Source organism: Pseudomonas sp. R11F (assembly GCF_050312575.1).
Taxonomy (GTDB): Bacteria; Pseudomonadota; Gammaproteobacteria; order Pseudomonadales; family Pseudomonadaceae; genus Aquipseudomonas; species Aquipseudomonas palleroniana.
Genome location: NZ_JBNPJU010000072.1, coordinates 1 through 82,075 on the forward strand (window position 1 = coordinate 1; position 82,075 = coordinate 82,075).

Below are 82,075 nucleotides of genomic sequence, written 5' to 3' on the forward strand. Positions count from 1 at the left end.
CGGTTTCTGAACCTGACACACCGCTATCGGGAGCAAGCCCCCTCCCACATTGACCGGTGCTTATCTTAAAAAGCCAGCTTGTAGCCGATGCTCATCAACATGATCGCCAGGCACGGGCGCAGCACGCCGTCCGGGACTTTGCCGGTCATGTGGCTGCCCAGGTAAATGCCCGGCAGCGAGCCCATCAGCAGGAAACCCAGCAGGTGCCAGTCCATGTTGCCCATGCTGGCGTGGCCCAGGCCCGCCACCAGGGTCAGCGGCACGGCGTGGGCGATCTCGGTGCCCACCAGGCGGCGCGTGGCCAGGAAGGGATAGAGGATAAACAGCGCAACGGTGCCCAGGGCGCCGGCGCCGATGGAGGTCAGGGCAACCATGGTGCCGAGGATGGCGCCGGTCACCACCGTGAGCCCGTTCAGGTTGCGCGGGCTCATGTGGTAATCATCGCCGGCATGACGTTGAGCGAAGGCCAACAGGCTTTTCTTGAACAGAATCGCCAGGGCCGTCAGCAGCAGCACCACGCCGAGAGCCTGTTTGATCACCGCGTTCATCGCACTGGGATCGGTGTGCAGGCTGGCAAGGAACCACAGGGTCAGCAACACCGCCGGTACGCTGCCCAGGGTCAGCCAGCCAGTGATGCTCCAGTCGATATTGCGGTTCTTGCTGTGGACCAGCACCCCACCGGATTTGGTAATGGCGGCGTACAGCAGGTCAGTGCCCACGGCCGTCGCCGGGTTGATACCGAACCACAGCAGGATCGGCGTCATCAAAGAACCACCGCCGACACCGGTCATGCCCACGATAAAACCGACGATCAGGCCAGCGACGACAAACCCCAGATTACCCACATCCATTACAGCTACCCATGGCCTTATAAATTTCTGGCGGCAGGATAGCGATTTTTCTTATAACGACTTATACCAATATGATCTGACTTTATGCCTTTTTAACTCAGTCGGTGGCACACATACGCTTGAGTCTGGTACGGGAACGCCACGCTATCTCGCCCTTGCAACGCGGGGTGAGTGTCGATCAGCGCCTGCAACTGCGCGCTGACCTTGGCCTTTTCGGCATCGGGCAGCGCGGCGATAAAGCTCACCGACAGGAAACGGTCCATGATCACTTCCTGCGGGCTGCCCACATGCTTGTAGGGAAAACAGGTAAGTTCAGGCGCGGAAAAATACTTGCCGGTGAACGCTTCGCGCCAGCGCCCGGTATGAAAGCGCGGCGTGTCACCTTCATAAGGCGTGATGATTGCACTGATGGCGGCGACCCAGTCCACCGACTCATCGCGCACATTCCACACCAACCCCAGGCGCCCTCCGGGTTTAACTACGCGGTGGATCTGCGCGAGTGCCGCTTGCGTGGCAAACCAATGAAACGCTTGGGCGCAGACCACTGCGTCGGCGGTGGCGTCCCCTAACGGGATCGATTCGGCGGTGCCTTCCACCAGGCGCACATCGGGTAGCGACCTGGTCAATTGCGCGGCCATCGCCGCAATCGGCTCGACGGCGATCAGCGCAGGCGTCAAGGTGCTGAGCAAGCGGGTGAACTTGCCGGTACCGGCGCCCAGGTCGATCACCGTCGACTGCGGCTCAACCCCCAGCGCCTCACCGAGCCAGCCGATGAGTTGCCGTGGGTAGTCGGGCCTGCCCTGGACGTAGGTGGCGGCCTGGGTCGAGAAGCCCTGCTGGGCAGACGCGTGAACATCGGTCATTGTCGAACGCTCCTCAGTCGAATCGGGGAGCCTGATTATGCGCCTGCCGCCGGCAACCACAACCTGAACCGTGCGCCGCCCAAGGGTGAGGCCAACGCGGTCAATGTTCCGCCCTGGGCTTCAACGGCGCGCCGGCTGATGGCCAACCCCAGGCCGAAGCCGCCGGTGGCGCGGTCGCGGCTGCGGTCCAGGCGATAGAAGGGTTCGAAAATGCGCTCGCGCTGGTCCAGCGGGATGCCGATACCGTCATCATCCACGCAGATCTCACAGCCCTTGGGGCACACCTTGACCCCCACCTGAATGCGCTTTTCACAATAACGCGTGGCGTTGCGCAGCAGGTTCTGCAACGCGCGGGCGGTGAGGCGTGGGTCAAGGGCGAAACGCTCGACAGCACAGTCAAGCGCCACATCGATGACGATCTCGGGGTTTTCCATCTCGTCATCGACGCTGCCCAGTACGCTGTCGATAAACTCGTCGAGCATCACGTCCACCTGCTCCGGCAAGTGCGCCGGGTTTTGCAGGCGGCTGTAGGAGAGCAATTCCAGCACCAGTTCATCCAGTTCGCGAATATGCGCCACCAGGCTTTGCAAGCGTTCGCGACTGGCCTGGGGCAAGTCTTCGGACAAGGCCAGCGCCAAGCCGAAATCCAGACGCGTCAGCGGCGTGCGCAGCTCGTGGGAGACCGCATTGAGCAGGTCGCGTTGCTGGTTGAGCAAGTGCTCGATGTCATCGGCCATGGTATCGAACACCGACGCCAGGCTGCCGATGTTGGAGCTAGGCGGGATGTGCGTACGCTCACTGAGGTTCCCCCTGCCCAGGTGCGCAGCCGTGGTTTTCAGGCGCTCCAGGTCACGCCAGTGCGGGCGCAGCCAGACCAGCAGGCAGGCCAGCAGCGCCGCGCCGATCAACACATTCATCGACCAGTACAGCAGGTTCATGTCCATCGGGTCGGGCGGAACGGTCAGCTTGACCACGAACTGCTGGTTGATCGGTGAACTGATGTCCTCGACCCACCCCCACTCCCCCAGGCGAATCACCGGCTTGCCTTGCTCGAACAGCTTCTCCTCCTCGGGCGTGTAGCTGGCGTCCTGGCGCAACAGCAATTGCACCTTGAGCGGGGCAAAGTCGCGGCCGAGCTGCTCGGTGACCTGCGACCAGCGCTCCACCGGCGCTCGCTGGTATTGCTTGACGATCAGTGCCTGCTGGCCACGGGTCTGTTCGACGTTGTAGTCCATGTAGCGATGTTCGAACAACTGGATGACCAGCTTGGGAATCAGGAAGATCGCCGCGCTGTAGGTGACGATGGTGATCAGGTAGAGACGAATCAGCACACGGAACATGAATCAGCATTCCCACTCGGAACGGCTGAACAGGTAACCCTTGCCCCACACCGTCTTGATCTTGCGCGCCTCACCGGCATGGTCGTCGAACTTGCGACGCAGTTTGGAGATGGCCACGTCCACCGAGCGGTCGGTGCCATTGAATTCGATACCGCGCAGGCGTTGCAGGATCTGGTCGCGGCTGAGCACTTCGCCGGCATGCCGGGCCAGTACCACCAGCAGGTTGTATTCACCGCTGGACAGCTCCACCGGCTGCTCGCGCCAGGTCACCGTGCGTTCGGACAGGTCGATACACAGGTTGCCCATGATGATCTGGTCATTGGCCATCTGCGGTTCGGACAGGCTGCTGCGGCGCAGCAAGGTGCGCACACGGGCAAGCAGTACACGCGGCTCGCAGGGTTTGGTGACGTAGTCGTCGGCGCCCATTTCCAGGCCCAGCACTTGGTCGTGGCTGTCGTCGCGGGCGGTCAGCATCAGGATCGGCAGGCCCGCCGAGTCGGCGCGCAGCAGACGGCACACTTGCAGGCCGTCGAGACCGGGCAGCATCAGGTCGAGGATCACCAGGTCCGGCGGGTTGAGACGCGCACGTTCACGTACATGGTCGCCACGGCTGAGCACGCTGACGTGGTAGCCGTTGCGTTCCAGGTAGCTGGCAATCAGTTCCGAGAGTGCGACGTCGTCTTCCACCAGAAGGATGTTGGGCATAAAGGTGTTTCCAGAAAATACAGTATTGGTCGAACAAAAATCCCATGTGGGAGGGGGCTTGCTCCCGATAGCAGTGGTTCAGCGCCGCCTATTTCAGCTGATACACCGCTATCGGGAGCAAGCCCCCTCCCACATCGGATCTCCCGTGCCGGCAAGGTTGTGCAAGGATATACGCCCGCGGCGCCGAGCGCGCCGCACCTTACATTTCTTCACAGACACGCTACACAGCTTCACAGCACCACGGCGCAGGTGACCTTAGGATGCAGCCGTCATTATTGGGATAAGAGCATGTCGAAGAATCTGTTTGCGCCGTTTTGCCTGCTGGCCCTGGCGCTGGCCCTCAGCGCTTGCGGCAACTCGGCGGACGAAGCGCCGGAAATGCCCCTGGCCAAAGTCCGCATTGAAACCCTGCAGGCCAAGCCCCTCTCCATTACCAGCGAGTTGAGCGGGCGCATCGCCGCCCCGCGGATTGCCGAGGTGCGTGCGCGAGTGGCCGGCGTGGTGATGCAACGGGTGTTCAAGGAAGGTCATGACGTCAAACAGGGCGACGTACTGTTTCGCATCGATCCGGCACCGTTCAAGGCCGACCTGGACAGTGCCCAGGCCAACCTGAGCAAAGCCGAGGCCAATGCCTTCCAGGCTCGCTTGCAGGAACAGCGCTACAGCCAGTTGGTCGACGGCAACGCCATCAGCGCCCAGGACTACGACAATGCCCGCGCCAACCTGCGCCAGACCAATGCCGAAGTCGCCGCTAACAAGGCGGCCGTCGAACGCGCCCGGCTGAACCTGGGCTATGCCACCGTGACCGCGCCGATTTCCGGACGTATTGGCCGCGCCTTGGTGACCGAAGGCGCACTGGTCGGCCAGAACGAAGCCACGCCCCTGGCGATCATCCAGCAACTGGACCCGATCCACGCCGACCTGACGCAGTCCACCCGTGAGCTGAATGACCTGCGCCGCGCCTTCCGCGCCGGCAGTCTGAAGCAGGTCGGCCAGGACCAGGCCAAGGCCACGCTGATCCAGGATGACGGCAGCCCGTACCCGCTGCCGGGCAAATTGCTGTTTACCGACATCAGCGTCGACCCGGGCACCGGGCAGATCACCCTGCGCAGTGAGTTCCCCAACCCGAACCTCGACCTGCTGCCCGGCAGCTTTGTGCGGGTGCGCCTGGAACAGGCCGTCGACAAGCAAGGCATCAGCGTGCCGCAACGCGCCATTACCCGAGACAGCGCCGGCATACCGATGGTGCTGCTGTTGGATACCGAACAGACCGTCAGCCAGCAACCCGTGGAGTTGGGCGCCGTGATCGAGGACCGCTGGGTCGTCAGCAGTGGCCTCAAGCCCGGCGACCGCATCGTCGTCGAAGGGCTGCAACATGCGCGCCCCGGTGAAAAAGTCGAAGTGGATGACAGCCCTGCCTCGGGCCGTCTCGTAAAGGAATAACCCGCCATGCCGCAGTTCTTTATTGACCGCCCGATCTTCGCCTGGGTGGTCGCCCTGTTCATCCTGCTGGCCGGCGCAATCGCCATCCCGCAGTTGCCGGTGGCGCAGTACCCCAACGTCGCACCGCCGAAGGTGGAAATCTACGCGGTGTACCCGGGCGCCTCGGCCCAGACCCTGGACGAAAGCGTGGTCAGCCTGATCGAGCAGGAGCTCAACGGCGCCGACCACCTGCTGTACTTCGAATCCCAGAGCAGCCTCGGCTCGGCGACGATCACCGCGACCTTCCAGCCGGGCACCAACCCGGAAATGGCCCAGGTAGACGTGCAGAACCGTCTCAAGGCGGTGGAATCTCGCCTGCCGCAGGCGGTGACCCAGCAAGGCTTGCAGGTGGAGAAAGTTTCCGCAGGCTTCCTGCTGCTGGTGACCCTGACGTCCAACGACGGCAAGCTCGACGACGTGGCGCTCAGCGATTACCTGGCGCGCAACGTGATGAACGAACTCAAGCGCCTGGACGGTGTGGGCAAGGCCCAACTGTATGGTGCCGAGCGCGCCATGCGGATCTGGATCGACCCGCAGAAGCTGATCGGCTTCAACCTCACGCCGGCCGACGTCAACGCCGCGATCAGCGCGCAGAACGCGCAGGTTTCGGCGGGCAGCCTGGGCGATTTGCCGGGGACCAGGACCCAGGAAATCACCGCAGCGATCCTGGTCAAGGGCCAGCTGTCGACGCCGGCGGAATTCGCCGACATCGTGCTTAAAGCCAACCCGGACGGCTCCACCGTGCGCATCGGTGATGTGGCGCGGGTGGAAATCGGCAGCCAGGAATACCAGTTTTCCACCCGCCTGAACGGCAAGCCGTCCACTGCGGTCAGCGTGCAGCTGTCACCCGGCGCCAACGCCCTGAACACCGCGACCCTGGTGCGGGCGAAGATGGATGAGCTGTCACGTTACTTCCCGGCCAACGTGGAATACAAGATCCCGTACGACACCTCGCCGTTCGTCAAGGTCTCGATCACCAAGGTGGTCTACACCCTGCTGGAAGCCATGGCGCTGGTGTTTGCGGTGATGTTCCTGTTCCTGCAGAACGTGCGCTACACCTTGATCCCGACCCTGGTGGTGCCGATTGCCTTGATGGGCACTTTTGCGACCATGCTGTTGCTGGGGTTCTCGATCAACGTGCTGACCATGTTCGGCATGGTACTGGCCATCGGCATCCTGGTGGACGATGCGATTGTGGTGGTCGAGAACGTCGAGCGCATCATGGCCACCGAGGGCCTGTCGCCCAAGGAGGCAACGCGCAAGGCCATGGGCCAGATCACCGGCGCGATTGTCGGCATCACTCTGGTGCTGGTCGCGGTGTTCCTGCCGATGGCGTTCATGCCGGGTTCGGTGGGGGTGATCTACCAGCAATTCTCGCTGTCGATGGCCACCTCGATCCTGTTCTCGGCGTTTCTGGCCCTGACCTTGACGCCCGCCTTGTGCGCGACCCTGCTCAAGCCGATTGCCAAGGGCGAACACCACACCAAGGGCGGTTTTTTCGGCTGGTTCAACCGGCGCTTTGAAAACCTCACCGACCGCTACGAAGGCTGGGTGGCCTATGCGCTCAAGCGCAGCGGCCGCTATTTGCTGATCTACGTGGTATTGCTGGTGGGCCTGGGGTGGATGTTCAGCCGCCTGCCCTCCTCGTTCCTGCCGGTGGAAGACCAGGGCTACACCATCACCGATATCCAACTGCCGCCGGGTGCGAGCAAGAACCGCACGGTGCAGGTGGCCGAGCAGATCGAAGCGCACAACGCCGAAGAACCTGGGGTGGGTGATACCACCATGATCATGGGTTTCAGTTTCTCCGGTTCCGGGCAGAACGCGGCGTTGGCGTTTACCACGCTCAAGGATTGGTCGGAACGTGGCAGCGATGACGCTGCCGCATCGATTGCCGAGCGCGCCAACATGGCCTTCACCGAACTCAAGGACGCCGTTGCCTACGCGATCCTGCCCCCGCCGGTCGATGGCCTGGGCACCTCCAGCGGTTTCGAGTTCCGTTTGCAGGACCGCGGTGGCGTCGGCCATGCCGGCTTGATGGCAGCCCGCACCGAGCTGCTGGCGGCGGCGGAAAAAAGCCCGATCCTGGCCAACGTACGCGAAAGCGCCCTGGCCGAAGCGCCTCAAGTGCAGTTGCAGGTTGACCGCAAGCGAGCCAACGCCTTGGGCGTTTCGTTCGCCGATGTGGGTAATGTGTTGTCCTCGGCCGTCGGCTCGGCCTATATCAACGACTTCCCCAACCAGGGCCGCATGCAGCGGGTGGTGGTGCAGGCCGAAGGCGACCAGCGCAGCCAGGTGGCGGACTTGATGAAGATCAACGTACGCAACAACGCCGGGAAGATGGTGCCCCTGTCGGCGTTTGTCGAAGCCAAATGGACTCAGGGCCCGACGCAGTTGACGCGCTACAACGGCTACCCGGCCATCGCCATCAGTGGTGAACCGGCGCCGGGTCACAGTACCGGCGAGGCCATGCAAGAGATCCAGCGCCTGGTCAGCCAACTGCCGGCGGGCCTGGGCCAGGAATGGACGGGGCTGTCGTTGCAGGAGCGCTTGTCCGGCTCCCAGGCGCCGCTGTTGCTTGGTCTGTCGCTGCTGATCGTGTTCCTGTGCCTGGCGGCGCTGTACGAAAGCTGGTCGATCCCGACCTCGGTATTGCTGGTGGTGCCGCTGGGTGTGCTTGGCGCGGTCGTGGCCGTGGCCTTGCGGGGCATGCCCAACGATGTGTTCTTCAAGGTGGGCCTGATCACCATCATCGGCCTGTCGGCGAAGAACGCGATCTTGATCATCGAGTTCGCCAAGGACCTGTACCAGCAGGGCGACGACCTGATCGACGCCACCTTGAAGGCTGCGCGGTTGCGCCTGCGGCCAATCATCATGACGTCGCTGGCGTTCATTCTCGGCGTGGTGCCGCTGGCGATTGCCACCGGTGCCAGTTCGGCGAGCCAGCAGGCGATTGGTACGGGGGTGATCGGCGGAATGATCACGGCGACATTGGCGGTGGTGTTTGTGCCGGTGTTCTTTGTGGTGGTCATGAAGTTGGTGCGCAAGCGCCATAAGACCGAGTGATGCTATGGTGCTCACAACCTCTGAGTTGTGAGCACCTATGCCCTTTCTAGCCCGCACCCACCCTCGCCTCTCCACCGCCGCTGTAATGGGCATTGCGGTGGGCATCCTGGCACCGTCCGACACCCTCCTGGGCAAAATCCTCATCGGCTGGAACGCCGGCGTGTGGACCTATCTGGTCCTGATGCTGTGGCTGACCATCCGCGCCAAGGCGCAGGATGTAAAACGCATCGCGGAAATCGAGGATGAAAACGCCGGCCTGGTGCTGTTCATGGTCTGCATCGCGGCCATCGCCAGCCTCGCCGCCATCACGTTCGAGCTGATCGGCAGTAAAGACCTGGCCCCCACCGAGCGCCTGTTGCATTACGGCTTCACCGGGTTGACGGTCATCGGCTCGTGGTTGTTGATCGGGGTGATTTTCAGCGTGCACTACGCTCGCCTCTATTACACCTGGGAGGGCAAGGAGCCGGCACTGCGCTTTGCCGAAGGGCTGCTCACGCCGAACTATTGGGACTTCCTGTATTTCTCCTTCACCATCGGCGTGGCGGTGCAGACGTCCGATGTGGGCGTGGCCACGCGCAGCCTGCGCAAGGTGGTGCTGGGGCAATCGTTGATCGGGTTTCTGTTCAATACGGCGATTCTGGGGTTCTCGATCAATATCGCCGCCGGGCTGTTCAGCTGACACCGCACCTGCTTTTAGACGCTGAGTTGGACTGGGCCGAGTATCCCCATGTGAACCTGCCAGAAGCGGTTTGAGTTAGTACTCAAACGAATTAAAAATGTGTACTTAGACTATTTGATCCGTCGAGAAACGCTCATACATTACGGTCTACGTATACTGTTATTTCTGACAGTTTACAGGTTAGACACTCTGCTATTACATGCTTCAGACAGAGCCGCTGATGCCTCTGTTATTCGCACAACCACCCGCGATGGAGAAGCGATCATGACTGTACAAGCGCAAATTTTAACCCCCGAGCAACAAAAGGCATTGGGCCCAAAACGAATCAATGCGTCGGGTACCTTCGACGCACGTATCGATTCCGCTCCCGTTCATTTTCAGACCACCACCCTATCCCGCAATTACGAGCTGGCGGTCTTTAGAGTCAATGCCCGGCATGCCGATAACGCGGCCACCATCAAAGAACTATTTATTCAGGTGCCCGATAGTATTGAAGTCGGCAAGGTAATCAAATTGGAGGAGCAGGAATTTACCAGCGTTGAAGTCTGGTACTCGGTAAAATCGCCCACGGCACACTATACGGTCAGTGGCATTAAAGGCGATTTGATCATCATGGGGCTGGCCCCGGGTGTCATTAAAATCAGAGGTACATTGCATGCTACTACCGATGCCGATGCCAACGGAAATCCACATTTGGTCGAAGTCGACTTCAACCTGACCAGTTGATGGTCATGCCACATGCAAAAACGCCCGTATCTCTCGATACGGGCGTTTTTGCATAGCGTGTAATTACCAGGTGTAACGAACCCCCACGTTGGCGCCCCAAGGCTGCTCAACCTTACCGCCGCTGCTGTGCTCAAGATCGGCATGCAATTGAAGGTTCTGCGACAACTTCACAGCCACACCCGCACCGAATTCTGCTCGGGAACCGGACAGATCGTTGTTGAACACATTGTTATTGACCGAAACCTTATTGTTATTGGCAAACTCATGCACCATCGCTGCCCGTAAATAAGGCTGTAGCACACTGCCGCTGTCGAGTTGGATGTCACGCCCCACGGTCGCACCGGCCTTGGCCAGTATCGAGCGGGTGCGCTCGCCCTTGGCTTGCAGACCGTTATCCAGGCTGTAACTGCCGCCCTGGATGACTACGGTGGACATCTGCGCATACGGCTCGACGAAGAACCCATCGTCCAACTTGATGTTGCGACCGACCTCCGCCGACAAACCGCCACCGGTGTTGTTGTACTTGCCTTTGGACGAAGTTCCGTCACTGAGCCCAACCTTGGACTCATTATGGAACCGGTTGACCTTCGCGACCGCATCGAAATACAGACCGCTTTCCTCGTCCAACCACGTCGCGTAGGCACCCAGGTAGTAGCTCTTCACGTTACCGGAAGTGCCGCGCTTGAGGTTCAAGTCCGAGGTGCTGTGACCCGCCATTACCCCCACCAGCCACTGACTGTCGGCCAACGGAGTATCGGCGCCCAAGGTAAAGCCCTGTTGGTTCTGGCTGTAACCAACACCCGTGCTGTCGGCCACCTTGTACTTATTGCCATAGCCCCGGATCCACACCCCCGCCTGACCCGGCTCGAAACGCAACTCACCCATGCGTGTACGCAGTGAGGTCGCCTCACCGTACCATACGGTCGGTGCGGTATTGAACAAGGCCAGTACCGAGCGAGTGCCTGGGCTTATCACGCGGTTGTTCGGGTCAAGGAACCAGTCAGTGCCTTCCTTCTTCAGGCCGTAGGAGTAAGCACCTACGTCGACCACATCACCGACCAGGGAAAATTGCGCGTCGCCTCCGCCGGTATGCACGATGCGAATATCCTCCGGATTGACCGGTTCCGCACCACTGGCCGCGAGCAACAGGCGGTGATTGCCTTTGGCCTCGCCTTCGATATTCAGGAAGTCCGTGACGCCACGCGCGAAATCGGTGCCCATGACGAAGGTACCGTTGCCGTCGAGGCTGTCCAGATCCAGCTGATAGAACGCGTCGGTGTGACCGAACTTCACCGTACCGCCCGCCAGGCTCAGTGCGCCAACCTGGCTGTCGCCTGTGAGTTCCCAAAAAGACTGGTCGCCGATATCCAGGCGGGTGACATTCTGCAATTGGCCGGTCAGGCTGGCGTGGTTCTGCAGCTTCAAATCTGCGCTGCTGCCATCCTCGACAATGACGTTACCCTTCAATTGGCTGTTGTCGACATTCATACTCGCCGTGGCGCCGCCGTTAACTTCCAGCAATGTGCCGTTGCCACCGATCAACGTGGAGCCGTTACGCACATCGATTTCTGCTCGTGGGGTCGAACCCTGCTCACCATTAACCACGATGGCGGAACCGCTGCGGCCCTCGACACTGGAGTTATCCAGCACCAGTTTACCCACGCCGCCTTCGTCATAGTCATCAGAGAACAACACGCCGTTTTTGCCGCCGATGATTCGGCTTTGGCTGGCAGTGACCGTTGCCCTGTCGACAAACACGCCAAAACTGTCGGCGCCGGTGCCTTCAACCAATGTGTTTTGACTGAAGTGCAGTTCACTATTGCCCGCCGCCATCGCCCCGCCGATATGGCCACGAATGGTGCTATTGAATACTTCGGCAACGCCCCCTTTATCGGAGTCGAAGCTCTGGAATGTTTGCAGGCCTACGGTGGTATGGCTAGTGATGTTGCTGTCATGAATGAGAGCATTGCTGTCATCCAGGCGTACTGCGCCGAACACAGCGTGAGATGAATCGACGGTAGCGCCGTTCAGGCTGACGGACGATCCCTGGGTGGCACGGACATCATCAATCAGGCTGCCCGCATTGACAATCAACGCCGAATCGTTGACCAGAATATGCTGTGCCCGGGCACCATTAACGGTCAGCTCGGACTTCATATCCAGTTGCCAGTCATTGGGTAGTTCACCGGCCTCAATGGTTTTTGACTCGCCAATCAGTTGAACAGCGTGTGCGCTCGATTGAAAAGCGGCAAACATAAGAAAAGTAATAGTTGGAACTTTCATCATCTTGCTCAAGGGTTTGAGCTCGAAGTTGGTTAACACGGACATAGGTTTTCACTCTCTGGGCTAGTGCCTTTGAAACGGTTTGGCTCGTTCCCTCGGAATGGAGCCTTACCTGTGCGGCGCAGAGATTACTGAGTGAACTTACCCAAGGATGTAGGATTAATCTGAACAGGATGTAGCGGCGGGCAATACATAGCTTCAGAAATATAAGGCGATCGAGGTGAACCTGTGAACTCAGCTTCTAGAATGCCTATTTTCAACTACCAACTGCCGGATACGTCAAAGGGAAGCGACGCTTCCCTTTGACGGTTTCAACTGACAGCCTGCTTTAAGGTCTCACAATCTCCTCGCCATCGCAGTAGGACGCCGGATTGGAAAAATTCGAGTAAATTTCGGCCAGCTCACTGTTACCGGTCGCTCCGCTGCTCACCACTGTGCTGTAGGTCACTTCGCAAGGCCCAATCGCAGACTGCTTGAGGAATGCACCGTAAATAATTTCGACAATGAAGCCATCATCCACATCATCCTGGCTCAACGATGGGTGGGTAAAGACCTCCGTGAATGGGCCCGGTGGAAAGCCAAAGGCCTCGCTCCAAATAGTCACGGTTACTCTCACATCATTACCGACCACCAGTCTTGGATCTGCTGGAATGAAAAGCTCGGCAAAGAGCGTCGGCGGCACCCCAGGGCCACGACTCTGCAAGGACACGCAGCTCCACTCAGCGTTGGCATCAAGATGCCGGAATCGAGCAGCTTGCAATGTCTCCGTCACGGCATCGATCACGTTGACGGTGGTAACACCCGACGGGTTTTCATTAGTGGTGCCGGGGCCGGTGACTACGTAGCTGACCGGCTGCATGCCATTACCATGTCTAGCCACTACGTCCCACGGGATGGTGAACGTCGCATCCGCCCCGGGCGTCAGGGTACTGAGGTTAAAAGGCCCGACGCGTTCTCGGGTGACGCCCCAGAACAGGAAAAACCTGTTGTTCGCATGAGGCGCCGCTGCAACGGTCCAGAGCGGAATCACAATCGTGACAGGTTGATTCGCATCGACGATGCGCAGGGTGTTCAACTCGGGAGTCGAAACCGCACCATACACCTGTGCCAGTTGCAGTCCAGGGTTTACATCTCCCGGTTCAAGGGTGCCAGGAAGAATCGCGCCTTCCACCGACAAATCAAGTCGCACGGTTTTGTCGGGAGAGTCAAAGAGAACGCCATTTCGGTCGATACGATAGCGCACGATCACAGTCTGCGGCCCCAGTGTTGCGGTATATGCGGCCTTGATCGCGTCGTTCATATTACTGAAGATAACGTCAAATCCGCTAAGCGCTGGCGTTTGCGTCCCATATGGCTGCGTACCCCATTGCAACTCGAACCTGTCCAGCCCGATCGCATGATGAAGGTACTCTACAATATGAACGTCAATTCCTTGCACATAATCCGCAATATCGAGCAGATCATCGGTACTGTTGTCCGGGGCGGGCGCCAATGGAATGCGGACTGACAATGGCTGGGGATCGTCAAGCAGTGCAACGGTACGAAAATCATTGAACGAAGGGCGGCTGATGTTACCGGCCCGATCACGGATGACGTAGAAAACATAGTACAAACCACTCAAAATTATCTGAGCGGCCGGCAGGAAGAAAGTGCCCCCCGTAGTCAGCATCGGTATCCCTAGTGGATCGCTGACCAAATGCTCGGGACGCGGGTCCATTACCGGGCTGAAGTAAACAAAAAACCTGTCCCCTTGTTCGAATTGCCCCGGCTGCGAGGGATAACCGTTCGCTGGAATGCGGATCTCCAGGCCACCTTCTTGTATCAGGAACGCATTGTTGATCACGGTGCCCGGCGGCGCGTTGACAAACTCCGGAACATCCGGTTGCTCACGGGATGACTCAACGGCATAAGGCGCAATGGTATCGACCCGAAATGCCCCCGGATTGGAGCTGTCGAAGGGGGTTCCCGGTATGCCCGCTTGATTACGGTACTGGGTATTTCTAAGCTCGTAGAAACCGTGTCGAAACTGGGGTGTCGGCGCGGGCACGAACCTGTTGATAACGGGCGGAACCGGGGGGGTAATGGCGGTTAGTTGATAGGGCGCTACCAAGGTGACCCACGTGGGCGGAATCACATCAGTAGGGCGAATCTCGATGCTCATCCAATCGGTGTTCCTTGACGCTACCCCCGTACTCAATTCCACGTTAATACCTACAGGTGCAACCGACGCAGGAATAAGGCCGGTTGCATCATCCAGCGCTTCAACGATCGTAGGCGCATTGAGAACCAAAGGCGCAGGTGCAGTAGTCGAACCACGTTTTTTAGTCATTTCGGTCTCTCCTTGGTGTTTTAAACAGACACGCTCGCTCCCGTCGATGGCATTCAGCCAACCACGCTGACTCGAAAAAACATCCATCAGAGCGATGTAGCCCAACATTCATGCGCTGGGATGACTCGGCTCAAGGCTCGGGGCCATTACCGTCAATCCAGCAGTAGATGGGGTCGGGCGGCGGTGGCGACGTCAGCACCACACGGTCGAACTGCACGAACCTGGAGGCGGAGCGGCCTATGATCGCCCCCGCTCTGGACACCAAATAGCTAGCCTCTCCACCTGCGTTCTCTTTCAATGGGCGGATCAGACGTTCCACATCACGGATCCAGAAGTTGAAGCCGGCTGCATCCCCTCCCGCGTCCCAATAATGCTCAAGGGTTTCCACAATGTTGGGGTCTGGATTGACATCAGGGTATTGGCCATACCCTTGAAACCTGAGCGTGATCAAATCCCCATCAAGGATGTTCGGATCGGGGGGAATGTGTACCTCGACCCCTAACCAAATCGGCGGCTGAGTGCTGCAGGTCAAATACCGGTTGGGGTGGGACTCGGATTGGGGAAACCGGGGGCGTGTGTACATGATGGGAGGAAGGTCGGTTTGCAGCCCGACCCGCGCCACCTGTGAAAATTCCGGGTTCACATTTCCGGCACGATCCTCCAGACGATAAAAACAGAACAGCCAGAGAGCACCCGGGAACCTGCGGAACACGTCGTTGGGCACCTCTACAAAAATGCGGCCATTGGCACTCGTCAGCGGTAGCGAGGTCAGTGTCGGCAAGCCCGTTGGCAGCATATTCAGGTCAGAAAAATACATATGTACCTTGTCACCGACCTCACGTCCTCGATAGCCCGGAGGGATTTCCATGGGCACCATGGGATTGTTGTCCAGGTAGTCCTGAGTTATCGGATCTATCGGGAAAATCGCAGGAGGAAGGAACGCGCCAGCACCAGGGGCATCGCGGTCGATTCTGATAGTCACCGTTTCAGAGGTATCGACGCTGGGACTATCTGGCCGGGTGTTATGGATCCGATACCTGAGATCAACGACAGCGCTGCTCAGTAAAAAGGCCCGAGGAATCGTCAGCGATATGGGAAAGTCGGCATCCGTCAGCGGGCCAACCAGTTCGAACGGGGGGGTATCGGCGGGTCTGGCGCCATGGACAGCCCACTCAAAAATCACATATTGGAACCTGCCTGTAGCGGGTAAAACCGCCCAAGGCGTTTCAAGCAACATCTTCAAATCGTCGAAATAAAATTTAGCGGGGATCAACCCATCCGGTAGTGCATCGACGACTTTTGGCTTATCCAGCACGAGGATACCGCCAGGGCCCGAAGGACCATTCGCATTCGGCTGGGTTGTATTGGAAGTGGTCATCGAAACCTCCCGCAACTCAATCACTCTCGATGCGCCTTTTTGTCTAAAAACTCAGACGGCTCAGGCGCTGTTGGTGCAATTGAACACCTCCTTTACGCCGGCTGATACTGTCAGATTTCACAGGTAGCAGCGCCATTCGTCCGCTTTTCAGCGTCTGACGACAGAGCCATCACCAAGAAATTCTTGACGAGGCCGGTTGACTAGTGTTTTCTGAAACCGGTTTCAGTGAAACACCAAATCCAATAAGAAAGGTTCTGCCGTGACTCCATTTTCCGCCGCCCAGCGCAGCCGCGTGACCATGCTCGACGTCGCCGAGCGCGCCGGGGTGTCCAAGGCCAGCGTGTCGCGCTTTATCGGCGATGACCGCGCGCTGCTCTCTGATGCCATTGCCCTGCGCATCGAACAAGCCATCGAAGCCCTCGGCTACCGCCCCAACCAGATGGCCCGTGGCCTGAAACGTGGGCGCACACGCCTGATCGGCATGTTGGTGGCGGATATCCGCAACCCCTACTCCATTGCGGTGATGCATGGCGTCGAAACCGCTTGCCGCCGGCACGGCTACAGCCTGGTGGTGTGCAACACCGACCGCGATGACGAGCAGGAGCGCCAGCACCTGGCGGCGCTGCGTTCGTACAACATCGAAGGGCTGATCGTGAACACCCTCGGCCATCACCTCGACCAATTGCTGGAGCTGCGACGGGAAATGCCCCTGGTGCTGGTGGACCGCAAGGTCGAACCGCTGCACAGCGACCTGGTGGGCCTGGATAACCCGGCCGCCGTGCACATGGCGCTCGAGCATCTGCAGCAGCAGGGCTACCGCGACGTGTTGATGGTCAGTGAAGCGGCCGACGGCACCAGCTCGCGCCTGGAGCGCCAGGCCGGTTTCATTGCCGAGATCGAGCGCCGCCCGGGGTTGACCGGCAAAGTGCTGGAGCTCGATGACGCCCTGGAAAACAACCTGCACACCTTTCTCGCCAAGCCCGGCGCCAAGGCGCTGTTCTGCGCCAACGGCGTCGCCGCGCTGGCCTGCACCCGTGCGCTCAAGGCGTTGGGCTGCCACCTGTTCGACGACGTTGGCCTGCTCGCCCTGGATGACCTGGACTGGTATCCGCTGGTGGGCAGCGGCATCACCGCCCTCGCCCAACCGACCGAGGCGATCGGCGCCAGTGCGTTTGACTGCCTGCTCAAGCGCTTGCGCGGCGACACCGATCCCACCCGCACCCTGGATTTCCTGCCCGAGTTGATCGTGCGCGGCTCTACTCGGCGCCTTTAAATGTCTTGCACCTTTCTTTGCACCTTCCTTGCACAAAAAATGAAACCGGTTTCAGAGGTACACAACAATGCATAAATACCCCGTCTCCATCAGCCTTTCCAGCTACGGCGCCGACCTGGTACGCCAGCAGGGCCAATTGAGTTTTGTCCAGGTGCTCAGCACTGCCGGCGCCCAACGCATCGAATGGCGCGAAGAACTGTTGACCGACGAGCAACCGGGCGAACTGGCGCAAGCAGCGGCGCAGCAGCATTTGGAATCAGTGTTCTCATCGCCCCTGGAACTCTGGGTCGCCGGTCGCGCCCAGCCCAATGCTGAACTGGCCGCGACCCTGGATCGCGCCCTGGCTTTCGGTTCGCGCTGGTTGAAGGTGTCCCTGGGTTACTTCACCGACACCAACGACCTGCAAAGCCTGCACGCCCTGCTCAGCCGTCACCCGGTCCGGCTCCTGGTGGAAAACGACCAGACGTTGCACGGTGGGCGTATCGAGCCGATGCAACGCTTTTTCAGTGAAGTGGAGCGCCTCGGCCTGCCGGTCAAGATGACCTTCGACATCGGCAACTGGCAGTGGCAGGACCAGTCCGCCCTCACCGCCGCCCGCCTGCTCGGCCGGCATGTGGACTACCTGCACTGCAAAGCCGTGGCCCGTCGCCAGGACGGCAAGCTCGTCGCCCTGCCGCCCGGCCCCACCGACCTGCATTTGTGGGAACAACTGCTCAAGCACATGACCCAAGGTATTACGCGGGCCGTGGAATTTCCGTTGCAAGGCGATGACCTGGTCCAGGTCACCGCCCAGCAGGTCGCCGCCCTCGCCACCCTTGGCCAGCCCCGTCTGGAGAATGCCCATGTCTAAGCTCGATATCCTGTCGTTTGGTGAAACCATGGCGATGTTCGTCGCCGAACAGACCGGCGACCTGGCGCAGGTGGCGCAGTTTCACAAGCGCATTGCCGGGGCCGACAGCAATGTCGCCATCGGCCTGTCGCGCCTGGGGTTCAACGTGGCCTGGCTGAGCCGGGTGGGCAATGATTCCCTGGGCCGTTTTGTGCTCGACAGCCTGAAAAAAGAAGGGCTGGACTGCCGCCACGTAGCGGTCGACCCGCTGCACCCCACCGGTTTTCAACTCAAGTCCCGTGAAGACGGCGGCGCCGATCCCCAGGTCGAATACTTTCGCAAAGGCTCGGCGGCCAGCCACTTGTCTATCGAGGCCATCCAACCGGCATTGCTGCAAGCGCGCCACCTGCACGCCACCGGCATTCCAGCGGCCTTGTCCGACGCCACGCGAGCACTGTCTCGCGAGTTGATGATGCAAATGCGCAAGGCCGGGCGCAGCGTGTCGTTCGACCCGAACCTGCGCCCATCGCTATGGCCCGACGAGCAGCAGATGATCCGCGAGATCAATGCCCTCGCCGCCCTGGCCGACTGGGTATTACCGGGCTTGAGCGAAGGCCGTTTGCTCACCGGCTTTGATGACCCGGCCGATATTGCCGCCTTCTACCTGGACCAGGGCGCCGAAGCCGTGGCCATCAAGCTGGGGCCGGACGGGGCTTACTACCGGACCCGCATGGACCAAGGTTTCATCGCCGCCGTGCCGGTGGAAACCGTGGTGGATACCGTCGGTGCCGGCGATGGTTTCGCCGTCGGCATGGTCAGTGCCCTGCTTGAAAACCTCAGTTTCCCCGAGGCCGTGCAGCGCGGTAACTGGATCGGCAGCCGTGCCGTGCAGAGCCGTGGCGATATGGAAGGCTTGCCGTTCAGGGCAGACCTGCCCCTGGCACAGAAGGCGAGCTGAGCAAAGGCGCCGCAGCCCGGCGCGGGGTAAGCCCGCACACCACAACCTGTTGCAACAACTACAACAAGCTCAGGAGCAACACCATGGATACCGTGAAACTCGCCACCCGCCGCTGGTGGTACATCATGCCGATCGTTTTTATCACCTACAGCCTGGCCTATCTGGACCGCGCCAACTATGGCTTCGCCGCCGCCTCCGGGATGGCCGAAGACCTGATGATCACCCCCGGGATGTCGTCGCTGCTCGGCGCGCTGTTTTTCCTGGGCTACTTTTTCTTCCAGGTGCCGGGGGCGATGTATGCCCAGAAGCGCAGCGTTAAAAAGCTGATCTTTGTCAGCCTGATCCTGTGGGGCGGCCTGGCGACGCTGACGGGCGTGGTGTCCAACGCCTATATGCTGATCGCCATCCGCTTCATGCTCGGGGTGGTTGAAGCGGCCGTGATGCCGGCGATGCTGGTGTACCTGTGCCACTGGTTCACCCGTGCCGAGCGCTCGCGCGCCAATACGTTCCTGATTCTCGGCAACCCGGTGACCATGCTGTGGATGTCGGTGGTCTCGGGCTACCTGGTGCAGCACTTCAGCTGGCGCTGGATGTTCATCATCGAAGGTTTGCCGGCGGTGATCTGGGCCTTTATCTGGTGGCGCCTGGCCGATGAGCGGCCCAAGGATGCCAAATGGCTCAGCGACAGCGAGAAACAGGATCTGGAGACCGCCCTGGCCGCCGAGCAGGTGGGCATCAAGGCGGTGAAGAACTACGCCGAAGCCTTCCGCTCGCCCAAGGTGATCGTGCTGGCCCTGCAGTTTTTCTGCTGGAGCATCGGCGTGTACGGCTTTGTGTTGTGGCTGCCGTCGATCCTCAAGGCGGGTTTGAAAATGGATATGGTCGAGGCCGGCTGGTTGTCGGCCCTGCCTTATCTCGCGGCGGTGATCGGCATGCTGGTGGTGTCGTGGGGCTCGGACAAACTGCAAAAGCGTAAACGCTTTGTGTGGCCACCGTTGCTGATTGCCTCCATCGCGTTCTACGGCTCCTACACGCTTGGCGCCGAACATTTCTGGTGGTCCTACACCTTGCTGGTGATCGCCGGCGCCTGCATGTACGCGCCCTACGGTCCGTTCTTCGCCATCGTCCCGGAAATCCTGCCGGCCAACGTCGCCGGTGGCGCCATGGCGCTGATCAACAGCATGGGCGCGCTGGGTTCATTCGGTGGTTCGTACCTGGTGGGTTACCTCAATAGCAGCACCGGCTCGCCCGGCGCCTCGTACCTGCTGATGAGCGGCGCGTTGCTGCTGTCGGTGGTGCTGACGATTTTCCTCAAGCCCGGCGCCAGCGATCGCGTACGGGCGCCAACCCTGGAGTTGAAGGTCAAAACCTCATGAAAAAGTCTGTTGTGCTGTACAAAAAACTCTCCGCGCCGCTGATGGCTCGCCTGCATGAACAGGCCGATGTCACGCTGATCGACGCGCTGGACGACACGGGCCTGGCCAAACTGCGCGACGCGCTGCCCAGCGCCCATGGCCTGCTCGGCGCCAGCCTGCGCCTGGATGCCAGACTGCTGGACCTGGCGCCCCGCCTGGAAGCGGTGGCCAGCGTCTCGGTGGGGGTCGACAACTACGACATCGACTACCTGACCCGGCGCGGCATCCTGCTCAGCAACACCCCGGACGTGCTCACCGAAACCACCGCCGACACCGGTTTTGCGTTGATCCTGGCCACCGCACGCCGGGTGGTCGAGCTGGCCGACATGGTGCGCGCCGGCCAATGGAACAAGAACATCGGCCCGGCGCACTTCGGTACTGACGTGCACGGCAAAACCCTGGGCATCATCGGCATGGGGCGCATTGGTGAAGCCCTGGCGCAGCGCGGGCATTTCGGCTTCGGCATGCCGGTGATCTACCACAGCCACTCACCCAAGCCGCAGGTGGAACAGCGTTTCGGCGCGCAGTACCGCAGCCTGAACGACTTGCTGCAAGAGGCTGACTTTGTCTGCCTGACCTTGCCGCTGACCGCCGAAACCGAGAAGCTGATTGGCGCCGAAGCATTCAGGCGGATGGGGCCGGAGACGATCTTCATCAACATCTCGCGGGGCAAGGTGGTGGACGAAGCGTCGTTGGTCGAAGCCTTGCAGCAGCGCACCATCCGGGCGGCGGGGCTGGATGTGTTCGAGCGTGAGCCGCTCAATCACGAGTCGCCGTTGCTGCGGTTGAACAACGTGGTCGCCACGCCGCATATCGGCTCGGCAACCCAAGAGACGCGCGAGGCGATGGCCAAGTGTGCGGTGGATAATCTGTTGCAGGCGCTGGCCGGGCAAAAGCCGACGAACCTGGTGAACCCGGGGGCGTGGAAGCCATAGCAGAGAGGGGGGGAAGACTTTTTGTAGGAGCGAGCTTGCTCGCGAAAAACCCTCAGACGCCGCGTTCATTCAGGAAACACGCGTCATCGTTGACGTTTTTCGCGAGCAAGCTCGCTCCTACAGATTTTGGCCTTATTGCAGGTCAGATGACGAAGCGCGCCACCATCCCATTCAGGTCCACCGCCAGGCGCGACAGTTCATGGCTGGCCGAGCTGGTCTGGTTGGCACCCGCCGCCGACTGGGTCGCCAGGTCGCGGATGTTGACCAGATTGCGGTCCACTTCGCGGGACACTTGGGCTTGCTCTTCCGAGGCACTGGCAATCACCAGGTTACGCTCGTTGATCAGGCTGATCGATTGAGTGATCTGCTCCAGGGCCACACCGGCGGCGCGAGCCATTTCCAGGGTGGCATGGGTACGCTGGTTACTCTGCTGCATCGACTGCACGGCTTCGCCGGTTCCGCTCTGGATGCCGGCGACCATTTTTTCGATCTCTTGAGTCGACTGTGCGGTGCGATGGGCCAGCGCCCGCACTTCGTCGGCCACCACCGCGAAACCGCGCCCGGCTTCACCGGCGCGGGCCGCTTCAATCGCCGCGTTGAGCGCCAGCAGGTTGGTCTGTTCGGCAATCGCGCGGATCACGTCCAGCACTTTGCCGATATCACGCCCCTGGGACGCCAGGCCTTCGATCAGCACCGAGGTGTTTTGCACATCCTGGGTCATCGTCTGGATGGCCTCGACGGTTTCGACCACGCGGTCGCGTCCCGCACGGGCGGCCTGGTTGGACTGGCCGGACGCTTCGGAGGTCGACACCGCGTTACGCGCCACCTCTTCCACGGCAGCGGTCATTTCGTTGACGGCCGTGGCGGCCTGGTCGATTTCATTGTTCTGTTGTTGCAGGCCCCGGGACGCTTCCTCGGTGACCGCACTCAGCTCTTCGGCGGCGGAGGACAACTGTGTGGCGGAGCCGGCGATATGCTGGATGGTCTGGCGCAAGTTGGCTTGCATGGCGGACAAGGCACTGAGCAAACGCGCCGGTTCGTCCTTGCCATCGTCCTCGATCACTTTGCTGAGGTTGCCACCGGCGATGGTCTCGGCCACTTCCACGGCTTTGCGCAATGGCGTGACGATGCTCCTGGTCAGCGCCCAGGCCAGACACACTGTCAGCAAAGCGGCTACTACCGAGACCACGATGACACCGATGATGGCACTTTGATAACTCTGCTCGGCATCATCATTGGCCTGCCGGGCATCGGCCACATTGATCGCGATCAGCTTGTTCAACTGTTCACCCATCTGATCGGTGCCGTCCTTGATGCGGGTGTTGATCAGGGTACGCATCTCATCGAGCTTGCCTTGCTTGGACAAAGCCAGCATCTCGGCCTGGGCCTTGATGTAGTTGTCCAGGGTGACGATAAACGTCTTGTACAAGGCCGCCTCCTCCGGGCCGGCTGGCATCACCGCATAACCGGCCTGAGCGGTTTTCACTTTATCAAGCAATACACCGATACGGGTTTCGGCCTCCTGCAGGCCCGCCGCCTCACGGTTGACCAGCACCCGAAATGACAGGATACGCAAGCGCAGTACGTTCTCCGTGATAACCCCTAGATAAGTGACGCTGGGCAGTTGGTTGGTGGCCATGTCCGCCGACGCCTGACGCATCAACGTCATGCGATTAACCGCAAACATTCCCAATACCACGACCAATAAGGCAATCAATGCAAAACCGAGAGAAGCTCGAGGGGCAATATTCAGATGGCGAAGGGACATAGATGCGCTCTCATAAGATGTGTTTGCATGCGTCCCTGCCGCGAACGATCCGTCGGCGTCAACGCGCGGCTCAGACCTTGGTCACCATTGTTGTAATTGATAGGTGACCTGCCCAGGCTATCGGCAAGCACCGGCGGTTTATGCAGGGTCTTTATAAATATTTTTTTACACTTCTGACGATTAGCAGTTTCTGGCATCCTGCGTCTCCATTTTCTGACCCGAGCCCTCATTTTGTCTGACGCTCATGCCCCCCAACCGCGCTATAAATCCGACCTGATCTACGGCCTGGAAGACCGTCCGCACTTCACCGCAGCGATTTTTGCCGCGTTACAGCACGTGCTCGCCAGTTTCGTCGGGATCATCACGCCCACCCTGATTGTAGGCGGTGTTCTGGGACTGGGTAGTGAAGTGCCGTACCTGGTGAGCATGGCGCTGTTCGTCTCGGGGCTGGGGACTTTTGTGCAGGCGCGCAAGTTCGGCCCGGTGGGTTCCGGCCTGCTGTGCCTGCAGGGCACCAGTTTTTCGTTTATCAGTGTGATCCTCAGCGCCGGCTTCATGGTCAAGGCCCGGGGCGGCGGGACCGATGAAATTCTCTCGACGATCTTCGGTATCTGTTTTTTTGCAGCCTTTATCGAAGTGGTGCTCAGCCAGTTCATCGGCAAACTGCGCAAACTGATCACCCCGGTTGTCACCGGCACCATCATTACCCTGATGGGTTTGTCGCTGATCAAGGTGGCGGTCACCGACATGGCCGGCGGCTTTGGCTCCAGCGACCTGGGCGCGGCGGGCAACATGGGGCTGGCGGCACTGGTGCTGCTGACCATCGTGGCTCTGAACCGCTTCAGCAACCCGTTCCTGCGCCTGGGTTCGATCGTGATCGGCCTGACCCTGGGCTTTGTCGTGGCTTGGTGGATGGGCCGCGTGGACATGGCCGCCCTGCCCCAGGTGCCGCTGATCAGCGTACCGGTGCCGTTCAAGTACGGTTTCTCGTTCGATTGGGTCGCGTTTATCCCGGTTGCCGTGATCTTCCTGATTTCGCCGCTTGAAGCGGCCGGTGACCTGACCGCCAACTCGATGATTTCGCAACAGCCGGTCAAGGGCCCGCTGTATATCAAGCGCATCAAGTCCGGGCTGCTGGCCGACGGCCTCAATTCGGCCATGGCCGCCACCTTCAACAGCCTGCCGATGGTGACCTTCGCCCAGAACAACGGCGTGATCCAGCTGACCGGTGTGGCCAGCCGCTACGTGGCGTACTTTATCGCCGGCCTGTTGGTGTTGCTGGGGTTGTTCCCGATGATCGGCGCGGTACTGCAACTGATGCCCAAGCCGGTGCTCGGTGGCGCGACGCTGATCATGTTCGGCACCGTGGCCGTGGCCGGAATCAAGATCCTCGCCGAAGCCGGGCTGCACCGACGCAACGTGCTGATCGTGGCGATCTCCCTGGGCATGGGCCTGGGCGTCGCCGCCGTGCCGGAAGTGTTGCGCGACCTGCCCAAGGCCCTGCACAACATCTTTGAATCGCCGATCACCGTGGGCGCATTTTGTGCGATCGTGCTGAACATTTTCCTGCCCGAAGAGTTCATAGAGCTGGAAGAAGACGAATTCGACCCGGAGTCTTCTACCCTCAAAGTCATGCAAGACCCGGACGTTACGCAATAGGAGCAACTTTCAGATGCGCAAGCTCATGGTTCTATCGTTACTGCTGCTGACCTTGAGCGCCTGCGCGCTGTTCCCCCACCGCGACCCGGTCAACATCACGGTGGTGGGGATCGAGCCCCTGCAAAGCCAAGACCTGGAAGTGCGTTTCGCCGTGAAGCTGCGGGTACAGAACCCCAATGAAACGGCCATCGACTACAGCGGCATCGCCCTGGACCTGGACGTCAATGGCCGGCCGCTGGCATCAGGCGTGAGTGACCAGGCAGGCTCGGTGCCGCGCTTTTCCGAGACCGTGCTGATGGTGCCGGTAAGTGTTTCGGCATTTTCCGTACTGCGCCAAACTCTGGGCTTGAGCCAGACTCAAAGCCTGAACAACCTGCCCTACGTGCTGCGCGGCAAGCTGGCGGGCGGGTTGTTCGGCACCATGCGCTTTGTGGAGCGTGGCACGTTGGACCTGCCGAACACGGCTACCTGGTAACGACCATGCAACCGACCTTGCTCACCGAACGACTGATCCTGCAACCACTGACCCTGGCCGACGCCGAGGGCATCCAACAGCAATTCCCGCACTGGGAAGTCGTGCGCTACCTCAACGCCCTGGTGCCCTGGCCCTATCCGGCCGATGGCGCACGCACCTATCTGGAACAAATCGCCCTGCCCGCCATGGCCCGTGGTAAGGAATGGCACTGGTCGATCCGCCTGAAAAGCGCGCCGGACAGGTTAATCGGCAATATCAGCCTGATGGACGAACACGATAACAACCGTGGTTTTTGGCTCGGCCCACAATGGCAAAGGCAAGGCTTGATGCGCGAAGCCTGTGCGGCGGTGAACGACTACTGGTTTGGCGTACTGGAGCGGCCACTGTTGAGGGTGCCCAAGGCGGCGCCGAACCTGGCGTCGCGCCGGATTTCCGAGCGTGAAGGGATGCGCTGGGTGCGCACGGATCAAGGCGAGTTCGTTGAAGGTACCTTCCCGCGGGACCTCTGGGAAATGACTCGCGAGCAATGGCTGGAATACCCACGCCTGAGCCAATGAGGCTGCAAATGTGGGAGCCGGCCCTCCCACACAGCTGAGCGGTGTTCAGTCAGCGATGAAGCGTACGCCCGGCTTGGCCCGCTCATCGACCGTCAACTCAAACACATCCGGCCGGGCATAATGCCCCACCACGTCGTAGTCATAGCGCGCACGCACCAGCTCGTCCGTATCGATCTGCGCCGTCAACAAGCCTGCCTCACCGCGCAATGGCCCGGCGAGCACATCGCCCATCGGCCCGACAATCACACTGCCGCCCGCGATCAACGGGCGCTGCGCCGGCCAGTTGGCCACTTCCACACCCAGCGCCTCGGGCGATGGCTGCACCTGGCAGGCGCTGACCACGAAACAGCGACCTTCGTGGGCCACATGGCGCATGCTGACTTGCCACATCTCGCGTTCATCCACTGTCGGCGCACACCACACTTCGACGCCCTTGGCGTACATTGCCGTGCGCAGCAACGGCATCATGTTTTCCCAGCATACGGCGCCGCCGATGCGCCCTATGGCGCTGTCGATCACCGGCAGGGTCGAGCCGTCGCCCTTGCCCCAAATCAATCGTTCGGTGCCGGTGGGCATCAGCTTGCGGTGCTTGGCCACCAGGCCGCCCGTCGGTTCGAAATACAGCATGGTGCAATACAAGGTGCTGCCACTGCGTTCGATCACACCGAGCACCAGGTTCGCCCCCGTACGCGCCGACAATTCGGCCAGCGCCTGCGTCTCCGCGCCCGGCACATCAATGGCATTGGCAAAATAGCGGGCGAAAGCTTCGCGACCTTCGGGCAGGCGGTAACCCAATTGCGTGCCAAACCCTTCACCTTTGGGATAACCGCCCAGCAGGGCTTCCGGCATCACCACCAGTTGTGCGCCGCTGCGTTTGATTTCTTGCTCATACGCCAGGATTTGCTCAAGGGTTTCGGCCTTGCCGCCAGGCAAGGCACCGATTTGCAGGGCAGCCACTATCGAAACAGGCATCAGGTTCACTCCGAATGAGGGGGGTTGCCCATTTTCCCGCCAGCCTCGATCATGAATAAAGCCCACCTCAGTGCTAAATGATATGAGCCAAATGAATATCACCCAGGTCGACCTGAACCTGCTGAAAACCTTCGAAGCCCTGCACGACGAGTCGAGTGCCAGCCGGGCGGCCTTGCGCCTGGGTGTCACGCAATCGGCCATCAGCGCAGGTTTGCGCCGCCTGCGCGAGGTGTATGGCGATCAATTGTTTGTGCGTACAGGGCGTGGCCTGGCGCCGACGTTGCGGGCCAATCAGTTGAAACCGGTCATCAGCGAAGCGCTGGACCGCTGTCGCCAAAGCCTGGCAATGGTCGACCCGGGTAACCAGCAGTATCAGGGACGCTCGGTGGTGGTGGGTTTGTCCGATGATTTCGAGATTGCCTATGGCCGTCGGCTGATGGACGCAATCGCACAACGCGCACCGAAACTGCGGGTGATTTTCCGTCAGACCCACAGCCAGATTGTCGCTGCCGCCCTGCTTGATCGCACCCTCGACCTGGCGATCACCGCCGGTGGTTTCGCCCAAGGCCGGCTCAGTCGCCAAGTCGTGGGAGAAGGTGATTACCGCTGCCTGGTGGACTCGGACCAGGCCAGCATCAGCCTGGACGAGTTCGTCACACGCGAACATGTGCTGGTGTCGTCGGGCGGGTTTATCGGGATTACCGATGAGGGGCTGGCGGCGCAGGGGCTGAGCCGCCAGGTGTGTGCATCCACCAGCCACTTTGCGGCGCTGCCGTACTTGCTCAAGGGCAGCCAGGCGGTCGCCACCATTCCGGGGCACGCCGCCGAGGCGATTGCGCGCATGACCGGCTTGCGCGTACTGCCCTGCCCGCTGGCGCTGCCGCGCTATCCGGTGGAGTTGGGCTGGCGCACCCAGGCCCAGCTCGACCCCCTGTTGCTGAAGGTACGCGAGGCGATCGTGGCGTGCTTTATTTAGCCGCCGCCATCAGCTTGTTGACTTCACTGCGCACCATGTTGGAAAACTCCGGCGGCGACATGCCGTCGAGTTCCGCGCGGACCCATTCGGCCCACTTGCCCTTGCGCTTGGCACGCTCGCCGAACAGCCGCGCGGCCTCCCCCTTGGCCTTGCCCAGGTTGGTTTGCCACAGCTCGTAAAGTCGGGACTTTTCATCTTCCAGCTCGGCGCGTTCGGCGAGGGTCTTGTTGGCGAGATTGAAGCTCATGTTGAATTACCTGCTGCACAAATAGGCGACATCTTACACTGTAGGTCGAAACTTCCTGATCCGGATTTAGCCTTCGACGGCCTCGGCGCAAAAAAACTGCAACTTTTGCCGAGGCCCGATACTCCATTGTTCACTGTCACATCCACTTGCAAGGAGTCACCCAATGGCCCGCAAAACCGCTGCCCAAGCCGTCGAAGACCAAATCAAGGATCAAGCCTTCAGCGAATTGACCGCGCTGATAGAAGAGTCGGACAAGCTGCTTAAAAGCAGCGCATCCCTGGTGGGTGAAGAAGGAGAAACCCTGCGCGAGCAGGTTGCCATCAAACTCAAGCAAGCGCTGGACTCGGTGTCCAACGTACGTGAACGCAGCAAGCCGGTGGTCGATGCCACCGAAACCTACATCGGTGGCCATCCATGGCAGACCGTCGCGATTTCCGCAGGCTTCGGCCTGGTCGTCGGCCTGTTGCTGGGTCGCCGCAACTGATCGAATCGGGCTGCGCCAGCGCTGGCGCAGCCTGTTTTATTCGCCGGCCAGCTCTCGCAGCCGCGCCAACTCCTCGGCATCCACCTCGATACCCTGCGCGTCCGACCGCTCCCGTGTGCGATGACGCCGATCCCCCGGCAACCGCCGCAACCCTGCCGCATGCATCTGGCGCACCAATTCCTGGCTACGCTCGGCAAAGCTTTGCCCGGCGGTCTTGCTCGGGTCGATCACAATCAATAACTGCCCCGTCCAGGGCGTACGCGCCCCTGGATGGTCGGCCCAATTGAATTCGAAAGAAAAATTGCCGCCGGTCAAGGCCGCCGCCAGCAACTCCACCATCATCGACAAGGCCGAGCCCTTGTGCCCGCCAAAGGGCAGCAATGCGCCCCCTTCCAATATGGCCTTCGGATCCTGGGTCGGCTGGCCCAGGCTGTCCACGCCCATGCCCGGCGGCAGGCGCTCGCCCTTGCGTGCCGCGATCTGTACATCACCATGGGCAATGGCGCTGGTCGCCAGGTCAAACACAATCGGCGCGCCATCGGCACGCGGGGCGGCGAAAGCAATCGGGTTGGTACCGAACAACGGACGGTCGGCGCCATGGGGCACCACGCAGGTCATGCTGTTGACCACGCTCAACGCCACCAGCCCCTCTTCGGCGAACGGCTCGACGTCAGGCCACAACGCGGCAAAGTGATGGGAGTTATGAATGGCCAACAGTGCGATTCCGGCACTGCGGGCTTTTTCCACCAGCAGCGGGCGCGCAGCCTCAAGCGCCGGCTGGGCGAAACCATTACCGGCATCCACCCGCACAAAGCCTGAGGCGACATCGGTGACCACCGGTTCGGCCTTGCCATTCACCCAGCCGCTGGCCAGGGTGCTGACATAACCGGGTATACGGAAAATCCCGTGACTATGCGCGCCATCGCGCTCGGCGCCGGCACAGTTGCGGGCCAAGGTCGCGGCCACCTGCGGCGAGGTACCGTGCAATACGAAGACCCGATGCAGCAACGCCACCAGCTCGGCAAAACCGATGCGGACCAACGCCCGCTCATGGACCTGTGACATCTGAAGCTCCGATTTTATGATTGGAAGGGGCAACAAGACTGGGTAGCCAGGCCGACGATTAAACACCGGGGGGCAAGCCCACTGTCAACCTGCGTTTTTCGTTCCCAGCAGAGGCATAGATATCTACACAAATGATGACCCTGACGCGCTGTTTGCTGTGTTTTTGATCTTGCTTGTGATCTTGATCTCAGGCGCCCCGTTAAACCACGCTGGCCGAACGCAGGCTTGAATCCGTGGGTAACCCGGCAGGACGCCGGGTTAGCCGCCCCGCGCCATGGATGGCGCGTGGCGGCGGCCCACGGATTCAAGCCTGTGTTCGGGCACACCGAGCCTGAGCGAGGTGCCGAGTGGTGGGGCAAGGACCTTTTGGTTACTTTTGGGTCCTTCCAAAAGTGACCCGCTGTAAGAGCGGAACCATAAGCCGCCGTTACCGCAGCAATGGATATGTACTCGGTCACTCCAACAGGTCGGCTCATAGGCCGCCACGGGAGCAAGCTCCCTCGCCACAAGGTCTCAACTTGGCACCGGAGTTGTGGAGGTATCCAGGCTTCAGAAGACAACAAACGAGAACCACTCCCAATTGAAATGCAATCACCATGATGGCAGTTCTCGTCATCCTGCTACGGAGGTTAGAATGTGCGAAATCAGGATGAGTTGATGACCGAAAAGTCCCTTTCAGAAGCCGAATATGACGCCATCACCGATGCGGCCGCGCATTGGTGCATGCGCATGCACGCCAGCGATTGCACGCACGCTGAACGTCAGGCTTTTGCCCAATGGCACGACGCCCACCCCCTGCACGCTTTTGAATACGCCGCGATGCTGGAGATCTGGGACGTCGCCGACCACCTGCCACGCCATGAGCCCAGCGCTGGGGCAGTACCGCTGCCGTTCAAGCCACGCAGCCGTTGGCGCACTTATGCGGTCGCAGCGGCGATCAGCCTGGTGGCATTGCCCCTGGCGGCCTTCACCGGCTGGGAAGCGGGCTGGGTGCCCAGCGCTTATGAACGCTATGACGCCACGCACGGGTTGCGCCAGGTCACCCTGGGCGATGGCAGCCAGGTGGAACTCAACCTGGGCACAGAGTTGGTCTACAGCAACTATAAGGACCAGCGTCGGGTCACGCTGAAAAAAGGCGAAGCCTTCTTCAACGTCAGCCACGACCGTGCCCACCCGTTTATCGTGCAGGCCGGCGAAGGCCAGGTGCGGGTCACCGGCACCCAGTTCAACGTCTGGAAATATGAAGACCAGGTGCGGGTGATGCTGTTGGAGGGCTCGGTACAGGTCGCCAGCGACAACCTGCACGCCAGCGTACCGCTGAACCCCGGCATGCAGGCCAGCTACCAACCCGGCGACGCGACACCGCGCGTGCAGGCGACCGCCCCCGACGATACCGCGCTGGCCTGGCGCCAGGGCAAGCTGATCCTCGACAACCTGGCGCTTTCCGACGCATTGCCTTTGATCAACCGCTACCTGGACAAACCGGTGATGCTGGCGGACGCCAGTACCGGGGCGATTCGCATCGGTGGCATCTACAACATCAACGAGGTCAACAACCTCATCCCGTCCCTGCCTAAAGTGCTGCCGGTCTACCTGACCCAGAACCTGGAAGGCAACCCCGTCCTCAATTCCATCCCGCGTAAAGCCCCCAAAGGTTGAGCCTTCTACCTGCCAAGGCCGCTTCGTTCGTGCCCGCAGTGTCCATTTTTGAAACACCTTGCGCCTCTGGATCGCCCACTCTAGGCGAATTCATCGTTTTGTCATGCGCAGTGTTTCATTGCTGAGACACCTTCAGACAAGACTGGGCATATCCCATCAGAGGGCTGTTGTTTCATCAATGAAACACCCTGACCATCACTTCGCCCCACAAGAAACTCAACCCTTTGAATAACAACGATAAATAAAAAGCGGCACAGCTTCTGCTCTATTCCTTACAGCGCTGTTTAGGGTCAGCGCGAAGAATAAGGAATGCCGCCGTGGCCACACTCACTCAAGTTTCGATGAACATGCTGCTGATCAGCTGTGCACTCAGTGTCGGCCTCAGCGTTCCGAGCTATGCGGGTGACGGCGTTATCGTGACAGGCCGCGATGTACAAGGTCACATGTACGGGCGTCCCCCTTTCGGGCCAGACCCCTACCCCACCACCGCCAACGCCAACCCAAGCCGGGAAGTCATAGGCGCCACGGGCGAGCTCAGTGATGCGGCGATCGGCGGCATCAGCAGCGGTTCGAGCATCGTGCAAGCGGTCCAATCCAGCAGCAACTTGACCCACTTGCAAGCCACTCAGAACGGCATGTCGACCCTGGGTGCCGGCTCTGCCGCCGGCCACGGTGCAGGCAGCGGCGTGGGTGGGCAGATCAGCGACTCGATCCAGCGCGGCATGGCGCCCCTGAACAACATCGGCAGCATGATGGGGGGCAAATGATGAACCGTTCCCTGGTGCTACTTGCCCTGCTGGGCAGTGCTGCGGCCATGGCCGACAACACCGCGACAATCAACAACAGCGGGCAGGACTACGGCGGCAACCTGTCGATCAACCAGGCTGCAGGCAGCCAGCAACAGATGGCCAACAACCGCGCCGTCACCCTGGGCGGCCAGGCCACCACTCTCAACATCCAGCGAATGGATGGCAATGTCGATCCCTCCCTGAACGCCAAGGCGGCGATCCAGGGCACCTCTTTCAGCAACGGCAACGGTGTACTGGGCTTCAACCAGTCGGCCGGGGCCAATAACCAATCAGTCAATGCCGTGCGGATCAGCGTAAACCCTGCCCCGCTCAGCATCGACGACAGCGTCTTGTTGCAACAGAACACCACGACGCTGGCAACCGACTCAGGGCTCACCCCCACCACTGGCAGCCGCCAGGTCGTGACAAGCGACCAGGCCTTCACCGGCAGCCGAGGAGTGATTCAGGTGAACCAGAGTGCCGGGGTGGGGAACCGAGTGGCTAACACCCTGGGCATCACTATCAAGTAAGCGCTTGGTAGCACACGTTAGACCGTACCAACACTTAACCAACTAATTAGAAGCAAGGAGAAACACCATGAAACCTCAAATGGCTCTGAAACCACTGGTTTTCGCTCTCGCCGCACTCATGGCTGCCGCTGCTCAAGCAGGGGGTGGCTGGCACCCTGCCCCTCAACCCACCGGCACTGTTGCCTCCGTCGTGACGGACGTGCAAAAAAGTGCACACAACAAATTCAACGATACCAAAACCGAGAACAATGCTTCGGCTGATGGCTCGGTCACCAACAACAGCGGTAACGTTGGGGTAAACGCGCAGTCGGGCTCGGGCAACCAAGCTGACAACGCCGGTGCTATCTCCAGTGCCAAAGGCGACTTTGCAACGGTGTTTGCAGTGATCGACGTGGATCAAGGCAGCACCCACAACACCTTCACCAACAAAGGCACGCAAAACAATGCGTCGCTGGATAACTCGGTGAACAGCAACTCCGGCAACGTGGGCTACAACGGTCAGGCCGGCCAGGGCAACCAGGGTAAAAACAACCTGGCGATCACCACCGCCGATGGTAAAAACATCGCGGCAGCCTCCAACACCGAGCAAAATTCGCTCAACAACACCTTCCTCAACACCGCGGCTACCAGCCACGGCTATGGCTGGGGCAGCAAGGCTCAATACGTGTCCAACAACTCCAGCCTCGACAACTCGGTTAACCGCAACTCCGGTAACGTGGGTGTGAACCTGCAATCCGGTGCCGGCAACCAAGGCAGCAACAGCCTGTCGATCGGCCAGGGTTGCAGCGTCTGCGCCAGCGGCGTGCGCTTCTGATCCAATGGGGCCTTGCCAACAAGGCCCTTTTTTATTCCAGTGTCCAGCAGGTCATACGATCATGCGCCTCGCGACCCTCACCCTCCTGATGCTGCTCACCGGCCCTGCGTGGGCAGGCACCATGGCGGTTTCCGCCATGCCTGGCGGTGCAGTCATCTTCAAGAAGGTCGAGAGTATTCGTGAGCGGCGCTTCGCCAACCTGGTGGAACAGAAAACCGATTTCAGCTGCGGTGCCGCGGCACTTGCCACCATCCTGCGCCAGGCCTATTGGCTGGACGTCGACGAAGATCATGTCATCAAAGGCATGCTGGTAACCGCCGACCAGAACCTGGTACGTACCCAGGGATTTTCCATGCTGGACATGAAGCGCTATCTCGAAAGCATCGGCATGCGTGCCCGAGGCTACAAAATTGCGCCAGAGACGCTGGTGACGGTGAGAATCCCCGTAGTGGTATTGCTGGAAATTCGAGGCTACAAGCATTTTGTGGTGATGCAGCGCGCCGACAAGGACTGGGTGTATATCGGCGACCCGGTGCTGGGCCATAAACGCTACTCGAAGGACGACTTCGTCAAGGGCTGGAATGGCATCGTATTCGCCGTGCTGGGCGAGGGTTATGACAAGACCAATGTCTTGCTCACTCCGCCCACGCCACTGACCGCCAGGAACATGATGAACCAGTTCAAGCCTCTGGCCGATACCGAGCTGATGGACTTCGGTTTTATCCAAAGCGACTTCTTCTAGAAGCGCAATAAGGAGCAGGACGCTCCAGGAGCTGAAGATGAACACTTCCCGCTGGCTGACCGCCTTGTGTCTGGCAGCCGCAATGCCTGCTTATGCGTCATCGGGGTTCAAACCGATCGAACTCAAGGATTCGGAAATGGCCGACCTGCGTGGCCGTTACGTAATGCCGGGGCGAATCATCAGCTTCGGCATTGTGATGAGCAGCACCTGGACCAACGCCGTGGGCGACACCATTACCGGCAAGGCCAGCATGCAGATCGATAAAACCACGATCACCCCGCAGTTCTATGTACAGACTACCGGCGCCTCCGGTAGCGGGACGAACCAGCACACCGGCACCGGCAACGTGGTAGGCGGCGCGGGCCTGGGCAGCGGCCAGGGCGTGACCCAGAGCGTGCGCACGGCCGGCGATGGCAACACCGCCTACAACGATGTGGGCATCAACATCAGCCAGAACGGCTTCGCCCCTGCCAATGCCGTGCAATCGGGCCAAGTGCTGGTCGCCGGCGGTACCGTCACCGGCGATAGCGCGGCAGGCCACGTGAGCGTATCAGCCAACAACGGCGGCCTGCAGATGGCGATCCAGGCCAATCATAACCAAGGCAACAGCCTGCAGCAGATCGGCGGCGGGAATGTGTTGCAAGGTACGGTATTGACCGGCAACTCCAACTTCGTCAACAACATGACCCAGCTCAATGTCGTGATGAACAATGGTCTGAACAATCGCGCGTTGAACTGCAACTTGGATCAACTCAAAGGCCTACGCAATCTCGGTTATTGAACTACGCTGACCCTCGACACTTAAGCATTAAAAAGGACGGCTTATTTCATGCAACGATCGTTATCGCTACGTGCGGTGGTCTGTTTGAGTACACTCCTGCCCGCATCCATGTTGTATGCAGCGTCAGATACCGATGTCGAAACCCTCAAACAGGAGCTCCTCGAGCTCAAACAGCGTTACGAAGTGCAGCAAAAAGCCCTCGCGGTGCTGGAACAGCGTGTACGCCAGGTCGAAGACCAACCGGCAACACCCGCGCCGCGACGCCTGGCCAAGTCGCCCGCCGACTTCAAGAAAGGCGGCACGGCTGTCGCCGGCACAGGTGCCGCAGCGGCGTCCGGAGGCGCGGCAGGCGGCGGCAGTTCCTACGGGCAGTCTCTCAAGGATGATTCGGCCCCCGCGCAAAGTGTGAGCAACCTTTATAACGAAGCCAGCGGCTTTTTCGGCAATGGCAAGTTCAGCGTTGAAACCGGCATTACCTATGCCCGCTACGATGCGCGCCAATTGACCCTCAACGGCTTCCTGGCGCTGGATTCGATCTTCCTGGGCAATCTCAACCTGGACCGGATCAAGTCCGATAGCTGGACCCTTGACCTGACCGCGCGCTACAACGTCGATAACCGTTGGCAGTTCGACGTGAACGCGCCGGTGGTGTACCGCGAGTCGACCTACCAGTCGAGCGGCGCCGGCAACGATGCCACCGCGACATCGGAAGCTTCAGTCACCCGCAATCCAACCCTGGGTGACGTGAACTTCGGCGTAGCGTACAAATTCCTCGACGAAACTCCAAGCCTGCCGGATGCAGTGGTCTCTCTGCGGGTCAAGGCACCTACGGGTAAAGACCCGTTTGGCATCAAGCTGATCAAGCAACCCGACAACGACAACCTTTTCCTGCCCGAAAGCCTGCCTACGGGTAACGGTGTCTGGTCGATCACCCCTGGTATTTCCCTGGTCAAGACCTTCGACCCGGCGGTGTTGTTTGGGTCGTTCTCCTACACCCACAACCTGGAAGGCTCGTTTGACGATATCAGCAGCGACGTCAACCAGAAAGTGGGCGGCAAGGTACGCCTGGGCGACAGCTTCCAGCTCGGCGCCGGCGTGGCCTTCGCGCTCAACGAGAAAATGAGCATGTCGTTCTCGGTGTCCGACCTCGTGCAGCGCCAGAGCAAGCTCAAGCCGGATGGCCGCGACTGGCAGTCCGTGGTTTCCAGCGATGCCAATGCCGGCTACTTCAACGTGGGCATGACCATCGCGGCCTCCGACAACCTGACCATCGTGCCGAACCTGGCCATCGGCATCACGCCGGATGCGCCTTCGTTCAGTTTCAGCCTGAAGTTCCCGTACTACTTCTGACGCAAAGGGCTGCTTTGCAGCCTGGAACACTCACCAGGAAAGGCCAGACAAGAAAAAGCCCCGCAACGATAAGGGTCGTTGCGGGGCTTTTTGGTTTACCCGCCCTAGCGGATCTGGTGTTTGTGCAGCAACCGGTAGAACGTTGGCCGGGATACGCCCAGGACACGGGCTGCGACACTCAGGTTGTCGCTGTACCGGTTGAGCACATCGCACAGCGCCTGGCGTTCGGCGCGGTGCTTGTAATCTTCCAGTGTAGCCATCACTGGCGCGATTGCCTGCCGGCTTTGCAAACCCAGATCGGCGGCTTCGATTTGTCGCCCCTCCGCCAGCACCAAGCCGCGCCGTACACGGTTGGCCAACTCGCGCACATTGCCCGGCCACAGGTGCTCGCCCATGGCAACCAACGCATCCTCACTGAAACTGCGCGGACGACGACCGGTCTCCTGGCTGTAAAAATGCGAAAAATGGTTGGCCAGCATCCCTACATCACCGTGACGCTCGCGTAACGGCGCGGTCACCACCTGCAGCACATTGAGCCGGTAATACAGGTCTTCACGAAACGTGCCCTTTGCCACGGCGGCTTCCAGGTCGACGTGAGTCGCGGCCAGTACCCGTACATCCACCGGGATGGGCCGGCTACCACCGACCCGTTCGATCTGTTTCTCTTGCAGGAAGCGCAACAGGTTGGCCTGCAACTCCATGGGCAAGTCACCGATCTCATCCAGGAACAGCGTACCCCCGTGGGCCGCTTCGATCCGCCCGACCTTGCGCTGATGGGCACCGGTAAACGCACCTTTTTCGTGGCCAAACAGCTCGGACTGGATCAAATGTTCGGGAATCGCGCCGCAATTGATGGCGACAAAGGGTTTGCCATGGCGCTGTGACTGGCGATGCAGGGTCTTGGCCGCCAGCTCCTTGCCGGTACCACTGTCACCACGAATCAACACCGGTGACTCGGTGGGCGCCAGTTTTGCCAGCAGTTTGCGCAGCTCGCGGATCGGGCGGCTGTCGCCGAGCAGCTCATGCTCGGGCTCGTCGACCCGCGCGTGGCATTTGCCACGCAGGCGCGCCATGCCAAAGGCACGGCCCAGGGTGACCTGCACCCTGGAGACGTCGAACGGCAAGGTATGAAAGTCGAAAAACCATTCACAGACAAAATCGCCGACGTTTTGCAGGCGCAGCACATCCTGGCTGAGTACGGCGATCCATTCGGTACCGCTGCGGCTGATCAACTCCTTGACCGCCTCCGGGCGTTCCAGGTGCGAGGGGTGCAAACGCAGCAGGCCGACATCGCAGGATCGCTCGCCCACGGCTTCCAGGTCGCAACTGTCCACCTCCCAGCCGGCGCTGCGTAAACCGGGTAACAGCCCGTGGCAATCGTCACAGGGGTCAACCACGAGCAGGCGGCGCTGGACAGGTGTAACAACCATGACTATTCCCTGACGTCAAAATGACTAAAGTTATTTAGAAACAATAGTTTGTGGCAGCTGCTGATAACCCTAGCAAGATCTTGACGCAGGCTTTGTACTAATTCGCTATAAGGAGGCGGCAAAAAGCCACTTTCTCAGCGCATTTACAAAAAAGTTGCGGCGCGCGCAAACTTTCATTCAGCTTTCAAAACAGCCGCTTACATGACTCTAATCAGGAAAAGTCGAAATTTCTTGTTTTAACATGTGACCCGTACCCCGCCATCGTGCATCAGTACAAGTAACCCGCCGCACGGTCAGCCCAACCGACGGCATTTCACTTGAATGGGCATTGAGAGAGACGACCCACATGAACGCCCCGCTCCGCATCAACGAAGCTCTTTTGATCGCAGACCGTGCTTTCCAGCCCTTTCAGTGCGTAGCCTGGCACGATGGCAATGGTGCCCTCAGCCTGAGCGTCATCGACCGCACTAATACCCGTATTGGCAGCAAACAACTTTCGTCGAGCGCCTATACCGACCCGGCACAATTGGAAGACTTGTTGTTGCAGGCCCGCGCCGAACTCGACAAAGATGGCTACCAGTTGCAGTCCTGGGCAATGCCCAAGTAAGCCGCTGCGCTAACTTGCGCTCACTGTAGAACAGCGAGCGCAAGTTCGGCATTGGAACTTAAGGGTTTATCGCGCCGCAAGAATAAAGCGCTCAAACGCTTGCGCCGCGCCATCCTCGAGATTGCTGCCGGTGACGACACTGGCTTGGCGCTTGACGGTTTCTTCCGCCTGGCCCATGGCAATCGAAAAACCCGCCACGTGAAACATCGCCGGGTCATTGCCGCCATCACCGATGGCGGCTGTCTGCTCCAGCGGTATTCCAAGATGCGCCGCCAACGTCTTCAGGGCTTCGCCTTTATTGGCCAGCATGGCCGTCACATCCAGATAAACCGGTTGCGAACGCGAGACCTGGGCCAAACCCTGCACTTTGGGCTGCAAGCGTGCTTCCAGCTCCACCAGCAACTGGGTGTTTTGACTGGCCGCGACAATCTTGTCGACCCGATCCAGGTACGGCTCGAAGCTCTCGACCACTTTCGGACCGTAACCAAGACCATCGGCTTCACGCTGTACCATCGGACCTGGCGGGTCGCGACGCAACCAGTCGCCATCGGCAAATACCCAGACCTCTACGTCCGGCTCGCCGGAGAACAGCGCCAACGTCACCAACGCCGCCTCCGCCGGCAAGTGGTGGGCGACCAGGATGCTGCCGTCCGGGTTGATCAGCGTGCCGCCATTGAAGCCCGCAACCGGCACATCGACCCCGAAGGCCTCGATCATATGCAACATGGCCTTGGGCGGCCGCCCGCTGGCCAGGCTGAAGAGCACGCCGGCATCGCGCAGCGCGCGTACCGTATCCAGGGTGCGTTGGCTGGGCTGATGATCGGGACGCAAGAGCGTCCCGTCCATATCACTCAAGACGAATCGGATGGGATGAATCGCTACGTCATTCATCCCAGAGCGTGCCAGCTACGACCATCGCGGGCCAGCAACGCGTCGGCGGCTGCCGGGCCGTCTTCACCGGCCTTGTAGGCCTGGATGCCGTCATCCTCTTTCCAGGCATCGAGGAACGGCTGCACGGCGCGCCAGCCGTTCTCGATGTTGTCGGCGCGCTGGAACAAGGTCTGATCGCCGGTCATGCAGTCGTAGATCAGGGTTTCATAACCCGTCGACGGTTGCATCTCGAAGAAGTCCTTGTAGTCGAAGCCCAATTCGATATTGGCCATTTCCAGGGTCGGCCCGGGCTGTTTGGCCAACAGGTCGAACCACATGCCTTCGTTGGGCTGGATCTGGATTTTCAGGTAAGTCGGCTTGAGTTCATCCACCTCGGTATCGCGGAACTGGGCATAGGGCGCATGCTTGAAGCAGATCACGATCTCGGTGTCACGGATGCTCATGCGTTTGCCGGTACGCAGGTAGAACGGCACGCCGACCCAACGCCAGTTGTCGATCATCACCTTGAGGGCAACGAAGGTCTCAGTGCTGCTGTCGGGCGCGACATTCGCCTCTTCGCGGTAACCGGGCAGCGACTTGCCGCCGATCTCGCCGGCGGTGTACTGGCCACGTACCGAGTTGGCCCGGGCTTCCTCCAGGGACCACGGCCGGATAGCACCGACGACCTTGGCCTTCTCGCCGCGCACCGCATCGGCACCGAACGCTGCCGGAGGTTCCATCGCCACCATTGCCAGCAACTGGAACAGGTGGTTGGGCACCATGTCGCGCAGGGTACCGGTTTTCTCGAAGAAATTACCCCGGGTTTCCACGCCGACGGTTTCGGCCGCGGTGATCTGTACGTGGTCGATGTAATGGTTGTTCCAGAAAGCCTCGAACAGCACGTTGGAGAAACGGCTGATCAGGATGTTCTGCACCGTTTCCTTGCCCAGGTAATGGTCGATGCGATAAATCTGCTTCTCGCTCATCACCTTGAGCAGGCACGCGTTGAGCGCCTCGGCAGTGGCCAGGTCGGAACCGAAAGGTTTTTCGATGACCACACGGCGAAAGGCCTCGTCCGTTTCGTTGAGCAGCCCGGCGCTGCCCAGGCGCTGCACCACGTCACTGAAGAAACGCGGTGCGGTGGCCAGGTAAAACACCGCGTTACCGGTGCCGCTTTCGGCGATCTTCTTGCCGATATCGGCGTAGGTCGTGTCGTCGAGGAAGTCGCCCTCGACGTAGCTGATACCTTTGGCCAACTGCGCCCACAGCTCAGGGTCCAATGCGTTTCCAGCACTGCCCCTGACCTTGCTTGCCGCCTCGGTGCGAATGAAATCTTCAAGCTTCTTGGCGAAGTCGGCGTCACTGATGGCATTGTGATCAACGCCAACAATACGCAGGCCATCGCCCAGCAACCCATCCCGATTGAGGTTATACAGCGCCGGCATGAGCAGGCGCTTGACCAGATCCCCATGGGCACCAAACAGAAACAGTGTGGTGGGCGGGGCGGGTTCGGCCTTGGGTTTCTTGCCGTTGGCGGTCATTTTTTGGAAGTCTCCACGTGACCGCCAAAGCCGAAGCGCATGGCAGACAGCATTTTGTCACCGTAGGTGCTCTGCTGGCGCGAACGGAAACGTGCAAACAACGAAGTGGACAGCACCGGCACCGGCACCGCTTGCTCCATGGCGGCCTCGATGGTCCAGCGACCTTCGCCACTGTCGGCGACGGAACCGGAGTAACCGTCGAGTTTCGGGTCGGTGGCCAGGGCGTCGGCGGTCAGGTCCAGCAACCACGACGAGACCACGCTGCCACGGCGCCACACTTCGGCGATGTCGGCGACATTGAGGTCAAAGCGTTGGTCTTCCGGCAGGTTTTCCGAGTTCTTGGTCTTGAGAATGTCAAAACCTTCGGCGAACGCCTGCATCATCCCGTACTCGATGCCGTTGTGAATCATCTTGACGAAGTGGCCGGAGCCCGCAGGGCCGGCGTGGATGTAGCCCTGTTCCGCACGTGGGTCGGCATCGGCGGCGCGGTCCTTGGTGCGAGGGATGCTACCCAGACCCGGCGCCAGGCTCTTGAAGATCGGGTCCAGGCGCTGCACGGTCTGCGCGTCGCCACCGATCATCATGCAATAACCGCGCTCCAGGCCCCAGACGCCGCCGGAAGTGCCCACGTCGACGTAGTGCAGGCCCTTTTCGGCCAAGGCCTTGGCGCGACGCACATCATCTTTATAGTTGGTGTTGCCGCCATCGATGATGGCGTCACCGTCTTCAAGCAGTGTGCTCAGTTCGTTGATGGTGTCTTCGGTGGGCGCGCCTGCCGGCAACATGACCCAGACGGTACGCGGCTTCTGCAGCCCGGCAACCAGGGCCTTGAGGTCGGCAACGCCGGTGGCGCCCTCCTCGCTCAAGCCTTTGACGAATGCTTCGTTACGGTCGTATACAACGGTGGTATGCCCATTGAGCATCAGGCGCCGCGCAATGTTACCGCCCATGCGGCCTAGTCCGATAATCCCCAGTTGCATGTGCTGATGCTCCTAACTACTAAAAAATGTGTGACATAGTTTATAGCGCAATGAGGCTAATGAGGATTAGTCCAGAGCAGATCCGTGTAGTTTCATGACAAAAAAGTCGCCATCGTTTCAACATCACCCCACCAAAAGTCACACGACCACCAAAAATAAAAAAGTTCCCTTGATCCAAAAAAGAATTCACACTTGCTCTCGACTGATGCCGAGAACCTCGAACCGAGCACTCCGGCACCGCGATCTACCGGCTATTTGCGAGGTAAGCAATGAGCGCAGTACAAATGACCAAACCGCCGCAAACCCTCTACGTCACCGTTCGTCGCGATGAACTGCGCCAGCTCAAAGACGAACGCGATCAGTTGCAGCAAGAGGTTCTGCGCCTACGCTCGCAACTGCAAGCCCAGCTGGAACAGCCGTCGGGCACCAAGCCTGCACTCTGCTAAGCGCCGCACGCCAGAGCGTTGCAAGGCAATGCCTACAGAAAACTCACAAAGTTTTCACATACCTGTCCCGATACTTCCGATCCGCGATGCCGCTCACTTACCGAGCGGCCTGATGCCGTGCGCGTGTGCGCGGCAATCATTGACTGATGGGGCGCTGGATGGCGATGTTCAAACGCAGCACGACGACTGCGAAAGGCTTTGATTGGGCCGGCCTGGGCTGGCTGTTTCTGTTTTTCTGGTATTTCTCGGGTATTACCCAACTACTCATCCAACTGACCGGCACGTCCGGCTTCAGTGGGTTCCGGCAAGCCTTCTTCCTGAGCGCGCTGTGGCTGGCACCCATGTTGCTGTTCCCGCGCCGCACGCGCCTGCTCGCCGCCTTGATCGGTGTCGTGCTGTGGGCATGCTCCATGGCCAGCCTGGGTTATTTCTTCATCTACCAGCAGGAATTTTCCCAGAGCGTCATCTTCATCATGTTCGAATCGAACATCTCTGAAGCCGGCGAATATGCCACCCAATACTTTGCCTGGTGGATCATATTGGCGTTCATCGCCCATACCGCCATGGCGGTTTTCCTGTGGACGCGCCTGCGCCCGGTCTACCTGCCTCGTGGCCAGTCGATACTGGCCGCCGTCGCGATCGTCGTAGCCGTGGTCGGTTACCCACTGGTCAAGCAGTTCGCCACCAGCGACACCCGGGAACAAGCGATTGAGCGCTTCGAAAGCCGCATCGAGCCGGCGGTGCCGTGGCAGATGATCGTTGCCTATCGCCGCTACACCGAGCAACTGAACAACATGCAAGGCATGCTGACCAGTGCCAGCCAGATTCCCCCCTTGAAAAACCTCAAGGACACCATGGCCGGCCAACCGTCGACCCTGGTACTGGTCATCGGTGAGTCCACCAACCGCCAGCGCATGAGCCTCTACGGTTACCCGCGCAACACTACGCCGGAGCTGGACAAGCTGCGCGACCAACTGGCCGTGTTCGATAACGTCATCACCCCGCGCCCCTACACCATCGAAGCGCTGCAACAGGTGCTGACCTTCGCCGACGAAGAGAACCCGGATCTTTACCTCAAGACGCCGTCGATCGTCAGCGTGATGAAACAGGCCGGCTACAAGACCTTCTGGATCACCAACCAGCAGACCATGACCAAGCGCAACACCATGCTCACGACCTTCTCCGAGCAGGCCGACGAGCAGGTGTACCTGAACAACAACCGTAACCAGAATGCTCGCCAGTACGACGGTGACGTGCTGGCACCCTTCTCCAAGGCCCTGGCCGATACCGCCGAGCGCAAGTTCATCGTGGTGCACCTGCTGGGCACGCACATGAGCTACCAGTACCGCTACCCGGAAACCTTCGAGAAATTCACCGATCGCCAGGGCGTGCCCGAGGGCATCAGCGATGAACAGTTGCCGATCTACAACAGCTACGACAACGCTGTGCTGTACAACGACTTCGTGGTCTCGAGCCTGATCAAGGACTACGCCAAGACCGATCCGAACGGTTTCCTGCTGTACCTGTCGGACCACGGCGAGGACGTCTACGACTCGGCCGGACACAGCACGCTGGGCCGTAACGAGGGCAAACCGACAGCGCCGATGTACACGATTCCATTCATGGCCTACGCCTCGCCCAAGTGGCGTGAAACCCACGACTGGAGCTTCGCCGCAGACTTGCAGCGCCCGTACAGCAGCGCACAGCTGATCCACACCTGGGCCGACTTGGCCGGGCTGAGTTTCGATGAGTGGGACCGCAGCAAGAGCCTGGTCAACGACAGCTTCAAGCCACGCCCCCGCTTGATTGGCGACCCCTATGCACGCCAGCAGAAGAGCTTGATTGATTTCAGCTTGCTCAAGCCAAAAGCCGCGGACGCTTCCGACGTCGTTCTCAAGTAATCATTGACTGATTATTCAGATATTCCCGAAGTTAACAAAAACGTTAACTTCGGGTCATCACCGCGTTAACCCCCAGTTAATAAGATAGGCCCATAGTCGCTCCATGAATCTAATCACGGAACGACTGGATACCTTTCACTCTTAACGGGAATACTGCCATGAAACTTTCGACTTTAATGCTTGCCAGCCTGATGACCCTGACTTCCGCCGCTGCCTTCGCCGAAGGCGGTTCAGAGCGTTCGAAAGAGTTCTACAACAACTTCAATCTGGTCCAGCAGCAAACCCACGGCACGAATGAACAGACTGCGTCCGCCGATGGCAAGTCGGTAAAAGCCTCCAGTGTTGAACAGAACCGTTCAGAGCCGCTTCCGAAAAGTTGATTTAACACTGACTTAATCCGCATATCCCTGTGCCACTTCGCTCCTGTGGCAAAGGTTAACTTGGCGCCACTTGATGGCGCCATTTTTATGCCTGTGTTTATTAAAGCGACTTCTTCCAGAACAACATGCGACCGTGGGCCGGATCAAAGACCGAGTCTTCAAAGCCAAACTTGCGATACGCCGATTGCGCGACGGCGTTACCCTCCAGCACTTCCAGAGTGATCTTGCAGCAACCCCGTTGACGCGCGATCTCTTCAACCTTCTGCAGCATTTTCTGGCTCAGCCCCAAGCCACGGAACGCCTGCATCACCACGACGTCGTGGACGTTGACCAACGGGCGACAGGCGAAGGTCGAGAAACCTTCAAAGCAATTGACCAACCCCGCCGGCTCGCCACCGACAAACGCCAGTACGCTGAATGCGTGGGGGCGTTTGGCCAATTCGGCAGGCAGTTGCTCCAACAGGTCGGCCGGCAAGGCATGGCCTCCGCCCATCGGGTCCTGCGCGTAGTGATTAAGCACTTGGCCAATGGCCTCGGCGTGCACAGGGTTTGTGTAGCTGGCTTGCAGCACCAGGATATCTGGGGTGTCCATTGCCTTCCTCGATTGCGACAACAAGGGAACCGGTTCCCTTTGAGAACGAGGATTGTAAGCGTGGAGCCGGACGCAGATGAAGGAGATTAACTACAAATGCCCGACAGAAAGCACGAAGGTTGTGCGTTTCCAAAACGCGCCAACTACATTTTACGTGGATTTTTCCCCGGCGCCGAAACGCAGCAACTGCATCTCTTGCAAGCGGCTCAAGGTGCGCCGGAACGCAAATTCCAGGTAGCCCTCGGTGTAGAGCTGCTGGAGCGGCACCTGCGCCTCGATAAACAGCGGGACCTTGCGGTCGTAGCACTCATCCACCAGCGCGATGAAGCGCCGCACGCTGTCATCGTGCACCGACAGGGCCGGTAATTCTCGATCACCGGCCTCGACACGTTGCGCACCATCTTCGGTGCCCCGGGCGATGCGGCCTGGCCGGGTCTGCGCACTCAGGCTGGGGACCTTACCGAGCAGGATGGCCTTGAATCGATCGCACAACAGCATGAAGTCCATTGCCGACAGCGGTTGCTCGCACAGATCGGCATAGCGGCACCACACTACGCTGTCGCTGAACCGCACGGCGGCGAGGCTTCGGTGACCCACGCTGAGCGGCCCGTCGGATACCGCCTGCCCTTCGCTCAGCTGCTTGAACAGCGTAGCAAGCGCCTCCGGCTGATTAACCCAATAACGCTGCAGGCCGGCTCCCGGATGCAAACGATGGTCTTCAGCGCCGTCCACCGCCACCACCCGCATATGCCGCTTGATGGCCTCGATACCCGGCAGGAAGCGTTCGCGATTGAAACCATCGGCGTACAGTTGCTCCGGCGGCTGGTTGGACGTGCAGACCATCACCACCCCTTCCTCGAACATCACCTGGAACAGGCGACCGAGGATGATCGCGTCACCGATGTCATTGACGAACAGTTCATCAAAACACAGCACACGCACTTCGCGGCTCAACTCGCGAGCCAATGCCTGCAAGGGATCTTGAATGCCGGTGAGCTGGAACAGGCGTTGATGCACCCACCCCATGAAGTGATGAAAATGCTGGCGCCGGGCAGGCACTTTCAGGCTCTGGTAGAACTGGTCCATCAACCAGGTCTTGCCACGCCCCACCGGGCCCCACAGGTAAACCCCGGTGATGGGCGAGTGGCCTTGGTGCAAGGCTGCGTGGCAAGCCTGCAAGGCGTCCACCGCCCGACGCTGGGCGTCGTCGGGCACGAAACCTTGCTGGTTGATGGCCTGTTGGTAAGCGGCGAGCGGAGAGTCGAATGTCATGGCCGCCAGTATGACTTACAGCGAGATATCCAACCGTGAAATCTTGCCCTGCTCGTTCAGGCGAAAGGTGTAGCGCAGCTCCAGCGGGCTACCGGGGAAATTGCTATGCACCACATTGCTGACCAGCACCTTGCCGGTGCGGTGTTGAACCTTGAGTACCTCGACCCGAGGCTGGTAGCGACGCCCGGTGTCCTCCATCCATCGTGCAATGGCGGCGGTGCCGACCTGATGCTCGCCTTCATCGAATACGTTGGCGTCGTCGGCAAAGCACTGGGCAACCGCCGAAGTGTCATAGGTATTGGCCGCCTCGATATAGGCCGCGATGGCCGGGGCCAACTCAGGAAGGGACATGGCACAGCTCCTTTTTTGGTGATTTATGGCGCCATGCTAAGCCAGGTTTGTGTCAGCTTTTGTCAGGAGTAAAGGGCGCGGATTCCTGTTGTTCCATCAGCTTGCGCCAACCTCGCAGCAGGTCACTGCGTCGCCCTGGGTAGCGCTCGCCCTGGTTCGCCGCAGCAGCCACACGGTCGGTACGAAAGGTCCGATAGGCCCCGCGCAACTCGCACCACGCCACAATGACCCGCACCTCATTGAGAAAACCCAGCGCCAGCGGCCAGATCAGGCGCTGGCTCTGGGTCTGGCTGGCATCGGCGTAGTCGATGTGCAACTTGGCTTGATGGTTGATGGCTTCGCGAAACACGTTGAGCGGCACGCGGTTTTCCGGGTAGCCGAAACCCGGCGGCCCGGGCAAGAGCGTCGGGTTGCGCAACGCTTCCTGGGCGGCGGGGTCGAGCACATCCGCAATTTTCGCCAGGGCGTTGGCGGCAGCGCGGCTCAGCACGTCATCGCCGCGCTGGTCGACATAACGCAGGCCCAGCACGATGGCTTCGGTTTCCTCGGCATTGAGCATCAAGGGCGGCAGAAACAGACCGGCGCGCAGTACATACCCTACCCCGGCCTCGCCAAAAATCGGCGCGCCCAATGCCGTCAATTCGGCGATATCGCGGTACAGCGTGCGCTCCGAAACCTCCAATTGCGCAGCCAGCACAGCAGCAGTCACCGGCCGTTTCTTGCCCCGCAGGGCTTGGAGCAACGTCAGTAGACGAGTGGTACGCGACATATCGACCCCGGCAAAGCGAAAAGTGCAGCAGCTTAGCAGAGGCCCCTGTCAGAAAATGGCAGCAGCCGATGGCTTACTTCATCCACCCCCACCCTGCCTGTAGTGAGCGGGCTTGTCCCGCGCTGGGTGGCGCAGCCGCCCTAAAACCAGACACCTCGGTTTTGCTGAAACACCGCGGCGTCCTTGTTGGGGCGGCTGCGCCGCCCAGCGCGGGGCAAGCCCGCTCACTACAGGGGTTAGCTGAGTTATGCGAGGCTCTTGCTGACCACCTCGAACACATCACTCGACAACTCGCCGGACGCACGAATGCGCTCCAGCTGCGCCTTCATCAGCGCCTGGCGGGTGTCGTCATATTTGCGCCAGCGTGTCAGCGGCGCCAGTTGGCGCGAAGCGATCTGCGGGTTGAGACTGTTCAGCTGGATCACCAAGTCCGCCAGGAAGCGATAACCCGAACCGTCGGCCGCATGGAAGTTGATCAGGTTCTGCCCGGCGAATGCACCAATCAGTGCCCGCACCTTGTTCGGGTTCTTGATGTTGAACGCAGGGTGCTCCATCAACGCCTTGACCCGATCCAGACCGCCCGGCAAGGTGCTGCCGGCCTGCACGCTGAACCATTGGTCCATGACCAGCGGGTTGTCCTTGAAGTTTTCCGCGAACACCGCCAGTGCCTGGGCCTTCTGCGCTTCGAACGGCGAATTGACCAGCACCGCCAACGCGGTCAGGCGTTCGGTCATGTTGTCGCAGGCGTCGAACTGTTCCAGGGTGGCCGCCAGCACTTCGGGCTTGCCGCTGAGCATCAGGTACGACAGCGCGATGTTCTGCAAGGCGCGCCGCGCAAAGTGCTCGGCGGCCGCCACATACGGGGTCTGTCGGGACAGCGCACGGTTGGCCTGATAGCGCAGCCAAAGCGCTTCGAACAACTGCTCGGCGAGCTGCTGGCGGGCAAACTCACGCGCCGCGTGGATGGCATCGACATCCGCCACTTCGCTGATTTCCGTCAGGTAGGCTTCACTCGGCAATGACAGCATCTCGGCGACCATCGCCTGATCCAGGCGCTCATCGCTCAACACGCTGCGCAAGGCCTCGATCAGGCGTTGATCCAGCTTCAGCGGCTGACCCGCCTGATGCTGGCTGATCAGTTCCTGCAACACCTGCACCGCCAGTTGCTGGCCGGCATCCCAACGGTTGAAGCCGTCGCTGTCGTGTTGCATCAGGAACATCAACTGATCGCGGCTATACGGGAAGCTCAGTTTCACCGGAGCCGAGAAACCACGCAGCAGCGAAGGCAACGGCTGTTCGGCGATATCGACGAAGGTAAAGGTCTGCTCGGCTTCAGTCACCGAAATCACCCGCGAGGTGCCGGCAGCGCTCGACTCTCCGGCCAGGCGCAAGGCAATGCCGGCTCCCTTGCCGTCCAGCAGGCCCAACTCGACCGGGATCACGAACGGCAGTTTCTCCACCTTGTCCGGCGTCTGCGGGCAGCTTTGGCGGAACGTCAGGCTGTAGGTCTTGGCCGCAGCGTCATAGGACTCGCTGACCGCCAGGCGCGGCGTACCGGCCTGGCTGTACCAGCGCTTGAACTGGCTCAGGTCGGCGCCATTGGCATCTTCCATGGCCTTGACGAAGTCGTCGCACGTCACCGCCTGGCCGTCGTGGCGTTCGAAGTACAGGTCGCTGCCTTTGCGGAAGCCTTCGGCCCCCAGCAAGGTGTGGATCATGCCGACCACTTCCGAACCTTTTTCGTACACGGTCAGGGTGTAGAAGTTGGAGATTTCGATAAAGCTTTCCGGGCGCACGGCGTGAGCCATCGGGCCTGCGTCTTCGGCGAACTGGTGAGTGCGCAGGTACGCCACATCCTGAATGCGCTTGACCGTGGCCGAGTTCATGTCGGCGGAGAAGCCCGAATCACGGAATACGGTGAAGCCTTCCTTGAGCGACAGCTGGAACCAGTCGCGGCAGGTCACGCGGTTACCCGACCAGTTGTGGAAGTATTCGTGGGCGACGATCGCCTCCACACGCTGGTGCGCGGCGTCGGTGGCGGTTTCGGCACGGGCCAGCACGGCAGAGGAGTTGAAGATGTTCAGGCCCTTGTTTTCCATGGCGCCCATGTTGAAGTCGTTCACGGCCACGATCATGAAAATATCGAGGTCGTACTCGCGCCCGTAGGTTTCTTCATCCCAGCGCATGGATTTTTTCAGGCTGGTCATGGCGTGCTGGCACTTGTCGATATTTTCCGGCTCGACGTAGATGCGCAGCGCCACTTCACGCTGGGTCATGGTGGTGAAGCTGTCTTCCACGCACCACAGATCACCCGCCACCAGGGCGAACAGGTAGGCCGGTTTCTTGAACGGGTCTTCCCAGGTTGCCCAATGACGGCCGTCTTCACCGGGGCCGCTGGCGATCGGGTTACCGTTGCTCAACAGCACGGGGTAGCGGTGTTGCTCGGCGATCACCGTGGTGGTGAAGGTGCTCATCACGTCCGGGCGGTCGAGGTAATAGGTGATCTTGCGAAAGCCCTCGGCCTCGCACTGGGTGCAGAACATGCCGCTGGATTTGTACAGGCCTTCCAGCGCGGTGTTGCTTTCCGGGTGGATCTTGACCGTGGTGTCCAGGGTAAAGGTGGCGCTCTTGGGGTGCACGGTCAGGTGGCTGTCGGTCAACTGGTAGTCGGCGTCAGTCAATTCCTGGTCGGCCAGGTTCACGCTCAGCAGCTCCAGCTGCTGGCCATCCAATACCAACGGCGGCAAGCCGGCGCCGCGCTCAGGGTTGCGGCGCATCACCAGTTGCGCGTGGACCAGGCTGTGGTCCTCGAACAACTCGAAGGTCAGGTGTGTTTCGTCGATCAGGTAATCCGGCGCCTGATAATCCTTCAGGTAAATCATCTTCGGTTGTTCGGTGCGCATGGGTGGCATCCTTCTACTGATGCACGGCGAGCTGGTAGGCCGTGTATTTGCGAATATTGATAACGCCGGTATCGAAGATCAGGTATTGGCCCTTGATCCCCAGCAGCGTGCCTTCGGCAATCGGGTTCTTGTCCAGGTTGAAACTGACGATCTTGGCGGGATATTGCTCCACCGGGTAGCGGATTTCGATGGGTTCGATGTCGGTCACCGGTTGGATGGCCTGCAGACCGAAGCGTTCCTGCAAACCGAGCAAGCCGTCGGCGCAGGCGCTGAACAGTTCTTCGCGCACCTGCTTGAGGTCGACCGACTGGGCGTCACCCTTGAGCAGCGCGCGCCAGTTGGTCTTGTCGGCCACTTGGCTGCGGAACAGGTCTTCGACGAAACCCGATTGCTGGCGGGTGGCGACGCGCATGATCGGCAGCGCCTGGCTCGCGCCCTGGTCAAGCCAACGGGTTGGCAGTTGAGTGGCACGGGTGATGCCGACCTTGATCCCCGACGAATTGGCCAGGTAGACCACATGGTCGGTCATGCAGAATTTTTCGCCCCAGCCTGGATCACGGCAGGTGCCGGCGTCGTAATGGCAACGCTCGGGGCTCATGATGCACAGGTCGCACTGGGCCAGTTTGGTCATGCACGGGTAGCAGTAACCCTGGCTGAAACTGGTCTTGGTCTTGCGGCCGCAATGGCTGCAATGGATGGCGCCGAGGTATTCCAGGCGCACGTGAGTACCGATCAACGGGTTGACCGGCACCTCGGTATCACCCAGGCGAAACGCATACTGAACAGTCGGCTCACCGAGTTGCGCCGACATTTTGCTGACTGCACCGCGACCAATTTCAATCAATGGATCGCATCCGACTTGAACAGGATGTTCGGCACCGGCGCCGATTTGGACGCGCATTCCTGCGGGCCCATATAGCCGGTGCGCTGGTCTTCCGGCAGGTTCTGGATTTCCCAGGCGATCACCGCCTGCAGGGACAGTTCGCGCTGCTCGTCGGTGAGCTTGCGGCCATCGGACCATTTGCCGATTTCCACCGCGAGCTTGAGGCTCTCGTAGATATCCGGGGTGATGTTTTCGATCATTTCAGCAAAAGAGGACATAAGGCTCTTCCTTATCAAATAGACGCTTTGCGACGGCTGTACAGCCCGCCCAGCAAACCTGTCAGGCAACCGATGGCCAAGCCGCCCACGTGGGCCGCGTTGGCGATTTCGCCGAAGCCGATCATCGAGACCAGCCCCGACATGCAGAGCACCAGCCATATCAGCATCATTGCCAGCACCCCACGGGGCAGGCGATAGGCCGGGTTGGGCGACAATAACTGGAAGATCCAGCAGTGCCCGAGCAGGCCATACAACACACCGGACAGCCCGCCGAACAGGCCCGGGCCGCCATAGGCATATTGCGCGTAATTGGAGACCAGGCTGAACAACAGGGTCAGGCCCAGCAGGTTGATACTGCCCTGGCGCACCTCGATACGGCGCCCCAGCTCCCAATACCACATGCCATTCATGGCCAGGTGCAGGATGCCGAAGTGGATCAGCATCGGCGTGACCAGCCGCCACCACTGCCCTGCGGCCAGGCTGTCGGCCAGCGGCGTGAACTGGATGTATTCGCCCATGACCCGGAACGGCAGGAAGGTCAGCCAGGCCATGGCTTGCAGGTTTTCACCGAGCAGGGTCACCGCGCCCACGATCATGCTAGCCAACAGCACCAGCGCGGTCACCGGGCTCATGCGCAGTTGCTGGACAAAGCCTGGGCGGGTGACGGGCGCCTGCTCGGGAATGTCCAGTTGCTGGTCCGGATCACCGGCGGGAAAGCGCTGATACAACACGCGCACGTCGTCGCTGATGCTCTCGGGCACCCACAACACCTGCTCACCGCCCTCCTCGCTGACGCGATGAGGCACCTGCATGCGTTGCAGCAGTTTGACGAAACCACCCAGGTCGGCGCTCAAGGGCAAGCGCAATACAGCAACGGTGCTCATGCAATAACCTCAGGCCGCTCAACGTCGACCCATACAAATTTACGGGGGTCCAGCCGGGTTTCCTGGTCCAGTCGATACGCCACCAGCTTGCCGTACAGCACCGCACTGTAGTCCAGGCAGGCCAGGTTCGGGCGAATCGGCGCCGGTTTGCCGCTGCGCCAGTAATGGCCGACGAACAACAACGGCTCGTCGACGCCATAGCGCAGCAGGGAGTTTTTTTCAGTGGACGACAACGGCGTGCGCGCCACCGGCTCCGGCAAGGCGTCGGGCTGGAACACAATGTCGCCGTAGGTCTTGGGGTCGTCCTCCCAGAACTTGGTGCGAAAGAACGAGCGCGTCAGGCCGTCGCCACCGGTCAGCGTCAGCCCATCGGGCAGGCGCATATCGGTGCCACGCAGCAGGCGGTCGAAGGCGTTGCAGGCAAAACTGCCGGGCACGGCGGCGGCCTGCAGGAAGTGCTGGTCGATGCAGCCGTCCGGGAAGGTCGCCCGCAGCGGTTGGATAAAACTGTCGTCCCAGCACGCATGCACCACGCGAAAACGCCCGGCATCGACAAACAGCGGCATGTCATAGAACCAGCCAAGGAAGTCATGCCAGTCGGCCGGGTGATGCTCGAACTGGGTCAGGGTCTCATGGATCAAGCGTGCATGCCGTGGGTTGTGCTCACGCACGAACTGCTTGCCACTGCCTGGCGGTGCCGCGGTGGTCCAACCCAGTGCGTTGAACTCGTGATTGCCCATGACACACAAAGCCTGGCCGGCCTCGGCCATGTCGTGGACGATATGCAACGCCTCGCGAATGCGGGGGCCGCGGTCGATGATATCGCCGAGGAACACCGCCATACGCGTGGGATGGCGCCAGGTGCCGCCCTGCTTGTGGTAACCCAGCCGGTCGAGCAAGTGCTCGAGGGTATGGGCGCAACCGTGCACGTCACCAATCAGGTCGTAGCTACGCGCGGGATCGAGCATCAGTCGCCTCCACCCCCCAAGCGGCTGCCCCAGCCCAACTTGGTGCGGCACACTTCGTAGTAGTTGTGATCCAGCGGGTGGATCAAGCGCAACTTCTGTGCCTTCTTGCTCACCGTGATGGTGTCACCGGGAGCGCAGGTAAAATGGTTCTGCCCGTCGCAGGAGACTTGCGGGTAGATCTGCATGTCTTTGGATACCACGATCTTCAGCTCACTGTTGCCATCGACCACAATCGGCCGGCTGGACAACATATGGGGGTACATCGGCACGATCACAATGGCATCGAGCTTGGGGTGCATGATCGGGCCACCGGCCGAAAGCGCATATGCCGTGGAGCCGGTGGGCGTGGCGACGATCAGGCCGTCGGCCTTCTGGCTGCACACGAACTGGCCGTCGATATACAACTCGAACTCGATCATGCGCGTGGATTTGCCCGGGTGCAGCACCACGTCGTTCAGGGCATCGCCCTGGCCGATGGCTTCGCCGTGGCGGCGCACTTCGGCTTGCAGCAGGAAACGGTTTTCCACCAGGTAATGGCCGTCGAGCACCTTGGCCACTTCGACTTCCAGCTCATCCGGGCGGATATCGGTCAGGAAGCCCAGGCTGCCCCGGTTGATCCCCAGCACCGGCACGTTATGCCGCGCCAGCGCCCGGGCCGCGCCGAGCAGGCTGCCGTCGCCGCCGACCACGATCACCATGTCGCACACTTCGCCGAGCATCTTGCGCGACGAGGTTTGCAGGCCATGGCCCGGCAGGATTTCAGCGATAGTGTCTTCGAGGATCACGTGCAGGTGGCGTTCCAGCAGGAACTTTTTCAGCCGGCGGACGGTGTCCAGCACCTGGGTACTGCCCAGACGACCGATAATGCCGATATTGCGAAATTGCTCCATGGGGCTCCTGCGGGATGTAGGGTATGGCGAAAAACAACGATTATGGGCGAAAGGCCGCGCCAGGCAAAACCCTTTGTCGCTGCCCGACCATGATGACAACGGTTCTCAGCCACCTGCCCGGTGCGTAAAAGGCTATGCTCGGACCATGACGGTATTCCCTGACTTGCATCATTTACCCCGCCAACTGCGCCACCCCGAGGTGCGCGACCTGGCGTGGGTGATCCTGGCCCCGCCGATGCTTGCGCAAACGCCCTGGCCGCAGCGTCACCCATTGGCCGGCAGCGACTGGGTGCAGGCGCCCGATCGACTGGAACACTGGTTGCGCACTCTCGATCAAGACAGCAGCGCCTTGCAGCATTGGTTGAGCCTGTCACGCACCCGGCGCCTGGGCCTCTACTACGAACGCCTGTGGCAATTCGCCGTGCAACACGCGCCGGGCGTGGAGCTATTGGCGGCCAACCTGCCGATCCGGCGCGCCGGGCACACCCTGGGCGAGCTGGATATGCTGTTGCGCGACCGCGATGGCGTGCACCACCTGGAACTGGCGATCAAACTTTACCTCGGCCCCCAGCACGGCAACGGCCAGGACACCGCGCAATGGCTGGGCCCTGGGTGCCACGACCGGCTGGACCGCAAACTGGCGCACCTGGCTCAACATCAATTGCCGATATCGGCCAAAGCCGAGAGCCGCGAAGCCCTCGCTACGCTGGACATCCAATGCCTGGAGGCGCATTTGTGGCTGGGGGGTTACTTGCTGTACCCCTGGCCCGGCCAGGCCGAGCCGCCCCACGGCGCCCATCCGCAGCATCTGCGCGGGCACTGGCTGCATCAGCGTGACTGGCGGGATTTTTCCAGCGCAAGCCCAGCCGGTCGCTGGCAACCCCTGCCACGCCACGCATGGCTGGCGCCGGCACATTACCCCGCGAGTGAAGTGTGGAGCGTGGAACAGATGCACCACTGGCTGGCCGACCTGGACCCGATGGCGCCGGCACAGTTGTTGGTGCGGCTGGTGCAAACCGGCGAAGACTGGGAGGAAGCTGAGCGCCTGTTCCTGGTAGCGGATCTCTGGCCCAACGTGCCAGGGAGTCTGTAGTGAGCGGGCTTGCCCCGCGCTGGGCGGCAAAGCCGCCCCAATAAGGCCACTGCGGTGTGCCAGGTTAAACGCGGTGGCAGGTCTTGGGGCGGCTACGCCGCCCAGCGCGGGGCAAGCCCGCTCACTACAAGTGATCGATGTGGCGATACTCCAACTGCAAGCCCGTCGCCAGCTCCTGGGCCCGACCCAACCTGATCGGCCCACGCTCGATATCCACCAGCCACCCCGGACACTCAAGCGACGGCAAACCGGCAACCTTCTTGAGTCGCCCATCGGTAATCACCAACAAGCGCTGCTGCTCGGCAGGATAGCGCTTGCGCCGCTGCGCCAACCAATTCCCGGCCTCGATCAGTGCCGCCAGCAACGGCGTACCGCCACCGGCGCCCAGCTGCTCCAGCCAACCTGCGAGGCTCTTGGCCGCTTTCAGCCCCTGCACCTGCCACTTCGGCGACTGCCCGCTGGCCGTCAGCAACGCCATGCGCGCGCGCTGTCGGTAGGCGTCTTCGAACAGTTGGGCCAGCAAGCCCTTGGCGTCGCTTAATGCGCGATGACGCCGCGTGGACGCCGAGGCATCGACAATCACCAACCACAACTCATGCGCCGACCGGCTACGCAGATGAAACAGCAAGTCCTCGCGCGCTTGCGGGCGACCACCGAGCAAGGTGCCCGGCCAATTGACCGCCCCCTGCTGAGCGCTGCGCGCCCTGCCCTGCGCGCCTTTATCCACTCGCCCCGCTTTGGGCCGGGCATCCGCCCCCGCGTCCAGTCGAGGGCGAATGCCTAGGGCTTTTTTGGCCAGGCCGCCACATCACGGCGCGCACCCGTGGGCAGTGCCGGTGCAGGCATATCGCCCCACTGGCCTTGGCCAGGAGAAGGATCGGACTGCTTGGGCGACTGGCCCTGATGGGGAGGACCGGCAGGCGGTGATTGCTCCTGACGGCGATGGCGCAAGGCAAATTCGGCCACGGCGTCGATATCTTCGTCGGCGATGGCATCAGCCCCTCGCCAAGCGGCATGCGCCCTGGCTCCGCGCAGCCAGACAAGGTCGGCACGCAAGCCATCGACACCCGCCGCAAAACAGCGCTCGGTAATCTTTGCCAGGGCCTGGTCATCCAGCGCGATACCGTCTAGCCGCGCCCGGGCCTGGGTGCAGCGTTCACGCAACTCGGCCTGTTGCCCGGCCCATTGCGCACAGAAGGCTTGAGGATCGCGGTCAAAGTCCAGCCGACGCCGAATGATCTGCCCGCGTTCGGCGGGCACGGTCTGCCCGCTCAACGCCACATTGAAGCCAAAACGGTCGAGCAACTGCGGGCGCAACTCGCCCTCCTCCGGGTTCATCGTGCCGATCAGCACAAAGCGCGCCGAATGCCGATGGGAGATGCCGTCCCGCTCGATCAGGTTAGTGCCGCTGGCAGCCACATCCAGCAGCACGTCCACCAGATGATCCGGCAGCAAGTTGACTTCATCGACGTACAACACGCCGCCATCGGCCTTGGCCAACACGCCGGGGGAAAACTGCGCACGGCCTTCGCCCAGCGCGGCGTCCAGGTCCAGGGTGCCGACCAGCCGCTCTTCAGTAGCGCCCAACGGCAAGGTGACGAACTGACCGCTGGCCAGCAAATCCGCCAGGCCACGGGCCAAGGTGGACTTGGCCATGCCGCGCGGGCCTTCGATCAGCACGCCGCCGATCTTCGGGTCGATGGCCGCCAGGCACAGCGCCAGTTTCAATGCATCGGCGCCGACCACGGCGGCCAGTGGGAAATGTGGCGTATCAGTCATCAGCTGTCTTCTTCTATATCCAGCAACAGGTTTTCCAACGCCTCGCGATACGCACCCGGCTCCTGCCACAGGCCGCGCTGCTGGGCTTCAAGCATGCGTTCGGTCATGTCGCGCAGCGCGGCCGGGTTGTGCTGCTGCACAAAGGCCCGGGTGTCGGGGTCGAGCAGGTAGGCGTCGGCGAGCAAGGCGTATTGATGATCATCGATCAGCGCCGTCGTCGCGTCGAAGGCGAACAGATTGTCCACCGTCGCCGCCATTTCGAAGGCACCTTTATAACCGTGGCGTTTGACCCCGTCGATCCACTTCGGGTTGGCGGCACGGGAACGGATCACCCGGTTCAACTCTTCCTTCAAGGTACGGATCTTCGGCAAGTCCGGCTGGCTGTGGTCGCCATGGTAACTCGCGGCTTTGGCGCCACTGAGGGTTTCCACGGCGGCGAGCATGCCGCCCTGGAACTGGTAGTAATCGTTGGAGTCGAGCAGGTCATGCTCGCGGTTGTCCTGGTTCTGCAACACCGCCTGCACCTGGCTCAAGCGCCGAGCGAACTGTTCGCGGGCGGCGCTGCCTTCATCCGAGCCACCATAGGCGTACGCCCCCCAATTGAGGTAAACCTCGGCCAAGTCCTCGCGGCTTTGCCAGAGGCGACCGTCAATGGCGCCCTGCACGCCCGCGCCATAAGCACCGGGCTTGGCGCCGAAGATCCGCCAGCCGGCCTGCCTGGCTGCGGCCTCTGCGTCCAGGCCCGAGCTGAGCAGCGCCTCGCGCTCGCTGCGCACCTTGGCCGCCAGCGGGTTCATATCGTCCGGTTCATCCAGGGCGGCCACCGCCTGCACCGCCGCGTCGAACAGGCGGATCAGGTTGGCGAAGGCATCACGGAAGAACCCGGACACCCGCAACGTCACGTCGACCCGTGGACGATCCAACAGGCTGATCGGCAGGATTTCAAAGTCATCCACCCGTTGGCTACCGGTGGCCCACACCGGGCGCACACCCATCAGCGCCATGGCCTGGGCGATATCGTCGCCGCCGGTGCGCATGGTCGCCGTGCCCCATACCGACAGGCCGAGCTGACGCAGATGGTCGCCGTGATCTTGCAGGTGTCGCTCCAGAATCAGGTTGGCCGACTGAAAGCCAATGCGCCAGGCCGTGGTGGTCGGCAGGTTGCGCACATCCACCGCGAAGAAATTGCGCCCAGTGGGCAGCACATCCAGGCGCCCGCGACTCGGCGCACCGCTGGGGCCGGCCGGTACGAAGCGACCGCCCAGGGCATCGAGCAAGCCGCGCATCTCGGCCGGGCCGCAGCTGTCCAAGCGCGGCGCCACCACCCAGCGCAGGCTTTCGATAACCGCCTTCACGTCCTCCCAGCCCGGTTCTTCCAACTGTTCCAGCGGACCTTCCAGCGCCTGCTCGATCAACCGCGCCGCATACAATTCCAGGCGTTCACGCGTATCGCCGGCGGTGCGCCACAGCTGCGCGTCGAGCGCCTGCAAGACCTCGGGCCGACGCCCGATCCAGGGCTCGGCCAAGGCACAGTCGAGGGGGTCAAAGCCCAATTCGAAAGCCTTGGCCAATACGCGCAACAGGCTCGATTGCGGACCACGGCCGTCGCCACGCGGGATACGCAACAACGCCAGCAAGGTGTCGATACGCAGGCGGCCTGCGGGAGATTCGCCAAAGACATGCAGGCCGTCACGGATCTGCGACTCCTTCAAGTCGCACAGATAGGTGTCCAGGCGCGGCAGCCAAACGGCCGCGTCCACGTCGCTGCCCAACGCCAGCTCCTGGTCGATACGGGTTTCGCGCACCAACTTGAGGATGTCTTTCTGCAGTTCCAGTGCGCGGCGCGGGTCAAGCAACTGCGCCTCGTAATACTCATCCGCCAACAACTCAAGGTCACGCAACGGGCCATAGGTTTCGGCGCGGGTCAGCGGCGGCATCAAGTGATCGATGATCACCGCCTGGGTGCGCCGCTTGGCTTGGGCACCCTCGCCCGGGTCATTGACGATAAACGGGTAGATATTCGGCAGCGGCCCCAGCAATGCATCAGGCCAGCAGGTTTGCGACAGGCCCACGCCCTTGCCCGGCAGCCATTCGAGGTTGCCGTGCTTGCCCACATGGATCACGCCGTGGGCGCCATAGGTGTGGCGCAGCCAGAAATAGAACGCGAGATAGCCGTGGGGCGGCACCAGGTCAGGGTCGTGGTACACCGCGCTGGGGTCTACCTGATAGCCCCGCGCAGGCTGGATCCCGACAAAGGTCAGGCCCAGGCGCAGGCCGGCGATCATCAGGCGGCCATCGCGACACATCGGGTCGTTATGAGGTGGCCCCCAACGTTCCAGCACGGCCTGACGGTTGGCTTCGGGCAAGCGGTCGAACATCGCCTGGTAATCGTCCAGGCCCAGGCTCTGGTGGCAAGGGCGCAGGTCGAGGCTGTCCAGATCGTTGGTGACGCCGCCCAGCAATTGGTGGATCAGCGCGGTGCCGCTGTCCGGCAACGCGTGCGGCAGCGGGTAGCCTTGCGCTTGCAGCGCACGCAGGATATTCAGCGCCGCCGCCGGGGTGTCCAGGCCCACACCGTTGCCAATGCGCCCGTCACGGGTCGGGTAGTTGGCGAGCACCAGTGCAATACGTTTCTGTGCATTCGGCACCCGCGCCAGCTCAACCCAACGGCGTGCCAGTTCGGCGACAAAGTCCATGCGCTCAGGGGCTGCGCGGTAGCACACCACGTCCGACTGGCTACGCTCGCTGCGCCACGCCAGGTCCTTGAAACTGATCGGCCGGCTGATGATGCGCCCGTCCAGCTCCGGCAAGGCAATGTGCATCGCCAGGTCGCGTGGGCCGAGCCCCTGTTCGCTGGCCTCCCAGCCCGGCTGGTTGTCTTGCGCGCAGATCGCCTGGATCACCGGGATATTGCGGCGAAACGGGTATAAATGCGGGGCTTCGGGGCTGGACTGGGCAAAGCCGGTGGTGTTCAGGATCACCGCTGCGCTGACTTCGTCCAGCCAGTCTTCGACCGCCGCCAGGCAGCCGGGCTCCTTCAGGCTGGCCACCGCCATCGGCAACGGATTAAGCCCCGCCGCCTGCAGGCGCTGGCAGAACACGTCGATAAAACCGGTATTGGCCGCCTGCAAATGGGAGCGGTAAAACAGCACCGCCGCCACCGGCAACTCAGGGTTCCACTGCCGCTGCCAGTCATTGAGGCGGGCGTTGCCGTGCTGAGGATGATAAATCGCCGTGCGCGGCAACAGCTGCGGCTCGGCCCAGGCGTAATCGCGGCCCAGATAGGCGCTGGCCAGGCAGTGATAGAAATCCAGGGCATTGCCCAAGCCGCCCTGGCGCAGGAAGTGCCAGAGGCGGTCGCGTTCTTCCACGCCGACGGTGCTCAAACCACTGAGTTCCGGGTCCGGGCGATCATCGCCGGGTACCAGGATCAGCTGCACACCACGCTCGGCCAACTCCACTAACCGCTCAATGCCGTAGCGCCAATAACCAATGCCGCCGTGCAACGAAATCAGGATGACCTTGGCGTGGCGCAGCACCTCATCGACATACAGGTCGACCGAGGCGTGATTCTGCACCTGCATCGGGTTGGCCAGGCGCAAGCTGGGATAATCGTCGGGTAACTGCTGCGCCGCTTCGGCCAACAGCGCCAGGCTGGAATCGCCGCTGCACAGGATCACCAGTTCGGCGGGGGTTTGTCCAAGGTCGGCGATATTGTCGTCCGAGACGAAACCACCGGGCTGGGTCCTGAGCAGGTGCATGGGTCAGACGCTGAGGGCGGCGCGCAGTTGCGCTTCGAGGCCCGCCGCATCCAGCTCCTGGCCGATCAGTACCAAGCGCGTGGTCCGCGCTTCATCGGCGCCCCAGGCACGGTCGAAGTGTTTGTCAAAGCGTGTGCCTACGCCCTGGATCAGCAGGCGCATCGGTTTGTTCGCAATCGCGGCGAAGCCTTTGACGCGCAGGATGCCGTGTTGCACTACCAACTGAGTCAGAGCGTCGAGCAACAGCGCTTCGTCGGTTTGCGGCAGGTCGATGGAGATGGAGTCGAAGGCGTCGTGATCGTGGTCGTGATCCTCTTCGCCGTCGTGGTGGTGATCGTGATGGCTATGCCGACCGTCGATGTGTTCTTCGGAGCCGGCACCCAGGCCGATCAGCACGTCCAGCGGCAAGCGGCCGCTGCTGGCTTCGATGATCTTCACCGCCGGCGGCAACTCCTCGGCCACTTCCAGACGCACACGGGCCAGGTCTTCGGGGTTGATCAGGTCGGTCTTGTTGAGGATCACCAGGTCGGCGCTGGCCAGCTGATCGGCGAACAGCTCGTGCAGCGGCGATTCGTGGTCCAGGTTCGGGTCCAGTTTGCGCTGGGCGTCCACTTGGTCCGGGAAGGCGGCGAAGGTGCCGGCGGCCACGGCTGGGCTGTCGACCACGGTGATCACCGCGTCAACCGTGCAGGCGCTGCGGATTTCCGGCCACTGGAAGGCTTGCACCAACGGCTTGGGCAGGGCCAGGCCGGAGGTTTCGATCAGGATATGGTCGAGGTCGCCGCGACGCGCCACCAATTCGCGCATCACCGGGAAGAACTCCTCTTGCACGGTGCAGCACAGGCAGCCGTTGGCCAATTCGTAGACGCGGCCATTGGCTTCTTCCTCGGTGCAACCGATGGAGCACTGCTTGAGGATTTCACCGTCGATCCCCAGTTCACCGAACTCGTTGACGATCACCGCGATACGACGGCCCTGGGCGTTGTCGAGCATATGCCGCAGCAAGGTGGTTTTGCCCGAGCCGAGAAAGCCGGTAACGATGGTGACGGGAAGTTTGGCCAGTGTTTTCATCGGATGCCCTTTTGGGGCGGGCAGACGGGACGACAGGCCCTGCGACGGCGCGCAGCAGCGGATTTCGTCACCGGATCACCCCGCCCGGTTGAATTGGAAAATCGGTTGCGAGGCAGGTCTCCTGGCTTGGGGCTTGCAGGTCTTGCGACCGGCGCCGGCTGCGCCTTCCCGCGTTATCGGCAGTGGCGTGGCAGTCAGTTGAACCCTTCACAGTTGCGGGGGCAGCCGCGGCTTGAACCGCGTTCCCTTCTTAGCTTCGACCTGGGCCGAAGAACCTCGAGGGTGCAAGGCTACGCAGTGCGCGGGGGATGGTCAACGTCGGCAGCTTTTGGCCGCCGACATGACAGTCCTAGAAACTCGATGCAGACTTGACTACCGATTCGATTCGCTCACGCCCTGCACTCGTCAAACGCTTCACACCAAAGGTCTTGGCAATCTCCAACGGTTGGTCGCCCCCTGAAATCAACGAGGCCACGAGCAACAACTCCTCAGCTGCGATTTCTTCGACAGAACGAGCATCGTCGAGCCCGCCCGGCGTACGGTAGAGGTTCCAATTCAAAACATCGTCTGCAGAGTGCCAGACGAATTGCCCATCCACCGGATCACTTTTCAGATGGTGATATCGTTCGGTCAACTCAAGAACGCGCTCTCGAATCAAACGACCTGACCGTTGGAATCCGTGTGCCCTAGCGATCCGTTGCACAAGCAACGAATCCAGTATCGGTGCCTCATGCGCCAATACATGGGAGATCAGTTCAATTAAAATCGGGTCGTACTCTTCGGTGTAAAAAGCATCCGCACGAATTTTGTCGTTTACGCTAGTGAAGTCCGTGACACGATATTCACCCTTTACCACAGGAGTGGATGGAGCCGAAGTTGCTCTCGCGAATTTTAGTTCCGGCAACTCAGCAGCCGTTACTTCATTTTCAACGACTTCCACAACACTCTCCTCTTGATCTTGGGCGCGCGGCGATTGGTCGTCCGCGACCACCACAACTGGGCGAACAAGTGACTGCTGCTCATCAGAGGCAACAAGCTCGAGTTTAGCTCGAGACTCAGTCAACAACGCTTCGAGAGCAGCATGTAGCCGGTCCAGCGCTCCAGACTTATCTATCCACCAGTCCGTGGACCACAAACGAACTAGATTCCAGCCCAAACCTTTCAAAATTGCGCCTCGGACCTTGTCTCGATCTCGTGCCGTCGCTGCACTATGGTAAGTCGCACCATCACATTCGACACCAGCCAAGTAGTCACCGGGCCGGTCCGGATGCACGATACCTAGATCTAGCCGGAAACGGGATACACCAATCTGCGGAACCACTTGCCAGCCCTTGCGCCTCAAACCCTGAGCAACGGCCTCTTCAAATGGTGAATCGTATCCGCCTACCGAGCCCTGAATAGCCTCGGCCAACGCTCTCGGCCCTCGCTGAGCAAACTCAATGAAGTGCTTGAGATCACGCACGGCTCTTGCGTTGGTACGATTCAAGTCGATCATCGACGCGTCGAAAGACGAAAACACCAGCATTTCCCGGCGGGCACGCGTGATCGCGACGTTCAATCGACGCCAACCCCCCTCTTTGTTCAGCGGACCAAAATTCATCGACATAACTTGGGCGCCTGGCTCCGTCGGCCCGTATCCAATACCTAGAATGATCAAATCACGCTCGTCACCCTGTACGGTTTCCAGGTTTTTAACAACCACCGGCTCAGGCAGATTATCTTGGAAAAACGGCTCGATTTGCGGGAACTGTTGTCGCGCTTTATCCAGCAGATCGGTGATCAACCTTTGCTGGTCAGTGTTCAGTGTGATGATTCCAATCGTATGACCCGCTGCGATAAAGGCCGGGTCCATCAAGCGCTTGACCGTTTCGGTGACTATTGCCTCCGCCTCTACTTGGTTATGACGGCCCTTGCCCTTCGCATAAATCCCGTCAACACGCCGCCACTCAACGGTGCTCGTACGTGTTTGCGCAGCAGGAAAGGTGATCAAGTTGCTGTCGTAATAACGATGATTGGAAAACGCGATCAAACTCTCGTGACGGCTACGGTAGTGCCAACTGAGACTGTGACTTGGAATACCGGCCCCCAGACATTCGTCGAGAATGCTTTCCATATCTTCCGCCGTGTCATCTTCAGAAGCAGATGCTGCACGATTGAAGAAATTGGTCGGCGGCATTTGCCGAGGGTCGCCCGCAATCACCACCTGCTTGCCTCTGGCAATCGAGCCAATAGCATCCCACGGTGCTATCTGTGACGCTTCATCGAAGATCACGAGATCAAAAAGCTGGAGGTCCGCTGGCAGGTACTGAGCAATCGACAACGGACTCATCAACATGCAAGGCGCGAGTTTAGGTAATGCATCACCCATCTCAACAGCCAGTTGACGCACTGGTTTGTGGCGCCGAGACTTCTGTAGCTCATGCTTCAAAACGCCAAAACCACCTTGTTTGCCGATTTCATTTTTCGATGGAATCAGGCCACAGAGTTTCGCGCGAATGTAACGCACGGTGAGCTTGGATAAATCTTCATCCAAGCGAACAAACGCCTCGATATCGCTGGCATGCTCCGCCGGTACGAAGTTGCGCAACACCGGCTCTGCGTCGATGGCCCCAGTTGCAAACCAGCGCGCATAGGCAGTTTCGAACGCATCCAAGGTGCCACCTTCAGGTAAGGCATTTTCAGCCAGCGCATCGCTCAGGGGTTGTAATCCCATGGCCAGCGCTTCATCTCTGACGCGACACCAGTCACACCAAGCCTTGAGCTTCGAGGATTGGCGAGTGATCGCATTAGAAGCGGCAAACAATGCTTCAATTGACAGCCCTGCCTCGTAGGGTCGATTACAAAGCTCATAGAACCGCTGGGTAGTCTGACTATAGTCCGCAAGAGCATCTTTCAGCGCATGCAGCGCCGCGGAAATGAAACCACCCGCCCCCAACAGCTCATTAGCTTTTACAACTAGTTTCTCAGTAGCCTCGCGCAGGGAAATCAGATGTTCTGGCGATTGTGCGTTCGCACTAATGGTTGCCCTTAGGCGTTCACCCAGCTCGCAGGCGACGATCATGGCCGCACCATCACTGGCTAAACCACTCCACCCAGGAACTGCCGTCAAATCTGAAGACGCTCCATCCAATGTGGTGAGCAAGGTCTGCATTTCGCTGAGTTTGAGCAAGTCTGACTCAACATCAGGCACCCCAACCGCACCACCTGCACTGGCTAGATGTTTGGCTACCCTCTTCTTGCCTAGAGTAGCGAGGAACCAGAACTTTTCCTTGGCCAGACGCCATTCGTCCTTGAGCGCAACAAGGTCGAGTGTGCGGCACGCGCCTTCCGTATAACGAACAGAAAGCGAACTTTCGATCGTTCGATAATCAGCCAGAACTTGTGCCGCTTTTTTAGCCGAATTGATCTTGGCGCTAACATTCAGCGTAAAGACAAATGAGAGGTCAATACCATGGGCATCAGCCAATAAGGTGACGAACTGTGCAAGCTGCTCGAAATCCTCACTACTCTCTACGGCAAGCGGCAGGCTCGTTGATTTGAGAAGATTGGCACCGGCGTCCTTTAATCGCTCAATTTTTCCTGGCAGCTCCCTTGCTGCAGCGACAATCGCCTCTTGCCATCCGTTCGACCAGTCGGTGGGCGCCATCAATGCAAAATCGTTTGAAAGCTCACGTGCGGCCTGACTGTTCAAATCAAGACGTCGCGCAAGGTCTTTCATCATCAGGTACGTTTGGGCGTCGTGAACTGTTCCGACCGGCCAAACCAGACGCGGCAACGATTCGCTCCAATCCCGCACTACTCGTCCAATAGCTTGGTGTACCGACAAACCGCTGGGTGAGCGCTGATGAAGTAACTCGACAACTTGGTTTAACCGATTTCGTAGTTTATGTAGTTTCGCCGCCTCAGCGTTCCATTCTTCCGCGCTCAGTGCATCACGAACGTCCCATGCACGTTCAAGCTGCTTGAGCACTTCAACCTTGGACGTTTTGCTGGAATGAAGCTCGAGACAAAACTCGCCCAACCCCTTCTCTTCAAGCCGTCGATACACAACGTCCAGCGCGGCCATCTTTTCAGCAACGAACAACACTCTGCGCCCAAGCGCGAGATTGTGCGCAATCATGTTGGCAATGGTTTGGGATTTACCGGTGCCCGGCGGACCGTCAAGCACAAAGTCGCAACCACTGGACGACGCGACCACAGCAGCCAGTTGAGACGAGTCCGCTGGCAAGGGCGTGAACAGATTGGCTGGATTGACCTTGCGGTCCAACTCGTGAGGTTGCGGAAACTCACCGGAGATTCCGTAGCCTTCACCACCAATGCTTCGCTCCAGCAGATGCTTGACCATCGCACTTTTCAGCAACTGGTCTGAACGAGCAGCCAAATCTTGCCACATAAGGTACTTGGCAAATGAAAACGTCCCGAGCACCAGTTCTGTAGTTACCTCGAACCCGGGCACATCTCTAACAGCGCGTCTCACGATGTTCCAGATGCCAGCCACATCGATGCCGCTGTCATCTGTTGGAAGCTCGCCGTCCAACCCAGGAATGACCAACTCGAAATCATGCCGAAGCAACTCTAGTAACGTTAAGTTGAAACGCGGCTCATCTTCCAACAACGTCATTGTCACGCCGGACAAAGCACTTTTGCGGTCAAGCTTTACCGGCAGCAAAATCAACGGTGCTGAATAGGTCTTCTGATCATCTGCCGATTTTTTCCATTTCAGGAAGCCCAAAGCGAGGAACAAGGTATTCGCGCCACCCTCATCCAGATCGCTACGCGCCTTGCGATACAAATCGATCATGGCAACTTCAAGCTTGGATTTCTCAAGTGTCGCGAGCACCTCGCCTCTAGCGAGTGCAGCCTTCGCATACTCGTCAAGCAGGCTTTCACGATTCTGTTGCTCATACAGTGCAGCATCTCTACCACCAGCCTCAAGGTCCGGCACCGAGACGATTCGAATACGTTTACCGTTGGATAATTGGTCTTCCAGCTCTGCTGGGTCAGAACAAATTAGCCGTACACCCTTGGCACTGTCCGGCAAATGCAGGAGCCGGTTGCGGGTAGTCAAATCCAAAAGTTTACGTTGCCATAGCGTGAGCTTGCCTGCGGGTGAATCCGAATCGACAGACACTTCAACGTCAAATGGCGGCAATGACGGGGCAATCTCCAAGCCTTCTGCCACAGACGTCGCATCTTGGTCGGCATCCGTTTTAGCGGCAGCTACTGAAGTAGCTAAAGGTCGGATACGCTGCATACGTGCGCGATGGAGATCAATAGCCATGATGAAATCTTCATCATTGATTTGTCGCTCAGCAGCACTGATTGCCTGAGTGAAACTCGGCACCGGAAACTGAGTGGCTAGCGTAGTTTCAAAGACCAGCGCCTCTTTTAGATCAATGCGTTTGCGCACCGCAGCCGCTTCATCAGTAATTAGTTGGGAGAATTCTTGCGGTTGAAGCCAGACCCCGACGAAAGCGTGACCTTTGGTCAGAATCAGTAATGCATTGAGGCCAGCCTGTTCCAGCGCCGCCGCGAATAGAAGCGCAGTGTCCAGACAGGTAGCTACGCGTCCGTCCAGAATGAGTCCCGGTGACCGAACCTTTTGCCCACGTGTTTCAAAACTTGCAGGCGGAAGCGCATAACTCAGTCTGAGCCCGCAAACTGCCGACCAAATAGCGGAAGCCAGCTCCCATGTTCGGGCTCGGGACTTGCGTTCGTACCCATCAATACCATCCGGTTTGCCAGCACGACGCAGTACGTCCGATGCCGATTTGAGTATCCGGTCAACCGCGGGGTCATTTGGCATCGCAAACGCGGGCAGCAGCTCGGGCATTGAACTCACACCCCCCCACTCATTTTTCGCAAGAAGCTCAACAGAAAAGGTCTGGCTAACCAGGACCTCGTCTATACACCGAAGTCGCAAAACAAGCGTTGCAGATAGGCTCTCAGCAAGATCGGCCAAATAACCAGCATTCAATATTAGATTGCGGTCTGAAATATGTAGGGTTGAATCTTTCCCGAGACGATCAAAACGCCAAATCTTGCCTTCCAGGAAAGGTGGATCAGCCACCAGTTCCAACTCAAGATCGTTGTAATCCACCTCACCATCGTTATGTACCACCAGTTCGCGTAGAACCGGGACAGCATTTTGGTGAGAAGCAAAGCCAATCTTGTTGGCGATCACTCCCTCGATCTTGATGGTCATGAACCATTTCTCCTTGGTAAACGGGGTATTGCAGTACATACAAAAAGAGTGGGCATACTCACCGACGTGCAGGCTTTTTGAAACAGCTTTTTTCACCGGAAGCCAATGAAACGACGAGGCGTTTGCATTTTTCGCCTTCACGCGTGAAAACCGACTACCAACCGACCTAATTGACTCCAATCATCGCTCATGCTCTCCTACACATCTTGTTTCGGGTGCCCTGCAAAGGGTGAAACGGGAAACCGGTGAGCCATCTATGGCAAGTCCGGTGCTGCCCCCGCAACGGTAAGCGAGCGAAGTGTCACAGCCACTGTGCGAATGCATGGGAAGGCGATGCTTTCAGGCCTCTGTGCAGAGAGCCCCTCGCGAGCCCGGAGACCGGCCCGAAAAATCAGATAACAAACCCGCGGTGGGCGGGCGCTGTTCGGAACTCTGCGGGCCTGGCTCGCGGGGTTCGCATGCGCTCGTGTCACCCTGAAACCGAAGAAAAGGGACGCGCCATGTCGATCATCAGCAGCACTTCGTCCGCCACCAGCGGCACTTCTACCTTGAGCCAACGCCTGACGGCCGCCATCGGTGCGTCGATCCTGGGCGCGTGCCTGGTTTACTTCGCCGGTTTCTCGCATATCGAAGCGGTGCATAACGCCGCGCACGATACCCGCCACAGCGCCGCGTTCCCGTGCCACTGAGACCCGTCGACATGATCAAGCGTATTGCGCAAACCGCAGGTTTCACCGGCTTGCTGGCCGCCTTGTTGCTGACCTTGCTGCAAAGCTTCTGGGTCGCCCCGCTGATTCTGCAGGCGGAGACCTTTGAAAAGGCCCCGGCGACTGCCGAAGTCGCCCATGAACATGCCGCAGGCGCCGCCGCCCACACCCACGATGCCGAGGCCTGGGAGCCTGAAGACGGTTGGCAGCGTGTGCTGTCTACCACCGGGGGCAACCTGGTGGTCGCCGTCGGTTTCGCGCTGATGCTGGCCGGTCTCTACACCTTGCGTGCGCCCACCCGTACGGCGCAGGGCCTGCTGTGGGGCCTGGCCGGTTACGCGACGTTCGTACTGGCCCCGACCCTGGGCTTGCCACCCGAGTTGCCGGGCACCGCCGCGGCGGACCTGGCCCAGCGCCAGATCTGGTGGATCGGCACGGCCGCCTCCACCGCCGCCGGTATCGCGCTGCTGGTATTTGGCCGCAGTTGGCTGCTTAAAGTGTTGGGCGTGGCGATCCTGGCCGTGCCCCATATCATCGGTGCGCCGCAACCGGCAGTGCATTCGATGCTGGCCCCGGAGGCCCTGGAAGCGCAGTTCAAGATTGCCTCGCAATTGACTAACGTGCTGTTCTGGCTGGCCCTGGGCTTGATCAGCGCCTGGTTGTTCCGGCGCAATCGCGACGGCCACTACTCGGCATGACCTTAGTGGTCGGCCTCGGTTGCCAGCGGGGCTGTGAGGTTCACGCCCTGCTGGCGCTGTTTGACGCCGCCCTGACCGAGGGCGGTATCGAGCGCCAGCAGGTCACGGCACTGGCGAGTATCGATCACAAACAGCATGAACCGGGATTGCTCGCACTGGCCGAACAGTTGGGGTTGCCCTTACGCTGTTTCAGTGCGCAACACCTGGCGACGTTTGAACACCGTCTGAGCCATAAATCCGCGATTGCCTTTGCCCATACCGGCTGTTACGGCGTTGCCGAAAGCGCCGCCCTGGCCCTGGCCGAGCAACTCGTCAACGCTCCTGCCCGCTTGTTGATCAGCCGCCGAAAATCCCCCCAGGCCACCTTTGCATTGGCGTGCGCCGGCTGAAATCCCGATAATTGCCCTCCTCGATCATGAACAATCTTCATGCTCGCCCGTTTTTCAACAGGAACTCCCCATGACCGTCTACTTCATCGGCGCAGGCCCCGGCGACCCGGAACTGATCACCGTCATAGGCCAGCGGCTGATCCGCAGCTGCCCGGTGATTATCTATGCGGGCTCGCTGGTGCCGGCGGCGGTGCTGGAAGGTCATCAGGCGCAAACGCTGGTCAATAGCGCCGAATTGCACCTGGAGCAGATCATCGAGCTGATCAAGACCGCCCACGCCAACGGCCAGGATGTGGCGCGGGTACACTCGGGCGACCCCAGCCTGTATGGGGCGATTGGCGAGCAGATCCGGCACTTGCGCGAGTTGGGCATCCCTTTCCAGATCATTCCCGGGGTGACCGCCGTGGCGGCGTGTGCGGCCCTGCTGGAAACCGAGCTGACCCTGCCGGATATCGCCCAGAGCGTGATCCTGACGCGTTACGCCGATAAAACCAGCATGCCGGCCGGGGAAGACTTCGACAGCCTGGCCCGCCATGGCACCACCCTGGCGATTCACCTGGGGGTCAACCATCTAGAGAAGATCGTCGCCCAATTGCTGCCGCACTATGGCGCGGATTGCCCGATTGCCGTGGTGCACCGGGCCACCTGGCCGGATCAGGATTGGGTGGTGGGTACGTTAGCGGACATCGCCGAGCAGGTTGCGCTCAAGGGCTTCCGGCGTACGGCACTGATTGTGGTGGGCCGGGTGCTGGCCAATGACGGTTTCAGCGAGTCTTCGCTGTACCGCGCAGGTCACGCCCACCTTTATCGCCCCTGAATGCACGGCGGACCAAAATGTGGGAGCGGGCTTGCTCGCGAATGCGCAATGTCAGTCAGCGCCTTGGTGACTGATACGCCGCAATCGCGAGCAAGCCCGCTCCCACAGTTGATCTGATTTGTTAGATAGTTCTCGTAATTATCTGAATTTCAAGCATAAAAAACGGCGCTCACGGGGCGCCGTTTTTTTGTTCGCAGTGAACACCGTACTCAGTAGTAGGCGTTTTCTTTCTGCGTGTGGTCGGTCACATCGCGTACACCTTTAAGCTCCGGGATACGTTCGAGCAGCGTACGCTCGATCCCTTCACGCAAGGTCACGTCCGCCTGGCCGCAGCCCTGGCAGCCGCCGCCGAACTTGAGTACGGCGATACCGTCATCCACCACGTCGATCAGGCTCACCTGGCCGCCGTGGCTGGCCAGCCCCGGGTTGATCTCGGTTTGCAGGTAGTAGTTGATACGCTCGTTGACCGGGCTGTCGGCGTTGATGTTCGGCACCTTGGCGTTGGGCGCCTTGATGGTCAACTGGCCGCCCATACGGTCGGTGGCGTAGTCGACCACGGCGTCGTCCAGGAAGGCTTCGCTGAAGGCATCGATGTAGGCGGTGAAGCTTTTCAGCCCCAGGGCGGTGTCTTCCGGCTTCTCTTCGCCAGGCTTGCAGTAGGCGATGCAAGTTTCGGCGTACTGGGTGCCGGGCTGGGTGATAAAGACGCGGATGCCGATACCTGGGGTGTTCTGCTTGGACAGCAGGTCAGCCAGGTAATCGTGGGCGGCGTCGGTAATGGTTATGGCAGTCATGGAAACTCCTCACAGGCTTGCCGCCAGTTTACGCCAATCATCGAGGCGGTACAAAGTCCTAGTATTTTTGTCGGAAAAGTCACCGACATACCGGCAGGTATCTATATAGGTCCCGGCCCGGCAGCGCCTGCCTAACATCGGGTTTTACCGACTCGGCCGAGACCCGCCATGGACCCACTATCGTCATCGATTTTTTGCAGAAAACGCCCCGCCCAGCTCGACACCCTGTACCACTTGATCGATGCAGTCACCCCGCTGGCCAGCTCCGCCTCCAGCGCAGCGGCCGCCAGCCTCTATTACCGCCCGCTCCCCGGTTCCGAACTCGGCCGACAATGCCAGGCCGCGTTCACCACGCTGCAAAAGCTGGAGGCCGACGAGGACTTTGTCGAATACCTACACAACCGGCAACCCTCCCAGACACCCTACACCGACACGCTGCTGGACTCCCTCACCGCCCTCGTCAACACCCCGAGGCAGCCAAAACCTGCCATCCCGGAGGTTTTCACGCTGTGCAATCAACCCGTGGTACTGCGCGATATCCCCACCTACTGGACGATGGATGCCGAGGTGCTATTGGCCATCCTCCATCGCGTCGGCGACGGGCTCAAGAGTGACGGCTCGGTGCGCTTCGATCTCGCGCTCAAATATTACGGTCTGGTCCCCCACAGCCCGGCCACGCCCGCGCAATGGAACAGACTGCTCGACACGCTACGCGAATGCTGCGCGCTGCTCGCGCTGGGGCATGCCGATCACAATAACGACCTGGAGCCGCTACTGGGCGACGCCGGCGATGCAATCATCGTCGGCGTGACGCGTGCGCTGGAAGAGGAACACGGCAAATCGCTGTTCAGCCACATCCTTCCCGACACGTTTTTTACCCCGCAGCAAAAGCTGGCCCGCAGCCAGCCGACGGCACTGTTAAGCGAACACCTGCATCAACCCCACAGCCTCGAAGTCGGCCGGCGGATCGTCAGCGCACTCGACTGGTTCGGCGCAGACCCGACGCAGGACTGCCCCCGGGCAGTGCTGGTCAAACTCGTCTGGCGCGCCCTATGGCTGAGCATCAAGCCCCAGGACGCCGCCCAGTACGACAACGAACTCAACCGGTTGGTCGAACCGTGCGCCCGCTACGCGCAAATCCGCGAGTCCCTGCTGCACGACTACCAGCGTGAGTTGGGCGTCGACGCCCATGGCGCGGCGCTGGTGCTGTGCGTCGCCAAGGCGCACATCGCCAGCGAGGTATGGGTCGAGGACATTCCCGATGAGCTGTCCTACGGCACCACCAGTGCCTGGGTGCATTTCAAAAGTGGCTTTCTGCTCGCCGAATGCCTGGCACCCGGCGCGGCGCGGGGTTTCACCTTCGATGAGTTGCACAACCTTTCAGCCGAGTACTTCCGGGCCTGCGAGGGCGATACCGGGCGACAGGCACTGGTGACCCTGGCCAGATTGCCACCGACCCTGCACTGGGCGCAGGCCAACGGTTTGCTGCCCGTGCAAAAGCAGCGCTACACCCCGGAGCAAGTGACGCAGGCGGTTGCGGCACTGGAGCGCCACGAGCGCGAGGTGATCGAGGCGGTCAAGCAGCTTGTACTCCGGCCACCGGGACGCGCGCAGTTCAGCAGCGACCAAGCCCATGACACGGCGTTCTATGCCTATTTGCAAACCCCGAAAGCCGCCTATAAAAAACTGATCAAGACACTGCTCGCGCAAATCCCGCCGGCGGTCGGCGATATCGAGCGCGATGAAGTCCGCGTCTATGCATTGCGCGAGCCGCTGCGCGACGTCGAAGCCACCTTCGAGACCCCGCGCCGGACCGCCGCCGTACGTGGCCGCACGGGTTTCATCCTGCGCCTGGGCAACCCGCGTCTGGCGAACGCGGCGTGTTACATCGAAGTGTTTCCCGCCCTTGGCGTGATTCGTGTGCGCGACGACATCCGTAGCCTGCTGATCGGTGGCGTGGTCAAGACCCAATCGATTGGCGGCGCCACCCGCCCCGGCAAGGGCAGTTTTCGCTGCGGCACCTTGCTGGCATTCGACTGGCCGGCCTACCGCAACGGCGCAACGCCCAGGCCCGGCCAGCACCATACGCTGATCGCCGACCCCGTTGGCGAGGTGCTGGCACCGCTCGATCTACCCGTCAGTCAGGCGTCCCGCGCCACCAACCACCTCTATGGCGCACGCGCTGAAGCGCTGGCGCACATGATTGCCGAGCAACACTTTTACTGCGACGAAGTCGCGTTGTTGGATACCACCCGTGAAGCCACCAAGGTACTGGACCTCGGCGAATACCTCGGCGAGCGCATGGCGTTCTGGGGCAAAGTCCTGGTGCCGTTCTGGGGCCCCATCGAGGACCTCAATTCCAGCGACCCGGAACGCGTGGCCCTCGGCGGCTTGAGTTTTTTTGCCGATATCGTTGGGTTTGCCCTGCCCCTGGGCAAGTACGTGGCCGGCAGTGCCAGGGTGATCGTGCAATCGGGCCGAGCCGGGATTCGCCTGGCGCTGCCCGCGCTCAAGACCCTGACGCGGCAGTTGATCATCCAGGTGTTGCAGGAACTCAACCCACTCAGCGCCCTCCCGACCCTTTTGCGCATGGGCCATTATTACTCGCTCAAATTGCTCTACAAGACCTTGAACACGTTCGGCGAATGGGCGGACGAGATGATTCCGGCCAGCCGTTTGATCCCGGTAAACCCCACAGGCTGGACGCCACGGCAACCCGGCGACCGACTGTTCGTGGTAGCCGGCACGCCGAATGTGCCGCTGCGTAATGTTGGCAGTAATGCACGCCCAGACTGGCGCTTGATTGACGCAGCGTCGGACAGCGTCTTCGGCCCACGCTTTCGCGAACCGGTCACGGTCATGAGCAACAGCGACCCGCACATCAGCCGCTATGCGGTGTCAGCCCACTGGATCAGCGGGCTCAAGCCGGATTCCCGGGGGATTTTCCACCGACGCGAGTATGGTCAAGCGTTTGTCTGCAACATCGATGAGCGCGGCGAGATCGCCGTTTATCAGATCCGCGAGCATTCCTACGGCTACCTCGAGGAAATCGCCGAAGGGAGCGCAAACAGTTTTACCGTCGCACTGGTCAACCCGAAAACCAATCAGGACTTGGGTATCAGGCTGTCCTCGGTGCAGCCCGGCCATTGGTTTTCAAGCCCGACAAGACTCGCGGGCGGCGCGCCGGATGGCCTGAATGTGCTTACGCCGCCGACCTTGCAAAAGTGGTCGGCCTTCTCCGAGATGGCCCTGAAACTGGCGGCGGACGCCTTCATCAAAAAGCACAAGCTTGATCCCGCAGCGTTTCATCAGTTTGTGCATACCCGCGGCGAACTGCGCGGTCGCGGCCAGGAAATGCTCGATCAAGCCAACCGCGCTCGGGTGCCCGTAGCCTTGAAAAACCTGCAACGCTGGCGGCGCATGCCCCAGGCGATGCGGGTCAAGCGCACCCGCGAGGGCTATGCCCACGATCACAACCTCGACCCGCAGGCCTTTATCGACCATGTCAATATGGACGGCTCATTCACGCCACTTGGCAAAGTCCTGGAAAAACACAGCCTGCAGCAGTCGTTCAGCCCGCTGACCCGGCAAGACCTGGAGGATTGGCACCGCCTGCACGCCCAGGCCCAGGCCCAGCCGCATCGTTCGATGGAACACTTCCTCGACCAGCGTAATCTGAACCCGGTGAAATGGCGGCAGTATGTCGAGGACAATGGCCAGTTGACCCAGGCCGGGCGCCTGGCGGTATTTTTTGACCAGCCCCTGCCCAACACACCGCTGGCGCGCAAGCGCACAGTGCCGGCGCCGGCCGCCAGTCCCTCCAAGGATTCCACCACCCAGACGTCGCCGCGTGAACCCGACACTGAACAGCCTACCCTCGCCGCCAAGCGCAGCCGTACGCACTACGACGCCGATCGCCCCGATGGGCACCAGATCAACAATGCCGCGCCGATCCTGCAAGATCCCTACAACGTCAACCGCAGCCTGACGGCAGAGCTGGAGGGCGCGGTGGAGCAGATCAGGATCACCAATGACTGCGGCCTGTTCGACGGGCTCAGGGAGCCCAAGCGCCAGCGGGTGATCGAGGCCGTGACGGAAGACATCCAGGATTGGATCACCAAGGAAGGCCGTCACCATGACCTGCTGAGCGAACTGTTCGAGGTAAAAAAACTCGACGACGGCCCGGAGCGCGGCTACTCGCTGGTGGCACGGCGCGATATCCAGCATTTTGATGTGTTGGGGCCGTACACCGGGCGCCTGCATCTGAATGATGCGTCGCTCAGCGCCGATATTCTTGAGCATGGCATGCAGCGGGTGTCCGACTATTTATTCCAGACCGCCACCGAGGGCGCGACGATCAGCGGGCATGGCAACAGCAATATGCTCAGCCTGATCAATACAGGCCAGATGCCCGGCGCGCCACGCGTGGGCAACGACAATGTGGCGGCCGTCTATGCCGGAAAATACATGGTCTTCCTGATCGCCAAGGACGACATTCGCGCCGGCAGTGAACTGCTGATGGACTATGGCCCCGCCTACTGGTCACGCCCATCCCCGTAGGGTCGACGATAGCGCGGGGACTCAGAGGTTTTCATAGCGGTTCATGTCCAGTACACCCTCTTCCACCGGTGTGGTTTCGTGGATGTACCGCGACAGATCGTGAAAGTACTGCCAAAACAGCGGATGACTGCGACGAATACCCCATCGATCAACGATCTGCTCAAAACCCTTGGCATCCTTGGCGTTCTCCATGGCCGCCACAAACTCAGGCACTTGCTGCGCCGGGATGTTGAAGATGAAGTTCGGATAGCTGGTCAGTACGCCAGGATAAATAGTCAGCGTATCCAGCCCCGGCTGGTAGCGATAGGCCTCACCCAACAGGAACGCCACGTTACTGTGCGCGCGATTGCGCAGCATGCTGTAGACCTCGCGCTTGCCGCTGGCGGTCTCAATGCGCAGCAGGGTCGCTTCAGGCAATTGGTCGATGACCTTGAGCCCGGCCGCCGGGCGTGAGGTCAGGCGGCTGAGCGCCTGTTCGGCGTCCTGCAAGGCCGGCTCGATACCGTCACGCGAGCAAAACGCGCCGGTGCAGCGGTTGATCGGGTCCGGGCTGACGTTGAGGTCGCCGTAGCGGGCCAGCAACTGGTTGGCGAAGTCGCGTTTCGGGTCTTGCGCGTTGAGGTGCAGGCCGCTCGGCTTGTCGTCGTCAATCGCCTCATAGTCGAGCCACATCTTCAGTTTCCCGCTGTTCTGGTACCAGTCATCGAGAAAACCGTCGCGGCTGTCAGCCGGCATCAAGCGCAGGAAGTTCTGCTCGGCGCCGTTGCGGATCAAGTCGAAATACAAGCGCGTCTGGGCCTGGTGCGACACGTTGCCGAACACGTCGAAATTTACCGCCAGTTGGTAATAGGTGCGCTCCAGCAGCGGATAGTCGAACAACCACATCGTTTGCGGGACTTCGCCGATCAGGCCTTTGGTGACCGAGGCGCTGTCAAAGTGACGGAAGATCGTCAGCAACGCATTGTCGTTGCCGGCCCACAGGGTCGACCAACTGGGCGGCGCCACGTCTGCATAGCTGTCGCGGCGCAAGACTTCGTATTGGTTGCGCTTGTCGCGATAGGCCAGCCACAGGCCGAGCACACTGCCCACGTCATCGTTCTGCCCCGGCATCGCCAGCAATGGCGTGGCCTGGCCGCGGTAACGCGCATCGGTGATGTACAGGTCGTGATCCGGGTCCTGGAACAGGGTCCAGAAGTTATCGCGGATCACATCCGTGGCGATCTGCCCACGGCAGACCGGCCCACGAATGAACGTGCGCACAAAATATTCGGCGTTATCCAGCATGAACTGGTAACGCGCCTTGGCCGGGATCGCCTCGAACGTCTCGAACGGGTTGGCGCGACGCCCCGGGCCGTAGCCCGGCAAGGCATTCACTTGCCAGTTGCCGGCGTAGAACAGCGCCTTGATGCGGGCCATCTTCTCGGCGCTGAACGGGTAAGTGATGTGGGTTTTATGCACAATCACCCCCTGCACCGGCCACAGGCGGTAGTACACCTGGGTACCGGGGTCGTCGTTGGGGCGGCGCGTCGCGATCAGGTCGATGGGTTGGCCGCTGGGTGTGCGTGAACGGACCCATTGAAAGTAATGCCCAGGCTCGCCGTTCTCGAAATAGATATGCGCCAGGAACAAGTGCTCGTACAACCAGCGCGCCACCAGGCTCTCGCGGGCGCCGGGCTGGTTGAACAGGTTCTCCCATTGCTGCACCTGCAAGGCTTCACGGGCACTGGGCGCCAGGCCCTGCTCATCGATCGGCGCACCGGAGGCGAGCCAGCGTTGCAGGGTCTGGTACTGCTGATCGGTCAAGCCGGTGACCGCCAGGGGCATGCCTTCCTTGGGATGCGCGCCGGCGTAGGCGTTGAACTCGCCGGGCATTGCGCACATGTTGTCGCGGTTGAGGCCCAGCACAATGTCTTCAGGCAATTTGGCATTGGGTTGCAGCGGCGCGTTGTGGCCCAGTTCCAACATGCGCGCCATCAGCGCGGCCTGGCTGCCCTGGGCGTCCAGCACCGAATAGAAACCCTTTTGCTGCCACGCCTGCTTGCCGAACGCGTCATAGAACAAACGGGTGGTTGGCGTCGCCTGGCTGCGCTCGCCATCGTAAACCGGCGACTTGCTCGCACCGCGCGCCGCGCCCTCGGCACTGCCCAGGTTGAGTTGGCAGGCGGAGTCGTAGCAGGCGTGGCAGGCCACGCACTTCTCGGTAAAGATCGGCTGAATATCGCGGGTATAGGAGATCGCCGAAGCGGGACCTTGTGCCTGGGCATAGCCGGCGACCAACGCCAGGACGGCGCTGGTAATAAAACGAAATGGCATGTGCCCGGTCCCGAATCGAAGCGTACGCTGAAAAATTGCCGGTGATTCTACAGGGCCATCGCCCCTTCCAACATGAACGATATTCATGCAAAGCCCGGGCATGCTCCAAATCGGCACAGGTTTGCTATGATTCATGCCCCCCGTAATGCCTGACCAGAGTAGTCCCATGTCCGATCGTAGCGCTCGTCTGCAAGCCCTTCACCAAGCCCTCAAGGAACGTATCCTGATCCTCGACGGCGGCATGGGCACGATGATCCAGAGCTATAAGCTCGAGGAGCATGACTACCGTGGCAAACGCTTCGCCGACTGGCCAAGCGACGTCAAGGGCAACAACGACCTGCTGGTGATTACCCGCCCCGACGTGATCGGCGGGATCGAGAAGGCTTATCTGGATGCCGGGGCCGACATCCTCGAGACCAACACCTTCAACGCCACGCGCATTTCCATGGCCGATTACGGCATGGAAGAACTGGCCTACGAGCTAAACGTAGAAGGTGCGCGCCTGGCGCGCAAGGTGGCCGACGCCAAGACCCTGGAGAACCCGGCCAAGCCGCGCTTTGTCGCCGGCGTGCTCGGCCCGACCAGCCGCACCTGCTCGTTGTCGCCCGACGTGAACAACCCCGGCTACCGCAACGTGACCTTCGACGAGCTGGTGGAAAACTACACCGAAGCCACTAAAGGGCTGATCGAAGGCGGCGCCGACCTGATCCTGATCGAAACCATCTTCGACACCCTCAACGCCAAGGCCGCGATCTTCGCCGTGCAAGGCGTGTTCGAGGAGCTGGGCGTGGAACTGCCGATCATGATTTCCGGCACGATCACCGACGCCTCCGGCCGTACCCTGTCGGGCCAGACCACCGAAGCGTTCTGGAACTCCGTGGCCCACGCCAAGCCGATTTCGGTGGGCTTGAACTGCGCCCTGGGCGCCAGCGAGTTGCGCCCGTACCTGGAAGAGTTGTCCAACAAGGCCAACACCCACGTATCGGCCCACCCCAACGCCGGCCTGCCCAACGAGTTCGGCGAGTATGACGAGCTGCCCTCGGAAACCGCCAAGGTCATCGAAGAGTTCGCCCAGAGCGGCTTCCTCAACATCGTCGGCGGTTGCTGCGGCACCACCCCAGGCCACATCGAGGCGATTGCCAAGGCCGTGGCCGGCTACGCGCCACGCGTGATCCCGGACATTCCGAAGGCCTGCCGCCTGTCGGGCCTGGAGCCCTTCACCATTGATCGCAGCTCGTTGTTCGTCAACGTCGGTGAACGCACCAACATCACCGGTTCCGCCAAGTTCGCCCGGCTGATCCGCGAAGACAACTACACCGAAGCCCTCGAAGTCGCCCTGCAGCAGGTGGAAGCCGGCGCCCAGGTGATCGACATCAACATGGACGAAGGGATGCTCGATTCGAAGAAGGCCATGGTGACCTTCCTCAATCTGATCGCCGGCGAACCGGACATCTCCCGCGTGCCGATCATGATCGACTCCTCCAAGTGGGACGTGATCGAAGCGGGCCTCAAGTGCATCCAGGGCAAGGGCATCGTCAACTCCATCAGCATGAAAGAAGGCGTGGAGCAGTTCATTCATCACGCCAAGCTGTGCAAGCGCTATGGCGCGGCGGTGGTAGTGATGGCGTTCGACGAGGCCGGCCAGGCCGACACCGAAGCGCGCAAGAAAGAGATCTGCAAACGCTCCTACGACATCCTGGTGAATGAGGTCGGCTTCCCACCGGAAGACATCATCTTCGACCCGAACATCTTCGCGGTCGCCACCGGTATCGAAGAGCACAACAACTATGCCGTCGACTTCATCAACGCCTGCGCCTATATCCGCGACGAGCTGCCGTATGCGCTGAGCTCCGGCGGTGTGTCCAACGTGTCGTTCTCGTTCCGTGGCAACAACCCGGTGCGCGAGGCGATCCATTCGGTGTTCCTGCTGTATGCGATCCGCAATGGCCTGACCATGGGCATCGTCAACGCCGGCCAGTTGGAAATCTACGATCAGATCCCGGCCGAGCTGCGTGATGCGGTGGAAGACGTGGTGCTCAACCGCACCCCGGACGGCACCGACGCCCTGCTCGCCATTGCCGACAAGTACAAGGGCGACGGCAGCGTCAAGGAAGCCGAGACCGAGGAGTGGCGTGGTTGGGAGGTCAACAAGCGCCTGGAGCACGCGCTGGTCAAGGGCATCACCACGCATATCGTTGAAGACACCGAGGAATCCCGGTTGTCGTTCGCACGCCCGATCGAAGTGATCGAAGGCCCGCTGATGTCCGGTATGAACATTGTTGGCGACCTGTTCGGCGCCGGCAAAATGTTCCTGCCCCAGGTGGTGAAATCCGCCCGGGTGATGAAGCAGGCCGTGGCCCACTTGATCCCGTTCATCGAGCTGGAAAAAGGCGACAAGCCGCAAGCCAAGGGCAAGATCCTGATGGCCACGGTCAAAGGCGACGTGCACGACATCGGCAAGAACATTGTCGGCGTGGTGCTGGGCTGCAACGGCTATGACATCGTCGACCTGGGCGTGATGGTGCCGGCGGAGAAAATCCTGCAGGTGGCCAAGGAGCAGCAGTGCGACATTATCGGGCTGTCCGGCCTGATCACCCCGTCGCTGGATGAGATGGTGCATGTGGCGCGTGAGATGCAGCGCCAGGATTTCCACCTGCCGCTGATGATCGGTGGCGCGACCACGTCCAAGGCGCACACGGCGGTGAAGATCGAGCCCAAATACAGCAACGATGCGGTGGTGTATGTCACCGACGCCTCGCGTGCGGTGGGTGTGGCCACGCAATTGCTGTCCGAGGAACTCAAGGCCGGTTTTGTCGAACGGACCCGCGAGGAGTACGTGGAAGTTCGCGAGCGCACCTCCAACCGTAGCGCCCGCACCGAGCGCCTGAGCTACGCGGCGGCCATCGCCAAGAAGCCGCAGTTCGACTGGGCCGGCTACACCCCGGTCAAGCCGACGTTTACCGGTGCCAAGGTGCTGGACAATATCGACCTGAATGTCCTGGCCGAGTACATCGACTGGACGCCATTCTTCATTTCCTGGGACCTGGCCGGCAAATTCCCGCGCATCCTCACCGATGAAGTCGTGGGCGAAGCCGCCACCGCGCTGTACGCCGATGCCCAGGAAATGCTCAAGAAGCTGATCGACGGGAAACTCATCAGCGCGCGCGCGGTGTTCGGCTTCTGGCCGGCCAACCAGGTGCAGGACGATGACCTGGAAGTCTACGGCGATGACGGCAAGCCTCTGGCCACCCTGCACCACCTGCGCCAGCAGATCATCAAGACCGACGGCAAGCCGAACTTCTCCCTGGCCGACTTCGTCGCCCCCAAGGACAGCGGCGTGACCGACTACGTGGGCGGGTTCATTACCACCGCCGGCATCGGTGCCGAAGACGTGGCCAAGGCCTACCAGGATGCGGGTGACGACTATAACTCGATCATGGTCAAGGCCCTGGCCGACCGCCTGGCCGAAGCCTGTGCCGAGTGGTTGCACCAGCAGGTGCGTAAAGACTACTGGGGTTATGCCAAGGATGAAGCGCTGGACAACGAGGCATTGATCAAGGAGCAGTACAGCGGCATCCGCCCTGCCCCCGGCTACCCGGCGTGCCCGGACCACACCGAGAAAGGCACCCTGTTCCAGTTGCTGGACCCCGAAGCCCATGAACTGCACGCCGGCCGCAGCGGAGTGTTCCTCACCGAGCACTACGCGATGTTCCCGGCGGCGGCGGTCAGCGGCTGGTACTTCGCCCACCCGCAGGCACAGTACTTTGCCGTAGGCAAGGTGGATAAAGACCAGATTGCAAGCTACACCGCGCGTAAAGGCCAGGACCTGGCCGTGACTGAACGCTGGCTGGCACCGAACCTCGGCTACGACAACTGACCCTGTAGTGAGCGGGCTCGCCCCGCGCTGGGCGGCGCAGCCGCCCCAACAAGGACGCCATGGTGTTTCTGAAGGACCGCGGCGACTGTGGGAGGGGGCTTGCTCCCGATGAGGGTGAGTCAGTCGATAAATTGCTGACTGACACAC

At 60.6% G+C, this 82,075-nt stretch carries 64 protein-coding genes and 2 riboswitches; of the genes, 32 read left to right on the forward strand and 32 right to left on the reverse strand.

The genetic code is table 11. The features are described 5' to 3' along the window. Positions 1-65: 65 nt before the first annotated feature. From ACQRBV_RS23405 to ACQRBV_RS23420, 4 genes are all read right to left on the reverse strand, one after another. Positions 66-851 carry a sulfite exporter TauE/SafE family protein gene (locus ACQRBV_RS23405; protein WP_060757067.1) on the reverse strand — a complete coding sequence of 262 codons (786 nt, stop codon included), beginning with the start codon at positions 849-851 and terminating at the stop codon, positions 66-68. Between the two features lie 92 nt (positions 852-943). Beyond that, a complete protein-coding gene (locus ACQRBV_RS23410) occupies positions 944-1,714 on the reverse strand; it encodes a class I SAM-dependent methyltransferase (RefSeq protein WP_411983910.1) in 771 nt (256 codons plus the stop codon). A 35-nt stretch (positions 1,715-1,749) separates the two neighbouring features. Beyond that, the gene (locus ACQRBV_RS23415; protein ID WP_244383694.1) at positions 1,750-3,054 is read right to left on the reverse strand and encodes an ATP-binding protein; all 1,305 of its coding nucleotides are present in this window, start codon (positions 3,052-3,054) and stop codon (positions 1,750-1,752) included. A 3-nt stretch (positions 3,055-3,057) separates the two neighbouring features. Further along, positions 3,058-3,759 carry a response regulator transcription factor gene (locus ACQRBV_RS23420; RefSeq protein WP_060757070.1) on the reverse strand — a complete coding sequence of 234 codons (702 nt, stop codon included), beginning with the start codon at positions 3,757-3,759 and terminating at the stop codon, positions 3,058-3,060. A 288-nt stretch (positions 3,760-4,047) separates the two neighbouring features. Here ACQRBV_RS23420 and ACQRBV_RS23425 point away from each other — a divergent pair, with 288 nt between their 5' ends. The 4 genes from ACQRBV_RS23425 to ACQRBV_RS23440 all read left to right on the forward strand — a co-directional run bounded on the left by ACQRBV_RS23425 (position 4,048) and on the right by ACQRBV_RS23440 (position 9,712). After that, positions 4,048-5,202 carry an efflux RND transporter periplasmic adaptor subunit gene (locus ACQRBV_RS23425; protein ID WP_060757071.1) on the forward strand — a complete coding sequence of 385 codons (1,155 nt, stop codon included), beginning with the start codon at positions 4,048-4,050 and terminating at the stop codon, positions 5,200-5,202. A 6-nt stretch (positions 5,203-5,208) separates the two neighbouring features. Beyond that, on the forward strand, positions 5,209-8,307 hold the full coding sequence (locus tag ACQRBV_RS23430) for an efflux RND transporter permease subunit (protein WP_161549516.1): 3,099 nt from the start codon (positions 5,209-5,211) through the stop codon (positions 8,305-8,307). A 37-nt stretch (positions 8,308-8,344) separates the two neighbouring features. Continuing rightward, entirely contained in the window at positions 8,345-8,986 is a 642-nt protein-coding gene (locus ACQRBV_RS23435) for a DUF1345 domain-containing protein (protein WP_244698612.1), read from the forward strand. 264 nt (positions 8,987-9,250) lie between these two features. After that, positions 9,251-9,712, forward strand: a complete 462-nt coding sequence (locus tag ACQRBV_RS23440; RefSeq protein ID WP_060757074.1) for a hypothetical protein — start codon at positions 9,251-9,253, stop codon at positions 9,710-9,712. A 63-nt stretch (positions 9,713-9,775) separates the two neighbouring features. Here ACQRBV_RS23440 and ACQRBV_RS23445 read toward each other — a convergent pair whose 3' ends face one another. The 3 genes from ACQRBV_RS23445 to ACQRBV_RS23455 all read right to left on the reverse strand — a co-directional run bounded on the left by ACQRBV_RS23445 (position 9,776) and on the right by ACQRBV_RS23455 (position 15,702). Beyond that, a complete protein-coding gene (locus ACQRBV_RS23445; protein ID WP_060757075.1) occupies positions 9,776-12,040 on the reverse strand; it encodes an autotransporter outer membrane beta-barrel domain-containing protein in 2,265 nt (754 codons plus the stop codon). A gap of 283 nt (positions 12,041-12,323) precedes the next feature. Further along, a complete protein-coding gene (locus tag ACQRBV_RS23450) occupies positions 12,324-14,324 on the reverse strand; it encodes a hypothetical protein (protein ID WP_411983909.1) in 2,001 nt (666 codons plus the stop codon). 130 nt (positions 14,325-14,454) lie between these two features. Further along, positions 14,455-15,702, reverse strand: a complete 1,248-nt coding sequence (locus ACQRBV_RS23455; RefSeq protein ID WP_060757077.1) for a hypothetical protein — start codon at positions 15,700-15,702, stop codon at positions 14,455-14,457. 259 nt (positions 15,703-15,961) lie between these two features. Here ACQRBV_RS23455 and ACQRBV_RS23460 point away from each other — a divergent pair, with 259 nt between their 5' ends. The 5 genes from ACQRBV_RS23460 (at position 15,962) to ACQRBV_RS23480 (ending at position 21,112) form a co-directional block, all read left to right on the forward strand. After that, positions 15,962-16,975, forward strand: a complete 1,014-nt coding sequence (locus ACQRBV_RS23460) for a LacI family DNA-binding transcriptional regulator (RefSeq protein WP_411983908.1) — start codon at positions 15,962-15,964, stop codon at positions 16,973-16,975. A gap of 67 nt (positions 16,976-17,042) precedes the next feature. After that, the gene (locus tag ACQRBV_RS23465; protein WP_244383698.1) at positions 17,043-17,825 is read left to right on the forward strand and encodes a sugar phosphate isomerase/epimerase family protein; all 783 of its coding nucleotides are present in this window, start codon (positions 17,043-17,045) and stop codon (positions 17,823-17,825) included. Beyond that, entirely contained in the window at positions 17,818-18,762 is a 945-nt protein-coding gene (locus ACQRBV_RS23470; protein WP_060757080.1) for a sugar kinase, read from the forward strand. The genes ACQRBV_RS23465 and ACQRBV_RS23470 overlap by 8 nt, the downstream gene beginning before the upstream one ends. Positions 18,763-18,845: 83 nt before the next feature. Then, a complete protein-coding gene (locus tag ACQRBV_RS23475; protein WP_090371428.1) occupies positions 18,846-20,138 on the forward strand; it encodes an MFS transporter in 1,293 nt (430 codons plus the stop codon). Next, positions 20,135-21,112, forward strand: coding sequence for an NAD(P)-dependent oxidoreductase (locus ACQRBV_RS23480; protein WP_411983907.1), 978 nt, complete (start codon positions 20,135-20,137; stop codon positions 21,110-21,112). Before ACQRBV_RS23475 ends, ACQRBV_RS23480 begins: the two co-directional genes overlap by 4 nt. 142 nt (positions 21,113-21,254) lie before the next feature. Here the strand turns inward: ACQRBV_RS23480 and ACQRBV_RS23485 are convergent, their stop codons facing one another. Next, positions 21,255-22,880 (reverse strand): methyl-accepting chemotaxis protein, encoded by a 1,626-nt coding sequence (locus tag ACQRBV_RS23485; RefSeq protein ID WP_104993478.1) that lies wholly within the window; start codon positions 22,878-22,880, stop codon positions 21,255-21,257. 231 nt (positions 22,881-23,111) lie between these two features. Here ACQRBV_RS23485 and ACQRBV_RS23490 point away from each other — a divergent pair, with 231 nt between their 5' ends. From ACQRBV_RS23490 to ACQRBV_RS23500, 3 genes are read left to right on the forward strand one after another with little or no spacing between them, the layout of a single operon-like run. Next, entirely contained in the window at positions 23,112-24,539 is a 1,428-nt protein-coding gene (locus ACQRBV_RS23490) for a nucleobase:cation symporter-2 family protein (protein ID WP_411983906.1), read from the forward strand. A gap of 13 nt (positions 24,540-24,552) precedes the next feature. Next, entirely contained in the window at positions 24,553-25,014 is a 462-nt protein-coding gene (locus tag ACQRBV_RS23495) for an LEA type 2 family protein (RefSeq protein ID WP_090371436.1), read from the forward strand. Positions 25,015-25,019: 5 nt separating this feature from the next. Then, positions 25,020-25,571 carry a GNAT family N-acetyltransferase gene (locus ACQRBV_RS23500; protein ID WP_411983905.1) on the forward strand — a complete coding sequence of 184 codons (552 nt, stop codon included), beginning with the start codon at positions 25,020-25,022 and terminating at the stop codon, positions 25,569-25,571. Between the two features lie 45 nt (positions 25,572-25,616). Here the strand turns inward: ACQRBV_RS23500 and ACQRBV_RS23505 are convergent, their stop codons facing one another. After that, positions 25,617-26,543: a carbon-nitrogen hydrolase family protein gene (locus ACQRBV_RS23505; protein ID WP_060757087.1), complete on the reverse strand. Its 927-nt coding sequence runs from the start codon at positions 26,541-26,543 to the stop codon at positions 25,617-25,619. Positions 26,544-26,625: 82 nt separating this feature from the next. Here ACQRBV_RS23505 and ACQRBV_RS23510 point away from each other — a divergent pair, with 82 nt between their 5' ends. After that, entirely contained in the window at positions 26,626-27,519 is an 894-nt protein-coding gene (locus ACQRBV_RS23510; RefSeq protein WP_244698593.1) for a LysR family transcriptional regulator, read from the forward strand. Here ACQRBV_RS23510 and ACQRBV_RS23515 read toward each other — a convergent pair. Further along, on the reverse strand, positions 27,512-27,766 hold the full coding sequence (locus ACQRBV_RS23515) for a hypothetical protein (RefSeq protein WP_060757089.1): 255 nt from the start codon (positions 27,764-27,766) through the stop codon (positions 27,512-27,514). The two genes, ACQRBV_RS23510 and ACQRBV_RS23515, sit on opposite strands and share 8 nt — an antisense overlap. 163 nt (positions 27,767-27,929) lie before the next feature. Here ACQRBV_RS23515 and ACQRBV_RS23520 point away from each other — a divergent pair, with 163 nt between their 5' ends. Then, on the forward strand, positions 27,930-28,250 hold the full coding sequence (locus tag ACQRBV_RS23520; protein ID WP_016979401.1) for a DUF883 family protein: 321 nt from the start codon (positions 27,930-27,932) through the stop codon (positions 28,248-28,250). 36 nt (positions 28,251-28,286) lie between these two features. Here the strand turns inward: ACQRBV_RS23520 and ACQRBV_RS23525 are convergent, their stop codons facing one another. Further along, positions 28,287-29,315, reverse strand: a complete 1,029-nt coding sequence (locus ACQRBV_RS23525; protein ID WP_060757090.1) for an Ldh family oxidoreductase — start codon at positions 29,313-29,315, stop codon at positions 28,287-28,289. A gap of 657 nt (positions 29,316-29,972) precedes the next feature. On the opposite strand from ACQRBV_RS23525, the gene ACQRBV_RS23530 reads away from it, so the two are divergent. The 7 genes from ACQRBV_RS23530 (at position 29,973) to ACQRBV_RS23560 (ending at position 35,979) form a co-directional block, all read left to right on the forward strand. Then, positions 29,973-30,974 (forward strand): FecR family protein, encoded by a 1,002-nt coding sequence (locus ACQRBV_RS23530; protein WP_161549503.1) that lies wholly within the window; start codon positions 29,973-29,975, stop codon positions 30,972-30,974. 317 nt (positions 30,975-31,291) lie between these two features. Continuing rightward, positions 31,292-31,741, forward strand: coding sequence for a hypothetical protein (locus tag ACQRBV_RS23535; protein WP_104993473.1), 450 nt, complete (start codon positions 31,292-31,294; stop codon positions 31,739-31,741). Next, the gene (locus tag ACQRBV_RS23540) at positions 31,741-32,292 is read left to right on the forward strand and encodes an adhesin (protein WP_244383703.1); all 552 of its coding nucleotides are present in this window, start codon (positions 31,741-31,743) and stop codon (positions 32,290-32,292) included. Before ACQRBV_RS23535 ends, ACQRBV_RS23540 begins: the two co-directional genes overlap by 1 nt. 67 nt (positions 32,293-32,359) lie before the next feature. After that, positions 32,360-33,106, forward strand: coding sequence for a hypothetical protein (locus ACQRBV_RS23545; RefSeq protein WP_060757093.1), 747 nt, complete (start codon positions 32,360-32,362; stop codon positions 33,104-33,106). A gap of 61 nt (positions 33,107-33,167) precedes the next feature. Then, entirely contained in the window at positions 33,168-33,848 is a 681-nt protein-coding gene (locus ACQRBV_RS23550; RefSeq protein WP_411983904.1) for a C39 family peptidase, read from the forward strand. 37 nt (positions 33,849-33,885) lie between these two features. Continuing rightward, positions 33,886-34,629, forward strand: coding sequence for a hypothetical protein (locus ACQRBV_RS23555; protein ID WP_411983903.1), 744 nt, complete (start codon positions 33,886-33,888; stop codon positions 34,627-34,629). Between the two features lie 48 nt (positions 34,630-34,677). After that, positions 34,678-35,979: a hypothetical protein gene (locus tag ACQRBV_RS23560; protein ID WP_411983902.1), complete on the forward strand. Its 1,302-nt coding sequence runs from the start codon at positions 34,678-34,680 to the stop codon at positions 35,977-35,979. Between the two features lie 104 nt (positions 35,980-36,083). Here ACQRBV_RS23560 and ACQRBV_RS23565 read toward each other — a convergent pair whose 3' ends face one another. After that, positions 36,084-37,409: a sigma-54 dependent transcriptional regulator gene (locus ACQRBV_RS23565; RefSeq protein ID WP_411983901.1), complete on the reverse strand. Its 1,326-nt coding sequence runs from the start codon at positions 37,407-37,409 to the stop codon at positions 36,084-36,086. Positions 37,410-37,755: 346 nt separating this feature from the next. Between ACQRBV_RS23565 and ACQRBV_RS23570 the strand changes: the two genes are divergently transcribed. After that, a complete protein-coding gene (locus tag ACQRBV_RS23570) occupies positions 37,756-38,016 on the forward strand; it encodes a hypothetical protein (protein WP_025857279.1) in 261 nt (86 codons plus the stop codon). A gap of 66 nt (positions 38,017-38,082) precedes the next feature. On the opposite strand, the gene ACQRBV_RS23575 is transcribed toward ACQRBV_RS23570, so the two are convergent. From ACQRBV_RS23575 to gnd, 3 genes are read right to left on the reverse strand one after another with little or no spacing between them, the layout of a single operon-like run. Further along, entirely contained in the window at positions 38,083-38,907 is an 825-nt protein-coding gene (locus ACQRBV_RS23575; protein ID WP_411983900.1) for an HAD family hydrolase, read from the reverse strand. Continuing rightward, positions 38,904-40,427, reverse strand: coding sequence for a glucose-6-phosphate dehydrogenase (gene zwf / locus ACQRBV_RS23580; RefSeq protein WP_411983899.1), 1,524 nt, complete (start codon positions 40,425-40,427; stop codon positions 38,904-38,906). Before zwf ends, ACQRBV_RS23575 begins: the two co-directional genes overlap by 4 nt. Further along, a complete protein-coding gene (gene gnd, locus ACQRBV_RS23585) occupies positions 40,424-41,407 on the reverse strand; it encodes a phosphogluconate dehydrogenase (NAD(+)-dependent, decarboxylating) (protein WP_090371461.1) in 984 nt (327 codons plus the stop codon). Before gnd ends, zwf begins: the two co-directional genes overlap by 4 nt. A 269-nt stretch (positions 41,408-41,676) precedes the next feature. On the opposite strand from gnd, the gene ACQRBV_RS23590 reads away from it, so the two are divergent. From ACQRBV_RS23590 to ACQRBV_RS23600, 3 genes are all read left to right on the forward strand, one after another. Next, complete coding sequence (locus ACQRBV_RS23590) at positions 41,677-41,853, forward strand: DUF6026 family protein (RefSeq protein ID WP_158510695.1); 177 nt, start codon at positions 41,677-41,679, stop codon at positions 41,851-41,853. 158 nt (positions 41,854-42,011) lie between these two features. Then, positions 42,012-43,754: a phosphoethanolamine transferase CptA gene (locus ACQRBV_RS23595; protein ID WP_090371463.1), complete on the forward strand. Its 1,743-nt coding sequence runs from the start codon at positions 42,012-42,014 to the stop codon at positions 43,752-43,754. A 158-nt stretch (positions 43,755-43,912) separates the two neighbouring features. After that, positions 43,913-44,134, forward strand: coding sequence for a hypothetical protein (locus ACQRBV_RS23600; RefSeq protein WP_060757102.1), 222 nt, complete (start codon positions 43,913-43,915; stop codon positions 44,132-44,134). Between the two features lie 100 nt (positions 44,135-44,234). Here ACQRBV_RS23600 and ACQRBV_RS23605 read toward each other — a convergent pair whose 3' ends face one another. The 10 genes from ACQRBV_RS23605 to ACQRBV_RS23650 all read right to left on the reverse strand — a co-directional run bounded on the left by ACQRBV_RS23605 (position 44,235) and on the right by ACQRBV_RS23650 (position 53,864). After that, positions 44,235-44,726, reverse strand: coding sequence for a GNAT family N-acetyltransferase (locus ACQRBV_RS23605; protein ID WP_090371465.1), 492 nt, complete (start codon positions 44,724-44,726; stop codon positions 44,235-44,237). A gap of 150 nt (positions 44,727-44,876) precedes the next feature. Beyond that, a complete protein-coding gene (zapE, locus tag ACQRBV_RS23610; RefSeq protein ID WP_411983898.1) occupies positions 44,877-45,998 on the reverse strand; it encodes a cell division protein ZapE in 1,122 nt (373 codons plus the stop codon). Between the two features lie 15 nt (positions 45,999-46,013). After that, positions 46,014-46,349: a nuclear transport factor 2 family protein gene (locus ACQRBV_RS23615; protein WP_411983897.1), complete on the reverse strand. Its 336-nt coding sequence runs from the start codon at positions 46,347-46,349 to the stop codon at positions 46,014-46,016. Between the two features lie 52 nt (positions 46,350-46,401). Then, positions 46,402-47,118 carry a helix-turn-helix transcriptional regulator gene (locus ACQRBV_RS23620; RefSeq protein ID WP_090371471.1) on the reverse strand — a complete coding sequence of 239 codons (717 nt, stop codon included), beginning with the start codon at positions 47,116-47,118 and terminating at the stop codon, positions 46,402-46,404. Between the two features lie 245 nt (positions 47,119-47,363). Next, a complete protein-coding gene (gene pepN, locus ACQRBV_RS23625) occupies positions 47,364-50,021 on the reverse strand; it encodes an aminopeptidase N (RefSeq protein WP_411983896.1) in 2,658 nt (885 codons plus the stop codon). A 13-nt stretch (positions 50,022-50,034) separates the two neighbouring features. After that, positions 50,035-50,865 (reverse strand): DUF2797 domain-containing protein, encoded by an 831-nt coding sequence (locus ACQRBV_RS23630; RefSeq protein WP_090371477.1) that lies wholly within the window; start codon positions 50,863-50,865, stop codon positions 50,035-50,037. Further along, the gene (locus ACQRBV_RS23635; RefSeq protein ID WP_060757109.1) at positions 50,862-51,122 is read right to left on the reverse strand and encodes a YeaC family protein; all 261 of its coding nucleotides are present in this window, start codon (positions 51,120-51,122) and stop codon (positions 50,862-50,864) included. Before ACQRBV_RS23635 ends, ACQRBV_RS23630 begins: the two co-directional genes overlap by 4 nt. A 14-nt stretch (positions 51,123-51,136) precedes the next feature. Beyond that, the gene (locus ACQRBV_RS23640) at positions 51,137-52,006 is read right to left on the reverse strand and encodes a rhomboid family intramembrane serine protease (RefSeq protein ID WP_205343666.1); all 870 of its coding nucleotides are present in this window, start codon (positions 52,004-52,006) and stop codon (positions 51,137-51,139) included. Further along, positions 52,003-52,977 (reverse strand): metallophosphoesterase, encoded by a 975-nt coding sequence (locus tag ACQRBV_RS23645; protein ID WP_372241686.1) that lies wholly within the window; start codon positions 52,975-52,977, stop codon positions 52,003-52,005. The genes ACQRBV_RS23640 and ACQRBV_RS23645 overlap by 4 nt, the downstream gene beginning before the upstream one ends. Continuing rightward, positions 52,974-53,864, reverse strand: a complete 891-nt coding sequence (locus tag ACQRBV_RS23650) for an NAD(+) kinase (RefSeq protein ID WP_003217892.1) — start codon at positions 53,862-53,864, stop codon at positions 52,974-52,976. Before ACQRBV_RS23650 ends, ACQRBV_RS23645 begins: the two co-directional genes overlap by 4 nt. Before the next feature lie 145 nt (positions 53,865-54,009). On the opposite strand from ACQRBV_RS23650, the gene ACQRBV_RS23655 reads away from it, so the two are divergent. Beyond that, positions 54,010-54,957 (forward strand): DUF1853 family protein, encoded by a 948-nt coding sequence (locus ACQRBV_RS23655; protein WP_411983895.1) that lies wholly within the window; start codon positions 54,010-54,012, stop codon positions 54,955-54,957. Positions 54,958-55,081: 124 nt separating this feature from the next. Here the strand turns inward: ACQRBV_RS23655 and ACQRBV_RS23660 are convergent, their stop codons facing one another. The 5 genes from ACQRBV_RS23660 to ACQRBV_RS23680 form a co-directional block, all read right to left on the reverse strand. Next, positions 55,082-55,684 (reverse strand): vWA domain-containing protein, encoded by a 603-nt coding sequence (locus tag ACQRBV_RS23660; RefSeq protein ID WP_244698573.1) that lies wholly within the window; start codon positions 55,682-55,684, stop codon positions 55,082-55,084. A 53-nt stretch (positions 55,685-55,737) separates the two neighbouring features. Beyond that, positions 55,738-56,736, reverse strand: coding sequence for an ATP-binding protein (locus tag ACQRBV_RS23665; RefSeq protein WP_104993462.1), 999 nt, complete (start codon positions 56,734-56,736; stop codon positions 55,738-55,740). Then, a complete protein-coding gene (gene cobN / locus ACQRBV_RS23670; RefSeq protein WP_411983894.1) occupies positions 56,736-60,497 on the reverse strand; it encodes a cobaltochelatase subunit CobN in 3,762 nt (1,253 codons plus the stop codon). Before cobN ends, ACQRBV_RS23665 begins: the two co-directional genes overlap by 1 nt. Before the next feature lie 3 nt (positions 60,498-60,500). Continuing rightward, on the reverse strand, positions 60,501-61,568 hold the full coding sequence (cobW, locus tag ACQRBV_RS23675) for a cobalamin biosynthesis protein CobW (RefSeq protein ID WP_090371491.1): 1,068 nt from the start codon (positions 61,566-61,568) through the stop codon (positions 60,501-60,503). Positions 61,569-61,662: 94 nt separating this feature from the next. Further along, a riboswitch (cobalamin riboswitch) is annotated at positions 61,663-61,862 on the reverse strand. Positions 61,863-61,917: 55 nt separating this feature from the next. Next, positions 61,918-67,773 carry a DUF3320 domain-containing protein gene (locus tag ACQRBV_RS23680; RefSeq protein ID WP_411983893.1) on the reverse strand — a complete coding sequence of 1,952 codons (5,856 nt, stop codon included), beginning with the start codon at positions 67,771-67,773 and terminating at the stop codon, positions 61,918-61,920. Positions 67,774-67,969: 196 nt separating this feature from the next. After that, positions 67,970-68,174, forward strand: a riboswitch (cobalamin riboswitch). Between the two features lie 99 nt (positions 68,175-68,273). On the opposite strand from ACQRBV_RS23680, the gene ACQRBV_RS23685 reads away from it, so the two are divergent. The 4 genes from ACQRBV_RS23685 to cobM all read left to right on the forward strand — a co-directional run bounded on the left by ACQRBV_RS23685 (position 68,274) and on the right by cobM (position 70,384). Beyond that, positions 68,274-68,462, forward strand: coding sequence for a CbtB domain-containing protein (locus tag ACQRBV_RS23685; protein ID WP_411983892.1), 189 nt, complete (start codon positions 68,274-68,276; stop codon positions 68,460-68,462). A gap of 11 nt (positions 68,463-68,473) precedes the next feature. Continuing rightward, positions 68,474-69,178: a CbtA family protein gene (locus ACQRBV_RS23690; RefSeq protein ID WP_060757118.1), complete on the forward strand. Its 705-nt coding sequence runs from the start codon at positions 68,474-68,476 to the stop codon at positions 69,176-69,178. Beyond that, positions 69,175-69,567 carry a cobalamin biosynthesis protein gene (locus ACQRBV_RS23695; RefSeq protein WP_104993459.1) on the forward strand — a complete coding sequence of 131 codons (393 nt, stop codon included), beginning with the start codon at positions 69,175-69,177 and terminating at the stop codon, positions 69,565-69,567. Before ACQRBV_RS23690 ends, ACQRBV_RS23695 begins: the two co-directional genes overlap by 4 nt. A 70-nt stretch (positions 69,568-69,637) precedes the next feature. Next, positions 69,638-70,384: a precorrin-4 C(11)-methyltransferase gene (cobM, locus tag ACQRBV_RS23700; RefSeq protein WP_411983891.1), complete on the forward strand. Its 747-nt coding sequence runs from the start codon at positions 69,638-69,640 to the stop codon at positions 70,382-70,384. A gap of 209 nt (positions 70,385-70,593) precedes the next feature. Here cobM and nfuA read toward each other — a convergent pair whose 3' ends face one another. Then, the gene (gene nfuA, locus ACQRBV_RS23705) at positions 70,594-71,178 is read right to left on the reverse strand and encodes a Fe-S biogenesis protein NfuA (RefSeq protein WP_060757121.1); all 585 of its coding nucleotides are present in this window, start codon (positions 71,176-71,178) and stop codon (positions 70,594-70,596) included. A gap of 168 nt (positions 71,179-71,346) precedes the next feature. On the opposite strand from nfuA, the gene ACQRBV_RS23710 reads away from it, so the two are divergent. Further along, positions 71,347-75,738 (forward strand): SET domain-containing protein-lysine N-methyltransferase, encoded by a 4,392-nt coding sequence (locus ACQRBV_RS23710; RefSeq protein WP_411983890.1) that lies wholly within the window; start codon positions 71,347-71,349, stop codon positions 75,736-75,738. Positions 75,739-75,759: 21 nt separating this feature from the next. Here ACQRBV_RS23710 and ACQRBV_RS23715 read toward each other — a convergent pair whose 3' ends face one another. Next, entirely contained in the window at positions 75,760-78,051 is a 2,292-nt protein-coding gene (locus ACQRBV_RS23715; RefSeq protein ID WP_090371501.1) for a fatty acid cis/trans isomerase, read from the reverse strand. 166 nt (positions 78,052-78,217) lie between these two features. Between ACQRBV_RS23715 and metH the strand changes: the two genes are divergently transcribed. Next, complete coding sequence (metH, locus tag ACQRBV_RS23720) at positions 78,218-81,928, forward strand: methionine synthase (RefSeq protein ID WP_060757124.1); 3,711 nt, start codon at positions 78,218-78,220, stop codon at positions 81,926-81,928. Positions 81,929-82,075: the final 147 nt, after the last annotated feature.

Coding starts and splice junctions, on each gene's coding strand:
- ACQRBV_RS23405 (WP_060757067.1), bottom strand. CDS start 851: ATGGATGTGGGTAATCTGGGGTTTGTCGTCGCTGGCCTGATCGTCGGT.
- ACQRBV_RS23410 (WP_411983910.1), bottom strand. CDS start 1,714: ATGACCGATGTTCACGCGTCTGCCCAGCAGGGCTTCTCGACCCAGGCC.
- ACQRBV_RS23415 (WP_244383694.1), bottom strand. CDS start 3,054: ATGTTCCGTGTGCTGATTCGTCTCTACCTGATCACCATCGTCACCTAC.
- ACQRBV_RS23420 (WP_060757070.1), bottom strand. CDS start 3,759: ATGCCCAACATCCTTCTGGTGGAAGACGACGTCGCACTCTCGGAACTG.
- ACQRBV_RS23425 (WP_060757071.1), top strand. CDS start 4,048: ATGTCGAAGAATCTGTTTGCGCCGTTTTGCCTGCTGGCCCTGGCGCTG.
- ACQRBV_RS23430 (WP_161549516.1), top strand. CDS start 5,209: ATGCCGCAGTTCTTTATTGACCGCCCGATCTTCGCCTGGGTGGTCGCC.
- ACQRBV_RS23435 (WP_244698612.1), top strand. CDS start 8,345: ATGCCCTTTCTAGCCCGCACCCACCCTCGCCTCTCCACCGCCGCTGTA.
- ACQRBV_RS23440 (WP_060757074.1), top strand. CDS start 9,251: ATGACTGTACAAGCGCAAATTTTAACCCCCGAGCAACAAAAGGCATTG.
- ACQRBV_RS23445 (WP_060757075.1), bottom strand. CDS start 12,040: ATGTCCGTGTTAACCAACTTCGAGCTCAAACCCTTGAGCAAGATGATG.
- ACQRBV_RS23450 (WP_411983909.1), bottom strand. CDS start 14,324: ATGACTAAAAAACGTGGTTCGACTACTGCACCTGCGCCTTTGGTTCTC.
- ACQRBV_RS23455 (WP_060757077.1), bottom strand. CDS start 15,702: ATGACCACTTCCAATACAACCCAGCCGAATGCGAATGGTCCTTCGGGC.
- ACQRBV_RS23465 (WP_244383698.1), top strand. CDS start 17,043: ATGCATAAATACCCCGTCTCCATCAGCCTTTCCAGCTACGGCGCCGAC.
- ACQRBV_RS23470 (WP_060757080.1), top strand. CDS start 17,818: ATGTCTAAGCTCGATATCCTGTCGTTTGGTGAAACCATGGCGATGTTC.
- ACQRBV_RS23475 (WP_090371428.1), top strand. CDS start 18,846: ATGGATACCGTGAAACTCGCCACCCGCCGCTGGTGGTACATCATGCCG.
- ACQRBV_RS23480 (WP_411983907.1), top strand. CDS start 20,135: ATGAAAAAGTCTGTTGTGCTGTACAAAAAACTCTCCGCGCCGCTGATG.
- ACQRBV_RS23485 (WP_104993478.1), bottom strand. CDS start 22,880: ATGTCCCTTCGCCATCTGAATATTGCCCCTCGAGCTTCTCTCGGTTTT.
- ACQRBV_RS23495 (WP_090371436.1), top strand. CDS start 24,553: ATGCGCAAGCTCATGGTTCTATCGTTACTGCTGCTGACCTTGAGCGCC.
- ACQRBV_RS23500 (WP_411983905.1), top strand. CDS start 25,020: ATGCAACCGACCTTGCTCACCGAACGACTGATCCTGCAACCACTGACC.
- ACQRBV_RS23505 (WP_060757087.1), bottom strand. CDS start 26,543: ATGCCTGTTTCGATAGTGGCTGCCCTGCAAATCGGTGCCTTGCCTGGC.
- ACQRBV_RS23510 (WP_244698593.1), top strand. CDS start 26,626: ATGAGCCAAATGAATATCACCCAGGTCGACCTGAACCTGCTGAAAACC.
- ACQRBV_RS23515 (WP_060757089.1), bottom strand. CDS start 27,766: ATGAGCTTCAATCTCGCCAACAAGACCCTCGCCGAACGCGCCGAGCTG.
- ACQRBV_RS23520 (WP_016979401.1), top strand. CDS start 27,930: ATGGCCCGCAAAACCGCTGCCCAAGCCGTCGAAGACCAAATCAAGGAT.
- ACQRBV_RS23525 (WP_060757090.1), bottom strand. CDS start 29,315: ATGTCACAGGTCCATGAGCGGGCGTTGGTCCGCATCGGTTTTGCCGAG.
- ACQRBV_RS23530 (WP_161549503.1), top strand. CDS start 29,973: ATGACCGAAAAGTCCCTTTCAGAAGCCGAATATGACGCCATCACCGAT.
- ACQRBV_RS23540 (WP_244383703.1), top strand. CDS start 31,741: ATGAACCGTTCCCTGGTGCTACTTGCCCTGCTGGGCAGTGCTGCGGCC.
- ACQRBV_RS23545 (WP_060757093.1), top strand. CDS start 32,360: ATGAAACCTCAAATGGCTCTGAAACCACTGGTTTTCGCTCTCGCCGCA.
- ACQRBV_RS23550 (WP_411983904.1), top strand. CDS start 33,168: ATGCGCCTCGCGACCCTCACCCTCCTGATGCTGCTCACCGGCCCTGCG.
- ACQRBV_RS23555 (WP_411983903.1), top strand. CDS start 33,886: ATGAACACTTCCCGCTGGCTGACCGCCTTGTGTCTGGCAGCCGCAATG.
- ACQRBV_RS23560 (WP_411983902.1), top strand. CDS start 34,678: ATGCAACGATCGTTATCGCTACGTGCGGTGGTCTGTTTGAGTACACTC.
- ACQRBV_RS23565 (WP_411983901.1), bottom strand. CDS start 37,409: ATGGTTGTTACACCTGTCCAGCGCCGCCTGCTCGTGGTTGACCCCTGT.
- ACQRBV_RS23570 (WP_025857279.1), top strand. CDS start 37,756: ATGAACGCCCCGCTCCGCATCAACGAAGCTCTTTTGATCGCAGACCGT.
- ACQRBV_RS23575 (WP_411983900.1), bottom strand. CDS start 38,907: ATGAATGACGTAGCGATTCATCCCATCCGATTCGTCTTGAGTGATATG.
- zwf (WP_411983899.1), bottom strand. CDS start 40,427: ATGACCGCCAACGGCAAGAAACCCAAGGCCGAACCCGCCCCGCCCACC.
- gnd (WP_090371461.1), bottom strand. CDS start 41,407: ATGCAACTGGGGATTATCGGACTAGGCCGCATGGGCGGTAACATTGCG.
- ACQRBV_RS23590 (WP_158510695.1), top strand. CDS start 41,677: ATGAGCGCAGTACAAATGACCAAACCGCCGCAAACCCTCTACGTCACC.
- ACQRBV_RS23595 (WP_090371463.1), top strand. CDS start 42,012: ATGGCGATGTTCAAACGCAGCACGACGACTGCGAAAGGCTTTGATTGG.
- ACQRBV_RS23600 (WP_060757102.1), top strand. CDS start 43,913: ATGAAACTTTCGACTTTAATGCTTGCCAGCCTGATGACCCTGACTTCC.
- ACQRBV_RS23605 (WP_090371465.1), bottom strand. CDS start 44,726: ATGGACACCCCAGATATCCTGGTGCTGCAAGCCAGCTACACAAACCCT.
- zapE (WP_411983898.1), bottom strand. CDS start 45,998: ATGACATTCGACTCTCCGCTCGCCGCTTACCAACAGGCCATCAACCAG.
- ACQRBV_RS23615 (WP_411983897.1), bottom strand. CDS start 46,349: ATGTCCCTTCCTGAGTTGGCCCCGGCCATCGCGGCCTATATCGAGGCG.
- ACQRBV_RS23620 (WP_090371471.1), bottom strand. CDS start 47,118: ATGTCGCGTACCACTCGTCTACTGACGTTGCTCCAAGCCCTGCGGGGC.
- pepN (WP_411983896.1), bottom strand. CDS start 50,021: ATGCGCACCGAACAACCGAAGATGATTTACCTGAAGGATTATCAGGCG.
- ACQRBV_RS23635 (WP_060757109.1), bottom strand. CDS start 51,122: ATGTCCTCTTTTGCTGAAATGATCGAAAACATCACCCCGGATATCTAC.
- ACQRBV_RS23640 (WP_205343666.1), bottom strand. CDS start 52,006: ATGAGCACCGTTGCTGTATTGCGCTTGCCCTTGAGCGCCGACCTGGGT.
- ACQRBV_RS23650 (WP_003217892.1), bottom strand. CDS start 53,864: ATGGAGCAATTTCGCAATATCGGCATTATCGGTCGTCTGGGCAGTACC.
- ACQRBV_RS23655 (WP_411983895.1), top strand. CDS start 54,010: ATGACGGTATTCCCTGACTTGCATCATTTACCCCGCCAACTGCGCCAC.
- ACQRBV_RS23665 (WP_104993462.1), bottom strand. CDS start 56,736: ATGACTGATACGCCACATTTCCCACTGGCCGCCGTGGTCGGCGCCGAT.
- cobN (WP_411983894.1), bottom strand. CDS start 60,497: ATGCACCTGCTCAGGACCCAGCCCGGTGGTTTCGTCTCGGACGACAAT.
- cobW (WP_090371491.1), bottom strand. CDS start 61,568: ATGAAAACACTGGCCAAACTTCCCGTCACCATCGTTACCGGCTTTCTC.
- ACQRBV_RS23680 (WP_411983893.1), bottom strand. CDS start 67,773: ATGACCATCAAGATCGAGGGAGTGATCGCCAACAAGATTGGCTTTGCT.
- ACQRBV_RS23685 (WP_411983892.1), top strand. CDS start 68,274: ATGTCGATCATCAGCAGCACTTCGTCCGCCACCAGCGGCACTTCTACC.
- ACQRBV_RS23690 (WP_060757118.1), top strand. CDS start 68,474: ATGATCAAGCGTATTGCGCAAACCGCAGGTTTCACCGGCTTGCTGGCC.
- ACQRBV_RS23695 (WP_104993459.1), top strand. CDS start 69,175: ATGACCTTAGTGGTCGGCCTCGGTTGCCAGCGGGGCTGTGAGGTTCAC.
- cobM (WP_411983891.1), top strand. CDS start 69,638: ATGACCGTCTACTTCATCGGCGCAGGCCCCGGCGACCCGGAACTGATC.
- nfuA (WP_060757121.1), bottom strand. CDS start 71,178: ATGACTGCCATAACCATTACCGACGCCGCCCACGATTACCTGGCTGAC.
- ACQRBV_RS23710 (WP_411983890.1), top strand. CDS start 71,347: ATGGACCCACTATCGTCATCGATTTTTTGCAGAAAACGCCCCGCCCAG.
- ACQRBV_RS23715 (WP_090371501.1), bottom strand. CDS start 78,051: ATGCCATTTCGTTTTATTACCAGCGCCGTCCTGGCGTTGGTCGCCGGC.
- metH (WP_060757124.1), top strand. CDS start 78,218: ATGTCCGATCGTAGCGCTCGTCTGCAAGCCCTTCACCAAGCCCTCAAG.